This is a genomic window from Micromonospora sp. NPDC049900, assembly GCF_044461025.1.
GTDB lineage: Bacteria > Actinomycetota > Actinomycetes > Mycobacteriales > Micromonosporaceae > Micromonospora.
On sequence record NZ_JBITKM010000003.1, the window covers coordinates 671,135 to 785,553 of the forward strand.

The window sequence follows — 114,419 nt, forward strand, 5'->3', positions numbered from 1 at the left end:
CGCCGGCTCCTGGTCGGGCCGGGGCGCCGGAACCGGAACGCTGAGGTCGGTGGCGCTGAACCCACCGGTCGGCGGTTCGCCGGTGGTCTTCGGGCGCGGCGGGATGATGGTGCGCTGACGCTCGGCCCGCGCGCTGTTGATCGCCGCGGTGGTGAGCGTCGGCCGGAACGGCTCGCCCGCCTCGGCCGGTGGCACCGTCCCGCGCTGGGTGGGCGCGATCGGCGTGATGCCGGGCGGCGGCGGGGGCGGCGTCGAGATCGGACGGTTCGTCGGGCCGTCGATCCGCGACGAGCCCGGCTCGGCGTGCGTCGGCGGCGCGGAGACCGGCGGACCGGCCATCGCGGCCGGGGTCAGCGGATTCGGCGCGACGGGCGGCGGCGCGACCGGTGCCGGGGCCACCGGCGGCGGGCCGAGCGGGCGCGGCGACGCGGGACCGGTGCCGGGCTGCGGCTCGGGCCGGCTGCGGCGGCCACCGCCGGCCGGCTCGGGGCCGGTGGGTCGGACCGGGCGTAGGCCGGGCGCGGGCGTCGGTGCCGGAGCGGCGGCGGAGGGCAACTCGCCCACCGGCTCGCCACGTCGGGCGGCGGCCCGGCGTCCGGCGGCCGGCGCGGGGGTCGCGGTGCGGGCGTGCAGGGCGCCGACCAGCGCCTCACAGCCGGCGTCGCAGGCCCGGACCGAGGCCACCGCCTGTCGGATCGTCTCGGCGGCGGCGGAGGTGAGGGCCCGGTTGACCGTGGACCGGCGCGGCGTCTCGGAGATCGCCACCCGCAGCGCGGTGACCGCCTCGTCGATCGCCTCCGCCTCGCCCGCGCCCTCCGCAGCCAGTTGGGCGGTGACGGCGTCGGCGGTGACCGCCGCGTCGCGACCCCGCCCTGCGGCGTCGGTGAGCATGCCCGGCTCGGGCAGCGCGTCCAGCACCGCCAGCGGGATCGACTCGGCCGGATCCGGGTAGGCGCGCAACGCGGCCGGGTAGAGCTCGCGCAGCACCTCGCGGAGCGCGACTGCGGCGGAGTGCCGACCGGTGGCCAGGGCGGCGTGCGCCGCGAGCACCTGCTTGTAGCCGGCGAGGTCCCGGGGGGCCGGCAGGGTCACCGCGGACAGGGCACCCGCCTGGAGGGCACGGGCCAACCCGACGGCCCGTCGGACGGCCGGTGGCGCCTGCATCTCCTCCAGCGAGTCGTCGTCGGCGAACCGCTCGGCGAAGTCGTCGACCGAGTCGTCGTCGGCGATCGCCAGCGGACGACCGGCGGCGCTGAGCAGCGAGGTGACGGTGTGGTCGTCGCTGTCGGCCGCTATCGCCGCACCGCTCGGCCCGCCTGAGCGCTCCACGAGCAGCGTGACCAACAGGGCGTAACCCGCCGGGTCGTCGCTCACCTCGCAGACATGCAGCAGACGGCCTGCGTCGTCGACCACAGCGGACGTCAGCGTCGAACCGGCCGAGACCGGTCGGCCGGCCGGATCCGCCGAGGCCAGACCGCAGTACACGCGCACGAGCGCCACGGCGTCGTCCTCCTCCCGGAACACACGGTTTTCTCTGCCAGGAACTGATGCTCCCTGGTGCGCGTCAGTCGCGCCAGTCCACGACCGCAGAGATCTTTCCGACAATGGTCCGCCAACCCAGACTTGCGGTCTGTGCCCCGATTTTCTTCAGCTTACGTCGGCCGAGGAATCCACCGATCCCACCCTTGACAGAGGCGCGCAAAGCCTCGTCCAGATCGTCGAGGCTGGAACCGCTGGACAGCATGTCGAGCACGGCGGGCAGGCGCAGCGCGTACGACAGGTCCCGAGCGACCTCGCCCGCCTCGATGAGCAGCGTCGGATCCCAGGTGTCGTGGCCGCCCCGGAGGTTCTCCACTACCAGATCGAGCTCGTAGACGTCCTCGTCGAGCGGGGCGATGTCCGCCGGTTCCACCCGTTCGGACAATTCATTCCAGCTGTCTAGCTGGGACAGATCGTTGGGCGCGCCGGAACGGACGAAGCTGACCAGGGATTCCGGAGTCTTGAACAGCAGCAGCCGTCCCTGGTGGCTCAGGAAGACCGGCACCTCCTCGTCGCCGGCGTCGTCCTCCGCCTTCTCCTCGGCGTCGGTGTCGTCGGTGTCGCCGTCCTTCTTCGAGGCGGTCTTGCCCGAGGCGGTCTTGCCCGAGTCCTCGTCGCTGTCCCGCTTCTCGTCCTCGTCGCTCTCGGCGAACTCGCGGGCGACGTCCTCGTCGAGGATGACCACGTCCTCGTCGTCCTCGTCGTCGGTCTCGACGACCTGGCGACGGGCCAGGAACGGGTCGTCGGCGTCGCGTTCCGCCACGTCGGTGGGGGTCAGGTCACGGGCCGGCCGATAGGCCCGCAGGGTGAAGCCGGTGCCGGCGGGCAGAGCGACCTCGATCGGGTCGATCCGCAGCTCGTCCCAGAGCGCGCGGGCCGCCTGGGCCGACGCGGTGTCCGACTCCTCGACGTCCGACGACTCGTCGTCGGCCTCCCGCTCGGCGGGGTCCGGCTCGGCGACGGCCTCCGGCTCGGTGGCGTCCGGCTTGGCGGGGCCGGTGGTGTCATCGAGCTCGGGCTCGTCGGCGTCCGGCCGTTGGGGCGACTGGCGGGCCACGGTGACCTCCGTGTGCGTCGGGCTGCCCACTCACCGACTCGATGTCGATGAGTGACTCTGGGCACATACCCTAGTGGGCTGCTCTGGGTAATCGGTGCCCGCACCCCGGTGGCGGCACCCACAGCCGGTGCGCCACGCCACCGTCGTCCGCGTGGCCGGTCGGTGCCGGGCGTTCCGACACCGGCGACACGCCGTACAGGTCAGGGTCGGTGCGGTCCGGAGAGCGCGAGGTAGCCGTGCTCGGCGGCCTGCTGCACCACCCACTGGTCGCGGTACCAGCCGTCGGTGTCGACCAGTTCCGCGTGCGGTCCCCGCTGGACCATCCGACCGGCGTCGAGCACCAGCACCTCGTCGAGCCCGTCGAGCCCGGTGAGCCGATGCGTGATCAACAGCACCGAGTGTCCGGCCGGTGTGGCGGCCAGGGTCGAGGCGAGCACCTCGTCGGCGGCGACCGGGTCGAGACCCTCGGTCGGCTCGTCCAGCACCAGCACGCCGGGCGCGGCGAGCAGCGCGCGGGCCAGCGCCAACCGCTGACGCTGACCACCGGAGAGCTGCCCGCCCTCCTCGCCGACCACGGTGTCCCAGCCCGCCGGCTGTGCGCGCACCCAGTCCGCCAGACCGGCGGCCTCGGCGGCGGCGGTCAGCGCGGCCTCGTCGGCGTCGGGGCGGCCGAGGAGCAGGTTGTCCCGGACGGTGGCGTGGAACACGTACGCCTCGGCGAGCAGCCCGCCGACCGCGCCCGGCAGGTCCTCCGGCGGGTACGTCGACACGTCGCGCCCGGCCAGGCGCACCCGGCCGGAGTCCGGGGACACCGCACCGGTCAGCACGGCGGCGAGGGTGCTCTTGCCGGCCCCACTCGGACCCACCACGGCGACCCGGCGGCCGGGCGGCAGGTCGAGGTCGAACCGGTCGAGCGCGGCGGGCGCCCCGGCCCGGTAACGGACGGTGACCTCGTCGAACCGTACCCGGGGGACGCCGCCGTCGGACGCCGACCGCCCACCGGTGGCGTCCGGGCGCGGCGTGGCCGACGCGTCGGTGTCGCGGCGCGACGGGACCGGCGCGGCGGAGCGGTCCTCGGCCGGTGCCAGCAGCGGAGCGACCCGGGCCAGTCCGGAGCGCAGCCCGGTCCACTGTCGGGCGGCACCGACCAGCGCGAGGGCGATCTCCACGGCGGCCAGGGTGCCGACCGCCAGCACCCCGGTCAGCGCACCGGACACGTCGGCCCGCAGCGCCACGACCACCACGGCACCGGCGGTCAGCCCGGCCACCAGCATCCCGAGGCCGTCGACGGCGAAGCCGAGCGCGGCGAGCCGCCGCTCCAGCCGGGCGAGTCGACGCGCCCGCCCACCGGCGGCGTCGAGCGCACCGGCGGTGGCACCGAAGGCGGCCAGGTCGGCCGCGCCGTGGGTGAGGTCGACGGCGTCGGCGGCGAGCGCACCGCGCAACGGCGCCAGCTCGGCGGCGGCCCGTCGGGTCAGCGCGGTGGCCAGCAGCGGCAGGCCCACCCCGGCGACCAGCAGACCGACGGCGAGGACGAGCGCGGCCGACGGCGCGACCAGCACGGTCAGACCGACCGCCACCAGGCTCACCGTCGCGGCGGCGGCAGCCGGTACGAGCACCCGCAACAGCAGGTCCTGCACCGCCTCCACATCGGAGACCAGGCGACTGAGCGCGTCCCCGCTGCGCGGCGGGGCACCCCGTCGGGCGGCGAGGGTGGCGAACACCCGGGCCCGGACGTCGGTGACGAGCCGGAGCACCGCGTCGTGCCCGGCCAGCCGTTCGGTGTAGCGCAGCACACCCCGGCTCACCGCGAGCGCCCGCACCGCGACGATCGCCACGGTGAGCCGGTCCAGTTCCGGTCGACCGGCGGCGGTCATCAACAGCCAGGTGGCGGTGGCCATCAGGGCCAGGGCGGCGAACTCGGTGGCCGCCGCGAGCAGCCCCGCGCCGACCAGCCGCCGCAGGTACGGCCGGGCCAGCCGGAGTACGGCGGCCTCGGGTGAGGAGCCGACGCGACCGGTCGTGGTGGGCCGGGTGGCGCTCATCGGGCCTCCCCGGCCGCCTGCGGGGTCAACTCGGTGACCCGACCGTCCTCGACACGCAGGACCCGGTCGGCGTCGTCCAGCAGCGCGGGCCGGTGCGCGACCAGCAGCGCGGTCCGTCCGGTCACCAGCCGACGGGTGGCCGACAGCACCACCGCCTCGGCGGCGGCGTCCAGGCGCGCGGTCGGTTCGTCGAGCAGCACCACCGGCGCGTCCCGCAGGAACGCCCGAGCCAGCGCCACCCGCTGCCGCTGACCGCTGGACAGGCCGTGCCCGCGTTCGCCGAGCCGGGTGTCCAGCCCGTCGGGCAGGGACTCGACCACCTCGTCCAGCGCCGCGTCGCGCACCGCGACGGCGACCGCCTCCGGTGTGGCGTCGGAGGTGCCGAGGCGGATGTTGTCGGCCAGCGACGTGGCGAACAGGTGGGCCCGCTGCGGCACCCAGGCCACCTGGCGACGCCATCCGTCGACGTCGGCGTCGGCCAGGTCGACACCGCCGACGGTGACCCGCCCGGAGGTCGGTGCGACGAAACCGAGCAGCAGGCCGAGCAGGGTGCTCTTGCCCGCACCGCTCGGACCGATGATCGCCACCCGCTCGCCCGGCCGGATGGTCAGCGTGACGTCCCGCAGCGCGGTGGTGCGCTCGTACGCGACCGTCACCGCCTCGAACCGGATCTCGCCGCGCCCGTCGGGCGACGCGCCCTTACGCGGCGCGGGCGTCGGGGCGGACTCGGAGAGCGTGAGCGCCTCGTCCAGCGCGGTGAGCCCCTCCATGCTGGCGTGGAACCGGCTGCCGGCGGCCCGCAACGGCAGGTACGCCTCCGGAGTGAGCAGCAGCACCAGCAGCGCGGTCTGGAGCAGCAGGCCGCCGTCGAGCAGGCGCAGCCCGACCGGGACCGCCACCAGCGCCACCGACAGGGTGGCGACCAGCTCCAGCACCAGGGCGGAGAGGAAGGCGATGCGCAGGGTCTTCATGGTGGCGATGCGGTGCCCGTCGGCCATCCGTCGGACCGCGTCGGTCTGTGCCCGCGCCCGCCCGAACGCCCGCAGCGTCGGCAGCCCCGCCACCATGTCCAGGAAGTGCCCGCCGAGCCGGGACAGCCGCCGCCACTGCCGTTCCGTGGCGGCCTGGGCCTGCCAGCCGAGCAGCGCCCCGAAGATCGGGATGAGCGGCAGGGTCAACGCGATGATCACCGCCGAACTCCAGTCGGCGAAGAGGACCCGACCGAGCACCGCCACCGGCACCGTAACGCTCAGCACGAGCTGCGGCAGGTAACCGGTGAAGTAGGCGTCGAGCGCGTCCAGCCCACGACCGGCCAGGGTGGCCAACTGCCCGGCCCGCTGGCCGGCGACCCAGCCCGGTCCGTGTCGCGCGACCGCGCCCAGCAGGTCGGCCCGCAGCGCGGCCTTGACCGTGGCCGCCGCCCGTGCCGAGACCGCACCCTGCGCCCAGACCACCAGCGCGCGGGCCGCGACGGCGACCACCAGACCGGCCAACGCGACGCGGTCCAGCCGACCGGCGTACGCGGTCGCCAGCAGCGCCGCCAGGGCGGTGGCCTGCGCCACGACCAGCCCGGCGGCGAGCACCCCGAGCAGCGCGAGCAGCATGAGGTCGCGCCGGGCCGCGGGGACCCGGCGCAGCAGCCGCGGGTCGAAGGGGCGGCGGCTCACCAGCGCACCGGTGCCCCACCGTCGGTCCGTCCCCGGAGAATCCGCCAGCACATCGCCTGGCAGCCTAGCCGGGGCGCGACGAGCGCCCACGGGCGCGGAGCGGGTACGCGGGACACCACGTCGGTCGTCAGCTCAGGAACAGTGAGATGGGCAGGGCCGCCACGGTGGTGGCCACGGTCAGCGCGGCGGCACCGATCAGCCGGGCCGGGCGTTCGGCGACCATCAGCCGCTGCACCCGTACGTCCAGGTCCCGGTCGCCCAGACCGAGCGTGCCGGCCGGCGTGATCCGGTTGCCGGCGGCGGCGAACCGCCGCAGCGCACCGGCCAGCGGGGCCTCCGCGTGCAGTTCCCGGGCCTTGTCGTCGGCGCGCATCTCGACCAGCAGCGACACCCGCTCGTGCGCCTCGTGCACCCAGCGCAGCCAGGGCAGCGCCCGGCACAGCGCGGTGAACGGCAGCAGCACCAGATCGTGCCGTTCCTCGGCGTGCGCCCGCTCGTGCGTCAGCACCGCCGCCAGCTCAGCCCGGTCGAGCAGACTCAGCGTGCCGGCGCTGACCACCACCCGGGGCTTCACCCCCGGTAGGCAGTACGCCGCCGCGCCCGGATGGTCCAGCACCAGCGCCCCGGGGACGGTGGGGTCCCGCCGGGCCACCAGGGCCAGCAGGTCCCGGTGTCGACGCTGCGCGCGTACCGTGCCGTGGATGCTGCGTACCGTCGAGGTCAGCAGCACCGCGCCGATGCCGAACCCGATGCCGACCAGCCCCAGGTGCACCGGGCCGACGCCCACCGGAAGCGTGCTGTGCCACAGGTCGTTCGCGAGCGCGAGCAGCGCGCTGCCGGTGCCCCGGTCGTAGGCGGCCAGCCCGATCGCGATCGGCAGGCCCATCGCGGACAGCCCGGCGGCCAGGCCGACCGCCTGCCAGCACAGGATCGCGACCCGGGGGGTGCGCCACGTCCACGTCGAGCGGGTGAGCACCTGCGCGATCAGCCAGCAGGCCAGCATCGCGGCGGCGAAGTGCACGGTCTGCGCCACGTCGTCGCCCCTACCGCTCGGCGGTCTCGTCGGCCCGACCCGGCCGGGTCGCCCGGTCCCGGCGGATCGCCTGTTCCGGTGCGGGTGCCTCGACCTGATCGGCCAGCGCCGCGCCGTCACCGGGCCCGTCCGGCGTAGCCGACGTCATCCCGGCCTCGGCGGAGAGCGCGGCCCGCAGGACGTCCGCCTCGGTGCCGGTCACCGAGCGGGCGAACCGGACCAGCGCCGCGTCGCGGCTGCCACCAAGGTCCAGGGCGTCGAGCATGATCTGGGCGATGTACGCCTCACGGCTGGCTGCGGCCCGGTACCGCCAGGCCCGCCCCTCCCGCTCGCGCTGCACCATGCCCTTGCCGGCGAGGCGGTCCAGCACCGTCATCACCGTCGTGTAGGCCAACTCGCGCCCGGCCAGCGCATCGGCGACCTCGCGGACCGTCACCCCACCGGACGTGACGGGCACCGTGTCCCACAGCACGTCCATCACCGCACGCTCAAGATCCCCCAGCCGAGTCACCCCTAAATCCTACCCCCCGTAGTAGACCCCCAGTTCCCGCACCACCCCCACCCCCGCCTCGCCTCAACATCCGCCCACGTCGAGCATCCGTCCCACGCCCGCACCCCGCGTCGGCCGCCCGCACCCCGCGTCGGTCGTTCGGCTTACGTGGCTGGCGTCCGGCGTCCGGCGTTCGCTCCCGCTCCGGGTCTGGCGTCCGGCGTCGGTCGTCCGCGTTCCGCGTCGGCTGTCGGGGCCGTGCCCCGCGTCCGGCTTACGCGTCCGGCGTCCGGCATCTGGTTCCGCATCCGGGTCCGCGTCCGGCTTGCGCATCTGGGTCCGCATCCCGCTTACGCGCCCGGCGTCCGGCCCGCGTCCGGTTAATTCGTCCGGGTCCGCGTTCGGCGTCGACACAACTTCCTGGAAACTGCTGCCTCCCGACCACCCCGACACAGCAACATCCAAGAAGTTGTGCAGATCTTGACCGTCCACCGGCGATGCCAAGCGAGCGCGACGCACGAGCGGGCGCGATGTGCGTCAGGCATGCGTCAGGCGTGGCCCAGGCGTGCGCCAGACGTGCGCGAGAACACCCGCCACTCGCCCCGCTGACCCATCACTCAGCGAAAGGCGGCACCCGAAAGCCGCCACCGACCCTCGGACCAGACCACGAAAGGTTTCCGGGGGGAGCCCACCCGCGCAGGGATCAAGCCTGACCGCCCGGAGCGGGTGGGCTCCCCCCGGAAACCCCCACAGCGAGAAACCCAGAGAGCAAGATAAGGAATCACACCCCCTTGGGATGCCACACCGTCTTCGTCTCCAGCAGCGCCGTCATCCGCCCGAGCCCCGGATCAGCGGACCAGTCGTACCCGGAGCCCACCGGCCGGAGCACCCGCTTGAGGTTCTCCGCCGCCTTGATCTCCAGGTCGACCGCCAGGTCCGCGTCGGCGACCCCGGTCAGGTCGATCGCGTTGACGTCCATGTGTGCGGCCAGCGTGGGCACGGTCTCCGACAGCCGCCCGGTGAGGATGTTGACCACGCCGCCGGGCAGGTCGGAGGTGGCGAGCACCTCGGCGAGGGTGATCGCGGCCAGTGGCGCGTCCGGTGAGGCGGCCACCACGACGGTGTTGCCGGTGACGATCGCCGGGGCGATCACGCTGACCAGGCCGAGCAGGGCCGGGCTCTCCGGGGCCACCACGGCCACCACGCCGGTCGGCTCGGGTGCGGAGAGGTTGAAGTAGGGGCCCGCGACCGGGTTGGCGCCGCCGTACACCTGCGGCAGCTTGTCGGACCAGCCCGCGTACCAGACCCAGCGGTCGGTGGCGGCGTCGACCTCGTCGGCCGGTACGCCGAGACCGATGAACTGGTCGCGGCGGCCCTCCAGCATCTCGGCGACGCGGTAGAGGATCTGACCCCGGTTGTACGCGGTCGCCCCGGCCCAGCCCTTGACGGCGGCGCGGGCGGCGACCACGGCGTCCCGCGCGTCCTTGCGGGAGGCCAGCGACACGTTCGAGTCCTGCACGAGATACGACCGTCCCGACTCGCTACGCGGGAACTTCCCGCCGATGAAGAGCTTGTACGTCTTGCGTACCGCGACCCGCTCAGACATTGAGGTACGCCTCCAGCCCGTGCCGGCCGCCCTCGCGGCCGTAGCCCGACTCCTTGTAGCCGCCGAAGGGCGAGGTCGGGTCGAACTTGTTGAACGTGTTGGCCCAGACGACTCCGGCGCGTAGCCGGTCGGCCGTCCACAGGATGCGGGAACCCTTCTCGGTCCAGATCCCGGCGCTGAGCCCGTACGGCGTGTTGTTGGCCTTCTCCACGGCCTCGGCCGGGGTGCGGAAGGTCAGCACGGACAGCACCGGGCCGAAGATCTCCTCGCGGGCGATCCGATGGGCCTGGGTGACGCCGGTGAAGATGGTCGGCGCGAACCAGAAGCCACGGTCCGGCAGCTCGCACGGCGGCGACCAGCGCTGCGCGCCCTCGGCGGCACCGGCCTCGGTCAGCTCGTGGATCCGGGCGAGCTGGGCGGCGGAGTTGATGGCCCCGACGTCGGTGTTCTTGTCCAGCGGGTCACCGACGCGCAGCAGCGCCATCCGGCGCTTGAGCGATTCCAGCACCTGCTCGGCGACGGACTCCTGCACCAGCAGGCGGGAACCGGCGCAGCAGACGTGCCCCTGGTTGAAGAAGATGCCGTTGACGATGCCCTCGACCGCCTGGTCGACGGGGGCGTCGTCGAAGACGATGTTGGCGGCCTTGCCGCCGAGTTCCAGGGTGAGCTTCTTGCGGCTGCCGGCGACGGCGCGGGCGATGGCCCGGCCGACGTCGGTGGACCCGGTGAACGCGACCTTGTCGACGCCGTCGTGTTCGACCAGGGCCCGGCCGGTCTCCCCGGCACCGGTGACGATGTTGACCACACCGGCCGGCAGGTCGGCCTGCTGGCAGATCTCGGCGAACAGCAGTGCGGTCAGCGGGGTGGTCTCGGCGGGCTTGAGCACCACCGTGTTGCCGGCGGCGAGCGCCGGGGCGATCTTCCAGGCCAGCATGAGCAGCGGGAAGTTCCACGGGATGACCTGCGCCGCCACGCCGAGCGGACGCGGGTTCGCGCCGAACCCGGCGTGCTCCAGCTTGTCCGCCCAGCCGGCGTAGTAGAAGAAGTGCGCGGCGACCAGCGGCAGGTCGACGTCGCGGGACTCCTTGATCGGCTTGCCGTTGTCCAGCGACTCCAGCACGGCCAGCTCACGCGAGCGTTCCTGAATGAGGCGGGCGATCCGGAACAGGTACTTGGCCCGGTCCCGGCCCGGCATCGGACCCCAGACCTTGTCGTACGCCTTCCGCGCGGCGCGGACCGCGCGGTCCACGTCCTGGCTGCCGCCCTCGGCGACCTCGGCGAGTACCTCCTCCGAGGAGGGGCTGATCGACTTGAAGCTGCCGCCGTCGGCCGGGTCGACGAAGGTGCCGTCGATGAACAGGCCGTACGAGTCCTTGATGTCCACCACCGAGCGCGACTCGGGGGCGGGTGCGTATTCGAACATCGCGTTCAGTCCAGGGTGAAGTAGTCGGGACCGGCGTAGACACCGGTCGTCAGCTTGGTGCGCTGCATGAGCAGGTCGTTGAGCAGGCTGGACGCGCCGAAGCGGAACCAGTCCGGGTCGAGCCAGTCCGGCCCGACGGTCTCGTTGACCATGACCAGGTACTTGACGGCGTCCTTGGTGGTCTTGATGCCGCCGGCCGGCTTCACGCCGACCTGTCGACCGGTGGCGGCGCGGAAGTCGCGGACCGCCTCCAGCATGACCAGCGTCACCGGCAGGGTGGCCGCGACTGGGACCTTGCCGGTGGAGGTCTTGATGAAGTCGCCGCCGGCCAGCATCGCCAGCCAGGAGGCGCGGCGTACGTTGTCGTAGGTGGCCAGTTCGCCGGTCTCCAGGATCACCTTGAGGTGGGCGTCCCCGCAGGCTTCCTTGGTCGCCACGATCTCGTCGTACACCTCGGCGTAGCGACCGGCCAGGAACGCGCCCCGGTTGATGACCATGTCGATCTCGTCGGCGCCCGCCTCGACGGCCGCCCGGGTGTCGGCGAGCTTGATCTCCAAGGGCGCCTGACCGGACGGGAACGAGGTCGCCACGCTGGCCAGGTGCACGGCAGACCCGCGAAGCACCTCGGCCACGTGCGGGACCATCGCGGGATAGACGCAGACCGCGCCGACGTGGGGGCAGGACGGGTCGGCCGGGTCGGGGCGCAGCGCCTTGGCGGCGAGCGCGCGTACCTTGCCGGGGGTGTCCGCGCCTTCCAGCGTGGTGAGGTCGACCATTCGGATCGCGAGGTCGATCGCCTGTGCCTTGGCGGTGGTCTTGATGGAGCGGGTGCCGAGTTGGGCTGCCCGCTGCTCCGCGCCGACCTGGTCCACGCCCGGTAGGCCGTGCAGGAAGGTCCGCAGAGCGGTCTCGGATCGTCCCAGCTCGGAGAGGTCCGACCGGGCCGACGTCGCTGTCGCCGTCATGCGCCGAAGTCTACGCAGGCGGGAGCCACCGGTCTTGATCATGACGGCGGGCGGGCGTTCCGGGTGAGCGACGTCGCTGCTGCGGGCCGGGGACCGCGCGTCGGGGTCCGGGGCGGGTAGGTTGAGCGATCGTGGACGTACTCGTCATTGACCATCCGCTCGCCCAGTCCCGGCTGACCGCCATGCGGGACGAACGGACCGATTCCGCCTCGTTCCGGGCGGCGCTGCACGAACTCACCACCATGCTGGTGTACGAGGCCGCGCGCTCCTTCCCGATCGAGCGGTACCCGGTGCAGACCCCGGTCACCGGCACCGAGGGCACCCGGCTGGCCAACCCGCCGCTGCTGGTGCCCGTGCTGCGGGCCGGTCTCGGCATGGCCGACGCGGCGTTGGGGCTGCTGCCGGAGTCGTCGATGGGCTTCGTCGGGCTGGCCCGGGACGAGGAGACCTTCGAACCGCGCGCCTACATGGAGTCGCTGCCCCGCGACCTGAGCGGCCTGCCGGTGCTGGTCCTCGACCCGATGCTGGCCACCGGCGGCTCGTTGGAGCACTGCTGCCGACTGCTGGCCGAGCGCGGCTGCACCGACATCACGGTGCTCTGCGTACTCGCCGCACCGGCCGGGATCGCCCGGCTGGAGCGGTCCGGCCTGCCGCTGCGTCTGGTCACCGCATCGATCGACGATGGCCTCAACGACAGCATGTTCATCGTGCCGGGCCTCGGGGACGCCGGGGACCGCCAGTTCGGCGGCATGCCCCGGTTCTGATCCGTCTGTCTTCGTCCCACGCTCGTCGTGGCGGGTTTGTCGTGCGGGCGGTGGTGTCGAGCGGCTACCGTCTCGGGCCATGACTGGTGTTCCGCTCGCCGAGGAACTGCTCCTACTGGCGTACGACGACGAATCCGGCAAGGCGACCATGCCCCGGATCAGCCTCGACCTGGGCATGGCCGCCGCCGTGTTGATCGAGCTGGCCCTGGCGGGTCGGATCGCGTACGCCGAGGGCGCCCTGACGGTGGTCGACGCGACACCGACGGGCGAGCCGGTCACCGACGACGTGCTGTCCCGGATCGCGGCGGACACCCCGCACAGCCCGTCCTCCTGGGTGCAGCGGCTGCGGCACGGTCTGCGCGACAAGGTCCTCGGCGACCTGTGCGCGCACGGGGTGGTGCGGGACGTCGACGAGACGGAGTTGGGCTTCATCCACGTACACCGCTACCCGGTGCTGGATCCCTCGGTCGAGGCGGAGACCCGCCAACGGCTCGCCGCCGCGCTGACCGGCGAAGCACCCGACGAGCGGACCGCCGCGCTGGCGACGCTGGTCGCCGTACTCCGGATGGAATCGGCGCTGGGGGCACCCGGTGAGGACGCCACCGAGGCCCGCCGCCGGTTGGAGGAGATCGCCAGCGGAGCGGGCTTCTCCGGCGAGGTGGGCCTGGAGAGTTCCGTGGTCCGCCCCTCGGTCGGCCTGGTGGTCGCCGCCCTCGGCCGCGCCGTCCAGGCCGCTCTCGGCCCCCGTCGCTGACCCCACCCGCCCCGCCGCCCTGCGCGCCGTCGCCGTGCTCTGTGCGCCGTCGCCGTGCCTCGCCGCTGCCCTGCGCGCCGATCATGGAGTTGTGGTCGCAAGTTTGTGTTGATACGTCCACATCTGCGGCTGCCACGACTCCATGATCGACGCCGGACGCCGGACGCCGGACGCCGGACGCCGGACGGGGGGCGGGGGGCGGGGGGCGTGGGGTTAGGGGTCAGCGGGACAGGTGGGTGGTGCGGACGGCGGTGACGAAGGCGGACCAGGCGGTGGGCGTGACGGTGAGTGCCGGGCCGGTCGGGTCCTTGCTGTCGCGGATGCCGACGACGCCGGACAGGTTGTCGGCGACCTCGACGCAGTCACCCCCGTTGGTGCCGCTGCGGGTGCTGGTGCGCCACGTCGCGCCGGTCAGGTCACTCATAGCACTCTCCCAGGATGGCATCGATCAACTCCATCGATTGTCCCTCCCCGAGCGCGACGGATTCCAGCCCTCGCCAGACCCGCACGTGAGCGGCGAACTCGTGCGGCTGGTCGAGGTAGAGCGCGCCGGTGAGCCCCTCGACATAGACGGTGGGGGGTTCGCTCGGGCCGCCGAGCAGGGCCTCCGGGAAGTCGAGCAGCACGAAGGTGCCCGCCTCGGCGGCGAGCGGTGGGCCGGCGGCGAGCGGCAGGATGCGGATCGAGATGTTGTGCCGCTGCCCGACGGCCAGCAGGTGCCGGAGTTGACCGGCCATCACCGGTCGACCGGGCACCGGGCGGCGTAGCACCGCCTCGCTGAGCATCACGGTCAGCTCCGGGGCGGGTGGGAGCCGCCGGGTGAGCAGCCCCTGTCGCTGGATTCGGAAGTTCACCGCCTTCCTGCGTTCCTCCTCGCTCAACTCGGGTCGGTTGAGTAGGAAGAGCGCGGTGGCGTACTCGGGCGTCTGCAATAGTCCGGGCACCAGTTCGGCGTTGTAGTGCCGCACGCTGCTGGCCACATTCTCCAGCCCGATGTAAAGCGAGAACCAGGCCGGGATGGAGCGGCCGTACGCGTGCCACCACCCCTCGGCCTTGCCGACCTCGGCGAGCCCGAGCAGCACGCTCGCCTGGTCGGGCGTGGCCCGGTAGAGGTCGCAGAGCACGCGTACGTCCGGGCCCCTGGCCGGGGTCAGGCCGCGCTCGATCCGCCAGATCTTCTGGCGCGAGCAGTCGAGCCGGTCGGCTGCCGCCTCGATGCTGACCCGGGCGTCGACCCGGAGTTGGGTGAGCAGTCTGCCGAGTTGCCGTCGGGGGACGGTAGAACCGTTCGTTGCATGCACCGTGCAACACTCCTCAGTTCCAGAATGCAACCAATTCCCGCCTTCGAGGAAACGTATTGCGAGGGCGTTTCCGTCGAATGCAGAAATGGCGATGGTTGATGGAGTGATGCTATTTGTGGACGCTCATCGCAGGCAAGCGGTAGCGCTCGGTGATTGTGCTCGGGTGTTAGGAGGGGTCCCCTGCTATGCACGAGGCGTTAGTAAGGTGCCCTTCCTTACATCCCTAAAGCCCGCGCAACCTCCAGCCGCAACTCGCCGACGGCCGCCGCCGCGCGAGCCCGGGCCGCGGCGACGTCACCGTCGGCGACCTGTTCCACCACCTCCAGGTACGCCTTGAGCTTCGGCTCGGTGCCGGAGGGCCGGATCACCACCCGGGCCGCCCCGGTACGCAGGATGACCACGTCCGCCTCGGGCAGCAGGTCCGCTGCCTCGGTGACCGGCTGACCGAGCAGCGTGTCCGGGGTGGCCGCCCGGATCCGGGCCATCGCGTCGGCGATCCGACGCAGGTCGTCGACGCGGACCGAGAGTTGATCGGTGTGGTGGACGCCGAACTCGGCGGCCAACTCGTCCAGCCGGTCGGTGAGCGTACGGCCCTGGGTCTTGAGGTCGGCGGCCAACTCGGCCACGGTCAGCGCGGCGGTGATGCCGTCCTTGTCGCGTACGTGGTCGGGGGCGACGCAGTAGCCGAGCGCCTCCTCGTAGCCGTACACCAGCGGCGCGGAGCCGTCCCCGGCCCGCACGATCCACTTGAACCCGGTCAGCGTCTCGCCGTAGGGCAGGTTCCGGGCGGTGCACATCGCCCGCAGCAGCGACGACGAGACGATGGTGGTGGCGTAGAGGCCGGTCACGCCTCGCCGCATCAGGTGGTCGGCGAGCAGCACCCCCACCTCGTCACCCCGCAGCATCCGCCAGCCCGAGCCGTCCGCGCCGCCCGGCGCAGGCGCAGCGTCCGGCCCGCTCACCGGGTTGCGGACCGCCACGGCGCAGCGGTCGGCGTCGGGGTCGTTGGCGATGGCGAGGTCCGCGCCGGTGGTGTCGGCGAGCGCGACCAGCAGGTCCACCGCGCCCGGCTCCTCCGGGTTGGGGAAGCTGACGGTCGGGAAGTCGGCGTCCGGTTCGGCCTGCTCCGGCACCACCCCGGGCGTCGGGAAACCGGCGGCGGCGAAGGCGGCGGTGAGGACCGCCGCGCCGACACCGTGCAGCGGCGTGTACGCCACGGTCAGGTCCCGGGGACCATCGGGCGGCACCACCTGCACCGCCCGCGCCACGTACCCGGCGACCAGGTCGTCACCGAGCACCTGCCCGGCGGGGCCGAGCGGCACCTGGGCCAGCGGGCCGACCGACCGGATGGCGGCCTCGATGCCGGTGTCGGCCGGCGGCACGATCTGCGCTCCGGCACCGGAGTCGCCGCCCAGTTCGGCACCGAGATAGACCTTGTAACCGTTGTCCTGCGGCGGGTTGTGGCTCGCCGTCACCATCACCCCGGCGACCGCGCCCAGTTGCCGCACCGCGTACGCCAGCACGGGGGTGGGCAGCGGGCGGGGGAGCAGCAGGGCCGGGCGGCCCGCCCCGGTGGCCACCCGGGCGGTCTGTTCGGCGAACGCGCGGGAACCGCGCCGGGCGTCGTACCCGATCACCAGCGGACCGGTGCCACCCTCGGCGGCAAGCCAGGCGACCAGCCCGGCGGCGGCCTGGGTGACCACGGCGAGGTTCATGCCGTTGGGGCCGGCGCGCAGCGGGCCGCGCAGCCCGGCGGTGCCGAAGGTCAGCGGCCCGGCGAAGCGGTCCGCCAGCTCGGCGGCGCTGTCCGGCAGACGGTCGAGCACCGCCCGCAGTTCCGCCTGGTCAGCCGGGTCGGGGTCGTCGGCGAGCCAGCGCTGAGCCTGCTCGCGGATGGTGTCGATGTCAGTGGTCTCCGCCGCCATTGCCTCTTGATAGCACGGCGGCGGATCACCGTGGACGTCTCCCCGCTCAGCCTGCGGAGGTGAGCTGGAACGACTTGAGCATCTCGTCGTAGATCGGCTTGCTCTCGTCGAACCGGGCGTCGCTGACGGTCAGATAGAACGAGTAGATCCGGCCCTCGTGGGCCACCCCGTGCCAGACGCCGTGCCGCCTGGCATCGCCGTCACCGCAGGTGTACTCGAACTCGGCCGACGGCTTGCCGGCCAGCTCCCGGTCCGCCATCGAGATCTGCGTGTACGGCTTGGCGCAGGAGGCCGAGCGCGTCTTGAGGTTGTTCTCCGCGCTCTGTGCCCAGCGGGTCGAACTGCCGGCCCACTTCTCGTTGAGGATGCGGACCCGGCGACCGTTGTCGTCCGGGTCGGTGTAGTCGATGTAGACGGCGCCGGCCGGAGCGGTCCGCTTCCAGCCCTTCGGCACCAGCATCTGCACGCCGCGCGCCGAGTGCTCCTGCATCTCGACCGGCTCCCCCTCGTCCGAGGAGTTGCCCGGAGCGGCGACCGGCTCGGTGACCGGCGGGTCGCCGCCGCCGGAGAGCGCCACCGCGCTGATCAGCAGCACCAGCACCAGGCCACCGGCCGCCGCGAGCTGGACCTTGCGCGGCCAGCCCTTCACGGTCTCGACCGCGCGAGTGCCCGCGACCTTGGCCTTGTCCAGTGGGCTGCCGCCGCCACCGGTGGACGGCGGCGGTGGTGCGCCGTACGGCTGGCGGGGCGCCGCCGGCCAGCGACCGCCGTAGTCGCCGCCGAGCTGCTGGGTGGCCTCCGGCCGGGCACCGAACCCGTACGCTCCGGCACCCATGTGCTGCGTGGCGTCCGCGCTGATGCGCTGGGTGGTGTTCGCGCCGATGTGCTGGGTGGCGTCGGCCCCGATCCGCTGGGTGGCGTCCGCGCCGCCGATCCGCTGCGTGGCCTCCGACCCACCGATTCGCTGGGTCGCCTCGGCCCCGCCGCCGTAGGTGCGACCAGCGGACGAGGCGGCGTTCTGCTGACCCGGTCGGGCCAGCGCGTCGGCGCTGGTGTCCTCCATCGCTGCGGCACTGGCGGCGGCGGCCTTGCCGGGGCGCTCACCCCGGCTCAGCGCCGCCAGCCGGTCGGTCAGCGACTCACCGGGGGCGAGCATCGCCCGGCCGCCGATCTCGCCGGCCGGCTTGGACTTCTTCGCCGAGGCGGCCGGCGCGGTGATCGGCGCGGACTGCTGCGGCACCGGCACCACGGAGTACGGGTCGGTCATCGAGTTGACCGCGGACGCGGTGCTGCTCAGCGGACCGGCGAGCAGTTCGCGCAGCATGGCGCGGGCGGTGTGCACGTCGAGTCGACGGGCCGGGTCCTTCTCCAGCAGGCCCATCAGCACCCGGGTCAGTGGTCCGCTGCGCTGCGGCGGGGCCGGCGGGTCCTCGACCACCGCGTGCATCGTCTCGATCGGGTCGCCCCGGTCGAAGGGCGGTCGGCCCTCCACAGCGGTGTAGAGCGTCACGCCGAGGGAGAACAGGTCGCTGGGCGGGCCGAACTCCTGGCCCATGGCCCGCTCGGGCGAGATGAAGTGCGGCGAGCCCAGCACCATCCCCGGGGTGGTGAGCTGCACGTCGGTGGGCATCCGGGCGACACCGAAGTCGGTCAGTACGCAGCGGCCGTCGGAGCAGATCAGCACGTTGGCCGGCTTGACGTCGCGGTGCAGGACCCCGATGGCGTGGGCCACCTCCAGCGCGCCGAGCAGCGCGATGCCGATCTTGGCGACCACCCGCTGGGCGATCGGCCCGTCCTCGATCACCATGTCCGCGAGGCTGCGGGCGTCCAGCAGCTCCATCACGATCCACGGGCGTCCGGCCTCGGTGACCACGTCGTACACCTGGACCACCGCCGGGTGGGCGATGGCGGCTGCCGCGCGGGCCTCGCGCAGGGTGCGTTCGTACATCGCGTCGCGGTCGCTGGGTGCCAGTCCGGGCGGCAGGACGACCTCCTTGACCGCCACGTCGCGCCGCAGAAGTGTGTCTGTGGCCCGCCAGACCGTGCCCATGCCACCGTTGCCCACCGTGGAGCGCAACGAGTACCGGTCACCGATCACGGTGCCGGGTGTCGCGCGGCCGTTGGTGGGGATGCTGACTGGTCCGCCGCTCCACGTCGGGATCTGAGTCACAGAAAAGCCACCGGGGGAAGTCGAGGGGGCTGGGACACAACCTCCCTATCTTGCTGGTTCAGACGCCCGATGCGAAACCCGGCGCGGCGGACGTTTCCCGTCCGGAACCGTACGTGTGCAGATCCTCACGTCGGGTGGCCGCTATCGATGGCTCAGTGTGCGCTATCCCTCACCCGGTGACCAGCACATTCGTCCTACCATCCGGTGATGAGCGAACGGCGGCGGTCAAGCGAGTCCGGCTTCCCGATCGAGGGCGTCTACACGGCGGAGCACCTGCCGGGTGATCTGGACTCCCGGCTGGGCGCTCCGGGCGAGTACCCGTACACCCGTGGGGTCTACCCCACCATGTACACCTCCCGCCCGTGGACCATGCGCCAGTACGCCGGCTTCGGCACCGCAACCGAGTCCAACGCGCGGTACCACCAGTTGCTGCGGGCCGGCACCATGGGTCTCTCCGTCGCCTTCGACCTGCCCACCCAGATGGGGTACGACTCCGACGACCCGATCGCCTCCGGCGAGGTCGGCAAGGTCGGTGTCGCCATCGACTCCATCGAGGACATGCGGCTGCTCTTCGACGGCATCCCGCTGGACAAGGTCTCCACCTCGATGACGATCAACGCGCCGGGCTCGGTGCTGCTGCTGCTCTACCAGCTCGTCGCCGAGGAGAACGGGGTGCCGGGCGTCGCGCTCAACGGCACCATCCAGAACGACATCCTCAAGGAGTACATCGCCCGGGGCACCTACATCTTCCCGCCGAAGCCGTCGTTGCGGCTGGTCGCCGACACGTTCGGCTACTGCCGGGCCGAGGTGCCGAAGTGGAACACCATCTCGATCTCCGGCTACCACATGGCCGAGGCGGGTGCCTCCCCGGTGCAGGAGATCGCCTTCACGTTGGCCAACGGCGTCGAGTACGTCCGCGCCGCGATCGCCGCCGGGCTGGCCGTGGACGACTTCGCGCCCCGCCTGTCGTTCTTCTTCGTCGCCCGCACCACGCTGCTGGAGGAGGTGGCGAAGTTCCGGGCGGCCCGGCGGATCTGGGCCCGCCTGATGCGCGACGAGTTCGGGGCGAAGAACCCGAAGTCGATGATGCTGCGCTTCCACACCCAGACCGCGGGCGTGCAGTTGACCGCCCAGCAGCCCGAGGTGAACCTGGTCCGGGTCGCGGTGCAGGGGCTGGGCGCGGTGCTCGGCGGCACCCAGTCGCTGCACACCAACAGCTTCGACGAGGCGATCGCGCTGCCCACCGAGAAGGCGGCCCGGCTGGCGCTGCGGACCCAGCAGGTGCTCGCGTACGAGACGGATCTGACCGCCACGGTGGACCCGTTCGCGGGCTCGTACGTGGTGGAGGCGATGACCGCCGAGATCGAGTCGGCGGCGGACGCGCTGATGGGCCGGGTCTTCGAGTACGGGTCGTCGGTGGACGCCATCGAGGCGGGCTTCCAGAAGCGCGAGATCGAGCAGTCCGCGTACCAGATCGCGCAGGAGATCGACTCGGGTGAGCGGGTGGTGGTCGGGCTCAACCGGTTCACCATCGACGCCGAGGAGCCGTACGAGCCGCTGCGGGTCGACCCGGCCATCGAGGCGGCGCAGGGCGAGCGGCTGGCCAAGCTGCGCGCCGGGCGGGACGGCGCGGTCGTCGAGCGGGCCCTGACCGAGTTGCGGGAGGCCGCCTCGGGGACCGGCAACGTGCTCTACCCGATGAAGGCGGCCCTGCGCGAGCGGGCCACCGTCGGCGAGGTGTGTGGGGCACTGCGCGAGGTGTGGGGCGTCTACCGCCCGACCGACCGGTTCTGAGGCCGTTCGGCACTCTTCCACGGTCGCTGTACGTGTCGAAGCGACCGTCTCCGGGTACTCCGCCCGAATGATCTCGTTGACGCACACCCTGTGCGGTCGGGGGCTGTCCGGACGTGTGAACGTCCACCGGTGCCGATCGCCGTGGGTGGTCGGGTAATTGTCGTACCGTCAGTTCATCGCGCCGACTAATGCGACAATTCGGAACGACGGGCAACGAGTTTCGACAAGATTCTCCGCCCGCAACCCCGATTACGCGTTGTAGGAGGTGGGGGGTGGATGGCTGCGTATGAACGCGATCTACCTGCTGTCCCGCCCGTCTACGGGCACTCCAACCAGGGCATACGTGACGCTGCGCGGTCCGATCATCACCGGAACGAGGTTGCGCAGAGTTACCGTCGGGGGTCTACGCTGTCTGCTGTCCCCGATGATCCATCCATTTCTAGTGATCGAGAATTCGACGTGACGAGTGCGTTGACTATGCCGACCGGCGAGCAATTGGCGTCGTCCTGGCCCGAGATGCCACCGACCGGTGGCCAGCCCCTGCCGTCCGAGCTGGACCATCTGCTCGCCCTCCGGGTACCGGGCCTGATCGCCACGCGCCGTCACATTCACGCGCATCCGGAGCTCTCCGGTTCGGAGTTCGACACCGCGGCCCTGATCGCCCGGGAACTCACCCTGGCCGGGCTCAGCCCCCGCATGCTGCCCAAGGGCAACGGGGTCATCTGCGACGTCGACGGCCGCCCCGACGGGCCGGTGATCGCGCTGCGCGCCGACATCGACGCGCTGCCGCTGACCGACGTCAAGGACGTCCCGTACCGCTCCACCGTGGACGGGGTCTGCCACGCCTGCGGGCACGACGTGCACACCACGATCCTGCTCGGCGTCGGCATGCTGCTCGCCCAGCTCGCCGACCTGGGCGAGCTGCCCGGCCGGGTCCGGTTGATCTTCCAGCCGGCCGAGGAGATCCTGCCCTGCGGATCGCTCGAAGTGATCGAGGCGGGCGGCCTGGACGACGTGGTGCAGATCTTCGCCCTGCACTGCGACCCGAACCAGCCGGTCGGCAAGGTCGGCCTGCGGGTCGGGCCGATCACCGCCGCCGCCGACAACGTCACCGTCCGGCTGACCGGACCGGGTGGGCACACCGCCCGCCCGCACCTGACCGTCGACCTGGTCGACGCGCTCGGTCGGCTGATCACCGAGGTGCCCGCGCTGATCAGTCGCCGGGTGCCGGCCAACAGCGGGCTGCTGCTGGTCTTCGGGCACGCCTCCGCCGGCACCCGCTACAACGTCATCCCCTCCGAGGCGTCCGCCTCCGGCACGCTGCGGGTGATGGACCGGGACGCCTGGGAACAGGCCCCGAAGATCGTCACGCAGGTGGTCCGGGACGTGATCGCCCCGACCGGGGCCACGGTCGACCTGGAGTACCTGCGGGGACGCCCGCCGGTGTGCAACGACGCGGCGGCCATCAACGTGCTGACCTCGGCCACCGTCGCCGCGCTCGGCCCGGAGGGCGTCGCCGAGACCCCGCAGAGCATGGGCGGTGAGGACTTCTCCTGGTATCTGGAGTACGTCCCCGGCGCGCTGGCCCGGCTCGGGGTCGGCCGCTCCGGGCCGAACGTCGACCTGCACCGGGCGTCGTTCGACGTGGACGAACGGGCCATCCCGGCCGGCGTACGACTCATGGTGCAGACCGCGCTCCAGGCACTGACGGCGGTTCGCTGACCGACGACGACCTCGGGCCGACCCCGGGTGGTGGCGGAGTGCCGACCGGCGCGACCGGCGCCGGCTCGGGGCGGACCCGGTGGCGTCGGCGACGGTTCAGCCACCACAGCGCCGCCAGCGGTACGCCGAGGACCAGCAGCCAGGGCAGCACCGCGCCGAGTACGGTGAGCAGCACCGTCATCGAGGTGAGGAAGACCGTCCAGCCTCCGCTCAGCCCGGCCAGGAAGCCGATCTCCCGCTCATCGTCGGGGGCGCTGGCGTCCGGACCCACCAGGCTGACGGTGATCGTGGAGAGCGCGGTCAGGTCGGCCAACCGGCGCTTCTTCGCCTCCAGCGAGGCGAGGTCGGCCTCCCGGCGGGCCAACTCGTTCTCCAGGCTGATCAGGTCGGTGATCGACTCGGCCCGGTCGAGCAGCCGACGCGCGCTCTCCACCCGGGCCCGCTGGGTGGCGATCCGCGCGTCGAGGTCGACGGTCTCCTCGGTGACGTCCTCGGTGTCGATCTGTCGGCGTTCCTGCCGACCGAGACCCGCCAACTCCTCGACCACCGGATAGAACCGGTCCGCCGGTACCCGCAGCGTCAGCTCCGCCACCGCGTCCGCGTCCGAGCTGCGGCGCTGGTCACCGCCGACGAAGCCGCCGGCCCGGGTGGCCGCGTCGGACGCCGCCCGCGCGGCGGCCTCCACGTCGTCCACCTTGACCCGGATCGACCCGGTGTAGACGATTGACCGCTGGTCGACCCGGGTGTCCGCCGCCGCGCCGGCACCACCTCGCTGATCCGCCGGTCCGGGCCGCTCACCCACCGGACCGGCGCCGTCCACCGCCTGCGGCGCGGCGACGCGGCCCGCCTCGTCGGAGGTCGCCGCCTGGTCGCCACCGCTGCCGCTGCCGCAGCCGGTGACCACCAGCAGCATCACCAGCGCAGTCATTCCCGTCGCCGCGTGACGGCGGGTTCTCCTCGGTGTCATCAACGTTCCCTTCCTCTGCCCGGAGCGGGTGATAGCTCGGACGTCGCGCGCTGTCCCCCGGGTTCCGGCAGACTGCGCTCAGGACGGTCACGATTCGATATGGGAGGCATCACGATGCGGATCACCAAGTACGCCCACTCGTGCCTGCGGGTCGAGCACGACGGGGGAGTGCTGGTCGTCGATCCGGGCGTGTTCAGCGAGGCCGCCGTGGCACTGGACGGGGCCGACGCGGTCCTGATCACCCACGAGCACCAGGACCACGTGGACGCCGAGGCGATCAACCGACAACTCGCCCGGCGGCCGTTCGACATCCACGGACCGGCCTCGGTGGCCGGAGCGCTCGGCGACGCGGCCGAGGCGCTGCGCCCGGTCACCCCCGGTGACGCGTTCACCGCCGCCGGTGTCCCGGTCCGCGCCTACGGCGGGCGGCACGCGGTCATCCACCCCGACATCCCGCTCGTCGACAACCTCGGCTACCTGCTCGACGAGGTGGTCTACCACCCCGGTGACGCGCTGTTCGTGCCGGACGACATCCAGGTCGACACGCTCTTCGCGCCGATACACGCGCCCTGGTCGAAGTTCTCCGAGGTGGTCGACTTCATCCGGGCGGTGTCCCCGCGCCGGGTCTACGCGCTGCACGACGCCCTGCTCAACACCAACGGCCTCGCGGTGCTCGACCGGCAGTACACCGCCCTGTCCGGCAGCGAGTACCAGCGGCTGGAGCCGGGCAGCCGGATCGACGGCTGAGTCGATGCCCGAACCCCCGTCCGACCCGGTGGCGCAGCTCTACCGCACGCCGCCGGACCGGTTCGTCGCCGCCCGGGACGCCGCGGTGGCGCAGGCCCGGCGCGCCGGGGACGGGCGGGGAGCCCGCGAGATCGCCCGGCTGCGCCGCCCCACGGTGGCCGCCTGGCTGGTCAACCTGCTCGCCATCGAGCGTCCCGACCTGGTCGGCGACCTGGCGCAGTTGGCCGACGCGCTACGCGACGCCCAACGCGAGTTGCGCGGCCCGCGCCTGCGGGAACTGTCCGCGCAGCGGCGGTCCGTGGTCTCCGCCCTGGTCGCCGAGGTGCGCCGGCTCGCCGCCGACGTGCCGGGGGCGCCGTCGGCCGGCAAACTGCCGCTGGCCGAGGTCGAGGCGACCCTGAACGCGGCCCTCGCCGATCCCGGCGTGGCCGAGCAGGTGCGGTCCGGTCGACTGCTCCGCCCGGCCCACTACGCCGGATTCGGCGAGGTGCCCCGACCACAGTTGCGGCTGGTGACCGGCGGGGAGGAGCCGCCCGCACCGGCGCGGACCGCCGGTCGTCCGGACCGCAGCGCCATGCGGGCCGAACAGGCCCGCCGGGCCGCCCGCGCCGAGCTGGCCCGCCGCCGCACGGCGCTCGAGAAGGAGCTGGTCCGGGCACGTACCGACCGGGAACGGGCCGAGACGGACCTCGACGCGGCGCAGTCCGCCGAGCACGACGGCACGGCCGCCCTGGACGCGGTGGAGACCGAACTGGCCGAGCTGGAACGCCGTCGGGCCGTCGCCGAGCAGGAACTGAGCCGGTCCCGACTGGCCCGCCGGGCCGCCGAACGGGCCGTCGCCGTCGCCCGGCGACGCGCCGGAGAGGTGGAGGCCGCGATGGAGGCATTGACCGCCGAGGAGGAGGATGCCGACCGGGACGCGGGCGCGGCAGACTGATCCGTCATGGACGGACCCTCGGTCGGATCCTTCGTGGACGGCCCCCCGGGCGGCGGCGCACCGGGCGGGACGGCATGACCCCGGAACAGGTGGCGGCGGCCAGCAAACCGGCGGTGCTCGCGCTCGGTGAGGCGTACGGCCGGTGCCCGACCACGCTGCGCCGGGCCCGGCTGCTCGGCATCTCCGGCTGGGCCTTCTACATCACCGGACGGGCCGGGGCACTCGGTGACGTACGCGCCGAGACGGTCGCCGCCGCGCTCGGGTTCGTCGCCCCCGACGCCGTCGCCGACGGCTGGGACGCCGCCGCCCGCACCGTACGCCCGACCGAGGTGGCCGCCGCCAGCCTCGCCGAGTGCCGCCGCTGGGGCGAGGAGCGGCTGACCGCCCTGCCTCGCGCCGACCGGCTCGCCACGCTCGTGGAACGGACCGTCGCGGCGGCCGACGCCAGCGCCATGCCGCTCTTCGCCGCCTGGCGGGCCGTGCCGTCCGGGCCGGGCGGCCCGGGTGCCCGGGCCGCCGCCGGGCTGCGACTGCTCCGCGAGCACTTCACCGGCGCGCACCTGGTCGCCGTACGGGCCTGCGGCATGACGCCACTGGAGGCGGTGCTGGCCGGGCCGGAGGGGGAGAGCGGGGCGGTGGCCTGCGGGTGGCCGCCGCCGTACCCGCCGGTCGGGCCGCTGGTGCGTCGCCGGCTCTGGGCCGAGGCGGTGACCGACCGCCTGGTCGCGCCCGCCTTCGCCGCGCTCGGTCCGGCCGACGGCGCCGAACTGGTCGAGTTGTTGACCGAGGCGCGGGCGCACACGCAGTGCTGACCGCAGGTGCGCCGGCGGTGACCGGCGTCCGGCTCGGCGGGGGTGCCGGGCGGGACGCCGCCGGTCGGTAGCAGACTGGGGGTGTGGGAGACGCGCTAGGCCGACGCCGTGCCGGTGGGGCGGGACCGCAGCTCGACGACGTAGTCGTCCGGCGCGCCCGCCTTCTCGGCGGCGTTCGCGATCTCCGAGACGTACCACGAGGTGGGCAGGCCGCCCTCGTAGCCGTCGAAGACGTAGACCCAGGCCGTCACGTCGCCGTCGAGCGTCGAGACGCGGACGGTCAGCTTCCGGTACGTGCCGGCGGTGACGCCCTCGATCTCGTCGAGCTGGGCCGCGTCGTACGGATGGATGTCGTAGAGCGCCACGAACACCCGGTCGCCGGGCGATTCGACGACGGTGCTGACGGCGCCCTCCCAGCCGATGACGTCCTCACCGGCGAAGGTGAGCCGCCAGCCCTCCAGCCAGCCGATGCCCACCATGGGGGAATGCGGGCAGTAGGCACGCATTCGGGCAGGGTCCAGGTTCGAGCCGTAGGCGGCGTAGAGACGCACGGCGATGACGATAGCCCGGCGGGCGGGTGGGGGAGAATACGACGGTGCGTGTCGGACGCGTCGGGGAGAAGAAAGTCACTGTGAGCATGGACGAAGGGCGGTCGTGGTGAGCCAGATCGTGATCATCGGCGGGGGGCCGGCCGGTTACGAGGCCGCGCTGGTCGCCGCGCAACTGGACGCCGACGTGACCGTGGTGGAGGCCGACGGCGCGGGCGGTGCCTGCGTGCTGTCCGACTGCGTACCGTCGAAGACGTTCATCGCCAGCTCCGAGGTGGTGACCGGATACCGCGACACCGAGGTGTTCGGGGTGCACTCCGACGGCCTGGAGGCGGTCACCGTCGACGCCCGGGCGGTCCACGAGCGGGTCAAGCGGCTCGCCCTGGCGCAGTCCTCCGACATCCACGCGAAGCTGCTCAAGGCCGGCGTCACCTTCGTCTCCGGGCGGGCCCGGCTGGGCGAGGACACCCTCGGCCACACCCACCGGGTGATCGTCACGCCGGACGGCGGCGAGGCACCGTACTCGATCAGCGCCTCGACGGTGCTGGTCGCCACCGGCGCCACCCCGCGCCAACTGCCCACCGCCGTGCCCGACGGTGAGCGCATCCTCACCTGGCGGCAGGTGTACGACCTGCCCGACCTGCCCGAGCACCTGATCGTGGTCGGCTCCGGGGTGACCGGCGCCGAGTTCGCCAGCGCCTACCTGGCGATGGGCGTCGAGGTGACCCTGGTCTCCAGCCGGGACCGGGTGATGCCGCACGAGGACGCCGACGCGGCGCAGGCGATCGAGCGGGTCTTCCGTGCCCGGGGCATGAGCATCCTGAACAACTCCCGCGCCGAGGGCGTCCGCCGGACCGACGACGGCGTCGAGGTCGTCCTCTCCGACGGTCGCAAGGTGTACGGCTCGCACGCGCTGATCGCGGTCGGCTCGATCCCCAACACCGAGGAGCTGGGCCTGGCCGAGTACGGCGTGACGCTGGCCCGGGGCGGGTACGTGACCGTGGACCGGGTCTCCCGCACCAACGTCCCCGGCATCTACGCGGCCGGTGACTGCACCGGGGTCCTGCCGCTGGCCAGCGTCGCCGCCATGCAGGGCCGGATCGCCATGTGGCACGCGCTCGGCGAGGCGGTCCGGCCGCTGCGGCTGCGGACCGTCTCGGCGAACGTCTTCACCGACCCCGAGCTGGCCACCGTGGGTGTGTCGCAGGACGAGATGGACGCCGGCAAGGTGCCGGCCCGCCAGGTGATGCTGCCGCTGGCCGGTAACGCCCGGGCGAAGATGGACGAGGTGGCCGACGGGTTCGTCAAGCTGTTCTGCCGCCCGGCCAGCGGTCAGGTCATCGGTGGTGTGGTGGTGGCGCCGAAGGCGAGCGAGTTGATCCTGCCGATCACCATGGCGGTGGAGAACAACCTCACCGTCAACGAGCTGGCCCAGACCATCACCATCTATCCCAGCCTCTCCGGCTCGCTCACCGAGGCCGCCCGCCAGCTCATGCTGCACGAACTGGAGTAGCCGCCCCCACCCTGCCTCCGGCGGTGGCCAGGACGGTGAGCAGGGCCACCTCGGCGAGGATGAGGGCGCGCTCGATCAGGCCGTAGTACGCGCGGTCGCCGGGGTAGGCGGACCAGACCATCGCGGCGGCGAGCAGCAGGCTGGCGATGGTCAGCGTGCGCAGCAAACGGGCGGTGCGGGCGGTGGCGGGCAACTGCGTGGCGATCAGCCAACCGGCGAGCGGCAGAGCCAGGAAGGCGACCACCGAGGCGTACCGGTGCACGTAGGCGGCGGTGCCCATCTCGGTGCCGGGCGGGTTGGTCGGGACCAGCCCGGCCAGTAGCAGCCCACCGGCCCAGGCGGCGAGCAGGACCTGGGCCGTGCCGAGGCGACCGCGACCCGTACCGGTCGGGGCCCCGGATCGGCGCAGTCCCAGGACGAGCCCGGCGGACGCCACCGCGAGGGTGAGCATGGCGAGGTGGATGGCCCCGCCGGACTCGGAGACGGCGTAGTCGCTGACGGTGAGGCTCAGCGGGTCCAGGTCCTCGACACCCGCGTGGCCGATCACGGCGAGCAGGGCCGCGAGGGCGATGCCGCCGAGCACCAGCGTCGCGCTGTTCCGGGTTGCAGGCATGGCTCAGCCTGTCGCGGCGGGCACCTCAGACGGATCCGGGACGAGCACCGAAATCCGTCCTCGGGGACACCCCGAGTGGCGATCCGGCTTTCCCCGGTGAGCGGCCTCGGGGTGCCTGTCACCTCTGTCCGGTCACCGGGTGAGTTGACCGGAACATACCGAGAGTGACGGAGTGTCCGACATCACCCCGCCGGCCGTGGGCGCTGGTGACCAGCCGCACCGTCCCCCGCGTCGGGGGCGACGGGCACCTTTCGGCGCCACTACCAGGGAGATCGGGCAGGGTCGTCGCCGATCGATGGTCGCGGGATCGGCTCAGGGACGCGTACCGTTGTCCGCGCGCGGCCCAGCGGGCGCCGGGTCCCCCGTTCCTGGCGCCTGGGTCGCCGCCGGGCCGCTGGCAGGTCCCGTGCCAGCGGCCCGGCCACTCTCGTCCGCCCGCCAGCGTCGATGACGGGGTGAGAACCCGGCGGCGTGACCGGTCACGGCCCGACGGCGACCGCGATGGCGGCGGCGAGGAAGACGACCTGGAGTGCGGTACGGACGCCGAGCGGGGTGACCGGGCGCCCGGCCAGGGTGAGTCCCCGGCGCGCGGCCGAGACGTTCGCCGGGAACATCGCCAGCATCAGCACGGCCAGTCCGGCAGCGGCCCAGCGGGCGGTGGCCGGCACCAGCAGCCCCGCCGCGCCCGCGAGTTCCAGCACGCCGGTCACCGTGACCAGCAGGTCCGGTCGGGGCAGTCGGGGCGGGACCATCTCGATCAGGTTGCGTCGCCGGCCGGTGAAGTGTGCGATCCCGGTCAGCACGAACATCACGGCCAGCCCGACCCGCAGGGCCGGATGCCAGCCGTCGAGCACGGAAATCCCGACCAGGCCGGCCAGTCGGGCGAGCGCGGTGCCCGCCACCAGGGCGATCAGCGGAGCCATCGGTACCTCCTCGAAAACCAATCTTGTCGCCGACAAGATTGGCTCGCGATGGCGCATCTTGTCAATGGCAAGATACGATCGGGTGATGACCGGCACCCGCGGCTACCACCACGGCGACCTGCCTCGCGCCCTGCTCGCCGCAGCGGAGGAGGCGATCAGGGAGTCGGGCCCGGCGGCGCTGAGCCTGCGGGACCTGGCCCGACGTGCCGGCGTCTCGCACGCCGCCCCGGCCCACCACTTCGGCGACCGGGCCGGCCTCTTCACCGCGCTCGCGGTGCAGGGCTTCGACCTGCTCGCCGAGGCGCTGGAATCGACCGGCGGCGAACTGCTCGACCTCGGCGTGGCGTACGTCGACTTCGCCGTGCGGCACCGGGCCCACTTCGAGGTGATGTTCCACCCCGATCTCTACCGATCCGATGCCGCCGAGGTCCGGGCCGCCCGTGACCGTGCCGGTGCCGCACTGCATGCCGGGGTGACGGCACTGTCCGCCGCTCCGACGGACGTCGGCGACGGGCGGGGCGGCGTGCACGGGCCGCTCGGCGACGCCCTGGCCGCATGGTCGATCGTGCATGGCTTCGCCACGCTCTGGCTGGCCGACGCGCTACCACCCGGTGTGGGTGACGACCCGCGAGAGGTTGCCCGGACGGTGATCGGGCGCCTCTTCGCCCCGGCGGCGGACCCCGGCTGACCGGACGCCGGCCGTCACCAGCTCGTCGGCAGCGGCATCCCCTCGGTGTAGCCGGCGGTGCTCTGCACCCCGACCAGCACCCGCTCGTGGAACTCGTCCAGGTTCCGGGCTCCGGCGTAGGTGAAGGCACTGCGTACGCCCGAGATGATCTCGTCGATCAGGTCCTCCACCCCCGGCCGGGTCGGGTCCAGGTACATCCGGGCCGACGAGATGCCCTCCTCGAAGATCGCCTTCCGGGCCCGGTCGTAGGGGCTGTCCTCGGCGGTCCGGGCGCTGACCGCGCGCGCCGAGGCCATCCCGAAACTCTCCTTGTACCGCCGGCCGTCCTCGTCCGTGTACAGGTCGCCGGGCGACTCGTAGGTGCCGGCGAACCAGGAGCCGACCATCACGTTCGACGCCCCGGCGGCCAGCGCCAGCGCCACGTCACGCGGATGCCGTACCCCGCCGTCGGCCCAGACGTGCCGGCCCAGCTCACGGGCCGCCGCCGCACAGTCCAGCACCGCCGAGAACTGCGGCCGACCCACCCCGGTCATCATCCGGGTGGTGCACATCGCGCCCGGTCCGACACCCACCTTGACGATGTCCGCACCGGCCGCGACCAGGTCGCGTACGCCGTCGGCGGTGACCACGTTGCCGGCCGCCACCGGTACGCCCGGGTCCAGGCCCCGCACGGTCCGCAACGCGCTGACCATCCGCTCCTGGTGGCCGTGCGCGGTGTCCACGACCAGGGTGTCCACCCCCGCCTCCAGCAGCGCCGACGCCTTGCCCGCCACGTCACCGTTGATGCCCACCGCCGCCGCGATGCGCAACCGCCCCAGGGCGTCCACCGCAGGCCGGTAGAGCGTCGCCCGCAGCGCGCCCGGCCGGGTGAGCACCCCGACCAGCCGCCCCTCGCCGTCCACCACCGGGGCCAACCGCCGCCGCGCGGTGCTCAGCCGGTCGAAGCCGGTACGCGGATCCGCGTCCACCGGCACCGTGTGCAGATCGGCCGACATCACGTCACGCAACTGGGCGAACCGGTCCACCCCGACCGTGTCCGCCTCGGTCACCACCCCCATCGGGCGGCGCTCCTCGTCGACCACGATCACCGCACCGTACGCCCGCTTGGGCAGCAGGTGGATCGCGTCGCCGACGGTGTCGGTCGGGCCGAGCGCGATGGCCGTGTCGTGCATCAGGTGCCGCTGCTTGACCCAGGCGACGACCTCGGCCACCACCTTGATCGGGATGTCCTGGGGGATCACCGCGATCCCGCCGCGCCGGGCCACCGTCTCGGCCATCCGTCGGCCGGCGACCGCCGTCATGTTCGCCACCACCAGCGGGATCGTCGTACCCGTGCCGTCGCCGGTGGACAGGTCGACGTCGAGTCGGGAGCCCACCTCCGACCGGGCCGGGGCCATGAAGACGTCGTTGTAGGTCAGGTCGTACGCGGGTGTCGCGCCATTGAGGAACCGCACCCGGCCATCATTCCCTCAGCCCAGCAGCAGCGCGACCGCTACCACCACCATCACCAGCGCGATAACGCCGTCGAGCACCTGCCAGACCCGGGCCCGGGCGAGCAGCGGCGCGAGCCGGTACGCCCCCGCGCCGAGCGCGCTGAACCAGACGACACTGGCCACCGCCGCGCCGAGACCGAACAACCACCGGTGCGGCTGCTGCTGCGCGATGCCGCCGAGCAGCAACACGGTGTCCAGGTAGACGTGCGGGTTGAGGTAGGTGAAGGCGAGGCAGGCCAGCAGCGTCGCGCCGAGCCGGGCCGGGGGCCGCTGAGCCGGTGTGAGCGTGCTCGGCCGCCACGCGCGGCGGGCGGCCAGGGCCGCGTACCCGAGCAGGAAGGCCGCCCCGCCCCAGCGGATCGCGGTGAGCAGGTCGGGTCGGGCCGCCACCATCGAACCCACCCCGGCGATACCCACCCCGATCAGCAGGGCGTCGGAGATCGCGCAGGTCAGCACGACCGGCACCACGTGTTCCCGGCGTAGTCCCTGACGGAGTACGAAGGCGTTCTGCGCGCCGATGGCGACGATGAGGGCGATGGAGAGGGAGAAACCGGCGACGACGGAGGTGAGCACGCCGCCGACGGTAGGAGCACCGGGACGGATCAGTCCAGCTAAAGATTCTTCATCCGGTTAAGCTCAGCTGCATGGGCGGTCTGGACTCCACCCAGCTCCGTACGCTCGCCGCAGTCGTCGCCGAGGGCAGCTTCGAGGCGGCGGCGCGGCTGCTGCACGTCACCCCCTCGGCGGTCAGCCAGCGCATCAAGGCACTGGAGGAGGCCGTCGGGCAGGTGCTCGTCCGGCGGCACCGTCCCTGCGACGCCACCGAGGCCGGGCGACCGCTGCTGCGCCTGGCCGGGCAGCTCGCCCTGCTCGAACGCGAGGCGCTGGCCGATGCCCGGGGACCGCTCGGCGGCGATCGGGACCGGACCCGGATCGCCATCGTGGTCAACGCCGACTCGCTCGCCACCTGGTTCCCCGCCGCCCTGGCCCGGCTGCCCGACCAGCCGGAACTCTCCTTCGACCTCCGGCAGGACGACCAGGACCACACCGCCGTCCTGCTCCGCGACGGGGTGGTGACCGCCGCCGTGACCGCCCAGCGTGAGGCGGTGCAGGGCTGCCGGGTGCGGCGTCTCGGCGCGCTGCGCTACCGGGCGCTGGCCGCGCCGTCGGTGGCCCGACGGTGGTTCGCCGACGGCCTCACCCGGACTGCTGCCGCCGCCGCGCCGGTGGTGGTCTTCGACCGCAAGGACCGGATCCAACACCGTTTCCTGCGTAGCGTGACCGGGCACGCGCTCGACCCGCCGGTGCACTACGTGCCGTCGGTCCCGGCGTTCAACGAGTCGATCCGGCTCGGCCTCGGCTGGGGACTGGTCGCCGAGCAGATCGCCGACGCGGACGTGGCCGCCGGTCGGTGCGTCGACATCGCTCCCGGTCGGGTGCTGGACACCCCGCTCTACTGGCAGCACTGGCGACTCGACGCACCGGTGCTGACCGCGCTCACCACCGCCGTCTGTGCCGTCGCCGCCGAATCCCTGCGCTGAGATGTAAGGAGGGGTCCCCTGCTAACGCCTCGCGTATAGCAGGGGACCCCTCCATACACCCGGCACTGCCTCAGCCGATGGTGCAGATGGCGGCACCGGCGGTGATCACCGCGCCGACCTCGGCGGCGAGCCCGCTGACCGTGCCCGCCTTGTGGGCGTGCAACGGCTGCTCCATCTTCATCGCCTCCAGCACCACGACCAGATCGCCCTCGGCCACGGTGTCCCCGTCGGCGACCGCGATCTTGACGATGGTGCCCTGCATCGGGGAAGTGAGCGCGTCACCGCCCGCCGCCGCGCCGGCCGTGGCGCCACCGCCCCGACGGGCGGGCTTCTTCGCGGTCGGAGCGGCACTCGCCGTACCCGCGCCGAGCCCGGCCGGAAGACTGACCTCCAGCCGCTTGCCGCCCACCTCGACCACGATCGTCTCGCGCTCGGCCGGAGCGTCCGCGCCGTCTGCGACAGCGGTGAACGGCGGAACCGTGTTGTCGAACTCGGTCTCGATCCAACGGGTGTGCACCGCGAACGGCTCGGCGGTGAACGCCGGGTCGCGGACCACCAGGCGGTGGAACGGCAGCGCGGTGGCCATCCCCTCGATCACCATCTCGTCCAGCGCACGCCGGGCCCGCTCCAGCGCCTCGGTACGGGTCTCCCCGGTGATGACGACCTTGGCGAGCAGGCTGTCGAAGTTGCCGCCGATGACGTCGCCGGCCGAGATGCCGGTGTCCACCCGTACGCCGGGACCGGTCGGCAGACGCAGCACGGTCACCGTGCCGGGCGCGGGCAGGAAGCCGCGACCCGGGTCCTCGCCGTTGATCCGGAACTCGATGGAGTGCCCGCGCGGTGTCGGGTCCTCGGTGAGCCGCAGCTTCTCCCCGTCGGCGATGCGGAACTGCTCGCGGACCAGGTCGATGCCGGCGGTCTCCTCGGTCACCGGGTGCTCCACCTGGAGCCGGGTGTTGACCTCCAGGAAGGAGATGGTCCCGTCGTTGCCGACCAGGTACTCCACCGTCCCGGCACCGTGGTAGCCGGCCTCCCGGCAGATCGCCTTCGCGCTCTCGTGGATCTGCGCACGCTGCTCGGCGGTGAGGAACGGCGCCGGTGCCTCCTCGACCAGCTTCTGGTGCCGGCGCTGCAACGAGCAGTCCCGCGTGCCGGCGACGATCACGTTGCCGTGCTGGTCGGCCAGGACCTGCGCCTCGACGTGGCGCGGCTGGTCCAGGTACCGCTCGACGAAGCACTCGCCCCGACCGAAGGCCGCGACCGCCTCCCGGGTGGCCGACTCGAACAGGTGCGGGATCTCCTCCATGGTGCGGGCCACCTTCAGGCCGCGCCCGCCGCCACCGAAGGCGGCCTTGATGGCCACCGGCAGACCGTGGTCGACGGCGAAGGCCATCACCTCGTCCGGGCTGGCCACCGGATCCGGGGTGCCGGGCACCAGGGGAGCACCGGCCCGCTGGGCGATGTGCCGGGCGGTGACCTTGTCACCGAGGTCGCGGATCGCCTGCGGGGTGGGACCGATCCAGGTCAGACCCGCGTCGATGACCGCCTGGGCGAAGTCGGCGTTCTCGGAGAGGAAGCCGTACCCGGGGTGCACCGCGTCCACGCCGGCCCGAGCGGCGACGTCGATGAGTTTGTCGATGCGGAGGTAGGTATTCGCAGCGGTGTCGCCCTCCAGGGCGTACGCTTCGTCGGCGAGCGTGGCGTGCAGGGCATCCCGGTCGGAGTCCGCGTACACCGCGACACTGCCCAGGCCGGCGTCCTGGCAGGCGCGGATGACCCGGACGGCGATCTCGCCCCGGTTGGCGATGAGTACCTTGCGCACCTTGGTGGCTCCTCCCGGCGGGTTTCTGCCGGGGAGTTTATAGCTCACCGTGGTGCCCCGAACGATCGCTAAGTGTGGGATGACGCACTGTCCGGCCAGGTCGTGGGCGGCGTGGTGTCGGACCCATGTGGTGGAGTGCCGTGACGATGGTGGCCGGAGTGCGGCCATGAGCGGGGAGTGGAAATGATCGAGACCAGAGGGTTGCGGAAGTCGTTCCGCAGCCGGGCCGGTCGGGAGACGAAGACCGTCGAGGCGGTACGCGGCGTCGACCTGAACGTCCCGGCCGGTGAGATCTTCGGGTTCCTCGGCCCGAACGGCGCCGGTAAGACCACCACGTTGCGGATGCTCGCGACACTGATCGAGCCGGACGGCGGCGAGGCCACCATCGCCGGTGCCGACCTGCTGAAGAACCCGGGCGAGGTGCGCCGCCGGATCGGCTACGTCGCCCAGGGCGGCAGCACCTGGGACGAGTCGACCGCGCGTGAGGAACTGGTGCTCCAGGCCCGGATGTACGGCATCGGCAAGGCCGAGGCCCAGCGTCGGGCGGTACGCGCGCTGGAGGCGTTCCAGCTCACCGAGTTCGCCGACCGCAAGTGCAAGACGTACTCGGGCGGCCAGCGGCGGCGGGTCGAGATCGCGCTCGGCATCATCCACGAGCCGAAGATCGTCTTCCTGGACGAGCCCACCACCGGGCTCGACCCGCAGAGCCGGGCGCACATGTGGGACGAGATCCGGCGGCTGCGGACCGACGGCATGACCGTCTTCATCACCACGCACTACCTCGACGAGGCCGACGCGCTCTGCGACCGCATCGCGATCATGGACCACGGCGAGGTGGTCGCCGAAGGTACGCCGACCGACCTCAAGCGGGAGATCTCCGGTGACATCGTGCTGGTCGGCCTCGACCTCGTGGCCACCGGTGAGGCGGAGAAGCTGCTCGACGGCGAGGAGTACGTGAACCGGTTGGAGAGCCTGGAGGAGGGCGGCCTGCGCCTCTTCGTCGACGACGGTGCGACCGCCATCCCGCGGATCCTGCGCCGGGTCGACGGCGCCGGTCTCGACCTCAGGTCGATCGAGCTGCACCGCCCGAGCCTCGACGACGTCTTCCTCACCAAGACCGGCCGCTCGCTGCGCGAGTCCTGACCCGACCAGGAGAGAGTCCCATGAAGCTCGCCCGCGACACCTGGCTGATCTTCCAGCGGCAGTTCCACCTGCTGTTACGTAACCCCGTGTGGGTCTTCGTCGGCGTCTTCCAGCCGGTGATGTATCTACTCCTGTTCGCCCCGCTGCTCAAGCCCGCGCTGAACGCGCCGACCCAGGCCGAGGCGTACAAGATCTTCGTACCCGGCCTGCTGGTGCTGCTGGCCATCTTCGGCGGCCTGTTCCAGGGCTTCGGCCTGATCGCCGAGCTGCGCGCCGGAGTGATCGAACGCTCCCGGGTCACCCCGGTCAGCCGACTCGCCCTGCTACTCGGCCGCTCACTACGCGACGTGGTGTCGCTGATGGTCCAGGCGGTCATCATCACCCTGCTGGCGCTCCTGTTCGACCTGCGGGTCTTCATCGGCGACCTGCTGCTGGCATACCTGATGCTCGCCCTGATCGCGCTGATGACCTCGGCGGTCAGCTACGGCGTCGCGCTCAAGGTGAAGAGCGAGGACGCGCTGGCCCCGCTGATGAACACGGTCGCCCAGCCGGTGCTGCTGCTCTCCGGCATCCTGCTCCCGCTCGCCTTCGCACCCGGTTGGTTGCAGGGCGTCGCCAAGTGGAACCCGTTCTCCTGGGCGGTGGACGGCACCCGCGCCCTGTTCAACGGCGACATCGGCAACGACCGCGTCTGGCAGGGGCTGACCATCATCGCGATCCTGGCCGCCGCCGGGGTCTACTGGGCGGCCCGCCAGTTCGCCCGCAGCGTCCGCTGACGCTTGCGGTGAAAGGAAGGGCACCCTGTTAACGCCTGCGGTAGAGCAGGGTGCCCTTGTTAACGCCCGCAGGTACCACCCGGCTGACGCCCATCGGACGCCGGCACCGGCTCGAACGCCCTGCCCGACAGCGGCGACGACCGGTGCCGGCGTACCGGTCAGTGCACCCGGGCGAGCGTCAGACCGTCGGCGATCGGCAACATCACCGCGTCCACCCGCACGTCGGCGAGCACGTCGTCGTTGAACGCCGCGATCGCCCGGTCGGCCTCGCTCTCCGGCGCGACCACCCGACCGTGCCGCAACACGTTGTCCACGGCGATCACACCGCCCGGCCGCATCCGGGGCACCAACTCGTCCCAGTACAGCGGATAGCTGGTCTTGTCGGCGTCGATGAAGGCGAAGTCCAGGTACCGCTCGTGCGGCAACTCCCGCAGTGTCTCCCCGGCCGGGCCGATGCGCAGCTCGATCCGGTCGTCCACACCGGCCCGCGCCCAGTACCGGCGCGCGATGCCGGTGTACTCCTCGGAGATGTCGAAGCAGGTCAACCGTCCACCGTCGGCCAGCCCCCGGGCGATCGCCAGCGAGGAGAGCCCGGTGAACGTACCCACCTCCACCGCGTTGCGAACTCCGAGCAGCCTGGTCAGGAACGTCAGGAAGGCGGCCTGCTCCGGCGCCACCTGCATGGAGGCGTGCTCCGGCAGCACGGCGAGCGTCTCCTCGGCCAGGTCGCGGACGATCTCGTCCGGCGGCGCGCCGTGCGCGACGAGGTACGCGTGCAGCTCGTCGGTGAGCGGAATCGACTTGAGCGTCATGCCCGGACGCTAGCCGAGCGGCTCGACGGTCTGGTTGCCGGGCGCGACTTTCGTCCACAAATCGGTGATCTGTAGGTCCAACTGGGCGAGCAGCCGCCGCAGCAGCGGCATGGACAGCCCGACGACCGTCCCCGGATCGCCCTCGATCCGCTCCACGAACGCCCCACCCAACCCGTCGATCGTGAACGCGCCGGCCACCGCGAGCGGCTCGCCCGTGGCCACGTACGTGGCGATCTCCCGGTCACTGATGTCGGCGAAGTGCACCACCGTGGAAGCCACCGCCTCGGCCCGACGCCCGCCCACGACGTCGATGAGACAGTGGCCGCTGTGCAGCACACCGCTGCGTCCCCGCATCCGCTCCCACCGCCGGGTGGCGTCGGCCGCGTCATCGGGCTTGCCGAAGATCTCACCGTCGAACGCGAGCACCGAGTCGCAACCCAGTACCAGCGTCCGCTGGCCGTCACCGGGCCGCAGCCGGGTCAGCACCGCCTCCGCCTTGAGCCGGGCCAACTCCAGGCAGAGATCCTCCGCCCGATCGGTCACCACCAGACTCTCGTCGACACCACTGACCAGCACGTCCGGCTCGATGCCGGCGGCCTGCAGGGTCTTACGGCGGGCAGGGCTCGCCGAGGCGAGCACGAGGCGGAGCGGAAGCGCATCAGACACGCGCACGACGGTACCGCCCCCCGACGCCAGGACCCGTCAGCGGCTGACGCGTGGCGGCGGGTCGCCCGAACGCCGTCGCCGCCGGACCCACCACAGCCCACCGGCCCCGACCGCCAGCAGCACCGCCAGCGTCACCAGGCCGCGCACCGCCGCACCGTCCTCATCGGCCTCAGGACCCCCGGCCCGCGTCGTGCTCGGCGAGGGCGTGCCCGTCCCGCTCGGCCCGAAACCCCTCGGCGGTACGTCTGCCGTCAGCGCCGCCACCAGATCGATCACGCCGTACCCGTACTGGTCGTCTCGTCCGGGAGGCCCCTTGTCGATCGCGGTCGCAGTCAGTCGGTGGGCCACCTCGTCCGCAGGCAGATACGGATACTTGGCCCGAACCAACGCCGCCGCACCAGCAACGATGGCAGTAGCTCCCGAAGTTCCTGTCCCTGCTCGGTATCCGCCGTCGAAGTTGGTGCTGTAAATATCGACTGCCGGTGCGACAACGTCAATCTCGCGTCCAGACACCGATACCGCAGCACGCTCGCCGTCTTGCGCGACTCCCCCCACGGCAACCACTTCTGGATAGGCTGCGGGGAAGCCCACGGCCTTGTCTTCTGGCATATTTCCTGCGGCCGCGACTATTACAACGTCGGCTTGCTTCGCCAACTGAATAGCCTTCTGAACGCCTATATCTGGACCGCCAGTGGAAGAGATGCTTATAACATCGGCGCCGTTGCTAACTGCATAGTCGATGGCGTGAGCCAGCTCTTGAGCCGTGCCCTCCTTCCCGATCGATTTGAAGCGGACTGGAAGTACTGCGGCTTCGGGTGCAATTCCGAGAGTTCCTCGGTTCGAGGATTTGCCATGCGCGGCGATTAGGCCCGCCATTGCCGTTCCGTGACCGTCTGTATCCTGCCAGCCGTTTCTGCTGCTATCGTCGAGAAGATCCACGCCGGGCAAAAGGTTCCTGCGAAGATCTGGGTGTGGCGCAACGCCGGTATCCAGTACCGCGACTAAAACTCCTTTCCCGCGGCTGATCGAGTGCGCCTGGCTGACGGCAAGATAATCAAGGTGTCGCTGAAGGCTGCGGATCTGTCCTGCGTCCGGCTCTGAGGAGCGGACTAGCAAGTAGCTGGACGTTGGTGTCATGGTTGTGGCAAGTAGCAACGCCGCTAGCATTGCCCGATTGCCTATGCTCACCGATTCAGACCAATGGCTGGCCCCGGGTCGATAGGGCCTTCGTCGTCTGGCGGACGCACAACAGGGTTGACGCCTTGATCGGTTTCCCAGGGATGTTCTGGGTCCCAGTGGCGGGGCTGCTTCGGCCCGGGGCCGGCTGAACGGTCTGGCGGTCCGCGATGCCCGCGCGCGACTGATATCCCCGAGTGTGGAGAGCCGCCGTAGGGAGGGAACATGTGGCCGGCGCCGAAACCTCTTCCGCTACCGGGGCGAGAGCCAGCTCCGCCAGTGGGGGCCGTGCCGGCCGCGCCACCGCCGATCACGCCGCCGATTGGATTAACCCCATGCGGCTGGCTGTATCCTGGTGCGTTCTGGCCAATGCCAGAAAGTGGAGTTCCACCAATTATCCCCCTGGGTGGTATTTGGCGTGGTGGCGCGTTTGGGGTGCCCATATTCGGTTGTTGTGCTTGGCTAGGGTGCACGTGCCTTGGCCCGCTGATAATGGGATGCGTGGCGGATGGCGCTGAGGGCAAGGGCTGGACGTCCATGCCAGGGGCGACTGCTGACGACGTGGCTGGTGGCGTCGGGTTTGCTGGAGTCAGGGGCGAGTTAGCGTTTCCTAGCACCGGCCCCAGGTTAACGCCTCTGGGTGTCGCTACCGACCGCGACAGCCGTCGCTGTTGAGCGGTGCCTGGAGTGTCTGATGTGCGTGTAGACACAGGAACGATGGCCGGAATTGCCGGTGGCCAAAGAATGCCATCGACTACGGGGACCCCAGTCGCTGGCTGATCCCTGGCGGGCTGCCCGCGAACGGTCGGCGGGGGTTGGCGGAGGGTTACCTGGGCCTGCTGGAGGTCGCTGCTGAGGCCGTACATGATGCCGCGCGCCTTGACGTTCAACTGTTCCAGGTCGGCCTCGGTGACCGGCGGTTGACTGTTGCGGCTCCCGGCGACTGCTTTGGGATCGGCGGCGGTCTGTTCCCATCCGCGCTTCTGTCGGAGCTTGTCCGCGTACTCGTCGTGGATCTTCTTGAGTTCGTCGCGGGTGCTGGTGAGGGCCTGGGTGGCGGCGGCGAGTGCGGTCTGGTTGGCGCTGGCGGCGTCGTGGGTGCGTTGTACCTGCGCGATCAGGTCGTCCATCTCGGCGAGGTAGGCGCGGGCGGCCTCGTTGGTCTCGGGGGGCCAGGCGTGGGCGAGGCGTTGGCGGTACGTCCGGAGGCGGTGGAGGTGTTGGTCGGCCAGCTCGGAGATCTTGCGCCAGCCGGCGACGTGCCGCCAGTGGTTGTCGGGGTGGTGGTCCTGGAGGCAGGCCCACATGTCGGCCACGTTCATCAGGTACCAGTCGGTGAGGCCGCCGCTGCGGCCTACTCCCGGGTCTCTCACGGCAGCATCACCGGCCCGTGGTTGTCGGGGCCGGTCGGATTGGTGGGCGACGGGGAGGGTGTGGGCTGGGCGGGTTCGTCGCCGGGCCGCCCGAGTGCCTGCTGGACGTCGGCGACGCGCGCTGCGGAGAAGGCGTCGGTGTCGGCGTAGCGGTCGGCCACCTGTCTGGCGGCGTGCGCCAGGTGGCCGGTGGTGTGACCGAGGCCCCAGACGGTGTTCGTGGTGGCCTGCTGTGTCTCCCAGTGTGCTCGCATGAACTGCACCAGTTCGATGAAGGCGTCCGCCGGATTCGGCACCTGGGCGAGCATGTCGTCCGCGATGCGGGGCAGGTGTGGCGCATAGTTGCCGTCCACCTCGGCGCGGAGCATGTCGGCGAATTCCCGCATCTGGCGGATGTCCGCCTCGACGCCACGGTGACCGCCTGACCAGGGCGCTTGTCGACCATCCTCAGGGATCATCGGCCCTCCAAACTGTAACGGCCCGGTTCCCCTCTGTGAGGTTAATCCTTGGCCGCCTCCCCGGCAGCCCCGATTGCCGTCAGTGTGGTGCCGAGCGCGGGTCAGCGGGGCAGGCCGGAGGTGCGCCAGGCGCCGCTGCCCGGCAGCAGAGCGGCACCCACCGGTCGGGCGCTGCGGGCCCAGACGGAGACCGGGGCGGCGGCGGGCGCGGGCACCGGGCGGGAGCGTACGACGATCGCGCCCACCAGCGCGGCCAGCTCCTCGGCGGTCGGCACGCCGCGGACGACCCGGAACAGCGGCTCCTCGACAGACATGGACCCCAGCGTACGCGCTCGTGAACTCGACCTCCGGCACACAGTGGCGTGCCGACGGTGTGAGCGTCAGGGCTGCCGGGTACCGTCTCTGCGATGTCTGAGCCTTCCCCCCAACTCGTCGCCGACCGGTACCGGCTCCTCTCGCCGCTCGGTCAGGGCGGCATGGGTCGGGTATGGAAGGCGCGCGACGAGGTGCTGCACCGCGACGTGGCCATCAAGGAGTTGGTCCCGCCGCCGGGCCTGACCAACGACGAGCGCCGCGAGATGCGCGAACGCTCGCTGCGGGAGGCGCGGGCCATCGCCCGCCTCAACAACATCAACGTGGTACGCATCTTCGACGTGCTCCGCACCGACGGTGACCCGTGGATCGTGATGGAGTACGTGGCGTCCCGCTCGTTGCAGGACACCATCGCCGAGGACGGGCCGGTGTCGGCGGCGCAGGCGGTGCAGATCGGGCTCGGTGTGCTCAACGCCCTGAAGGCGGCGCACAAGGCCGGCATCATGCACCGCGACGTCAAGCCCGGCAACGTGCTGCTCGGCACCGACGGTCGGGTGGTGCTGACCGACTTCGGCCTGGCCACCATCCCCGGCGACCCGAACGTGACGCGCACCGGCATGGTGCTCGGCTCCCCGGCGTACATCTCGCCCGAGCGCGCCCGGGACGGCACCACCGGCCCGGAGGCGGACCTGTGGTCGTTGGGCGCCACGCTCTATGCCGCCGTGGAGGGCAAGTCCCCGTTCGCGCGCCCGTCGGCGATCAGCACGTTGGCCGCGCTCGCCACCGAACCGGTGCCCCCGGCCCGTAACGCCGGACCGCTCAAGCAGGTGCTCGCCGGGCTGCTCCGCAAGAATCCCGAGGAGCGGATCACCGCCGAGTCGGCCGAGCGGATGCTGCGGCGGGCCAGCGGTAAGCGGAGTCGGGGCATCTCACTGCTCGACGGCGTACGCCGACCGGGGCCGAACGGGCCGCGTGAACCGCGTCAGCCGCTGGTGCCCGCGCCGCGCCCGTCGGGGGAGCGGCCCACTCCGCCGGTCACCCCGCCCGGACCCCGTACGCCACCGGCCGTGGGTCCGCTCGCGGCGGGCGCTGCCGCAGCCGGAGCGGCCACCTCCGGTCCGTCGGGCTCCGGTGCGATGGCCGGAAAGCCGCCGGTCTCCGACGCCGCGCCGACGGCGAAGGTCGCGGCGCCCACCGGCGCGAGCGCCGATCCGACCACGAAGGTGGACGCCGACCTGACCGCGAAGGTCGATGCTGGTCAGGTCGCGGACCCGACGACGAAGGTGGACGCGGCGTCGACCGCCGGTGCGGAGTCGGCGTCGGGTACGGACGCGGCGTCGTCCGCGTCGGACACCGGCCCGGCTGCCGGGTCCGACACGTCCGCCACGGACACTGCGACGGGCCGCGACGACGACTCGACCGGCCAGGTCGACGAGGGCACCACCCCGGCCGGTACGCCGACGACGCCCGACGGTTTCGACGCGACCGTGCTGTCCGCCACGACCAGCGGGGCAGCCGCCGCATCGGCCGACGTCACCAAGGTCGACGGTCCCGCTGCGGAGGCGAGCGCGCAGGCCGACGCGAGCGGGACGACCGACCGGCCCGGCTCGGGCGAACCGACCCGTCGGGTCGATCCACCGGCTCCCGCGAAGGCCGCCACCCCCGTCGCGCCCGCCTCGACCTCGTTGATGCCGTCGGCGCCGGTGAGCCCGGCGGCACCGGCTCGCGGTTCGGTCTTCAAAGCCGGCCAACTGCGATCCGAGCGCACCCGCCGGGCCGTGCTGGTCGGCGCGCTGGTCGCGCTGCTGCTCGTCGGCCTGGTGGTGGCGGTTCCGCTGCTCACCAGCGGTGACGGCGACGGCGACGGCACCCCGCAGGGTGCGGCGGGCACCTCCGAGTCGTCCGCGCCGCCGACCTCGGCGCCGGCCGCGCCACCACCGACCTCCGCCGCACCACCGAGCGACTCCCCGTCGCCCTCGCCCACCCCGTCGGAGAGCGCCGCCGGTGGCATACCCGAGGGGTGGACGCTGCGGAACGACCCGGTGGGCTTCAAGGTGCTGGTGCCGGAGGGCTGGCGGCGCAGTTCCGGCTCCACCTGGGTCAAGTACCGGGACCCGAACGGTGTCAGCGAGCTGACCATCGACCGCACCGACACGCCCCAGCGGGACGCCGCCGCCACCTGGCGGCAGCTCGAACCGGGCCGGAAGAACGTCCGTGGCGTGCAGAACTACCGGCGGATCAACATCAGGACGATCGACTGCAAGTGGCGGACCTGCGCCGACTGGGACTGGTACCAGACCCGCAACGGGGTCGAGCTGCGGGTGCGCAACCGGGGCTTCGTCACCGCCAGCAACCGGGGCTTCGCCCTGCGCTGGGAGGTGCCGAACAGCGAGTGGGACGCGCAGTTGCCGAACTTCGAGACGGCGTTCCGCGAGTTCGTGCCGGACCGTCAGGACTGAGGGCGACCGGCAGCAGGGCGGTCGAGACGAGGCATGACCGTCCGTCGTTCGGGGTACCTGATCTCGAAGGACGGAAGGGAGGCCCGAGATGGGTTACCGACCAAGGGATGCCCGAACCCGACTGACACTGTGGACGAGCGCGGTGGTGGGTGTCGGAGTACTGCTGTTCGTCACCTTCGGGATCGCGTTGCTGGCCACGTTGCTGAGCGTCGTGACGCTCGCCGGGGCCGCGTACGTGGGGTGGGCCGTCACCCGTCGGGGCACGGTGGCCCGGCACGGTGGTGTCGGCGTACCCGTGGCACTCGCCGCGCGACGGCGGGCCTGAACCGGCGGTGGTCACGCCACGGCGGCGGGCCGACGTCCCGAATCCACTCGGTGGACGTCGACCCGCCGTCGTGACGTGTCTCAGGCGGTGTTGTTGGCCAGGGCGATCAGCCGGTTGCGGTCGCCGTTCCAGTAGTTGCGGTCGACCGCGCCGCTGATGCCGGCGACGCTGCCCGAGTCGGTGTACTGCCAGAAGCTCCAGACCGGTGCGCCGGCCGGCAGCGCGCCGACCGAGGAGGACCAGCGGGCGACCCAGACCGGGTGGTTGGTCCACGGGCCGGTCCAACTGCCGGTGCACTGGTTCCAGAAGCTGGTGGTGGTGTAGATGACCGCGTAGCGGCCGGTGCGCGAGCGGTAGGTGTTCAGGAAGTCCTGCACCCAGTTGCGCATCCCGGTGGTGCTCAGGCCGTAGCAGTAGCCGCCGCTGTACGGGTTCGCCTCCAGGTCCAGCGCGGCGGGGAGCGTACGGCTGTCGGCCGACCACGCACCGCCGTTGGAGGCCAGGTAGTTGGCCTGGACCGCGCCGGAGGAGATGTTCGGCCGGGCGAAGTGGTACGCACCCCGGATCACCCCGGCGTTGTACGCGTTGACGTAGTTCGTGTTGAAGTTCGGGTCCTTGTAGCTCGTACCCTCGGTGGCCTTGATGAAGGCGAACTCGATGCCCGAGTTGCGGACGCTCGTCCAGTTGATGGTGCCCTGGTAGCGCGAGACGTCGATGCCCGGCACGGTGGCCGCCGAGGCGGGGGTCGCGGTGGCGACGAGCCCGGCCGCAGCGGTCGCGAGCACGGTGAGCGCGGCGGCGGTCAGCCGGCGCAGCGTTGGTCTGGTCCGACCCATGGCGTCCTCCTGAGACGACTGTCGATAGACAGACATCTTTGAAGGTGAATGCCTGCCAAGGCAAGAGATGCTGAGAAAACTTTCAATGCGGGACGGGTCGACTACGGACGGGCACCCCGGCCGGTACCGGAACGAGACAGCCCAGGCTGGGGCCGACCCGGCCTTCGGGCGTAGGCTGCCGCCCCATGGTGTCGATCGAGGGCATGACCGCGTTCTGGGACCGTCTGCTCGGCGCGCAGCCAGACCCGCCCCCGTTGCTGGTACTGCTGACCGGCCTGGTCGCGCTGGTGGTGGTCTCCACCCGGCTGCCGTGGCGGATCGCCCGCAACGCGATCACCATCGCGCACGAGGGCGGGCACGCGCTGGCCGCCGTGCTCACCGGACGCAAGCTGCACGGCATCCGGCTGCACTCGGACACCTCGGGCCTCACGCTCTCGGCCGGGCGGCCCACCGGACCGGGCATGGTGCTCACCCTGCTCGCCGGATACCTCGCCCCGCCACTGGTCGGCCTGGGTGGGGCGTGGCTGCTCGCCGGAAACCGGATCACGCTGCTGCTCTGGCTCGCGGTGGTCCTGCTGCTGGCGATGCTGATCATGATCCGCAACGTGTACGGGGCGCTCACACTGCTGGTCACCGGCGGTGCGGTGCTGGCGATCTCCTGGTACGCCGGCCCGCAGGTGCAGGCCGCGTTCGCCTGGACCGGTGTGTGGTTCCTGCTGCTCGGCGGCGTACGGCCGGTGGTGGAGTTGCAGCGGCTGCGGACCCGGCGCGGGATGCCGGCCTCCGACGCCGACCAGTTGGCGGGCATCACGCCGCTGCCGCCGTTCTTCTGGGTGCTCCTCTTCGGCATCGTCAACGTCGTCGTGCTGCTGGTGGGCGGCCGGATGCTGGCCGGGCCGCTGCTCACCGACGCCGGCATCGCGTTCTGGTGAGCCCTGCGGATGTAAGGAGGGGTCCCCTGCTATGCACCAGGCGTTAGCAGGGGACCCCTCCTTACACACAAACCCCTACAGCGGGATGTTGCCGTGCTTCTTGGGCGGGAGCGTCTCGCGCTTGGTGCGCAGCACCCGCAGGGCGCGGACGATCTGGGTCCGCGTCTCGTGCGGCGGGATCACCGCGTCCACGTACCCGCGCTCGGCCGCCACGTACGGGTTGGCCAGGGTGTCCTCGTACTCGGCGATCTTCTCGGCCCGGACCGCGGCCGGATCCTCGGCGGCGGCCAACTCCTGCCGGTAGAGGATGTTCACCGCGCCCTGGGCACCCATCACCGCGATCTGCGCGGTCGGCCAGGCGAAGTTGAGGTCCGCGCCCAGGTGCTTGGAACCCATCACGTCGTACGCCCCGCCGTACGCCTTGCGGGTGATCACGGTGACCTTGGGCACGGTGGCCTCGGCGTACGCGTAGATGAGCTTGGCGCCCCGGCGGATGATGCCGTCCCACTCCTGACCGGTGCCGGGCAGGAACCCGGGTACGTCCACGAAGGTCAGCACCGGGATGTTGAAGGCGTCGCAGGTGCGCACGAACCGGGCCGCCTTCTCGCTGGCCGCGATGTCCAGCGTGCCGGCGAAGTGCATCGGCTGGTTGGCGACCACGCCCACCGGACGTCCCTCGACCCGGCCGAAGCCGACCACCATGTTCTGCGCGTAGAGCGGCTGGACCTCCAGGAACTCCCCGTCGTCGAGGACGTGTCCGAGCACCCGGTGCATGTCGTACGGCTGGTTGGCCGAGTCCGGGACGAGCGTGTCCAGTTCCCGGTCGGCGTCGGTGACGGACAGCTCCGCCGGAGCGTCGAAGACCGGCGGCTCGTCCAGGTTGTTGGCGGGCAGGTGGGACAGCAGCGCCTTGACGTAGTCGACCGCGTCGGACTCGTCGGCGGCGAGGTAGTGCGCGTTGCCGCTGCGGGTGTTGTGGGTGCGCGCCCCGCCGAGGTCCTCCATGCCCACGTCCTCGCCGGTGACCGTCTTGATCACGTCGGGGCCGGTGATGAACATGTGCGAGGTCTGGTCGACCATCACGGTGAAGTCGGTGACCGCCGGGGAGTAGACCGCCCCACCGGCGCACGGACCCATGATGAGCGAGATCTGCGGGATGACGCCGCTGGCGCGTACGTTGCGGAAGAAGATCTCGCCGTAGAGGCCGAGCGAGGCCACCCCCTCCTGGATGCGGGCGCCACCGGAGTCGTTGATGCCGACGACCGGGCAGCCGATCTTCATGGCCAGGTCCATCACCTTGACGATCTTCTGCCCGAAGACCTCGCCGAGGGAACCGCCGAAGACCGTGAAGTCCTGGGCGAAGACACAGATCTGCCGACCGTCCACGGTGCCGTAGCCGGTGATCACGCCGTCGCCGTACGGGCGGGAGCGGTCCAGGCCGAAGTTGGTGGACCGGTGCCGGGCGAACTCGTCCAGCTCGACGAAGGAGCCCTCGTCGAGCAGCATCTCGATCCGCTCCCGGGCGGTCTTCTTGCCCCGGGCGTGCTGCTTCTCGACCGCGCGGGCCGACCCGGCGTTCACCGCCTCGTCGACCCGTCGTGCCAGGTCCGCCAGCTTGCCCGCGGTGCTGTGGATGTTGGTCCCGGTCTCGGTAGTCACCCTGGGAATATAACGATGGTTCAGGTCGCCGCCGCTGTGCAGTTCGCCTCACCGGGGGCCCGTAGGCTGGCCCGATGCCGGATTCGCCGTACACCGACCTCGATCGTCCGCCGCTGTCGGCGGCCCGGCTGCGTCGGGCGCTGGTGGCGCCGTACGGCCCGTGGACGCGCCTGGAACTGACGGCCGAGACCGGCTCCACGAACGCCGACGTCGCCGAGGCGGCCCGGTCCGGTGAGCCGGAGGGGCTCGTCGTGGTCGCCGAGCGGCAGAGCGCCGGGCGGGGGCGGCGCGGGCGCGTCTGGCAGTCACCGCCGCGCGCGGGCATCGCGACCAGCGTGCTGCTGCGGCCCGGCCAGGCGGTGCCGGAGCGTGGCTGGTCGCCGGCTCCACCGTCCGGGTACGGCTGGCTGCCGCTGCTCGCCGGTGTCGCGCTGGTCGAGGCGGTGACGCTGTTGGCGGAACTGGACGCCACCCTCAAGTGGCCCAACGACCTGTTGCTGGGGGACGCCAAGTGCGCCGGGATACTCGCCGAGGCGGTGCCCGGCCCGGCCCCGGAGGATCCGCCTGCGATCGTGCTCGGTGTCGGGCTGAACGTCACGCTGCGCGCCGACGAACTGCCGGAGCATCCGACCGGCCTGCCGGCCACCTCGTTGCAACTGGCCGGTGCGGCGGCCACCGACCGGGATCCGCTGCTGCGGGCGCTGCTCCGGGCGGTCGCCGACTGGTACGCCCGGTGGCGGGCCGCCGACGGGGACGCGTCCGCCTGCGGCCTGCGGGACGCGTACCTGGCGGTGTGCGGCACCGTGGGCCGCGAGGTGCGGGCGTTCCTGCCCGACGGCACCGACCTCACCGGCACCGCCACCGGGGTCGACCTCGACGGTCGGCTTCTGGTCGGCACCGCCGCCGGGGAACGCTCGCTGGCCGCCGCCGACGTCCTCCACCTGCGCTGATCCCGGCCGCGCCGGATCGACGACGGGTACGCCGTCGAGGTCGGCCGCGTGGCGGATGTGAGGGGGTGGCACCGGGGGGTTACGGTCTGCGCGTCCGTTCTGCGAGGAGGTTTCCGTGGCGTTCCCCGAGGACGTGCTCACCGAAGACGAGCACGTCGTGTTGCACCTGCATCCGCACTGGAAGACGATGGTCCGTCCGGTGGTGGTGCTGGTGTTCGCCATCGCTGCGGTGGCGGCCGGTGTGCTGTTCCTGCCCGCCGGTGGGGGCGGCTCGATCACGCTCGCCGTGATCGGCGGCCTGGCGCTGCTGGCCGCACTGGTGTTGACCGTCTGGCCCTGGATCGGTTGGCGCACCACGCACTACCTGTTCACCAACGAGCGGGTGGTGCTCCAGCACGGCGTCTTCTCCCGTGAGCGGCGGGACATCCCGCTCAGCCGGGTCAACGACCACTCGATGAACCAGCAGTTCCTCGGGCGGCTGCTCGGCTACGGCACGCTCACCATCGAGTCGGCCGGCGAACGCGGACAGTCCGTGCTTCCCGACGTGCCGAAGGTGGACCGGGTGCAGACGAAGCTCTACGAGCTGGTCGAGGCGTTCCACGACAAGCACTCGCTCGGTGACGGCGAACTGCGCGAGATCCTCGCCGAGCGGGACAACAAGGCCGGGGACCTCTGAGGCTGGTCCCACCGGTCCGCGACCGCAACGCAGGAACGCCCGTCGGCGAGTGCCGGCGGGCGTTCTCGTGGTCGGGTCTCAGCGGCGTCGGAACCGGCGTGGCGCGGGGGCCGGCTGGAGCTGGGCGGCCAACTCGTCCTCGATCTCCTTGTCCAGCGCCGTCAGCTCGGCCTCCCGGGCCACCGACGTGGGCCGGGGCGGTACCGCCAGCGGCGGTGCGGGTGGCGGAGTGGCCGGTGGTTCCTCCTCCTCCAGCTCCGTCATCGCCTCGGCGAGTTCGGCCACCGGGTCCATCCCGGCCATCGTGTCCCACTCGTCGCGCGGCAGCCCGGCCCAGGTCTGGGTGGGCTCGACCGCGACCGCCGGTGCGGGCTGGAAGACGAAGGTGCGGTACGACCAGAAGCGGAACAGAGTCGCCAGCAGCACACCGACCGTCTTGGCGACGTTCAGCGCCAGCAGGCCCGTGACGCCCAGCCCGTACTTGGCGGCGGCCAGCACACCCAGCTCGATCAGCAGGCCCACGCCGTTGAAGAGGAAGAACAGGGCGTATTCCCGCTGCATGGCCGATTTCGGCCGGTCGCGATACGTCCAGTGTCGATTCATCAGGTACGACGTGATCGTCGCCACCACGGTGGCCACGACGGTCGCCTTCAACTGACCATCGACGAAGACGGTGAGAGCGAGCGCATTGAACACGGCGTAGTTGATGACCGTGTTGACGCCGCCGACCAGGCCGAATTTGAGCGCCTCGTGGATGAACTTCTGCCAGCGCTCAGGCAGCAGACGGACGAGAGGCATGGGCAACACCTTAGGGCAGTGGGCTGGGTACGGCGGGCTGGGACGGATCGACTGACCTTGACGGGTCAGCAGGCTCTGACGGGACCGGAGGGCGGCAGGTCACGCGTCCCGGTCCGGGTTCGCTTCCGCACCGGTCGGGGTTCCCGCTTCGACGAAGACGAACCGTCGGTACGACCAGAAACGGAACAGCGTCCCGAGTCCGGTGCCGACGACGAAGCTGGCGATGTTGTCGGCCAGGCGGGTCTGGAAGATCTCCGGCCAGAGGGCGCCCAGCCCGTACCTGCTGACGGCCAGGCAGGCCACCGCGATGCCCAGGCCGACGGCGTTGAAGAAGAAGAACAGCGCGTACTCGCGCGCCGGGTGGGAGCGCTTGCGGTGCCGCCAGGTCCAGAACCGGTTGCCCAGGAAGGCGAAGGTCGCCGCGACCACGGTGGCGATGGTCTTGGCGGTGATCTGCTCGACGTTCTGCGGGCCGATCAGGTAGTTGAACAGGGCGAAGTCCATGAGGAAGGCGATGCCGCCCACGGTCGCGAACTTGCTCATCTCCCGTACGAGGTGACCGAACCGGTCGACCAGGGAGTGGACCAGACCCGTACGGGTCTGCGGGGAGCCGGGCTCCCCGGTCATTGTGGCGGCCACCGTGCGAGCGTACCGGTTGCCGGGGTCGCGATCGGGGAGCGACGGCCCTCGGGGCCCACCGGGGCGGCGGTGCAGACAGGCACGAACGGAGCGTAACCGGGCGGCTGCGATTCGGTGTTGTTTTCCTCTTCCGCTCACGAAGTCGAAAAGTGACCTGTGACTCTTTGCTGCGGGGCCGCCGACCTCAGGTCGGCCGCAGGATTTGCGTGAAACTGCGCGTGAAAGCGGGTAAAGGCTCGTGATGCCGCAGCGTGGCCGCACCTTGTGCAGTTCTTCACAACCAGTCCCACTGACTGGAGCTGTACATCGGTTTACGCTGAGCCCAATCCCATGTTTCCACGAAGGCGACGCATCGCGGCGCCGAGACTCGTGCACTCCATAGACCGGTCAGCGTCGACCACAAGGAGATGTGTCATGGTTGCTCCGGCCACCGTCAGGGGAATCGATCAAGCCCCGACGTCCCACCCCAAACTCCTCGCCTGGGTCCGTGAGGTCGCTGAACTGACCACCCCTGAGCAGGTCGTCTGGGTGGACGGCTCCGATCAGGAATGGCGTCGCCTCACCGACGAACTCGTCGATGCGGGCACGCTCATCCGGTTGAACCCCGAGAAGAAGCCCAACTCGTTCTACGCCCGCACCGACCCGACGGATGTCGCACGGGTCGAGGAGCGCACCTTCATCTGCTCCGTGGACGAAGCGGATGCCGGGCCCACCAACAACTGGATGGCCCCCGCCGAGATGAAGCGGACCATGACCCCGCTCTACCGCGGTTCGATGCGCGGACGGACGATGTACGTCATCCCGTTCGTCATGGGCCCGGTCGAGGCCGAGGAGCCCATGTTCGGTGTCGAGATCACCGACAGCCCGTACGTGGTCGCGTCCATGCGGATCATGACCCGGATGGGCGCCAAGATCCTGGAAGCGATGGGCGACGACGCGGACTTCGTCCGCGCGCTGCACTCGATCGGCGCGCCGCTCGCCCCGGGCCAGCAGGACGTCGCCTGGCCGTGCAACGAGACCAAGTACATCTCGCACTTCCCGGAGAGCCGGGAGATCTGGTCCTACGGCTCCGGGTACGGCGGCAACTCGCTGCTCGGCAAGAAGTGCTACTCGCTGCGGATCGCCAGCGTGATGGGGCGGGACGAGGGCTGGCTCGCCGAGCACATGCTGATCCTCAAGATCACCTCGCCGGAGGGTCGGGTCTACCACATCGCCGGCGCGTTCCCGTCCGCCTGCGGCAAGACCAACCTGGCCATGCTGGAGCCGACCATCCCGGGCTGGAAGGTCGAGACGATCGGCGACGACATCGCCTGGATGCGCTTCGGTCCGGACGGTCGGCTCTACGCGGTCAACCCGGAGTACGGGCTGTTCGGCGTCGCGCCCGGCACCGACTGGAAGACCAACGCCAACGCGATGCGGACGCTGGAGCAGGGCAACTCGGTCTTCACCAACGTCGCCCTGACCGACGACGGCGACATCTGGTGGGAGGGCCTCGGCGAGCCGCCGGCGCACCTGATCGACTGGAAGGGCAACGACTGGACGCCGGAGAGCGAGAACCTCTCCTCGCACGCGAACAGCCGGTTCTGCACGCCGATCACCCAGTGCCCGATCCTGGCCGACGACTACTTCGACCCGAACGGCGTCCCGATCGACGCCATCCTGTTCGGCGGTCGGCGGCGGGACACCGTCCCGCTGGTGACCGAGGCGCGGGACTGGGTGCACGGCGTCTACATGGGTGCCACGCTCTCCTCGGAGACCACCGCCGCCGCCTCCGGCGCGGTCGGCGTGGTGCGGCGTGACCCGATGGCGATGCTGCCGTTCATCGGCTACCACGCCGGTGACTACTTCCGGCACTGGATCGAGATGGGCAAGGGCGCCGACGGCGACGAGTCGAAGCTGCCCCGGGTCTACTACGTCAACTGGTTCCGCAAGGACCCGGAGGGCAACTTCCTCTGGCCCGGCTTCGGGGAGAACTCCCGGGTCCTCAAGTGGGTCATCGAGCGGATCGAGGGTCGTGCCGAGGCCGTGGAGACGCCGATCGGCATGGTCCCGACCCCGGACGCGCTCGACGTCGACGGCCTGGACATGACGCCGGAGGACGTCCGCATCGCGCTGAAGGTCGACCCGGCCGAGTGGCGCGACGAGTTGCCGCTGGTCACCGAGTGGTTCGAGAAGTTCGGCGACAAGCTGCCCGGTGTCCTCTGGGCCGAGTTGGACGCCCTGCGCGCCCGACTCGACGCGGAGCAGCCGCAGCGCGGGGTGTGATCGACGCCGGATCCGGGCATCATCGGATCCCATGAGGACGGCCGCCGAGACCGAGGTCCGGCGGCCGTCCGCCGTCCGGGCGCTGACCGCACTGCTCGCCGTGACCGCCGCGGCCACCGTCGTGGTCGAGGTGCTCAACTGGTGGTACACGCCGGAGCAGGGCTTCGGCCTGGCGGTACGGACCGGGTGGGCGATGCTGCGCTCGTTCGGCTTCCTGTTGCTGATCGGCCACGTACGCCGGGGCCGGACGGTGGCCCGCCCACTCGGCCTGATCCTGGCGATCACCACGGTCTTCGCGGTGGGGCGGCTGATCGTGCCCCGGCAGGGCGTGCCACCGCTGCCCGGCCTGCTCGGCTTCGCCCTGCTCACCGTGCTCTGCGCCGCCGTGGTCTGGCTGCTGTACCGGTCTCCGGCGGTCGCCGGGCACCTGGTGCGGCACCGTTCCCGGCTGGTCATCGACCGTTCCGGCATCTCCTTCCGCGAAACCCCACCGCGCCGCCCGGAGGCGAACGCCTGGCTGCTCACCAGCCGGGTCGCCGCGTTCACCTACAGCCCGCTGATGCTGGTGCCCGCCCTGGTCGCCACCGCCGGGATCCTCGACGGTCGACTGCTCGCCGTGCCGGCGGTGCTGCTCTGGCTCGGCGCCGGCATCGCGACCAGCTATCTGGTGCTGTTCTGCACCGCCTTCCTGCTGCGCGGGAAGCGCTGGGCGGGCACCCTGCTCGTGGTGGTCAGCGTCGCCGTCCTCGCGGTCGACCTGCCGCTGTGCTGGTGGCTGCTCGGCGTCGACGGTCTGGTCCGGGACGGTGCCCCGCTGGTCGCCGCCGTGGTCCTCGCGGTCTACGGCGTGCGGCGAGCCGCCCGGGTCCCCGCCCCGACGCCCCCGAGCTAGCTCCCGCCGCGTCGGCGACAGCCGCCCGCGTCGGCTGTCGGCGCAGGTGGTGGGCGGGGTGCGGGGCGGACGAGGAGCGGTGCGAACGGACTGCGGCGTGGTGTCGGCCACCGGCACCCCGATCCGGGTGAGGGCTCGCTACCCTGCAAGGTGATGACTCTGCGGAAAATTCTCTACTCCGTCTACGAGCGGCGGCTGACCGCCAAGCTCGCGGGCCGTCCCGTGCCGCAGCACGTGGGCGTGATGTGCGACGGCAACCGTAGGTGGGCCCGCGAGATGGGGTTGGTCGACCCCAACGACGGTCACCGGATGGGTGCGGAGCGCATCAAGGAACTGCTGCGCTGGTGCGACGCCGCCGGTGTCGGCCACGTGACGCTCTGGCTGCTCTCCACCGACAACCTGTCGCGGCCGGCGGAGCAGCTCGACCCGCTGCTCCAGATCATCGAGGATCTGACCACCGAGCTGGCCGAGCAGGGCAACCCGTGGCGGCTGCGGATGGTCGGCGCGCTGGACGTGTTGCCCGCCCAGCACGCCGCCGCGCTCAAGGCCGCCGAGGAGCGCACCCGGGACCGCAGCGGCGGCGCCCAGGTCAACATCGCGGTCGGGTACGGCGGCCGGCGGGAGATCATCGACGCGGTGCGTTCGCTGCTGCTGGAACAGGCGGCCAACGGCGGCACGCTGGAGGATCTGGCCGGCTCGCTGGACGTCGACGACATCTCCGAGCACCTCTACACCCGGGGGCTGCCGGATCCGGATCTGATCATCCGCACCAGTGGTGAGCAGCGCATGTCGGGCTTCATGCTCTGGCAGTCGGCGCACTCGGAGTTCTACTTCTGCGAACTCAACTGGCCGGACTTCCGCCGGGTCGACTTCCTCCGCGCCCTGCGCTCGTACGCCACCCGCCAGCGCCGGTACGGCGTCTGACCGCCGCCGTACCGGCGAAGGACCTCAGGTGAGGTGGTGGGTGGCCTGGGTGAGGAAGTCGCCCAGCGCGGCGGGGGAGTCGATGGTGAGGTCGGCGGCCTCGGCGACCTCGTCGCCGGTCTCCGGGTTGGCCACCGCGACGCAGACACCCAGGAAGTCGGGGTCCTCGGCGGCGCGGGCCCGCAGCGCGGCGAAGGCCTTGATGTCGGAGACGTCGTCGCCGAAATACCAGGCACCGCCGACGCCCTGCACCAGCTCGCCGATCACCATGCCCTTGTCGCGGTCGACCGGTGGCTTGATCTCCAGCACCATCCGCCCCACCTGCAACCGCAGCCCGAGGCGGTCGGCCTGCGCGCGACCCCACTCCTCGACGGTGGCGGCCAACTGCGGGGCGGTACGCCAGTGCAGCGCCACGGAGAGCCGCTTGTACTCGACGAGCGCACCCGCCGGTAGCTCGGCCCGGGCCAGCTCGGCCAGCTCGGCCATGGTCGGCACCCAGGGCAGCGCGGCCGGCTCGGTGACGGTCTCGCCGCCCGAGTGGCTGTGCTCCAGGCCGTAGAGGCCGTAGAGGTCGACACCGGTGAGCCCACCGAAGTGCTCGCGGAGGAACTCCACCGGACGCGCGGAGACGATCGCGATCCGGCGCACGACCGGGGCGAGTGTCTCGATCGCGGCCAGCACCTTCGGCGCGGCCTGCACCTGCGTCGGGTCGTCGGCCACTGGCGCGAGTGTGCCGTCGAAATCGAAGAAGAGGATGGTCTCGGCTGCCCGGTCGGCGGTCGTCTGCCAGGCCTGGTCGGCGTTCAACGGGGTCTTCGGCGGCTGGTTGCCCAGATTCAACGGCGGCACGCGCGTCAGCGTACCCCGGCATCGGCCGGTCATTCCTGGCGTGGATCCGGCGCGGGCGCCGGGCGGGGTCAGCGTTCGGCGGTTCCCCGTCCCCGACGTACGAAGGGCACCACGGCGGCTTCCCGGCCGTGGCTGAGCAGGTAGCCCTCCACGAAACCGGTGTTCCGGTCGCCGGTGTGCGCCTCGATCTCCCGGAGCCGCTCCACCAGGAACTCGGTGAGCGCGGTGAGCCGGTCGTCGAGCCGGTCGTGCAGCTCGGCGAGGACGGCCAGGACGATCGCGGTGGCCGCGGTGGTGAGCGCGAGAAGGTTCACGAGCAGGGGAAGCTGCCCGCCGTTCAGGGCCAGGGTGACCGCGTTCCCGGTGACGCAGAGCGTCAACGAGACCGTCGCGACCACGACCGCCATCCATTTCAGGGTCATCACAGACCCCCTTCTGTCCCGCAGGGCTGGGTTCGGCCTTGTCCCGTCCCCCCGCCGACGACGAGCCCAAGCAGTACGAATACGGACGCTAGCGCGCCCGTTCCGACCCCGTAGCGAAACGAATGAGGCTGACCTGGCGTTCTTTCGCCATCTGAGGAACTAGCTGGCGGCGTCGCCTCGTTTTCGGACACCGGCCGGCAGGGTCGGGCGATATGCGAGATAACGAATGGTTTCTCTAATGTGGAACTTCTCCGCGTCGGAGACCTCCGGGTCGACCAGTCGACGCAGCAGCGCCTCGACGTCGGGGTCCATCGGCGGCGCCGGCGGGGCGGACCGGCGCGAGGCCGTACGGTCCCAGCCGAGTGCCGTGAAGGCGGCGGCCGGGTCGAGCCCGAGCCCCTCGCAGAACGCCACCACCCGTTCCGCCTCCGGGTCGCTGGCCCAGTCGCCACGGACCCAGCGGTTGATGGTCTGGCGTGAGACGCCGGTGCGCCGGGAGACCTCGGTGCCGCTCCACGCCCGGGTGGCCCGGGCCTCCTCGATGGCGCGTCGGACGAAGGTGGCGAAGGCGATCTTCCGCGCGTTGGCCGTCTCGGTCACCTGGTGACCGTACGGCGAATGCGCCCGGGAAGACGTCCCGGGCGCGCCTTTGTCACGCTTGCGTGACGCTGATCCTGGCCTGGCATTTCGGCGTGAAGCACTGTTCCTGAGGGGTGTCACCTGGGCAGGATAGATGTCCGTGGGTGTCGGGGCAAACGAACGAAAAGCTGATACTGTCACGCCCATGGGACAACCTACGGTGTGTCACGTGAATGAGACGATAGGTGCTCAGCTGCGTCACGCGCTCGGTGCAAGGGGGGAGTGGTGACCGAACTCGCGACCCGTGCCCAGGCGTTCGGTCTGATCGCGGAGGGGGTCGCCGCCGGACTGATCGCGCCGTGGCGGCTCTATCTCGCCCGGGGCTGTCGCTACCTGTCGCTGTCGGTCGGCGACCGGGCCGAGTGGAATGCCTGGCGTACCCACCTCGGTTGCCCGGAACTCAGCGTCCGGGTCTACGACGCCGGCGGGGAGATCCGTCGGTCCTCGGTGGCCGAGGTGGTGCTGGACGGCTGCCGGGTCAGCGTCGAGCTGGTCGAGGAGATCGGCACCGACGATCTCGACCGGTTGCTGATCGCCGACCCCACCACCGTCGAACCGGAGGAGAAGTGACCGGCGGGCGGGGAACCGGAGCCGCCGGATGAGCCCGTTCCTCGCGATCTTCCTCGTCCTGGTGCTGGCCGCCACCAGCTACGCCGCCGGTCGGCTGCACGGGCAGCTCAGCTATCGGATCGGCTACCGCTTCGGCTACCGGCAGGGGTACTTCGACGGTGACCGGGGAGCGTGGAACCGGCGTCGCCGGGACGCTCAGGCGGCGATCGCCACCGCGCTGGCGGTCACCGCGCCCGCCAAACGGGTGTCCGCCGCGGCCGTCCGGGCCGGCACCACGTACACCGGCTCGTCGTTCACCGAGCCGGCCGCCTCGGTCGTCGGGCGGCACCCGACCAGCACACTGGTCCGGCGACCCGGTTGAGCCGCCGGTCGACGGCCGGTCCGGCGCGCCGCCGGGCCCGCCGACCCGGTGGCGGTGGTCCACCGGCCGGGATGCGCGCAGGGGGCATGCATCCCGGCCGGTCCGCCACCCGAGGGTGCCCATGGCACCAGCAGTTAACGAAAGGCCACTAGCCGGGACGGGTGCGGGCGGCTAGCGTCTAGGCATGGCGCGGGATTGTCCCGAGCCAGCCGGCCCGCCCGGCCTGCGACCTCGCACACGGGGCCCGCATCCGACCCCGTGTCAAGCCGGGCACCGGAGGAGGCGGACCGCGGGTGGCCGGGTGCCCATCCGCCGGAGCAGGCCTGTGACGACTCGCCGTACTACCCCCGGTGCCGACCAGAGCCCGGCCTCGACTGCCACGACTCGCCGCACCACCCGCAGCCGCCGTACCGCCGCGGCCGGGTCGGCGGACACCAGGGAGCCCCGACCAGCGGGCCAATCCTTCGTCCTGGACACCTCCGTGCTCCTCAGCGACCCGGCGGCCTTCCACCGCTTCGCCGAGCACGAGGTGGTGCTTCCGCTGGTGGTGATCTCCGAGTTGGAGGGCAAGCGACACCATCCCGAGCTGGGCTGGTTCGCCCGCCAGTCGCTACGCATGCTGGACGAGTTGCGGGTGCGCCACGGCCGGTTGGACCGGCCGGTGCCCGCCAACGACGTCGGCGGCACGCTGCGGGTGGAGCTGAACCACACCGACGACGGGGTGTTGCCGCCCGGGTTCCGTAACGAGTCCAACGACGCCCGGATCCTCTCCGTCGCGTTGAACCTCGCCGCGGAGGGGCGGGAGGTGACCCTGGTCAGCAAGGACATGCCGTTGCGGGTCAAGGCCGCCTCGGTCGGGCTGCGGGCCGACGAGTACCGGCACGGCCAGGCGAGTGACCCGACCTGGACCGGGATGGCGGAGCTGGAGCTGGGCGAGGAGGACATCTCCCGGCTCTACGGCGGCGAGACCATCGACGTGGACGAGGCCGCCGGCCTGCCCTGCCACACCGGTCTGGTGCTGCACTCCGCCCGGGGTTCGGCGCTCGCCCGGGTGCTGCCGGACAAGACCGTACGGCTGGTGCGCGGCGACCGTGAGGCGTTCGGCGTGCACGGGCGTTCGGCGGAGCAGCGGATCGCCCTCGACCTGCTGCTCGACGAGTCGATCGGCATCGTCTCGCTCGGTGGCCGGGCCGGCACCGGCAAGTCCGCCCTGGCGCTCTGCGCGGGGCTGGAGGCGGTGATGGAGCGCCGCCGGCACAAGAAGGTGGTCGTCTTCCGCCCGCTGTACGCCGTCGGTGGCCAGGAACTGGGGTACCTGCCGGGGTCGGAGTCGGAGAAGATGTCGCCCTGGGCGCAGGCGGTCTTCGACACGCTCGGCGCGGTGATCCACGAGAACGTCCTGGAGGAGGTGACCTCCCGGGGGCTGCTCGAGGTGCTGCCGCTGACACACATCCGGGGCCGGAGCCTGCACGACGCGTTCGTCATCGTGGACGAGGCGCAGTCGTTGGAGCGCGGTGTCCTGCTGACCGTGCTGTCCCGCATCGGGCAGGGCTCCCGGGTGGTGCTGACCCACGACGTCGCGCAGCGGGACAACCTGCGCGTCGGTCGGCACGACGGCGTGACCGCGGTGATCGAGGCGCTCAAGGGTCATCACCTGTTCGCGCACGTCACGCTCAGCCGATCGGAGCGATCTCCGATCGCCGCGATGGTGACCGACCTGTTGGAGGATGTCCCCCAATGACGCCCGTTTAGGGCGTTTTAAAGCTGTTATTTCCCGTGACCCATGTCACAATCGGGGCTGGCGGTTTCCCATCAGCCTCACCGTGCGCGATGGTGTCCAGCGGGCGCCCACGCACCTGACGCATCGTTGGTGATCGTTCGTCACCCCGCGAGGGGAGTCGGCCGATTCGCCGGGAAGCGGACGGGGTGCGTCTTCGGCCACCGGCCTCACCGGTGGCGGGCGCTCGCGGCGCGCCTCGGCCCGGTACGGCCGTGGTCACGCCGCGTCCCTGACCCCGACGAAGGGATCACCACGTGAGTCGGCCATGGAGCCGGTTCACCGCCCGCGCCACAGCCGTCGCGCTGCTGAGCATGGGCGTGGCCGGCGGTTTCTACCTCAGCGAGGACCGCCAGTCTCAGCGCCAGGGCCCCGGCGCGCAGGTGGCCGGAAGTGTCACCGAGTTGGACGTCGAGTACCGGCAGGAGCCGCAGCAGGTCTCCCGCCAGGTTCGCACCGCTCGGGAACAGGCCACCGAGACCAGGAAGCGGGCCCGTGCCGCCGCCGAGAAGGCCCGCAAGGCCGAAGAGGCGGCGCGCAAGAAGGCCGAGGAGGAGCGGAAGGCCCGAGAGGCCGCGGCGCGGGCCGCCCGGCCGTACGACGGCCCGATCCCCGCCTCCTGCGCGGAGTACGGCGGCAACCGCAAGATCGGTTGCGCGATGATGATCGACGCGGGCTTCGAGATCGACCAGTTCCCCTGCCTCGACAAGCTGTGGAACAAGGAGAGCGGCTGGAACCACAAGGCCCGCAATCCCTCCTCCGGCGCCTACGGCATCCCGCAGGCGTACCCGGGTAACAAGATGGCCTCGGTCGGCGCCGACTGGCAGACCAACCCGGCCACCCAGATCACCTGGGGGCTCGGCTACATCAAGGGCCGGTACAGCAACCCCTGCGGCGCCTGGGCCAAGTCGCAGAGTTCGGGCTACTACTGAGTCACCCCTGAGCACGTCGACGGCGGCGGTACGCGGCACTCGCGTACCGCCGCCGTCGTCTCGGTGCGCGGCGAAAAGTGGCGGCCGACCGCGATTGCTGATAGCTGTTGACGGGTGACCCTGCAGCCCGGAAGCGGCGACCCCCACCGGTTCGGCACCGAGGCCTTCTACTCCTCGATCGGCCGAGCCTTCGTCGCCATGTGCGCGGTGGTGCCGGTCCTCTTCCTGATCGAGGGCCTCGACCAGTGGCTGGGCGCCGGCTTCGACGCCGCCGCCGGCATCATCCCGCAGCGCATCGACGGGCTGGACGGCGTCTTCTTCTCACCGTTCCTGCACCACGGCTTCGACCACCTCTACAGCAACAGCATCCCGCTGATCCTGCTCGGCACCTTCGTGCTGGCCGCCGGAGCCCGGCGGTTCCTCTGGTCGACCCTGGTGATCGTGCTGGTCAGTGGCTTGGGTGTGTGGTTCACCGGCTCGCCCAACACGATCGTGGTGGGCGCCAGCGGCGTCATCTTCGGCTACCTCGGCATCCTGCTGACCCGGGGCATCTTCGAGCGGAGCTGGTGGAACTTCGCCGTGTTCCTGCTGGTCGGCCTGCTCTACGGCGGCCAGTTGGTCGGCGTCCTGCCCACCGACGAGCGGATCTCCTGGCAGGGACACCTGTTCGGGCTGCTCGGCGGCATCGTGGCCGCGATCATCTTCCGGCGTCGCCGGACCGACCTGGACGGGCCGTACCGCTCCGAGTCTCCGATGACGATGCCCTGACCTGGGCAGCCCCACGCCGTCGAGCCCGGGTGGTCGCGCCGATCCGCCCACCGAGCGCGGCGATCAGCACCGCGACCAGGGTGAGTGCCGCGCCGATCACCGTGCTCGCGGCCGGGCCGGTGTCGGCGGACGGCAGCAGCACGTCCAGCAGCACCGCGCCGACGATCTGCCCGGCGACCGTGGCCAGGGCGAGCAGCAGCACCCCGGTGAAGCGGACCACCGCCGCGGCCACCGCGATGAAGGTCACCCCGATCGGCCCGCCCAGATAGAGCCACGGCTCGGCGGGCAGGCCGCCGGTGGGCGCGCCGCGTACGACGAGGCTGACCGCGAAGACGGCCAGCAGGGCCGCCGTGCCGACGGTGAAGTTGACCAACGTGGCCGTCACCGTGCTCCCGGTCGCCTCGCGGACCCGTCCGTTCACCGCCTGCTGCCAGGCCACCCCGATACCGGCCAGCAGCGGCAACAGGGCCAGGCCGAGGGCGGCCGGCTCGGCCAGCCGGTCCCTGACGGCCAGCAGCACCGCCGCCACGGTGAGCACCGCACCGGCGAGCCGGGCGAGCGTCACCGGTTGCCGCCCACCCGGACCGACCCCGGCCCGGTCCACGGCCAGGCTGCTGCCGGACTGACCGGCCACCACCGCCACGGTGAACACGGCGACGCCGAGCGCCCCGACCGTGGCGCCCTGGGTGAAGACGAGGAACGCCCCGCACACACCGCCGAGGCACTGCCAGATCCGCAGCCGGCCGGTGCCGAGCGCGGCGCGCAGCGCGGACAGACCCCGACGCCCGTTCGCGCTGGCGACCCCGAGGACCACCAGCACCAGAAGCCCCAGACCGAACGAGACCAGGGCGGCGGCGACCCCGTCGTCGAGCCGTACGCCCAGCTCGCCGTTGATCCGCGACTGGACGGCGACGGCGACCCCGGCGACGGCACCCAGCGCCACGGCACCGGCCCGCCGACCGGCCGACACCGTCGGCCCGGTCGCCGTCGCGCCCTGACTCAAGCCTGTTCGTCCAGCGGGCGGCCGTCGAAGTCCACCGCCGAGTAGAGCGCGAGCTTCTCCAACCTGTGGAACGAGTCGATCACCCGGATCGTGCCGCTCTTGGACCGCATCACGATCGACTGGGTGTACGCCCCACCCGAGCGGTAGCGCACGCCGCGCAGCAGGTCACCGGAGGTGACGCCGGTCGCCACGAAGAAGCAGTTGTCCCCGGTGACCAGGTCGTCGGTGGTGAGCACGCGGTCCAGGTCGTGCCCGGCGGCGAGCGCCTTCTCCCGCTCGGCGTCGTCCTGCGGCCAGAGCTTGGCCTGCATCATCCCGCCCATGCACTTGAGCGCGCAGGCGGCGGTGATCCCCTCCGGGGTGCCGCCGATGCCCATCAGCACGTCGACGTCGGACTCGCCCCGGGCGGCGGCGATGGCACCGGCGATGTCGCCGTCGGAGATGAACCGGATGCCCGCCCCGGTCCGCCGGATCTCCTCGACCAGCCCGTCGTGCCGGGACCGGTCGAGCACGCAGACCGTCACCTCGTCGAGGCCGGTGCCCTTGACCTTGGCGATGCGGCGCAGGTTGTCGGCCACCCCGGCGTTGATGTCCACCACGTCCGCGTACGCCGGGCCGACCGCGAGCTTCTCCATGTAGAACACGGCGCTCGGGTCGAACATCGCGCCCCGTTCGGCGACCGCCAGCACCGCGAGCGCGTTCGGCATGCCCTTGCTCATCAGCGTGGTGCCGTCGATCGGGTCGACGGCGACGTCCACCTCCGGACCGGTGCCGTCGCCGACCTCCTCGCCGTTGAAGAGCATCGGGGCGTTGTCCTTCTCGCCCTCGCCGATCACCACGACACCCTTCATCGGGATCGAGTTGATCAGCTTGCGCATGGCGTCGACGGCGGCGCCGTCACCGCCCTCCTTGTCGCCCCGACCGACCCAGCGGCCGGCGGCCATGGCCGCGGCCTCGGTCACGCGGACCAGGTCGAGGGCGATGTTGCGGTCGAGGTTCTGTGGGGTACGCGTCCTGGTCGTCGTCACGTTCGGCTCCTCCTCGCGGCGGTGCGGGGTCGACCGGGCCGGGTGCTACCGGCTTCGTTCCTGATCCTCACACGATGGCGGACCCGCGACCGGGGCGGGGCGGTGATGGGCCGGATACCGCCGGTCGGGCGGCTGCGAGAATGGCCGGGTGGAACCCGCACAGCCTGCCGACCGCGTACCCGCAGACCAGCCGTCCACGGCCGAGCAGCCGACGCTCGACCGGGCCGCCGGACCGGACGTACCCGAGGACCGGCCGCAGCCGGCGCGGACCGCCGGGGAGCCACCGGCGGCGCAGACCGCACCGGGCCGCTCCGAGCGCCGCCCCCGTGACATGGCCATCTCGCTGCTGGTACTGCTGATCCCGATCGCCCTGCTGATCGCCTTCTCCCGGGGTTTCCTCGGTGGGGACGCGCCGAGCACGGTGAACCCGACCCCCGCCTTCGAGCAGGCGCGCTCGGCCGCCGCCTTCCCGGTCTCCGAGCCGACCGGGCTCTCCGACGGCTGGAAGACGGTGCGCGCGGCGTACCGGACCACGGAGGAGGGCGCGACCCTGCGGGTGGGCTATCTCACTCCCGAGGGGCGGGGTCTGCAACTCGTGCAGAGCAACGTGCCGCCGGAGCGGCTGCTGCCCACCGAGCTGACCGAGGAGGGACGCCCGCAGGGACAGGCCGATCTCGGTTCCGGCACCTGGCAGCGGTACACCGGGCGGGGCAACGAGCAGGCGTTGGTGCTGCTGGAGCCGGATCGGACCGTGGTCGTGGTCGGTGACGCCCGGGACAACGAACTGCGCGAGATGGCCACCGCCGTCGATTGAGTGGGCTTCGTGGTGATTGCGGGCGGCCTCGGCAGGGAACAGGAAAGGAGAGCCACCGGCGCGGCAAGCGTCGGGTGACCCGCTGGGAGACACCGATGACCATTCGCAGACTGAGCGCCGGTCTCATGGCCGCCGCCCTGCTCACGCCTGGCGTCGCCGCCTGCACGACCTCCGGTGACACCGCACCCGCCACCACCGCGACACCGTCCGCCACCGGCTCCGGCGCGCCCGCCGCCGACTCCGAGGCCAAGCAGGCGCTGCTGGACTCGACCAAGGAGATCAGCAACGGTAACTTCCGGTTCACCATGTCCGGCGTCGGATCGATCGCCGAGGGGCAGGTGCACCAGCCGAGTCAGAGCGCCGAGATCCGGGTACGCCTCGGCGAGCCGACCGACGACCTGGCGATCAGCCTCGACCTGATCCACGCCAAGCCGGACAGTTGGGTCAAGGTGGATCTCAAGGGCGCCGCGGCGTCCAGCGTGCCCGGCCTCGACCGGCTGAACCTCGGCAAGTTCCAGCACCTCGACCAGAGTCGGATCCAGGGCAACCGCAACCTCGGCTTCGACTTCGACAAGGTCGACCCGGCCGGGAGCGCCGCGCTCACCCAGGCGGTCACCGAGGTGCAGCGCACCGGCGACGGAAACTTCTCCGGCACCATCGACGTCTCCAGGGCCGCCGAGGCCGGGTCGCTGGACCAGGGCGTGATCACCGCGCTCGGCCCGGAGGCAAACGCGGTGCCCTTCACCGCCACCACCGACGCGCAGGGCCGACTCACCGAGATGGTGCTGCGGATGCCGCCGACGGGGGCGGCCGCCGGCCAGGAGATCAAGATGACGTACAGCGACTACGGCAACGCGACCGCCGCGCAGCAGCCCCCGGCCGACCAGGTCGTCGAGGCGCCGCCGGAGTTGTACAACCTGTTCAAGTAAGCGGCCCATCTCGGGGCAGCGACGAGACGCGGCGGGAGCCTGTCGGCTCCCGCCGCGTCGTGTCCGGGGCGGGAGCCGGACCCTGACCGCCCGGCGTCGCTGACGGACACCGGGGTCAGCCCGTCGACTCCTGGCGGGCGGCGTCGATCCGGGCCCGCGCGCCGTCGAGCCGACGCTGGCAGATCACCGCCAGCGCCTCGCCGCGCTCCCACAGGGCCAGCGACTCCTCCAGCGACGTCCCGCCGGCCTCCAGCCGCTCCACCACCGACGCCAGCTCGGCGCGGGCCTGTTCGTAACTGAGCCGCTCGTCCGACCCGTCGGTCTTCTCGTCAGTCATCGCTTCCTTCTCCAGCAGAGGGCCGACAGGTCAGGGGTTCACGGTGGCGGACAGCTCGCCGTCGGCGACGCGTACCCGCAGCGGGTCGCCGGACGCCACGTCGCCGGCGGCGCGCACCACCTGGCCGTCGGCGCGCTGCACGATGGCGTACCCCCGGTCCAGGGTGGCGGCCGGGGAGAGCGCGCGCAGCCGGGCAAGGGTGTGCCGCAGGTCGTCGTCGGCGGCGGCGATGCGGTGGTCCAGGCAGCGCGTGGCCCGTTGCCGCAGGGCGGCCAGGTCACCGGCCCGCTGCTCCACCATCACCTGCGGGCGGGCCAGCGCCGGTCGGGACCGCAGCGACTCGATCCGGTGCGACTCGCGGTCGACCAGGTGGTGCACCGCGCGCCGCAACCGGTGCCGGGCCTGGCCGATCAGGCGGACCTCCTCGGCCAGGTCCGGCACCACCCGCTTGGCCGCGTCGGTGGGGGTCGACGCGCGGACGTCGGCCACGTAGTCGACCAGCGGCGCGTCCGTCTCGTGGCCGATCGCGCTGACCACCGGCGTACGGCAGGCGAACACCGCCCGGCACAGGGCCTCGTCGGAGAAGGGCAGCAGGTCCTCGATGCCGCCACCGCCCCGGGCCAGGATGATCACGTCGATGCTCGGGTCGCCGTCCAGCACCTTGAGCGCGTCGACGATCTGCGGCACGGCCCCGGCACCCTGGACGGCCACGTTCACCGTCCGGAACTCCACCGCCGGCCAGCGGCGACGGGCATTGGTCAGCACGTCCCGCTCGGCGGCGCTGGCCCGGCCGGTGACCAGCCCGATCCGTTGCGGCAGGAACGGCGGCCGACGCTTGCGGGCCCGGTCGAACAGCCCTTCGGCGGCGAGGAGCTTCTTGAGCTTCTCCAACCGCGCCAGCAGCTCGCCGAGTCCGACCTGCCGGATCTCGTCGGCCCGCAGGCTGAGCGTGCCCCGGGCGGCGTAGAACTCCGGCTTGGCGTGCAGCACGACGCGGGCACCCTCGCGCAACTCCGGCGCGCCGGAGTCGAGCACGTCCCGGTTGGTGGTGACGGTCAGGCTCAGGTCGGCCGACGGGTCACGCAGCGTGAGGAACACCGTGCCGGCGCCGGGGCGGCGGCTGATCTGCGCCACCTGCCCGTCCACCCAGACCCAACCCAGGCGTGCCACCCAGGCGCCGATCTTCTGGCTGACCACCCGCACCGGCCACGGCTCCTCCGCCGTGCTGGCCGCCGTGCCGGCGGTCGTCCCGTTCCCGGTCGCCGTCCCCCCACCCGTACTCACCCGCCCACCCTAAGCCCACCCACCGACCGCTCCGCTGATCATGGCCGGGGCGGCGGCCGACGGGGTCGGTGGCCGGGGCGCGCGCGGTGCCGGGGACGCGGGCGGCACGTACGATGGGGGACGTGACTGTGAGCGAGAGGACTTCCGGGACCGGTAAGCGCGTGCTGCTGGCGAAGCCCCGTGGTTACTGCGCGGGCGTCGACCGGGCGGTGCAGACCGTCGAGGAGGCGCTCAAGCTCTACGGTGCCCCGATCTACGTCCGCAAGGAGATCGTGCACAACAAGCACGTGGTGCGGACGCTGGAGGCGCAGGGCGCGATCTTCGTCGAGGAGAACGAGGAGGTTCCCGAGGGAGCCACCGTCATCTTCTCGGCGCACGGCGTGGCCCCCGAGGTCTACGAGCAGGCGAAGGAGCGGTCGCTCAAGGCGATCGACGCGACCTGCCCGCTGGTGACCAAGGTGCACCAGGAGGCCAAGCGGTTCGCCGCCGAGGACTACGACATCCTGCTCATCGGCCACGAGGGGCACGAGGAGGTCATCGGCACCTCCGGCGAGGCCCCCGAGCACATCCAGTTGGTGGACGGCCCCGAGGACGCCGACCGGGTCACCGTGCGCGACCCGAGCAAGGTCGTCTGGCTGTCGCAGACCACGCTCTCGGTCGACGAGACCCTGGAGACCGTGGCCCGGCTCAAGAAGCGGCTGCCGCTGCTCCAGTCGCCGCCCAGCGACGACATCTGCTACGCCACCAGCAACCGGCAGCACGTGGTCAAGGAGATCGCGGCCGAGTGCGACGTGGTGATCGTGGTCGGCTCCCGCAACTCCTCCAACTCCGTACGGCTGGTCGAGGTGGCCCTGGACGCCGGTGCCCGCGCCGGGCACCTGGTCGACTTCGCCCACGAGATCGACGACGCCTGGCTGGCCGACGCCCGGACGGTGGGCCTCACCTCCGGCGCGAGCGTGCCGGAGGAGTTGGTCCAGCAGGTGCTGGCGCACCTGGCCGAGCGCGGCTTCGGCGACGTCGAGGAGGTGGTGACCGCCAACGAGCGCCTCACCTTCTCGCTGCCACAGGAGCTCAAGCGCGACATGAAGGCCGCCGCGGCGGCGCAGAGTTGATCCGTCGGCCCGCCCCGATGGAACGGCTGACCGTCCGGACACGTCAGACCGGCATGAGGACCATTCGGATCGCCGTCACCGCGTTGATCGTCTGTACGGCGCTCGTCGCCTGCGGTGGTCAGGACGCCGGGAACGGCCCCACCGCCCCGACTCCGACGGGAGCGTCACCCGTGACCGAGCTGCCGACCCCGGATCCGACCGGCCCCGTACCCCCGCCCTCCGACCCCGTGGACCCGACCGCTCCGGCCAGTCCGCCGCCGCCCGGCAAGACCCGGGGCGTGCCGACCCCGCCCCCGACCACGGGCGAGATGACGCTCACCGGCCGGGTCGAGGCCGGCGTGGAGCCCGGTTGCCTGCTGCTCGACGGCTACCTGCTGTTGGGCGGGCCACGGGACGTACTCACCGCCGGAGGCGCGGTGACCGTGACCGGCCGCCCCAACCCGACCCTGATGACCACCTGCCAGCAGGGCACCCCCTTCCAGGTCGCCACCGCCAAACGCGCCTGACCCATCCCCACCCGCGTTGCGGTACGTGTCCCCGGGGCGCGCCCGGCAGCCCCCGTCGATCATGGACTTGTGGTGAGGGTTTAGGTGCGATTTGAGCCTTCTGCCCTCGCCGCAAGTCCATGATCGGCGAGGGGGTGCCCGGTCGGTGCCGCTGGCGTTCGTCGCGCCGGTCGTCGACGCGTACCGCACGACGCCCGCCGACCCTTCCGGCGGGCGGCAGTGTTCCGCCCCGGACCACCGGACCTGGACATCGCCTTCGACACGAACCTCCGCGCGACCTGGGCGGCGCTCGTCGTCGTCCTGGTGCTGACGCTGGTCGCGCTGGGCTGGTCTGACCACAGTCCATGATCGGCGGGCAGGCGGCGGTGGTGGAGTGGGCAGCGGAGAAGGCGGAAGCCCGCCTCCGGACGGGCCGGAGACGGGCTTCCTGGTGGTGCGTGGTGTCAGTTCACCGCGCCGACGGAGACCGCGCCGCGGCCGACGATCGCGCCTTCGGTGGTCACCACGGTCAGCTCACCGTAGAGCGCCCGACCCGCGGACGGGGCGGACTGGGCGGTCACCGAGCCCGAGAGGCTGCCGGTGGCGCCGTTGGCCAGGGTGAGCGTGCCGCCCGACGCGGTCAGCGTGCCGAGCGACGGGGACGAGAACGAGTCCCGGTAGTCGTACTCGGTGCTGCCACCGGCGCCGTCCACCGAGTACGCCTCCACGACGACCCGGTAGGTGCCCGCCACCGGGTTGGTGAGGGTCACGAACTCCTCCGAGTCACCGTCGGCGTTGTACCCCACCAGCGTGCTGCCCCGGTAGACGAACAGGTCCAGGTCGGCACTGGCGTTCGACGGGTTGCCGATGCGGGCGGTGAAGCTGGTGACGCCCGCCGGCACCTCGACGGTGAACTCCTGCTCGGCCAGCTCGACGATGGTCGGCCGCTCGGCGTGCACGCTGGACAGCGGGCCACCCTGACCGGTCACCGAGACCGGGCCGAAGGTGTTCTTCAGCGACCAGGTCACCGGGGTCGGGACACCGGCGGTGACCGCCGGCAGCTCGACCACGGCCGGCTCGACCGCGACGCCCTGCACCCGCGCCTGGAGCTGGTACGGGTTGTTCAGCGCCGGCGAGGTCCGCCGCGACTCCACCTCGATCTCCCAGACACCCGGCAGCGGGTTCTGGTAGTCACGCTCGAACGCGTTGCAGACGACCGTGCTGACGAAGTTGGTGTAGCAGGCCAGGCTGGAGGTGCTCTCCACCGGGACGCCGTACGGGTTGATGGCGATGAAGCGGGTCTGCGACCCGGTGGCGATGCCGGAGAGGTTCACCTGCAGCGCACCGGCGCCCGGCGGCACCGTCACGAAGTACGACGTGGTGTTGTTGCGCTCCACGGTGCCCCGCGCCGAGTAGGCGAAGGCGGGCTTGCTGACGTCGTTCGAGGCGATGACGACGGCGGAGAACTCGAAGTCGATCGTGTTGGTACGCGGGTCGTCGACCGTGACGATCGTGCCGTGCGCCCCGGCGGTCTTCGGCTTCGCGGTGACCGTGATGGTGACGGTCTGGTTCAGCGGCAGCGTGACGTTCTTCGGCGCCGAGAAGGTGCCGTCGTTGCCGCGCAGCCCGATGTTGTGCTTCACGTTGCCGGTCGGGCCGCTGGTCCGGGTCAGCTTGACCTGGTACGACTTCGACTGGTTGACCTTGTGCCCGCCGTTGGCGGAGTCACACCGGTTGTACACGCCGGTGCCGCTGTTCGGCGTGGCGAGCTGGCCGGCGAGCACGGTGCAGACCGGAGCCTCGGCGGTGTAGTCGTTCGGCTCGCTGCTCTTGCGCAGCAGCTTCCACGCGCCCGGCACGTCGAACATGCCGTAGCCCTGCCCGAAGGTGGGGGTGTCCGCGATCGGCTTGGCCGAGCTGTAGATCGCCCGGCGCAGCGCGGCCGGGGTCACGCCCTGGTCGGTGGCCTTGGCGGCCGAGAGCAGCAGCGCGGCACCACCGGCGGCCTGCGGGGAGGCCATCGACGTACCGTTGAACATGCCGTAGCCCGAGGGAAGCGCGTAGCCGGCCTCGGCGACCGGGCTACCGGCCTGCCAGACCGGGGTGGTGGAGATGGCCGAACCCGGGGCGGAGATGTTCGGCTTGGCGCCACCGTCCTCACGCGGGCCGCGCGAGGAGAAGTTGAACAGCGCGTTCTTCTGCTTGACCACCGAGCCGTAGTTGGCCAGCCAGGTGTCCTTGCTGACGCTGGCCGCCACGCTGACCACGTTGGTGGAGGCGGACGGGTCGCCGATGGTGTTCACACCCGGGCCGGAGTTGCCGGCGGAGATGAACATCTGGACACCGTAGGTGGTGATCAGGTTGTTGTAGAGGACGGCGCGGGCGTTGTTGCCGTCGTTGAGCGCCGGCAGGCCGCCGATCGACATGTTGATGACGTCGACGCCACGGTTGATCACCAGGTCGGCCATGCCGGTGGTGAGCGCCGCGTACGTGCAGCCGCCGCCCCAGGAGCAGGCGCGCGAGGAGACGATCTTGGCGCCGGGGGCGGCACCGTTGAACGCGCTGTTGCCCAGCATGCTGTTCGCGGCGGTGATGCCGGCGACGTGCGTGCCGTGCGCGCCCTCGATGATGCCGATGTTGACGTAGTCCACCAGGCCGGGGCCGCCGAGCGGGGTGGTGTCGACGTTCTTGCGGTACTCGACCACGAACGACATCCGCTCGGTGATCGGAGTCGCCGGGTTGTCGGTGCCGAAGTAGTTGACGTCGAACTTCTCCTTGTACGGCCGCATCAGGGCCTCGTCGGTGAAGTCGCCGTCCTGGTCGGTGTCCACCCAGATGTTGTTGGTCACCGGGTCGAAGAGGACGCCGAACTGGTCGGTGGTGTCCCCGTCGCGGTTGACGTCACCGGCCGGCTCGCTGTTGGCGGTGATGCTCTCGCTGAACAGGTTGAACCGGTAGGTGCCGGCCGGCGCGGTCCAGGTGCGGCCCGCGACGGTGAACGTCGGTCCGGTGACCTGCGTGATCATCGGTCGCCAGGTGGGGTCCTCGAACGGGTCGGTGGCGGTGACCCAGTCGACGATCTTGCGCTCACCGGTGGTGGTCTTCTGCAGCGCCGGGTGCTCCAGGTCCACACCGGAGTCCATCACGCCGATGGTGACGCCACGCCCATCCCACTTGGGGTTCTGCTTGACGAACTTGACCGCACCGATCTCGCCGGTCGGCATGTAGGGGTTGTCGGCGGGCGTCTTGGCGCCGGGGCCGCTGAGCGTGGAGCCCTGCTTCTCGGCCTTCTTGGCGCCCTGGACGACCTCCGGCTTCGGGTCGGGAAGCTGGATCTTCTCGTCCAGGTCGACCGCGGCGACGCCGGGCAGCGTGGCGGCCTTGACCGCCTTGCCGGTCGGCACCTTCGCCAGCACGTACCCGATGGTGTCGTAGCGCTCGGTCACCGCAGCGCCGAGCTCCTTGAGGTCGTCCGCGACGTCCTTCGCCTTGCCCTTCTCGGTGGCGACGATCATCGTGACGGTGGGGGCCTTCTTCGCCTCTGCCTCGGAGAGCAGCTTGGCGTCGTGCTCGCCGAGCGCCTCGGCGGGGGTGGCCTGCGCGGCGTCGGGACCGGCAGGGGCGGCGCTCGCGGTGGCGGTACCGCCCACCACGGTCACGGCGCCCGCCGCCATGACCGAGGCGAAGAGCGCGGCAGAGGTACGCCGGCTCAGGATTCGGGGTTTACTCACGTTCTCTTTCCTCCAGAGAACAGGGCGCCCTCAGATGCAGGGCACGCGTGAGGCGAATCCTTCGTGGTGCCGACCATCGATGTCACTACCGACAGGTACGTTGTGACCATCTCGTGATACGTGAGACGCGCAATGTCACATCGAAGGTGGTAAGGGTCTGATTAGTCCGGCCGAATTCGACCATCCGTTGTGGAAACACCATCGACCAGTTCCGGCGCCTGCGGTTGGCGGGGCGCGATCTCGACCTGGTTCGGCACCGCCAGCTCCTGGTCGGAGACGCCCAGTTCGGCCAGCTTGCGCGCGCTGACCAGCACCCGCGCCTCCAACGAACCCACCGCCCGGTTGTACGCGGTCACCGCGCCGCCGAGCGACGCGCCGAGCTTCCCGACGTGGTCGCCGAGCGTGGACAACCGTCCGTACAGTTCCCGGGCCAGCGTGTGCACCGCCAGGGCGTTACGGGCGAGCTGCTCCTGCCGCCACGACCAGGCCACCGTACGCAGCAGCGCGACCAGGGTGGCGGGCGTGGCCAGCACGACGTTGCGAGTGAACGCGTGCTCCAGGAGCGTGGGGTCGCGCTGCAACGCCACGTCCAGGAACGGATCGGCCGGTACGAAGAGGACCACGAACTCCGGGCTGGACTCGAAGGCCGCCCAGTACGACTTGGCGGCCAACGCGTCCACGTGCCCCCGCAGGTGCTTGGCGTGCAGGTCGAGGTGGGTGTCCCGCCCCCGCTCGTCGCGCGCCTCCATCGCGGTCAGGTACGCGTCGAACGGCGCCTTCGCGTCCACCACCACACTCCGGCCCCCGTGCAACCGGACCACCAGGTCGGGGCGGACCGTCTGCTCATCGGTGGCGGCGGTGACCTGCTCGGAGAAGTCGCAGTGCTCCAGCATCCCGGCGGCCTCCACGATCCGCCGCAACTGGTGCTCGCCCCACCGGCCGCGTACCTGCGGAGCGCGCAACGCCGCCACCAACTGCTTGGTCTCGGTCCGCAGCTCACCCGAGACCATGCTCATCGACCGCACCTGTTCGCGCAGCTCCGCGTACGCGTCGACGCGGTCCCGCTCCAACTCGGCCACCCGCTGCTCGTAGCGGCGCAACGTGTCGTGCAGCGGCGCCACCGCCCGGGCCACCGCCTCCTGGGACTGGGCCGTCGCCTCGTAGCTCAACGCCCGCATCGACTGCTCCAGCCGACCCTCACCCTCCCGGGTGGCGCGCAGGGTGGCGTCCAGCCGGGCGATCTCGGTCGCCGAACGGGCCCGCGCGGCGAACCAGCCCACCGCACCGCCGGCACCGAGACACACGACGACGACCGCCAGAGTCGAGAGCTCCATCCTGACGAGCTTGCCAAAGATGAGCGCTTCGCGCCTCGACCGGCACCGCGTGCCGCGCCCCACCTCGTCGGGAGGTGGGTAGCTGGCAGACGGTGGGTACGTTTGAGAGGTGGAACTTCTGCTGGTCGTACTCCTCTTCGCAGGTCTCGTCGGCGCGTTCGTCTGGTGGCGGCGGGAGCGCGCCGCGCGCGACGCCCGGAGCCTCGCCGATGTCCAGGCCGACGCCCGACGCTGGTACGAACGTCTCGGTGGGCAGGTGATGACGCTCAGTGGCGACGATCCGGCGGTCCGTCAGGCGCTGGCCGACGCCGCCGAGCGGTACCACGCGGCCGGTTCGCAGTTGGAGCAGGCCCGGAGCATCACGCAGTACCGGCTGGCCCGGGAGACCGCGGTGGAGGGGCTGACCTACATCCGGGCGGCCCGGACGGCGCTCGGCATCGACCCCGGGCCACCCCTGCCGGCGCTGGCCGCCGCCAGCGGTGCCGGCGAGCTGACCGTGCCACGCCAGGTGCAGGTGCAGGGCCAGACGTTCAGGGCCGGTCCGCAGCCGGGCCGGGACACTCCGTACTACTACCCGGGCGGACGGATGCAGGGGCGGCCGGTGCCGGCCGGCTGGTACTCCACCCCCTGGTGGAAGACGGCGCTGGGCGCCGGGGTCGGCGTGCTCGGCGGCATGCTGATCGCCGACGCCCTCTTCTCGCCCTCGTTCGGTGACCCCGGCTACGACGCCGGTGCGGCGGCGGGCCTGGACGACCAGGGCGGCGACTTCGGCGGCGGCGGCGACGATCTCGGTGGCGGCGACTACGGCGGTGGTGATTTCGGTGGCGGTGATTTCGGTGGCGGAGACTTCGGTGGTGGTGATTTCGGCGGCGGCGACTTCTGACGTCGCGTTCTGACGTCGCGGCAGCGCCCGCAGATGTAAGGAAGGGTCCCCTCCTAACGCCTGGCGTATAGGAGGGGACCCTTCCTTACATCTCGGCTTTACGTCTCGGCGGTCAGCCGGTGTTGCGCATCCCGGCGGCGATGCCGTTGACGGTGGTGAGCAGCGCGCGCTCCAGAGCCGTACCGTCGCTCGGGGCCCGTCGGCCGCCCGGTGCGGTGGCCACCGCCCGCCCGGCGGCACCGGAGTCGCGGTACTGCCGCAGCAGCGCCACCTGGAGGTGGTGCAACGGTTCCAGGTAGGTGTCGCGTACCGCCAGGGTGCGTTGCAGCACGGGGGAGTTCTCCAGCAGGTCCGGCGAGTCGGTGACCGCCAGCACCTCCCGCCGGGTCAACTCGTACTCCTCCTCGATCGTGGCGAAGATCGGGTGCAGCTTCTTCGGCACGAGGGTCTCCACGTACCGACGGGCGATGCCGAGGTCCGTCTTGGTCAGCATCATCTCCACGTTCGACAGGAACGTGCGGAAGAAGTGCCAGTTGCGGTTCATCTCGGACAGCACGTCGGCCAACCCGGCCTCGCGGGCGGCGGCCAGGCCGGACCCCACGCCGAACCAGCCGGGCACGATCTGCCGCGTCTGGGTCCAGCCGAACACCCACGGGATGGCCCGCAGCCCGCCCAGGCCCGCGCCGGTGTTCGGGCGCTTCGCCGGCCGCGAGCCGATGTTCAACGCGCCGAGCAGCTCGGTCGGGGTGGAGGCCCAGAAGTACTCCGGCAGGTCCGGGTTCTCCACCAGCGACCGGTACGACCGGTACGCCGACTCGGACACCACGTCCATCGCCGCGTCCCAGCGCTCCAGCATCTCGGCCGGCTGCCGGGGCGCGGTGTGCAGCAGGGTCGCCTGGAGCACCGCGGCCACGGTCAGCTCCAGGTTCTCCCGGGCCAGCGCGGGCAGCGTGTACTTGTCGGAGATGACCTCACCCTGCTCGGTCACCTTGATCGCGCCGTCGAGCGTGCCGTACGGCTGCGCCAGGATCGCGTCGTGCGTCGGCCCGCCGCCGCGACCCACCGTGCCGCCCCGGCCGTGGAACAGCCGCAGGTGCACCCCGTGCCGGGCGGCCACGTCCCGCAGCGCCCGCTGGGCCCGGTGGATGGACCACTGGCTGGTGGTGATGCCGGCCTCCTTGTTGGAGTCGGAGTAGCCCAGCATCACCTCCTGCACGTCGCCCCGAGCGGCCACCAGCGCCCGGTACGCGGGCAGCGACAGCAGTTCGTCGAGGAGTTCGCCACCGGCGTTCAGCTCGGCCGGCGTCTCCAGCAACGGCACGAACCCGACCCGTGCCCGACCGCTGTGCACGTCGACCAGACCGGCCTCGCGGGCGAGCACCACCGCGGCGAGCACGTCGTCCACGCCGAGGGTCATCGAGATGATGTACGACTCGATCACCTCGGTGCCGAACCGGTCCTGCGCTTCGCGGATGGCGCTGAACACGTCGAACGTCTTGCGCGCCGACTCGGTCAACGGGGTGTCGGCGGCGGAGAGCGGCCGACGACCGGTCAACTCGTCGGCGAGCAGCTTGGTGCGCTCCAGCCGGGTCAGCGCCGGGTAGTCCTCGACCTCGCCGACCGCACGGTAGAGCTGGATCAGCACCTCGTGGTGCTTCTCGGCGTGCTCCCGGACGTCCATGGTGGCCAGGTGCAGGCCGAACGCGGAGACGGTGCGGATGGTCGAGGCGAGGCGGCCGACGGCGGTGAGCTGCCCGGAGTTACGGGCCAGCGAGGCGCGCAGCAGCTCCAGGTCGGAGATCAGCTCGGCGGAGCCCCGGTAGTCCCGGCCCGGCACGTGCGGCGTGCCCTGGCGCAGCCGGGCCCGCGTGTTGGCCAGCTTGGCGCGGACGCAGCGGGCCTTGAGCCGGTACGGCTCCTCGGCGTTGACCCGGCGGAACCGGGGTGCCACCTCGGGCAGCGCGTCCAGGTCGGCGGCGAGGCTGGCGGAGAGGTCCAGCGACACGTTACGCAGCCGACGGGAGACAGAGACCTCGTTGATCAGCTCCTCCATCGCCGCCTCGGTGGCGGTCAGCCCGTGCTCGTGCTGGATGGCCAGCACCTCACGGGTCACCGTCGGGGTGACGAAGGGGTTGCCGTCGCGGTCGCCGCCGATCCAGGTGCCGAAGGTCAGCGGGCGGGCGGTCGGTGAGGTCTCCACGCCAAGGGTGCGCAGCGTCTCGGCGAGGTCGTCGAGCACCTGCGGGGCCGCCTCGGCGTACAGGTCGCGCAGGTAGTAGATGGCGTTGCGTGCCTCGTCGGTCGGGTCCGGCCGATCCAGCCGCAGCTCGTCGGTCTGCCACATCAGGTCGAGCAGCTCGGCCAGCCGACGGTTGGCCGGGCCCTCGTCACTGGCCCCGTAGAGGATCGCGTTGGCCGTCTCGGTGTCCAGCTCGTCGGCGATGGCGCGCAGCTTGGACAGGATCGAGCGGCGGGCCGCCTCGGTCGGGTGGGCGGTGAAGACGGGTCGTACCGCCAGGCGGCGGGCCACCGAGGCGATCTCCTCGGCCGGTACCCCGCGCTCGGCGATCATCTTGGCCGCCTGGTCCAGCCAGCCGCCCTGTACGGCGCGGCGACGCCGCAGGTCCCGGGCCCGGTGCACCTGCTCGGTGATGTTGGCCAGGTGGAAGTAGGTGGAGAAGGCGCGGGCCAGTTTGGTGCCGGTGGTCACGTCGAGCCCGCCCAACCGCCGGGCGGCGGCGGGGGCGTCGGTACGGACCTGGGCGCGGATCTCCTCGACGAGGTCGAGCAGGGGGCGGCCCTCCTGGCGGGCCAGGGTCTGCCCGAGCAGGGTGCCCAGCCGGCGGATGTCGGCGCGCAGGGCGGCGTCGGGGCCGTCGTGATCGTGCTGGTCGGTCACCATGCGCTCCTTACGTAGGTACGAAGGACAGCGCTGTCCGACTTCCCCGATCGTATCCGCGCACCCCCGGTTGTAAGGAGGGGACCCTTGCTATCGCCTTTTGCATAGCAGGGGTCCCCTCCTTACAACCGGGGTGGTCGTGAGAGACATCGGCGCTGGTGGCGGCCCATCCTGCGGGCGAATCCGGGGCTGAGCGTCCCCGCCCGCGGTGATCAAGGCCACGCCGTCCACGGGGCGGTACCGTCGGCCCATGCCGTCCCTGCGCTACCCACCGAAGCCACGCCCGGGGGACCGGGTCGCGGTCGTCTCGCCCTCCGCCGGGCTGCCGGGCCTCTTCCCGCAGGTGTACGAGTCGGGCCTGCGCCGACTGCGCGAGGAGTACCAACTGGAGCCGGTGGAGTACCCGACCACCCGCGTGATGGGTGCCGACCCGCGTGACCGGGCCCGGGACCTGACCGACGCCTTCGCCGACCCGACGATCACCGCGGTGCTGGCCACCATCGGCGGGGACGACCAGATCACGGTCACCCCGCACCTCGACGACGACGTGCTGCGCGCCAACCCGAAGCCCTACTTCGGCTACTCGGACAACACCAACCTGCTCAACCACCTGCACCGGTTGGGGATGGTGAGCTACCACGGCGGGTCGGTGCTGGTGCACCTCGGTCGCCCCGGCGCGCTGCACCCGATGACCGCCGACTCGTTGCGCGCGGCGCTGTTCGGCACCGACTGGTACGACCTGTCCCCGGCACCGGAGTGGGGCGACGAGCCGGCCGACTGGAACGACCCGGACTGCCTGGCGGCGGAGCCGGTGATGTTCGCCGGTGCGGGCTGGCGCTGGCAGGGGCCTCCGACGGTGGTGACCGGCCGCACCTGGGGCGGCAACCTGGAGGTGCTGCACTGGCTGCTCGCCGCCGACCGGGTCGCCCCGGCGGAGTCGCTGCGCGGGTCGGTCCTGCTGGTCGAGACCTCGGAGGAGTTGCCGTCCGCCGTCGAGGTCTACCGCATGTTGCGCAGCCTCGGCGAGCGCGGCCTGCTCGCCGGGTTCCCCGCCGCGTTGGTCGGCCGCGCCAAGGCGTGGAACTTCGACCGCCGGCTCACCCCCGACGAGAAGGCCGGGTACGCCCGGGAACAGCGGGCCGCGGTGACCCGGGCGTTCGCCGAGTACGCCCCCGACGCGGTGCTGGTCTTCGACGTCGATCTCGGCCACACCGACCCGCAGTTGATCGTCCCCTACGGCGGGGAGGTCCGGGTCGACGCGGTCGACCGCCGCATCTCGGTGCGCTACTGACGGTCTTCGCCCGGGGCGGCGGCCGAACCGCCACCCCGGGAGGGCTCAGGTGAGCTGGCAGCGACCGGCGCTGTAGTGGGCGACGGCCGCCAGGATCTCCGCCTCCGGCTTGTCGGCGAAGTTGAGGGTGGCGACCAGGCCGGAGCCGTACAGGACGTTCAGCGGTGCGCTGTCGAACGCCGTGTAGCCGCCGAGGTTCGGCATCGTCGCCGGATTGTGCGGCTTGACCACCAGCATCTTCTCCAGGCTCCACCGGCGGCGGGAGATCTGCGCGACGGCCTCCCACGGCAGCCAGATCGCCTGACCACGGGTGGGCCGGCTGCGGATCCAGAGCCCCTCGTGGCTCAGCGCGAGCACCGGCCCGCCGGAGCCGATCAACCAGAGCTGGAGGCCGACCGGCAGGGCGACCAGGGCGAGCAGGCAGCCCAGCACCGCCGCCAGGCCGAGTCCGCCGACGCCGCGTTCCGCCGCGCTCATGGAGCCGAGGGCGAGGAATCCGGCACAGCAGGCGAGCGGGCCGAGGGCGGCCAGCAGGACACCGCCGATCACCAGACCACGCTTGACCAGGTTGGGACGTACGACGAAGGGCTGGTCCTCGGGGATCCGCTTGACCACGGGGGTCGGGTGCGGACCCGACGGCCAACCGCCGTGGGGCGGCTGACCGGGTTGTCCGCCGTACGGCGGTTGGGCGGGTTGCCCGCCGTAGGGCGGTTGGGGCGGTGGTCCGGGGGGCGGGTAGGTCACGGTTCTCCGGTCTCAGTCGATGCGGGCGTAGGCGCGGACGGGGAAGGTACCCATACCGGCGATCCTCGGCGGGGCGGCGGTGAATCGGAAGCCGTCGGGCGGGAGCTGGTCCAGCCCGGTGAGATGCTCCACGATCGGGACACCGGCGGCCAGCAGGATGCTGTGCGCGGGACGCGTACCGCCCGCTGCCGGGGTCATGTCGTCGATGTTGATCGAGTCGATGCCGACCAGGGCGACACCGGCGTCGACGAGCGACTGAGCGCCGTCACCGGTCAGGTACGGCGCTTCCGGTGCGGCGTACCGGTCGGTGCCGAAGTGCGCGTCCCAGCCGGTGTGCAGCAGCACGGCCTTCCCGGCGACGTCGTACGGCGTCAGCAGCCGGCGGTCCACCGCACGGGTGCCGGCGGGCAGGCGCACCACGAGCGCGGGCAGGTCGGCCAGGCGGTCCAGGCCGACGCCGGTCAGGTCGCTGCCGTCGGCGTACCGGTGTGCGGGGGTGTCCAGGTACGTCCCGGTGTTGGCGATCATGTCGATCCGCCCGACCTGGAACTCGGTGCCCGGTGCGTAGGTGCTCCGGGAGTCCTCCCGGGTCAGCCACTCGGTGATCCGGGGCGCCGGCCAGCCGGGCAGGGTGGTCATGCCGTCGGTGAGGACGTGACTCAGCTCGACGAACCGGTGTCCGCCGCTGGGGGCGGTGGCCGCGACGCCGCGACCGCCCTTGTGCGGCTCCTCGACGATCGTCGTGCCGGTGATCCGTACCTCGGCCACCATGAGCAGCCCGAGGTGCCGGACGAAGAGCGCCGCCAGGTCCTCGTCGGTGATGCTCCGGCCGGGGATGTCCAGCCGGAAGCCCTCGGTGCGCAGACCGCCGCCGTTGGCGAAGGTGACGTCCGCGTCGAACTGTGCGCGAAACTCCCCGTTCATGCCGGGCAGCCGACCACAGCGCCCGGCGGTCGTCAAGATCCTGCTGGTGGCCCCGACCGTACGCGCGGACCGGCGGGCCGCGAGCCTGCCCGGAGCCCGGACGTCGTGGACGGCGGTGGATCGTCCGACCGGAGAGATAGTGTCGACCGGTGGAACCCCCCGTCCGGACGGACGCGGGGTGATCGTCGTGTCCTCACCCGCGGAAGTGATCATGACTGCGCTCACCGGACTGTTCGCCGCCGCCCTGGCCGACCCGGGGCTGGCCCGTGTGCGCGACCTGGCGCGCTCCGGCGCGGCCCAGGTCGACGGCCTCGACCTGACCGCGCCACCGGCGCTGCGCCCGTTCGCGGTCGCCGCCGTCGCCGCGGACGCCACCGACCAGGGGCGGGACGCCGCCGTCGGCGGTGCCGGGCGGCCGGTGCTGGCGGTCACCGCCACCAGCCGCGAGGCGGAGGACCTGGTGGCGGCGCTGGGTGGGCTGCTGCCCGCCGAGCAGGTGGCGATCTTCCCGAGCTGGGAGACGCTGCCGCACGAGCGGCTCTCGCCGCGCTCCGACACGGTCGGCCGGCGGCTGGCCGTGCTGCGTCGGCTGGCCCATCCGGACTCGGCGGACGCGCACGGGCGTACCGGGCCGCTGCGGGTGGTCGTGGCACCGGTCCGGTCGATGCTGCAACCGCAGCTCAAGGGGCTCGGCGACCTGGAGCCGGTGCGGCTGTCCGCCGGGGACGAGGCCGACCTGGAGCAGGTGGCGCGCCGGTTGACCGACATGGCGTACGCGCGGGTCGACCTGGTCACCAAGCGGGGCGAGTTCGCCGTCCGCGGCGGCATCCTGGACGTCTTCCCGCCCACCGACGAGCACCCGTCGCGGGTGGAGTTCTGGGGCGACGAGGTGGAGGAGATCCGCACCTTCGCCGTAGCCGACCAGCGCACCATCGACCAGGTGCCGCAGCTCTGGGCACCGCCCTGCCGGGAACTGCTGCTCACCCCGGCGGTCCGGGAGCGGGCCGCCGAGCTGGCCGGGCAGCACCCGGAGCTGGCCGAGATCCTGGACAAGCTGGCCGGCGGCGTACCGGTCGAGGGCATGGAGTCCCTCGCCCCGGCACTGATCGGCGACGACTCGATGGAACTGCTGCTCGACTGCATGCCCGCCGGCACGCACGTGCTGCTCTGCGACCCGGAGCGGATCCGCACCCGGGCGCACGACCTGGTGCGTACCTCGGAGGAGTTCCTCCAGGCGAGCTGGGCCGCCGCGGCCGTCGGCGGCCAGGCCCCGATCGACCTCGGCGCCGCCGCCTTCCGCACCCTGGCCGACGTCCGCGCGACCGCCGCCACGCTGCGCCGACCCTGGTGGACGCTGTCCCCCTTCGGGCTGGCCGAGCCGGAGGCCACCCCGGACCGGCAGCCGTGGGAGGACGCGCCGGAGGCGGTCGACGTCACCCCCGACGACGCCATCGCGGTCAGCCTGAGCGCCCAGCCCGCGCCGCTCTATCACGGCGAGACCGACCGGGTGGTGGCCGACCTGACGCAGTGGGCCGGTGCGGGCTGGTCGGTCGCGCTGGTCTTCGAGGGCCACGGCCCCGCCCACCGGGCCGTCGAGGTGCTCCGCGACGGCGGCCTGGGCGCCCGGATGACCGAACGGGTCCCGGACGCGCCGGTGCCCGGCGAGGTGCTGGTCACCTGCGGCAGCCTCACCGGCGGCTTCGTCGACGAGGCGGCCCGGTTCGTGCTGCTCACCGGCAGCGACGTCACCGGCGGCCGGGGCGTCTCCACCCGGGACATGCGCAAGATGCCGAGCCGGCGGCGCAACACCATCGACCCGCTTGAGCTGCGGGCCGGCGACCACGTCGTGCACGAACAGCACGGCATCGGCCGGTACGTGGAGCTGGTGCAGCGGACGGTCAACGGCGCGTCCCGGGAGTACCTGGTCATCGAGTACGCGGCCAGCAAGCGCGGCCAACCCGGCGACCGTCTCTTCGTCCCCACCGACCAGCTCGACCAGCTCAGCCGGTACGTCGGCGGTGAGCAGCCGACGCTGCACAAGATGGGCGGCTCGGACTGGCAGAAGTCCAAGGCGCGGGCCCGCAAGGCGGTCCGGGAGATCGCCGCCCAGTTGATCCAGCTCTACGCCGCCCGCAAGGCGTCCAAGGGGCACACCTTCGGCCCGGACACCCCGTGGCAGCGGGAGCTGGAGGACGCCTTCCCCTGGCAGGAGACGCCCGACCAGCTCGCCGCCATCGAGGAGGTCAAGCGGGACATGGAGCAGAGCGTCCCGATGGACCGACTGATCTGCGGCGACGTCGGCTACGGCAAGACCGAGATCGCGGTACGCGCGGCGTTCAAGGCGGTCCAGGACGGCAAGCAGGTGGCCGTGCTGGTGCCCACCACCCTGCTGGTGCAGCAGCACTACAACACGTTCGCCGAGCGGATGAGCCAGTTCCCGGTGACGATCCGGCAGCTCTCCCGCTTCCAGACGCCCAAGGAGGCCGAGCAGACGCTGGCGATGGTCGCCGACGGCACCGCCGACATCGTCATCGGCACCCACCGGCTGCTGGCGGCGGCCACCCGCTTCAAGTCCCTCGGGCTGGTCATCGTCGACGAGGAGCAGCGGTTCGGCGTCGAGCACAAGGAACACCTCAAGTCGATGCGGGCCGCCGTCGACGTGCTGAGCATGTCGGCGACCCCGATCCCGCGCACCCTGGAGATGGCGATCACCGGCATCCGGGAGATGTCCACCATCGCCACCCCGCCGGAGGAACGGCACCCGGTGCTCACCGCCGTCGGGGCGCAGGACGACCGGCAGGTGGCCGCCGCCATCCACCGTGAGCTGCTGCGCGACGGACAGGTCTTCTACCTGCACAACCGGGTCGAGTCGATCGAGCGGGCGGCCCGGCGGCTGCGCGAGCTGGTGCCGGAGTCCCGGGTCGCGGTGGCGCACGGCCAGATGGGCGAGGACGCCCTGGAGAAGGTCATGGTCGGCTTCTGGGAGAAGGAGTTCGACGTCCTGGTCTGCACCACGATCGTGGAGTCCGGCATCGACATCCCGAACGCCAACACGCTGATCGTGGAGCGCGCCGATCTGCTCGGCCTGGCCCAGTTGCACCAGATCCGGGGCCGGGTGGGCCGGGGCCGGGAGCGCGCGTACGCGTACTTCCTCTATCCGCCGGACAAGCCGCTCACCGAGCACGCCCACGAGCGGCTGGCCACCATCGCCCAGCACACCGAGTTGGGCGCCGGCATGTACGTGGCGATGAAGGACCTGGAGATCCGGGGCGCCGGCAACCTGCTCGGCGGCGAACAGTCCGGGCACATCGAGGGCGTCGGGTTCGACCTCTACGTCCGGATGGTCGGCGAGGCGGTGCAGGCGTTCAAGGGCGAGCGTCCGGAGGAGGAGACGGACGTCAAGATCGACCTCCCGGTGGACGCGCACCTGCCGCACGACTACGTGAGCGTGGAACGGCTGCGCCTGGAGATGTACCGCAAGCTCGCCGAGGCGCGTGACGAGGAGCGACTGCGCGAGGTGGCGGCCGAGATGACCGACCGCTACGGCGAGCCGCCCGCGCCGGTGCAGAACCTGATCGCGGTGGCGCGGTTCCGGCTGCTGGCCCGCCAGTACGGCCTCACCGACGTCAGCATGCAGGGCAAGCACCTGCGCTTCGGGCCGCTGCCGCTGCCCGACTCGAAGCAGATGCGGCTCAAGCGTTACCACCCGGACTCGGTCTACAAGGCCGCGCTGGATCAGGTCAGCGTGCCCCGGCCGACGACCCGTCGGATCGGGGGCGAGCCGCTGCGCGACCAGGCCCTGCTGGAGTGGTGCGCGCAGTTGCTCTCCGACGTCCTCGGCGCCCCTGCGGTGGCCGTGGGTGCTGGTGGCACCGGTGGGTAGGGGGCATGAGAGAGTGACGGGCATGCGTGCTCGCCGTCTTGTCGCCGTCGCCAGCGTGGCGGTCGGCCTCGTCGCCCTCTCCGGTTGCCGTTCCGAGCCCGGTGTCGCCGCGTACGTCGGTGACCACCGGATCACCGAGGACGCCGTCACCGAGGTCATCGACGACGCCCGGGCCAAGAACCCGGCCCCGACCGAGGCGGCCGAGCAGGTGCCCGGACAGCAGGTTCGACTGCCCGGCCGCAGCGAGGTGGTGAGCACCCTGGTGCTCGGCCAGGTCTGCGAGCGGATCTCCGCCGCCGAGAACTACCGCCCCCAGGGGCAGGCCGAGGCCGCCCAGGTGGCTCAGCAGCTCGGCATCAGCCCGGAGGCCAGGTACGCGCGGCAGGTCGCCGAGCTGTACACCTGCCTGTCCGGCATCCCGGTCGGCTCGCCGGTGGCACCGACCGAGCAGGAGCTGGCCGACCTGGTGGCAGCGGGCAAGCGCGCCGGTGCGGTACCCGCCGACGTGACCGTCGAGCAGGCCGCCCCGCAGCTCGACGGCGAACAGCTCCGGCAGGCCCTGGCGACCCGCAACGCCCTGGCCGAGGCGGTCGACACGTACGACGTGACGGTCAACCCGCGCTACCGTCCGCTGGAGTTCCCGGTGCTCAGCTTCGCCGGTCAGGCGGTCGCGGTGGGTGTGCCGCTGGGTGAGCCCGGTTCCGACGCGGTCACCGACGTCTCCACTCCGAGGCCGGCGCAGACCGGCCCGGTCGACGGCTGACCGTGCCCCGGATCGTCCTGCTGGTGACCTCACCCCGGTTGCCGGCCGGTCTGCTGACGGCGACCGCCTGGGACGTCGTACGCGCCGCGCCGGTTTTCGCCGGGGCGGAGACTGAGCTGACCACGGCCCTGCGGGTGGCGGGCGCCGATCTGCGCGTGCTCGACGGGCCGGCGGTGCCGGTGTTGCTGGACGCGGCGTCGGCGCACGACACCGTGGTGTGGCTGGCCGGTCCGGCCGGTGACGAGTCGCTGGCCCGGGAGTTGGGGCTGCGGTTGGCCCGCGAGCCGGGGCTGGCGGAGCTGGAGCTGATGTACGGCTCGTGGGATCCGCCGGGTGCCCGGCTGCTCGACGCGGTGGCGGTGCTGGACCGACTGCTCTCGCCCGGCGGTGATCCGTGGAAGCGGGCACAGACCCACCGGAGTCTGGCCGGGTTCCTGCTGGAGGAGTGCTACGAGGCGTACGACGCGATCGCCGCCGGGGACACCGACGCGTTGCGTGAGGAACTCGGTGACGTGCTGCTCCAGGTGGTGCTGCACGCCCGGCTGGCCGAGGAGTTGCCCGAGGGCGAGCGGTGGACCGTGGACGACGTGGCCGGTGGCCTGGTCGACAAGATGGTCCGCCGCAACCCGCACGTCTTCGCCGACGCCGAGGCGGGCAGCCTGGAGGAGATCACCGCGAACTGGGAGCGGATCAAGCAGGCCGAGAAGTCCCGGGACTCGGTGCTCGACGGCATCGCGGTGAGTCAGCCCGCGCTGGCGCTGGCCACCAAGATCCTGGAACGCGCCGCCCGGGCCGGGCTCGGTGTCGCGCTGCCGTCGCCCGACGCCCAGCCGGATGCCGAGGCGGCCCTGGGTGCCACCCTGCTGACCGCCGTCGCCGAGGCCCGTGCCGCCGGCCTGGACCCGGAGACCGCCCTGCGCCGCGCCACCCTCGCCCACGCCGAGTCCATCCGCGAGGCCGAGTCCGCCTCCCGCCCTCCCACCTGACGCACCGCGCTCCCTGACGCACTCCCCGGATCGTGGCAGTGTGGCTGGCGCTGACCCGGCGTGTCGAACAGCTACGCTGCCACGCTCCTCTTGAGGGGCAGTGTGGCGCATGAGGAAGCCCCCAGCAGCGCGCTGGGGGCTTTCTGCGTACGGGTCAGCCCAGAGGGCCGATCTGCTTGGCCAGGTTGACGAACCCCTGCCAGTTGCCCGGGCTGAAGTGGAGGGTGCCGCCGTCGCGGTCCTTGGTGTCGCGGACCAGAACGACGCCGGGCAGATTGTCGGCCACCTCGACGCAGTCTCCGCCATTGGCGTTGCTGCGGCTGGACTTGCGCCAAGCGGCGTGTGTCAGGTCCATGTCTCCGCCACTTCCCTAATCAACTCGATCGACTGCCGGTGGGACAGGGCCTCACCGCGCACATTCTCCCACGCACCCATCAGGGTGACCAGGTCTCCTGGATCACTGACCACGTGGCCGTGCAGGGGTGTGTCCAGGTATCCGGCGGTGCGGTTGTCGGCGCTGGTGGCGAGCACGAACGGCCCCGACAAGCCAGCGTATATCCCGGCGGAGAGGGGAACGACATGGATGCGGACGTGCGGCAGCTCGGACATCTTGATCAGGTATTCGAGCTGTTCCCGCATCACATCAGGTCCACCTACCGAGCATCGCAGCACTCGTTCGTCGATGACCACAGTCAGCCACGGTGGGCCGTCCCCGGCGATCACAGACTTGCGAGCCATCCGGGCTGTCACCAGATGCTCTGTCTCCTCCGAGGTGTGTCGCCCGGACGAGATGAACAGCGCCCGCGCGTACCGCTCTGTCTGAAGCAGCCCAGGCAGTAGCAACGGTTGGTAGGAGCGCAGTGACCGCGCCTCGCGTTCGATCGCCTCCCAAGGGCGGAACCACACAAGGTCACGCTGCCGCTTTTCGGTGTCCGGCCAGATGTCCGACACCTGTACCCCGAGTGCCGTAGCTGCGGTGGCCCTAGTGGACGGGTGAGGGATGCGTCCCTCCCTGACCCAACGATCCGTCGTCTTGGGGTCTACACCGACTTCTTCAGCCAGGGATTCTGTGGTGTGGCCTGCTCTCTGAAGCGCAACCCGCAGCGCGTCATTCACCATGACACCTCCCAACACTGTGGATATTCGGACACCATACCGACACGCGGTGTTGTTGTCTCGTCACCTAATGGCAGGTTGGTTGCAGGGCGGCGCGGCTGGTGGAGGGCACACCCACTTCCCCGGCGGTCGCGTCTGCTGAGGGGCGCGCACCCAACACGGTGATCATGGACACGGGTGCGCGCCCCTCCCCAACCAGTCGAGGGGGCGAAATGTCGGGACGCCGTCGGCGCGGACGCGGCCACGCCTGCGTCTGCGACAGGTGCAAGCCGACGCGCGTGCCGCAGCGGCCCGACAGCGTGGTCTCCGGCCCGGTCCTGACGCCGAGTCGTGTACCCGGCCTGGCCACTCGGCTCACGCTGCGGCCAGGAGACGACTCGATAAAGATCATTTGGGGCCAGGCCGGGGACCTGCGGACCCTCGGTCAGACGCTGCGCGGCCTGGGGCGTGCATCGTGAGCCGCGAGCATGTTCCCAGTCGGCCGCTCTGGCGGTGCCGCGCCTGCGGGGCGCACTGGCCGTGCAGCCCGGCGAAGCTGGCCCTCCTCCATGAGTACGCGGGCCACACGTTGGCGCTTGTCTTCTACCTCGCGCTCTCGATGCGGGATGCCGTGGACGACATCGTCACGCTCGGCTTCACTCCCGATCTCGCCACGTTCAACGACCGGTTCATGCAATGGATCAACCATCCGATCGACCATAACGAGGAGGCTCCCCGTGGAAGCACAAACTCCTGCTGGCCCGGCAGATCCGGTCTGTCCGGGCTGGTGCGGTCTAAGCGAGAGCGCCGCCGCTGAGATGGCCACCCATCCAGGGGCAGGGTGATGTCGTTGAACGTGCGCAGGGCGAGGGCACCGCCGACGAGCACGCCTAGACTTGGCCCGGCTTGGGCAGTGGAGATCGGAGACGGAATGCAGGTGACCGAAGTTCTGGACGTCCTGGCGACCCTGTATCGCGCCAGTGATCACCCGGACCACGAGGCGGTAGAGCGGTACGGGCGAGACACGACCGCTGGTGAACAGTCGCCCCCCGGAGTACGGGTCACCCACCGGTCCGGCTCGTCAGCTCTGCTGGCCGCGACGTCATCGCCGCGCCCGGCACCGAAGTCGGTTCCCCTGCCGGCGGAGATGCCGCCCCCCGCTCAGCGGGCTATCCGGATGCTCGCCTTCACTACCCGGCTACTCGACTTCGCACGACCCGCCGCGTTCGCGGAGTGGGACACGTGCGACCTCCCCGGGGTGTGGCTGTCGCCCTCGGCGCTGAGGATCAAGTGCGCCGACGGCGCGACGGTCTACCTCCACGTAACGGTCGCGGCTGGTAGTGGTCGCGAGCCGGAGGTGGACCCGCACCCGGACTACCGCTTCCCTGAAGGAGTCCGTACATGCCTCCCGGCAGTCAGTGCAGCACATGCGGAGCGCGCGTAGGCGTTCCTCCAGGATCGGCCTGCCCACCGCACCAGGCGATGGGTAGCCGGGGCACCTGCCCCGGTTCCGGTCGACCCACCATGTAACTCCAACCTTGTGCCCGCCCCTGGTCGCCCATCTCTTCCGTGGTGCGCGACCCGGGGCGGGCCCGTCGCGCTACCGGCGGCATACCCCCGACCGCCTACCGGTGGCATGGCCCCGTGATCAAGAGGTTTGCGGCCGGGAAACCGTGTTGGCACGACGCGAACTCCTTGATCACCGGAGTGGGTGGACCGTTTGCGGCGGGCGGGGCTCACCGGAGTGGGTTGGCGGAGGTGGCGGACGGGTGGGGTGGTTAGGGTCGGGGGGTGGAGAAGTTCGAGGTGGTGGCGGAGCGGATCGTCGAGGCGTTGCTGGTCAGTCGGCCAGGGGTGGCCACCTCGGTCGGTGACCACCGGTACGACGACCGGTTGCCGGATCTCTCCGCCGACGCGGTGGCCGCCGACCGGGCGATGCTGGTGGACGCGGCCAGTGTGCTGTGCGAGATCGACCCGGATCCGGGCGACGTCGAGGAGCAGGTGGACCACGCCCTGCTCGCGGCGGCGGTCGACCGGGAACTCTTCGAGCTGACCGAGATCCGGGCGCACGAGTGGGACCCGCTCGCGCACAATCCCGGCCCGCTGCTGCACGCCCTCGTCGCCCGGCCGTACGCGCCGGTCGAGGAGCGGCTGACCGCGCTCGCCGGGCGGCTCGCCGCCGTACCGGACGCGTTGTCGACCGCGCGGGCGACGTTGCGCGACATGCCCCGGATCCACGCCGAGACGGCGGTCGGGCAGTTCACCGGTGCCGCCGCGCTGGTCCGGGACGAGGTACCGGAACTGCTCGCGCAGGCACCGGCGCTGGCCGACCGGATCGAGCCGGCGGCCACCGTGGCGATCGCCGCGCTGGAGGAGTTCGTCGCCTGGCTGCGTACCGGCCTGGCGGCCGACGACGGGCCGGGACGGGACCCCCGGTTGGGACGGCGGCGCTGGGAGGCCCGCCTGTGGCACACCCTCGACACCGAGCTGGGCGCCGCCGAGATCCAGCGGCGGGCGTGGGCCAACCTGGACCGGGTCGGCGAGGAGATCCGCGCGGCGGCGGTCGAGCTGGTCGGCGGTCCGGCCGACGACGAGACGGTACGCCGCGCGTTGGACCTGCTCGCCGCCGAGCACCCGGACGACCACACCATCGTCGACCTGGCCTCGATCACCATGGACGAGGCGAGTGACGTCGTCCGCGCGTACGACCTGGTGAGCGTGCCGGACGACCCCTGCGTGATCCAGGTGATGCCGCAGTTCGCGCGCGGGGTGGCGGTGGCCTACTGCGACGCGCCGGGCGGGCTGGAGACCGCCGACCTGCCCACGTTCTACTGCATCGCGCCGACTCCGACGGACTGGCCGGCGCATCGGGTGGAGTCGTTCTACCGCGAGTACAACGACCACATGATCAGAAACCTGACCGTGCACGAGGCTATGCCCGGTCACTTCCTCCAGCTCGCCCACGCCCGCCGCCACCGGGGCACCACCCGGGTCCGGGCGCTGACCCGGTCCGGTCCGTTCGTCGAGGGCTGGGCGGTCTACGCCGAGGAGTTGATGGCCGGGCACGGCTTCGGCGGCCTGCCGGTGCGGTTGCAGCAGCTCAAGATGCAGTTGCGGATGACCCTCAACGCGTTGCTGGACCAGTTGGTGCACGCCGAGGAGGTGCCCGAGGCGGAGGCGATGGCGTTGCTGACCGGGCGGGGCTTCCAGGAGGAGGGCGAGGCGGCCGGCAAGTGGCGCCGTTCGCTGCTCACCTCGGCCCAGCTCTCCACGTACTTCGTCGGGTACGCGGAGGTCGCCGACATCGCGGCGGCCCGCCCGCCGGAGGTGGCGCTACGGGACTGGCACGACGAGATGCTGGCGCACGACTGCCCGCCCCCGCGTCACCTGCGTACCCTGCTCGGGCTCTGAGCCTCAGGTGGCGGGTCGGCGGTCCACCACGCCGGCGCCCGGCGGCAGCTCGAACGCGGCGCCGTCGACCTGCTCCTGGTAGCGGCTCAACGCCAACTCCACCGGCAGGCCGTCGATCTGGCCGGTGAAGCTGCCGAGCACGCCTTCGGCGGTCACGCAGGCGTTGAAGCTCTCGGCGGTCTGCCGCACGTCGACGCAGGTGGCGTGGTGCCCGGCGATGGTGTTCTCGCGCTGGGTGATGACCGCGCCGGGATCCAGTGCCGCGCTGGTCAGCAGGCCCATCACCAGCGGGGGCGTGATCAGTCCCTCGCGTTCGGCGGCGGCGAAGACGACCACCGGTGGCTTGCTGTTCGGAGCGGGAGGCGGTTCGAGCGTGCAGACCGTCCGCCCCTCGTCGGCCGCGCAGCGGGTGGTCGCCTCGGCGGTCACGGTGAGCTTGCCGTCCGGCCACTCGTACGCCGACCGGGCCGGGTCCTGCGACTGGTTGATCGACGCGGTCCGTCCGCCGGAGAGTTGGTACTGCGCCGAGTAGGTCAACTCCAGCGCCCGGTCGATGCGGGCGGCCAGTTCGTTGACCACGTCGGCCCGTCCCATGGCCCGTCCGGCGTCGTCCAGAGCCTGACAGCCGGTGACGGTGAGCAACGCGATGACCGACACGGCGAGCGTACGGAGGGTGGTCGAGGCGGCGGGCATGGCGCCAAGCCTGATCGATCAGGTCCCGCTCGTGCAAACTCGTTGCCGGTTGACGCACGAGAATTCGGGAATGTCCGACCCGTCGGCGGTCACGGAGCGGGTCGTGGCCCGCCCGGTCGCGGTGCGCGGGAACGGGGACCGATACGCTGCGTTCAACACCTGCCTCAGCCGCACCGTCGCGGCCCATACCGCACGAGACGACACGAACGAGGAGCGACTCAGTGGCAACCATCGAGGTAATCGAGGCTCGGGAGATCCTGGACTCGCGGGGCAACCCGACGGTCGAGGTCGAGGTCGGGCTGGACGACGGCACGGTCTCCCGGGCGGCGGTGCCCTCCGGCGCCTCGACCGGCGCCTTCGAGGCGGTCGAGCTGCGCGACGGTGACAAGGGCCGCTACCTGGGCAAGGGAGTGGAGAAGGCGGTCGCCAACATCGAGGACCGCATCGTCGACCAGCTCATCGGGTACGACGCCAGCGAGCAGCGGGTGATCGACCAGAAGATGCTGGACATCGACGGCTCCGACAACAAGGGCGAGCTGGGCGCCAACGCCATCCTCGGCGTCTCGCTGGCGGTGGCCAAGGCGGCGGCCGGCAGCGCCGGGCTGAGCCTCTTCCGCTACCTGGGCGGTCCGAACGCGCACCTGCTCCCGGTCCCGATGATGAACATCCTCAACGGTGGGGCGCACGCCGACAGCAACGTCGACATCCAGGAGTTCATGATCGCGCCGATCGGCGCGCCGAGCTTCCGGGAGGCGCTGCGCTCCGGCGCCGAGGTCTACCACGCGCTCAAGTCCGTGCTGAAGAAGAAGGACCTGTCGACCGGGCTCGGCGACGAGGGCGGATTCGCCCCGAACCTGCCCACCAACGCCGCCGCCCTGGACCTGATCGCCGAGGCGGTGGAGAAGGCCGGCTACACGCTCGGCACCGACATCGTCTTCGCCCTGGACGTGGCCGCCACCGAGTTCTTCGCCGACGGGCGCTACACCTTCGAGGGCGTCGCCAAGAGCGCCGAGGAGATGAGCGAGTACTACACCAAGCTCGCCGACGCGTACCCGATCGTGTCGATCGAGGACCCGCTGGCCGAGGACGACTGGAGCGGCTGGCAGACGCTGACCGCCGCGATCGGCGACCGGGTCCAGATCGTCGGTGACGACCTGTTCGTCACCAACCCGCAGCGCATCGCCCGGGGCATCACCGAGCGGGCGGCCAACGCGGTGCTGGTGAAGGTCAACCAGATCGGCTCGCTGACCGAGACCCTGGACGCGGTCGACCTGGCCCACCGGGCCGGCTTCAAGTGCATGATGAGCCACCGGTCCGGCGAGACCGAGGACACCACCATCGCCGACCTCGCGGTGGCCACCGGCTGCGGCCAGATCAAGACCGGCGCCCCGGCCCGCTCCGACCGGGTGGCCAAGTACAACCAGCTCCTGCGGATCGAGGAGGAGCTGGCCGACGCGGCGCGGTACGCCGGTGCGGGTGCCTTCCCGCGTTACCGTTCCGCCTGACGGGTGGTGAACCTCGGGGGAGGGGTGTGATGCAGCAGCGCCGCACGCCGGGTGGTCAACGTCCGGCCCGCCGGCCGGGCCGCACCGGTCGGCCCGGCGTCGGCCGGGGCACGGTCCGGGACGGCGGAGGTGTCCGCGCCGAGTCGCGCACCACCGCCGGCCGGGCGCCGTCGGCCGCCCGCGGTGCCGAGGGCGTACGCTCCGCCAAGCGGCCCGCCGCAGCCCGGCGCGCCGCCGCAGGCGGCGTCACCCGGCTCTCCGCACCCCAATCCCGAGGTCTCACCGGCCGGGCCACCGTGCTGGTCGCGGTGCTGATCGCGCTCGCCCTCGCCTACACGTACCCGGTCCGGGTCTACCTCGACCAGCAGGCCGACATCGAGCGGATGGAGTCCTCGCAGGACGCCCAGCGCAAGCTGATCGCCGAGCTGACCGAGGAGGCCGAGAAGTGGCAGGACGACGCGTTCATCGAGGCCAAGGCGCGGGAGCGGTTCTTCATGACCCGGCCGGGTGAGAAGTTGGTGGTGCTGCTCGACGACCCGGCCGGCGCCGCCCGGGACGCCGGCACCGCCGAGCCCGGCACCCCGTCCACACCGGACCGTTGGTACGACACGCTCTGGTCCAGCGTGCGCGCCGCCGACGCCACCCCGACCGCCGACTGAGCACCGACCACCCCCGCACGAACGAGAGATGGCACCGTGACTGTCGTACCACCGCAGGAGCCGGCGGCGGCCTCCGTACCCCCACCGAAGCGGGAGCCGGCCACGGAGGCCGACCTCGCCGCGGTGGCCGCGCAGCTCGGACGCCCGCCGCGCGGCACCCGGGCGGTGGCGCACCGCTGCCCGTGTGGTCTGCCCGACGTGGTGGAGACGACGCCCCGGCTGGCCGACGGCACCCCCTTCCCGACGCTCTACTACCTGACCTGCCCCCGCGCGACCGCGGCGTGCAGCCGGTTGGAGTCGGCCGGGTTGATGCGGGAGATGGCCGACCGGTTGGCCGCCGACCCGGAGTTGGCCGCCCGCTACCGGGCCGCACACGAGGACTATCTGACCCGGCGGGACTCGATCGCCGAGGTCCCCGAGATCGCCGGCATCTCGGCCGGCGGGATGCCCGGCCGGGTGAAGTGCCTGCACGTCCACCTCGGTCACGCGCTCGGCGCCGGGCCCGGCGTGAACCCGTTCGGTGACGAGACCCTGGACCTGGTCGAGCCCTGGTGGGCGGCGGGCCGGTGCGTCGACGTGCCGGACGCCGAGTGAGCGGCGAGCCCGCTCCGGACGGGGCCGACGACATCCTGGTCCGGCCCGCCCGCACCGCCGACGTACGCGCCATCCGCCGACTGGTGGACACCTACACCGACGACCGGCGGCTGCTCAGCAAGGCCACCGTCACGCTCTACGAGCACGTGCAGGAGTTCCGGGTCGCCAGCCGGGTCGCCGACGGCGCGGTGGTGGGCTGCGGCGCGCTGCACGTGATGTGGGAGGACCTGGCCGAGATCCGGACGGTGGCGGTCGACCCGACCTGCCGGGGCCGGCGGATCGGGCACCGGATCGTGGCCGAGCTGATCGAGGCGGCACGGGACCTGGGCATCGCCCGGATCTTCGTACTCACCTTCGAGACCCGGTTCTTCGGCTCGTTCGGCTTCACCGAGATCGACGGCGCCCCGGTGCCGCACCCCGTCTACGAGCAGTTGCTGCGCTCGTACGACGAGGGGGTCGCGGAGTTCCTCGACCTGGAACGGGTCAAGCCGAACACACTGGGCAACACCCGGATGCTGCTGCGTCTCTGACGCCGGGTGGCCGACTGTAGGGTGACCGTCGTGACGACGCGTGTGGCCGCCATCGACTGTGGCACCAACTCGATCCGCTTGCTGGTCGCCGACCTGCCCGACCCGTCGGCCGGGCCGTCCGCGCCGCTGGTCGACGTGTCCCGGCGGATGGAGATCGTCCGGCTGGGCCAGGGCGTCGACGCCACCGGACGGCTCGCCCCCGAGGCGATCGAGCGGACCCGGGTCGCACTGGTCGACTACGCCGCCGAGATCGAGAAGTCGGGTGTCGAACGGGTGCGGATGTGCGCCACCTCGGCCAGCCGGGACGCGGAGAACGCGGCCGAGTTCCGGGCCATGGTGCAGCAGACGCTGGGCGTGGCGCCCGAGGTGGTCAGCGGCGACGAGGAGGCCCGGCTCTCCTTCACCGGCGCGGTCCGCGGACTGCCGTCCGACGCGCGGTCGCCGTACCTGGTGGTGGACATCGGCGGCGGCTCCACCGAGTTCGTGGTCGGCACCCGGGACGGCGGTGTCGACGCGGCGATCTCGATGGACATCGGCTGCGTCCGGATGACCGAGCGGCACCTGCACGGGGATCCGCCCGGGCTGGACGAGATCGCCGCCGCGCAGGCCGACATCGCGGTGGCGGTCGACCGCGCGCTGACGGTGGTGCCGGGACGCGAGGCGGCCACGCTGGTCGGGCTCGCCGGGTCGGTCACCACCGTGGTCGCGATCGCCCAGGGCCTCACCGGTTACGACCCGACCCGCATCCACCACGCCCGGGTGTCGTACGACCGGGTGGCGCAGGTGACCGCCGAACTGCTGGCGGCGGATCGGGAACAGCGGTTGGCGATCCCGGTGATGCACCCGGGCCGGGCCGACGTGATCGGCGCGGGCGCGCTCGTCCTCCGCGTCATCATGGAACGGGCCGGGATGGACTCGGTCGTCGCCTCCGAGCACGACATCCTCGACGGCATCGCGTGGAGCCTGGCGCAGTCCACGGCCTGAGGCCCGCGAACGGGAGGTGAACACCACTGCTCCCGCATCTTCCTAGCGATGGTCACCGCGTGGCAGGCTACCGACACGTACGACCACTGGGCGACCAGCCAACGATGACTGACCGCTAGGAGGATGGGCCGATGGGCGAGATGGTTACTTACCGTGGCGACGGAGGTACCGGCGAGGGGTACCTCGCGGTGCCCGCCAGTGGCACGGCCAGCCCTGCGGTCATCGTCATCCAGGACTGGTGGGGGCTGGTGCCGCAGATCCGGTCGGTGGTGGACCGCTTCGCCGAGGCGGGCTTCGTGGCCCTCGCGCCGGACTTCCGGCACGGCGAGCCGGCCGGCAAGCCGAGCGAGCCCCGGCGGCTGTTGAACGGTCCGCAGATGGACGAGGCGGCGCGCGAGATCGCGGTGGCCGCCGAGTACCTCGCCGGGCGTACCGAGGTGACCGGGAAGGTCGGCTGCGCGGGCTTCTGCGCCGGAGCGAGCCTGGCGCTCTGGGCGGCCAGCCACTCCGAGCGGATCGTCGCCGCCGCCGCGTTCTACCCCCGGCTGCCCTGGGAGGGAATGCGTCCGGAGTGGACCGACTACGCCGGCAAGGACGCGCTCGTGCACTGCTCCGAGGCGGACGGCACCTCCACCGACCCGGGCGTCCAGGCGGTACGCCGGGCGATCGAGAACGCCGGTGGCACGTGCCAGTTGCACGACTACCCGGGCACCGCGCACGCCTTCTTCAACGAGGACCGGCCGGAGAAGTTCGACCTGCGTGCCGCCACCAGCGCCTGGGCCCGCACGCTCGAACTGTTCCGGGCCAAGCTTGGCTGAGTCGCGTACCCCGGCCGACGTGGTCGCCCGCGCCACACGGGCGGCCGACCTGGCCGACCTCGACGCGGCCGTCACCGACTGCTTCGCCTGCCCCCGGCTCGTGACCTGGCGGGAGGAGGTGGCGCGGACCAGACGTGCCGCCTTCCGCGACCAGGAGTACTGGGGCCGACCGGTACCCGGCTTCGGTGACCCCGAGGCCCGGATCGCCGTGCTCGGGCTGGCCCCGGCGGCGCACGGCGGCAACCGCACCGGCCGGGTCTTCACCGGCGACCGCTCCGGCGACGTGCTCTTCGCCGCGCTGCACCGCGCCGGATTGGCGAACCAGCCGACCAGCGTGGCCGCCGACGACGGGCTGACCCTGCGGCACACCCGGGTCTTCGCGGCGGTGCGGTGTGCCCCGCCGGACAACAAGCCGAGCCCCGCCGAGCGGGACACCTGCGCGCCCTGGCTGCACCGGGAGGTCGACCTGATCCGCCCGACGCTGCGGGTGGTGGTGGCGCTGGGTGCCTTCGCCTGGGCCGCGTGGTGGCCGGTGGCACGCCACGTGTACGGCGTGCCTCCGCCCAGCCCGCGACCGTCCTTCGGCCATGGGGCACACTGGTCCGGCACGGCCGTACCGGAACTGCTCGGTTGCTACCACGTCAGCCAGCAGAACACCTTCACCGGACGGCTGACACCGGGAATGCTTGACGAGGTGTTCGCCCGGGCGAGACGACTGGCCGGGTTGGACTGACGCTGCGGGGTGGTGGAGATGGCGGACGTGACGCAGACGAGCCCGCCGTACGCCCTGGTGGAGCGAAGGTAGGTCGGAGTGGACCTGCTGCGCAAGTGGTGGCCCGTCACGGCGGTGATCGGTCTGCTCGCCGTCGTCACGCTGGCCGCCGCGCACTCGTCGATCGGCGCGAGCCGGATCCCGCCGGCCATGCAGGACGCCCCGTTCGTGTTGGAGTACCCGACCGACGACCCGCGTCCCTCGATCCCGGCCGAACCGCGCGAGGCCGCCGAACAGACCCGGACGGAGATCCCCTCCTGGCTCGGCACGGTGGCGCTGGCCCTGCTCAGTGCCGTTCTGCTGGTGGTCATCGGCTACCTCGCCTGGACGGTGTTCCGGGGTATGGCCCGCCGGGTCACCCGGAGACTGCCCGCCCGTCCGGCCCGCCGCAGCGCCGCCGGCACCGCCCGTGAGGTGGTCGCCGCCGTCGACGCCGGGCTGGTCGACCTGGACGACCGGGACGTCGACCCGAGGACCGCGGTGATCGCCTGTTGGGTGCGCCTCGAAGAGGCCGCCGCCGGTGTCGGGGTGCCCCGACTGGCCGGCGACACCCCCACCGACCTGGTCACCCGCCTGCTGCGCGGCGACTCCGCCAACGGTGTACCGGCGATCGTCAGCGCCGACGTGCTGGCCGAGCTGGCGCAGGTCTACCGCGAGGCGCGGTACGCGACCCGCCCGGTCGAGGAGCGCACCCGCGACCAGGCCCGCGCCGCCCTGCGACGGTTGCGCGGCGAACTCACCGCCACCGTCGAGCAGGACCAGGTGACGTCGTGAGTAAGACCAGTATCGACGACCTGCTCAGCTTCGAGGAGGAACGGCAGGTCCAGCAGGAACAGCCCCGTGGTGGGCGGCTGCGGAGCGTGCTCGGGTTCCTCGGCGTCACCGCCGCCGCGACCGTCGTCCTGATCGCCGGGTTGCGGGCGGTCGGGTTGCGGGTGTCCCTGGTGGTGCTGGTCGCCGGAGTGATCACCGTGCTCGCGGTACGCCGCATCGTCGCCACGCTCGCCCCGCCGCCGCGCTCCGGACGGGGTGCGTCGCGACCGCAGCAGCACGGGGAGGAGGAGGGGATGTACAACTGGGACGCCCGGGACGCGCTGCGGACCGCGGTCAACGGATGGGAACTCCCCCTGGAGTGGTCCAAGACCCGGCCCGAACGCTTCTCCCAGGTGATCCTGCCGCGCCTCGCCGAGCTGGCCGACGAGCGGCTGCGGCTCAAGCACGGCGTGACCCGCGAGTCCGATCCCGGCCGGGCCCGCGCCCTGCTGGGGCAGCGACTGTCGACGTTCCTGGACAACCCGCCCCGCCGTACCCCCTCGCCGCGCGATCTCGCGGCGATCGTCGCCGAACTGGAGAAGATCTGATGAACGACGTCGTCCGGACGATGCCCCCCTCCGAGGTCGGCCGCCTCGCCCGGGCGGTGCTGGACGCGGTGGGCCAGGTCGTCGTCGGCAAGCGGGACTCGCTGGAACTGGTCCTCGCCGGCATCCTCGCCGGTGGACACGTGCTGCTGGAGGATCTGCCCGGCCTGGGCAAGACGCTGACCGCGCGGTCCTTCGCCCAGGCGCTCGGGCTGGACTTCCGCCGACTCCAGTTCACTCCGGACCTGCTGCCCGCCGACGTCACCGGGTCGTTCCTCTACGACCAGCGCAGTGGCGACTTCACCTTCCGGGCCGGGCCGGTCTTCACCAACCTGCTGCTGGCCGACGAGATCAACCGGACGCCGCCGAAGACCCAGTCCGCCCTGCTGGAGGCGATGCAGGAGAAGCAGGTCTCGGTGGAGGGGGTCACCTACCGCCTGGACGAGCCCTTCCACGTGCTCGCCACCGCCAACCCGATCGAGTACGAGGGCACCTACCCGCTGCCGGAGGCGCAGCTCGACCGTTTCCTGCTGCGGGTGTCGTTCGGGTACCCGGAGCACGAGGAGGAGTGGGAGGTGCTGCGTCGGCGGATGGCCCGCCGCCGCGAGGAGGCCGAGATCGAGGCGGTCGTCGACGCCGCGACCCTGCGCGCCATGCAGGCGGCGTTGGAGGACGTGGTGGTGGAGGACTCGGTCGGCCGGTACATCGTCTCGTTGACCGCGGCCACCCGGGAACACCCGTCGGTGCTGGTCGGCGCCTCGCCGCGCGGCTCGCTGGCGCTGCTGCTGCTGGCCCGGGTGCGGGCCGTGCTCTCCGGCCGGGACTACGTGGTCCCGGAGGACGTCAAGGAGGTCGCGGCACCGGCGTTGGCGCACCGGATCACGCTGCGACCGGAGATGTGGCTGCGCCGGGTGGATCCGTCCTTCGTCGTCGGCGAGGTCCTCGACGGCACCCCCGCACCGGCCAGTGGCGCGCTGCCCAGTTACGCCGCCGGTGGACCGGGACACTGACCCGTCGTGACCGCTCCGGACCGACCGGCCCCGCCGAGCTGGACGCCCACTGCGGCGCTCGGCCGAGCGGTGCTGCTCACCGGCCTGTTGTTGGCCGCCGCGGTGCTGCTGGGCCGGGTCGACCTGGTCGTGCTCGCCGTTCCGTTCGCGCTCGGCACCGCGTACGCGTTGCGCCGTCGACCGACCGAGCTGCCCCAGGTGTGGATCACCGCCGACGGGGCGCACCTGGTGGAGGGCGGTGAGGTGAGCGGTACGGTCAGCGTCGGCAACCCGGGCAGCGTGCCGTACGACATGGCGGTGCTGCGTACCCGGGTCTCGCCGTGGCTGCGGGTGACCCGGGTGGCCCTCGCCGGTGCCGACACCTCCGGCGGCCGGCGCTCGTCGCCGACCGATCGGCCCTTCGTCACCTCCGTCGGTCCGGACACCGCGGTCGACCTGGAACTCTCCGGCACCGCGCTGCGCTGGGGGCGGCACCGGATCGGCCCGGCCGGTGCCCGGGTCGCCGCCGGACAGGGCCTGCTGACCTCCCGCGCGGTGTACGCCGAGCCGCTCAGAGCCAAGGTGTACCCGAAGACCGAGCCGTTCGAGGCGGTCGAGGCGATGCCCCGGGCCGCCGGCCTGGTCGGCGCGCACCATTCGCGCCGGCCCGGTGAGGGCGGCGAACTGGCCGGGGTCCGGGTGTTCGCGCCCGGCGACCGGTTGCGCCGGATCGACTGGCGGGTGTCGCTGCGGGCCCGGCAACTGCACGTCGCGTCCACCCTCTCCGACCGGGACGCCGAGGTGGTCGTGCTGCTCGACGTGCTCGCCGAGGCGGGCCGTTCCGGCGGGATCGCCGGAACCGCCTCGGTGCTGGACACCACGGTCCGGGCCGCCGCCGCCATCGCCGAGCACTACCTGCACCGGGGTGACCGGGTGTCGTTGCTGGAGTACGGCCCCAGCGCCCGACGCCTGCGCCCGGCCACCGGGCGTCGCCAGTACCTGACGGTCCTGGAGTGGCTGTTGGACGTGAAGGCGCAGTCCTCCCCGCACGAGCCCTACGACCAGGTGTTCGGGCCGCAGGTGCTCTCCGCCGACGCGCTGGTGGTGGTGCTCACGCCGTTGCTGGAGGAGCGGTCGGCGCAGATGCTGGCCCGGCTGGCCCGCTCGGGGCGGTTCGTGGTCGCGGTGGACACCCTGCCCGCCGACCTGACCCCGCCGACCGACCGGGGCTGGGCCGAGGTGGCGTACCGGCTGTGGCGACTGGACCGGGACACGATGATCGCCCAGCTCCGCGAGCACGGGGTGCCGGTGGTGCCCTGGGCCGGTGCGGGCAGCCTGGACCAGGTGCTGCGGGACGTGGCCCGGCTGGCCACCGCACCCCGGGTGGGTGGCCGGTGATCGCGCGGCTCAGGGCGGTACGCACGGCGGCCGGTCGGATCACCCTGGCCCCGATCCTTCTCCGTCTGGGCGTCTTCCTCGTCACGTTCGCCGGGTTGCTGCTGTCGTACCCCGTGCAGATGCTCCAGGGACAGACGCTCGGTGCGCTGGCCGTGGTCTCGGTGGCGCCCGCGGTGTCGCCGAACCGGTTCTGGCCGAGCTTCGCCGCGCTGGTCACGGTCGCCGGCTGGGTGCTCGCCACCGACCTGCACGAGCGGCCGATCGCGCTGTGGCGACTGCTGGTCGTGGCGGCGCTGCTCTACCTCGCGCACACGCTGACCGCCCTGGCGGCGCTGCTGCCGTACGACGCGACGGTGGACCCGGACCTGATCGTGCGTTGGCTCACACGGGCGGGCGCAGTGGTGCTCGCCACGTCGGTCCTCGGGGTGCTGCTGGTCGAGTTGGCCCGGGTCGGCAGCGACGGCACCGGCCGGATGCCGGTCACCATCGTCGGTCTGCTGGTGGTCGTCGGGTTGACCGCGATGCTGGCCTGGCTGCTGCGACGCAGGTGAGCGACGGTTCCGGCGGGACCGGCGAAGCCTGCGGGGCTCCTGTGATTCGTCCGGTTTCGTCCCTGCGGTAGCGCGGGTCACACTGAGGTTGTGCTCGGTCACAGAAGGGTGCCGCGAGCGGGGTTACCGGCGCTGGCGCGGGAAAGATGTAGGCGTGAATCCGAAGCGGATCCTTGTGGTGGGTGCCGGGCACGTCGGGCTCTACGCGGCCCTGCGCCTGTCGAAGAAGCTCAGCTCCCGTGAGGCCGAGGTCGTCGTCGTCGACCCGCAGCCGCACATGACCTACCAGCCGTTCCTCCCCGAGGCATCGGGAGGGAACATCTCGCCGCGGCACTCCGTGGTGCCACTGCGTCGCGAGTTGCGGCGGTGCACGGTGATGGCCGGTGCGGTGACCCGCATCGAGCACGACCGCAAGACCGCCACCGTGCAGCCGATCATCGGCCCGCCCCGCGAGATCGCGTACGACCACATCGTGGTCGCACCGGGTTCGGTCTCCCGGACCCTGCCCATTCCCGGCCTGCACGAGCACGGCATCGGGTTCAAGACCATCGGCGAGGCCATCTACCTGCGCAACCACGTGTTGGAGCAGTTGGACGTGGCGGCTGCGACGACCGACCCGGAGGTACGGCGTCGCGCCCTCACCTTCGTCTTCGTCGGCGGCGGGTACGCCGGCATCGAGGCGCTCGCCGAGATGGAGGACATGGCCCGGCACGCGCTGAAGTACTACCCGGAGCTCGAGCCGTCGGACATGCGGTGGGTGCTGGTCGAGGCCACCCAACGGGTGCTTCCCGAGGTCGACCGGGACATGGGCGCCTACACCGTGCAGCAGTTGCTGAAGCGGGACATGGACATCCGGCTGGACACCCGCCTGGAGTCCTGCGTCGACGGGATGGTCAAGCTCTCCGACGGGGACAGCTTCAGCTCGGACACCATCGTCTGGACGGCCGGTGTGAAGCCGGCGCCGATGCTGGACGCCACCGACTTCCCGCGCGACGAGCGGCGTCGGGTCACCTGCCGGCCCACCCTCCAGGTGGTCGACGGTGACCGGGTGGTCGAGGGCGCCTGGAGCGCCGGGGACTGCGCCGCCGTACCGGACCTGACCAAGCCGCCGGGCAACTTCTGCTCGCCGAGCGCCCAGCACGCGGTGCGTCAGGCGCAGCGGATGGCCGACAACATCGTCGCCGTGGTCCGGGGCGGGCAGCCGGTCGACTACAAGCACAAGCACGCCGGCAGCGTGGCCAGCCTCGGCCTGCACAAGGGCGTGGCCCAGGTCTACGGCATCAAGATGACCGGCTGGCCGGCCTGGTTCATGCACCGGACGTACCACATGAGCCGCATCCCCTCGTTCAACCGCAAGGTCCGGGTGGTCGTCGACTGGACGCTGGCGTTCTTCCTCAAGCGTGAGGTGGTCGCCCTCGGTCAGTTGCACGACCCGCGCGAGGAGTTCGCCGAGGCGTCCTACCCGGGCTCCAAGGCGTAGTGGTCCGAGCCCGCGCGGCCCACCGGCCGCGCGGGCTCAGACCCGCCAGATCCACGCGTCCGTCACCCGGGTCGACGGCCCGTAGAGCGCCTCCAGGGTCAGCCGCAGGCTCTCCGCGTGCGTGGTGGCGACCGCCAGCACCACGCAGGAGACGTTCCAGTGCCGCACGTCGTCGGCGGCCCGGCGGCGCTGGTTCTCACCGACCACCGGGCGGAGGCCGCTGCGGGCCACCTCGGCCAGCAGCGTGGAGGTGGGCCGTGGGGCCACCCCCATCGCGGCGCTGCCGCCCCGACCGTGCGGGCCGATGAAGAAGCCCTCCGGTATGCCGAACGCGGCGTCGGCCGCCGTCGACCACCGCATCGGCCAGGGGTCCTTCGGCGTCGCCGGCGGCACCGGCATCAGCACCCCGCCCGGTTCGACGCAGGTCCGCCAGTGTCCGCCGGTGACGAACTCGGGCACCGGCGTCCGCGCCGCGGTGGGCAGCGGCGTCGGAACCAGCGGTAGGAGCACCACACCGGCCGTCACCAGCGCCAGTCGTCGGGTGCGTCGGTCCGCGCGCAGCGCCCGGTCCAGGGCGATCACCAGGATCGTCGCCGCCAGCGGCGGCACCGCCAGGGCGAAGCGCATCGGCAGCGCGCCGTCCACCACCGGCAGCCCGGCCAGCAGTGCGTACGGCCCGGGCAGGCCGGTGCCCTCGCCCCGGTGCACCACCTCCGGACCGAGCGAGAGCGTGCCCATCACCAGGATGCCGGCGAGGCAGGCCAGCACCAGCGGGCGACGCCGCAGCCAGAGCGCACACCCGGCGGTCACCACCAGCAGGGGCCAGCCCAGGAAGGTGTTGTACTCCGCCGGTCCGGTGGTCAGCTCGGCCGAGCGCTCGTCACCGAGCAGGGTCAACGGCGAGACCGCCCACCAGCTCCGCAGGTCGGCCGAGAAGTAGTGCGGGCTGAACATGCCGTCGGCGACGCCCAGCGGCCCGGCGAACTGGAGCCACAGCGGGCGGGCGAGCACCAGCAGGGCAAGCCCGGTGGCGAGCGCCATCCCGCCGACGAAGGCGGGCAGCGCGCGGCGGGTCAGGTCCCGGTCCACGGCGGCCACGGTCACCGCCATCACCAGCAGCGTGACGGCGGCGAGGAACAGCACCTCCTCGCCGACGAAGACCTGGGCGCAGACCACGGCCGCGAGCCCCACGGCGGAGGTCACCAGCCGCCGCCGGTCCGGCCCGGCCCGCCCGGCGGCCTCGGCGGCCCGGAGCAGGCGCACCACCAGCCAGACCACGACCGGCAGCAGCCACTGGGCGGTCATGTGCAGGTGGCTGTTGGTCTGCGAGACCATCCCGGGGCCGAAGCCGCACGACGCACCGCCCAGGACGGCGGCCAGTCGGTGGACGCGCAGCATGCGGGCGTACAGCAGATACCACGCGGTCGCGGTGGCGGCCAGGTTGGCGGCGGCGAGCAGGGCGAAGGTGACCGGCGCGCCGAACGCCAGGGTGACCGGCGCGAACAGCAGGCCGAGGGCGATGACCGAGGTGTTGGCCATCAGGTTCACCCCGTCCGGGGCGTTGAGCCGGTCGGTGTGCAGCCCGAAGTCGCCCAGCAGGACCCGCGCGTCGACGGTCAGGAACCACTCGTAGAGGACCTGGTCCTCGGGGTTGAGAGCGAGTACCCGGCCGGTCGGGTCGGGCCAGAGCCCGTGCGTGAGCCAGCCCGCCAGCACCACGAACGCCAGTCCCACCAGCAGGTCGGCGCGATGCCGGGAGACGGCCGTCAGCAGCCGGGCCGGGCGTGGCAGGCGTACCCGATCGGTGGTGCGGATCGCCCTCTCGGACACGCCGTTTTCGCGTGCGGTGGGTGCGACGCTGCTCACGGCCTCGACCCTAGTGCGAGTGCCCGGCACGGGACGCCGCAGCGGGCGGGAAACCGCTACCGTGGCACTGCACCACGCGTGTCGTCGCGTCGGGGTCACCCGCCCGGGTGGTGGAACGGCAGACACGGCCGCCTTAAAAGCGGCTGCCGCAAGGCGTGCGGGTTCGACCCCCGCCCCGGGCACTCTCAGGGTTCCCTCAGCATTCCGATCGACATCGCGCTGCTCCGGCCGTCTACTCTTGTTAGCGCGCGTTGACGTGCCACGACCCCCTTAGGGAGGCCAGAGAGTGAAGACTTCGAACCCGGTGCTCGCCCGGCTCGGCCAGGCGGCCGAGCGGGAGCGTGCCGCCGGGTACGCCCCGACCGGGCCGTACGGACAGCCCGGATACCCCCAGCAGCAGTACCCGCCGCAGGCCGGTTACCCCGGTGCGCCGGGTTACCCGTCCGCGCCGCCGGCGGTCACCCCCATGTCGATCGACGACGTGGTGGTCAAGACCGTCATGCTCCTGGCCATCGTCGGTGTGACCGGCGCGGCGGCCTGGGTGATGGTGCCCGACGCGCTGCTCGGCGTCGCCTGGATCGGTGCCGCCGTCGTGGGCCTCGTGCTCGGCATGATCATCTCGTTCTCCAAGATGGCGAACCCGGCTCTGGTCGTCGCGTACGCGGCGGTCCAGGGTGTGCTCGTCGGCGCGGTGAGCAAGTTCTTCGAGTCGCTGTACGACGGCATCGTGATCCAGGCGGTGACCGCCACGTTCGGTGTCTTCTTCGTGATGACCATGCTCTACCGGGCGAAGGTCATCCGGGCGACGCCGAAGTTCGTCAAGGGCATGGTCGCCGTGATGGCGGGTCTCTTCGCCGTCATGCTGATCAACCTGGTGCTGGCGATGTTCGGTGTGAACACCGGTCTGCGCGACGGCAGCCCGCTGGCCATCGGGTTCAGCATCGTCTGCATCGTGGTCGCCTCGCTGAGCTTCATCCTCAGCTTCAAGGAGGTCGAGGACGGCGTCCGGATGGGCCTGCCGCAGCGCTACTCCTGGGTCGCCGCCTTCGGCATCCTGGTCAGCCTGATCTGGCTCTACATCGAGATGCTGCGCCTGCTGAGCTACTTCCAAGGCGACGACTGACCATCGCCGCCCAGCGACCGACCGGCGCCCGCCCCTCCAGGGGCGGGCGCCGTCGTTCGTGCGGCACCCCCGCCCGGGCCTCCTCCGTCGGCGGCGGGCATGATCGCCGGCTCCCGGGTGGTGCGTACAGTGCGGGGATGGGCGATTCGCAGGGGCGCGACGAGGTGGGGCGAGGCGTCGAACTGCTGGTGCGGCAGGTGGGGCACTGGCAGCAGCCGCGCTGGGCGGCCACCGCCTCCCGGGGCGACGTGTCCCGGGCCGAGCTGATGCACCGGCTGGTGCAGGCGATCGCCGACCTGGCCGCCGACGTGGAGGGGCGGCCACGGCGGACCGTGCCCCGGCTCGACAACGACCTCGTCCTGCCCGACCAGCTCCGGGTGGTCGCCGCCGACCTGCTGGCCGCCGGCCCGACCGACGAGGCGCTGGCGCGGGCCGCGACCGAGGTGGCCGCGACCCGCACCGCGCTCTAGACGTTTCCTTCCAGGTCCCGCGTCAGTTCAGGCGTTCGAGGACCATCGCCATGCCCTGTCCGCCGCCGACGCACATGGTCTCCAGGCCGATGGTCTTGTCGTGCCACTGCAACGCGTTCAGCAGCGTGCCGGTGATCCGGGCACCGGTCATCCCGAAGGGGTGCCCGACCGCGATCGCGCCGCCGGCCACGTTCAACTTCTCCTCCGGGATGCCGAGCTGCCGGTACGACGGGATCACCTGAGCCGCGAACGCCTCGTTGATTTCCACCAGGTCGACGTCGTCGATGGTCATGCCGGCCCGCGCCAGCGCCTGGCGACTGGCCTCGACCGGGCCGAGCCCCATGATCTCCGGCGAGAGCGCGGTGACGCCGGTCGAGACGATCCGGGCCAGCGGCGTGACACCCAACTCCTCGGCCCGCTGGGCGCTCATCACGACCACGGCGGCGGCCCCGTCGTTGAGCGGGCAGCAGTTGCCGGCGGTGATCCGACCGTCCGGCCGGAACACCGGCTTGAGCGCGGAGACAGCCTCCAGCGTCACCCCGGCACGCGGGCCGTCGTCGGCGGAGACCACGGTGCCGTCCGGCGTGGTGACCGGGGTGATCTCGCGGGCCCAGAAGCCGTCCGCGATCGCCTTCTCCGCCAGGTTCTGGCTGCGGACGCCGAAGGCGTCCATGTCGGCACGGCTGACGTCGTGCACCTGGGCCAGGTTCTCGGCGGTCTGCCCCATCGCGAGGTAGACGTCGGGCAGGGCGCCCTGCTCGCGGGGGTCGGTCCAGACCGGTGCGTCGGCCTCCGTACGGCTCTTGGAGCGGTCACGCGCCTCGGCGAACCGGGGGTTCTCCCAGCGGCCCAGGAGGGCCTGTGCCTCCGGAGGGAGGACGTCGGAGTTGCCCCGGGCGTACCGGGAGACGGTCTCCACACCGGCGGAGACGAAGACGTCGCCCTCACCGGCGCGGATCGCGTGCATCGCCATCCGGGTGGTCTGCAGGGACGAGGCGCAGTAGCGGGTGGTCGTGGCGCCGGGCAGGCCGTCCAGGCCCATCAGGACGGCGACCACCCGGGCCATGTTGAAGCCCTGCTCGCCGCCGGGCAGGCCGCACCCCAGATAGAGGTCGTCGATCTGGCGGAGGTCGAGTTGGGGGATCTTGTCCAGGGCGGCCTGCACGATGGTGGCGGCGAGGTCGTCCGGCCGGACATCGCGGAGGGAACCCTTGTGGGCCCGGCCGATGGGGGAGCGGGCGGTGGCGACGATCACGGCGTCGCGGGACGACTCAATCGGCATGGGCCCACGCTAACTCGACGGTAACTTGCAGCGGAAGTTTTCCACCGTCGGGAAATGTCACCCCACCGGGCCGACCGATCGACCCAGGTCAGCGACGCGGCTTGACCGCTGCCGCGGCCACCACGGCCGGCAGCAGGGCGTGCGCCCACACCCGGTAGCCGTCGGCGGAGGGGTGGTAGCCGTCGTGGCAGAACGTTCCCGCGTCGGCCCGGAACACCGGACCGGTCTCGGTGGCCAGGTCGACGACCGTGCCACCGGCGTCCAAAACCGCGCTGGTCTGTGCCCGCGCGACCCAACGTCCCACCAGGCCGACGACCTGACGCAGGGGAGGGGCGATCGCGCGCACCGCGCCCAGGTCCGGGCAGGTGCCGACGACGACCTCCACGCCCGCCTGGCGCAGCCGGTGCACGGCCGCCCCGAGGTACGCGGCGGCGTCGGCCGGTCGGCGCATGCTGGTCACGTCGTTCGCACCGACCAGGATGACCGCGACGTCCGGCCGTTCGCCGAGCAGCGCCCGCGCCACCTGCGTGGCCAGGTCGGTCGAGCGGGAACCGGAGACGCCGACGCTGGACAGGTGCACCTGCCGACCGGCAGTCCCCTCGGCGAGCAACTCGGCCAGTTGACCGCCGATGGTGTCGCCCAGACGGTCGACTCCGACGCCGAGGGCCGAGGAGTCACCGAGCAGCACCAGACGCAGCACCGGCGCGCCGCTGCGGCCGACCGTGGCCCGGAGCGCGAGCCCCAGCTCCGGCTGGGCGTACCGGCGGTTGCGGGCCGCCACGGCCTGTCCGGCCAGGACGGCGGCTCCGCCGAGCGTGCTGGCGAGCAGGGAGACGGCGGCGGTGCGGGCGACCCGGGCACCGGGAGACAGCCCGGTCATCGGGTCGCTCGCAGGCGCGTGCCGACACACCGTGGCCCCTGCTGCGGCCTGATCCGCTCGATCATCTGAATCCCTCCACTGCGGGTGAGTCGATCGCGGAGGCCGGCTGTGGTGTCGTGCCGCCTCCGAAGAAGCCCCGGCGGCGAAGCTGTGCCCACCGACCGGCCGGCCCGCTCTCGCTGCCGCGGACCTGCGCTCCGCTGACCTCCGTCCCCGGGTGCTGGACCGCTTCCTGAGCGGCCTTCGGCAATGACCGTACGCCTTCCGGACTCGTGCGCGAAGGCCCGCTTTCGGCGCCCGCCGAGAGCGCGGAGACCACCGTGGGCAACAGCGCCGCCGCGGCCGCCGCGTAACCCTCGGCGGACGGGTGGAACCGGTCCCAGGCGAACATCCGTCCCGGCTCGGCGTCGAACCGGGGACCGAGCAGGTCACCGAGGGAGACCGTCCAGCCGCCCGCCGACACGACGGCGACGGTCTGGGCGGCGGCGAGCTGCCGACTCCACCGGCGGGCCAGCCACCGCAGCGGCGGCTGGATCGGCCGGATCGCCCCCAGGTCGGGACAGGTGCCGACGATCACCTCGGCCCCGGCCGCCCGCAACGCGCGGACCCCCTCGGCGAGATGCCGGATGGCCAGCGCGGGCGGCGTCCGGTTGGTCACGTCGTTGGCGCCGATCAGGATCACCGCGACGTCGGGATCGCAGTCCAGCGCCGCCTCGACCTGGAAGCGCAGGCCCGCCGAGATGGCCCCGACCACGGCGAAGCGGTGCAGCCGGACCGGCCGTCGCAGCCGCCGGGACAGGCCGGTCGCCAGCAACGCACCGGGCGTCTCGCGGCGACGGTGCACGCCGTAGCCGGCGGCCGAGGAGTCGCCGAGCACGACCACGGTGATCGGGGTACCGGGGAACTTCGCACCGTAGACCCCGTCGCAGCGCGGTGGTGGCGCCTCGGCCATCGGAATGGTCCGCCGGGCCTGCCGGGCCTGGCCGAACAGCACACCGGTGGTGGCCGCCGCAGCGGCCACCGTGGCACCCGTGCCGATGGCCGCGAGGCGGGCCACCCGCCACGTACGCTGCCAGCGCGGACGCTCCGAGACGACGGAATCAACCACCCCCATGAAGCGACACTAGCGCGCGGGTACGACGGCTCGCTGTCGTCGAGGACTCTGCGCGGATGCCTGGAAAACGACCGATCTGGGTACTTGGCGACGCAGCGTCGTGTGACGGATCGTGGAGGTTGCGCCGGGTCGTCACGCTGCACGGTGGAGAGGAGCACGACGATGGCTAAGACGTTGAAGCGGGGTGCGGCGTTCGTTGCCCTGGCCCGGGCCCTGACGGCCGGATCCCGGGGCGGACCGACGCTCGGCGCGCGGATCGGGGCGTTGCCCAGGATGATCGCGGCCACCGCTCGCGGTCAGTACGACGGCGGGATGCGACTGGCCATGATGACGGCGGCCACCGCCTACATCGTCTCGCCGATCGACGCCGTACCGGAGATGTTCCTGACGGTGTTCGGGCTGATCGACGACGCGGTCATGGTGACCTGGTTGGCCGGGGCGGTGCTGGCCGAGACCGAGCGTTTCCTGGAGTGGGAGGCGCGCGGCGGCTCCGTGATCCCGGGGCACGTGGTGCCCTGACCCGACGTACCCTGGGCGCGGGAATCACGCGAGTCACCCGCCCGGCCTCCGGCGCCGGCGCCGCAGGAAAGGGCACAACGAGGTGCAGTACTACGACAACGTCGTCGAGATGATCGGTAACACGCCGCTGGTGCGGCTGCGTACCGTCGCCGAGGGCATCCAGGCGACCGTGCTGGCGAAGGTGGAATACCTCAACCCCGGCGGCTCGGTCAAGGACCGGATCGCGCTGCGGATGGTCGAGGACGCCGAGGCCGCCGGCATCCTCCGGCCCGGTGGCACCATCGTCGAGCCGACCAGCGGCAACACCGGTGTCGGGCTGGCCCTGGTGGCGCAGCTCAAGGGCTACCGGTGCGTGTTCGTCTGCCCCGACAAGGTCAGCCAGGACAAGCAGGACGTGCTGCGGGCGTACGGCGCCGAGGTGGTCGTCTGCCCGACCGCCGTCGCGCCCGAGGACCCCCGCTCGTACTACAACGTCTCCGACCGGCTGGCCCGGGAGATCCCCGGCGCCTGGAAGCCCAACCAGTACGCCAACCCGGCCAACCCCCGCTCGCACTACGAGACCACCGGACCGGAGCTGTGGAAGCAGACCGAGGGCCGGATCACGCACTTCGTCGCGGGGGTGGGCACCGGCGGCACCATCTCCGGCATCGGGCGCTACCTGAAGGAGGCGTCCGGCGGCACCGTCAAGGTCATCGGCGCGGACCCGGAGGGTTCGGTCTACTCCGGCGGCACCGGTCGGCCCTACCTGGTCGAGGGCGTCGGCGAGGACTTCTGGCCGGAGACCTACGACCGGGACGTGGCCGACGAGATCATCGAGGTGTCGGACAAGCAGTCCTTCGAGATGACCCGGCGGCTGGCCCGGGAGGAGGGGCTGCTGGTCGGCGGCTCCTGCGGGATGGCGGCGGTGGCGGCGTTGGAGGTGGCTCGCGCCGCCGGACCGGACGACGTGGTCGTGGTGCTGCTGCCGGACGGCGGTCGGGGCTACCTTTCCAAGATCTTCAACGACGCCTGGATGGCCCGCTACGGCTTCCTGGACAACTCCGGCTCCGAGCCGACCGTGGCGCAGGCGCTGGCCGCCAAGCCCGGTCAGCTTCCCGAGCTGGTGCATGTACACCCCACCGAGACGGTCCGCGACGCGGTCGACTACATGCGCGAGTACGGCGTCTCACAGCTCCCGGTGCTCAAGGCCGAGCCGCCGGTGGTGACCGGCGAGGTGGCCGGCTCGATCGCCGAGAAGGACCTGCTGGACGCGCTCTTCACCGGCCAGGCCCAACTGCACGACACGATCGAGCGGCACATGGGACCGGCGCTGCCGATGATCGGTGGCGGCCAGCCGGTCAGCGAGGCGGTGAACCTGCTGGAGAAGTCCGACGCCGCGCTGGTGCTGATCGACGGCAAGCCCAAGGGCGTCCTCACCCGCCAGGACCTGCTCGCCCACCTCGGCGCCCGCTGAGGCATAGGGAACCTGAGTGCAAGGAAGGGCACCCTGTTAACGCCTCGTGCATAGCAGGGGACCCCTACTAACGCCGCGAGCGGCTCCCGGACGTCGACATCGGGGAGCTGCGAGCCCGGTTGTCAGTAGGGGACCCCTGCTCTACCGCCGGCGTTAACAGGGTGCCCTTCCTTACACCCCGCGGGTGTAGCGCAGTTGGGGGGTCTGCGTGGTGCCGATCAGCTCGACGCGTTCGATTCCGGTGGGGGACCACCCGCCACGCTCGTAGAAGCGGCGGGCGGGCCCGTTCTCGCGCAACACCCAGAGTGCCGCACGGCGCCAGCCCCGCGTACGCATGCCGGCCAGGGCGTCGACCATCAGTTCGCGACCGACGCCCCGGCCGCGTTCGGCGGGGGCCAGGTGGATCGCGCACAGGAGTCCGGTGTCCGGGTCGTCCTCGTCGTCCGGGCCGGAGTAGCTGAAGCCGGCGAGGGTGTCGCCCCGCATGGCCAGGATCATCCGGTGGCTGTCGCGTTCCCAGATCCATCGTTCGGCCCAGTATTCACCCATGGCCTCCGGCGTCGGGTCGGCCAACGCCTCCGGCGGCAGGAACGACGAGTACGCGGCGACGCGCGAACGCTGGTGCAGGGCGCCCACCGCCATCAGGTCCTCGGCGGTCGCGGCACGCAGCGTGACAGTCACTCCGCCGAGGGTACCCGCCGGGGCGGCACCTGAACCGTGGTCAGATCCTCGGCGATCACCAGGTCCCCGTCGAAGTGTCGGCGCGCCTCCTCGGCGAAGCGGTGCGGGTCGGCGTAGCGCTGGGAGAAGTGGGTCAGCACGAGTCGGCGTACCCCCGACTCGGCCGCCACCCGCGCGGCCTGTCCGGCGGTCAGGTGCCCGACCTCGGCGGCGAGTGCCGCCTCCGACTCCAGGAACGTCGACTCGATCACCAGCAGGTCGGCCTGGTCGGCCAGCGCGTACACCCCGTCGCAGAGGCCGGTGTCCATCACGAAGGCGAACCGCTGCCCGGGGCGGGGCACGCTCACCTCCTCCCGGGTGACGCGACGCCCGTTCCGGTCGAGGCGGCCGACGCGCTGCAACTCGCCGACCGCCGGCCCGTCGACGCCGTACGCGGCCAGCTTCTCCGGCAGCATCCGGCAGCCGTCCGGCTCCACCAGCCGATACCCGTACGTGTCGACGGGGTGCCGCAGTCGGCGGGCCTCCAGCGTGCCGCAGCGCAGCGCGATGCGCTGCCCGTCCGCCTCGATGGGCGTGACGGCCAGTTCGGCGGTCTCGTGGAAGGAGCTGGCGTGCCGCAGTCGGGCGAAGTACTCGGCACCCTCGGCGGGGAAGTGCACCGCCACCGGATGCGGTACCCGGTCCAGCGAGAGGCGCTGGATGGTGCCGGGCAGGCCGAGGCAGTGGTCGCCGTGGAAGTGGGTGACGCAGATCCGGGTCAGGTCGGTCGCGGTGACCGTGGTGTGCAGCAGTTGCCGCTGGCTGCCCTCGCCCGGGTCGAAGAGGATCACCTCGTCGTCCCAGCGGAGCACGTACCCGTTGTGGTTGCGGGCCCGGGTCGGGGCCTGACTGGCCGTGCCCAACACCACCAGCTCGCGCATCGACACGGCGACCTCCAGCGAGGGGACCCGGACAAAGGGCGACCCCCGGGGTTTCCGCGCGGACGCGGACCGACTGGACTGAGTCGGCACCCCGGGGGTCGGGTGGCTTGTCGTGGATTCGCCGCACCGCTGCCACACGGTCTCGACGCTTGTCACTGCCCGCCTGCGGAACAGACGGTCACTGTCGAGGACAGCGGCTAGCGGACAGCCACCTCACGAGTCCGATTGCTATACAAGTCTGGACCACCTCCTTTCACGTGTACCGCCACGTTATCCAGCGGCGGCCCCACCGGCAACGGATTTCGATCACATCCGTCTCCACGGCCCGTGCCGGGCGTACGGTCACTCCTGGGCGATGCCGATCGGACCCTTGCGGGGGCCGTCCGCGCTGGCCGGCTGCACCGCCAGCGACGGGAAGTCGGCCAGGTCGCCCTCCGGCTCGGCGTCCCACTCGGGGAACACCAGGTCGCTCTGGAGGTAGAGGCAGAGCAACTGGGCCAGGTGGTGCAGCCCGTCCAGGTGGGTGCGCTCGTGCCCGTGGGTGGCGTCGACGCCGAAGCCGAGCAGGGCCACCCGGGCGTGGGCGCCCGCCTCGACCGCCGCCGCCACGTCCGAGCGGTAGTAGTCGAAGACGTCGCGGACCAGGTCGACGTCGTGTTCACGGGCGATCGCCGCGAGATTCCGGGTCAGGTGGTAGTCGAACGGTCCCACCCCGTCGCCCATCGCCAGGGTGGCGGCGTTCTCCCGGGACTGCTGCCCGGGGGCGACGACGGCGGCGTCCACCGAGACGATCTCGGCCACGTCCGGGTCGAGCCCGTGCGACGCGCCGTGACCGATCTCCTCGGTGACGGTGACCAGCAGGTGAGCGGTGACGGCCGGCTTCACCCCGGCGTCGACCATCGCCTTGAGCGCCGCCAGCACCGCCGCCACACCGGCCTTGTCGTCCAGGTGCCGGGACTTGACGTAGCCGCTGGGCGTGACCGTCGGGTTGGGCAGGAACGCGACGAAGTCCCCGGCGTCGATGCCGAGCGCACGCAGCCCGGCGATGTCCTCCACCGGCTCGTCGATGCGTACCTCGACCTGCTCCCAGCCGATGCCCTGCTCGTCCACCGCCTCGTTGTACCGGTGCCCGCTGGCCTTGAGCGGCAGCACCTGACCGGTGACCACGCGGTCCAGGTCGTCGGTGAAGACCCGGACGTGGGCGCCCTCGGCGAACCGCGCGCTGTGTGTACCGATCGGGTTCAGCTCGAGCCGACCGTTCTCCTTCAGCCGCTTGACCATCCCGCCGATGGTGTCGGTGTGTACCACGATCGCCCGGTCCGCCCCGGTTTCCCGAGGACCGGGCAGGCAGGCGCTGAGCGCGCCCCGGCGGGTCAGCGTCGACGGGATGCCGAGCGCCGACAGACGCTCACCGACGTACTGCTGCACGTGGTCGGTGCGTCCCGACGGGCTCGGGATGTCCAACAACTCCACCATCACCTGACGCAGGTAGTCGAGGTCGATGGGGAGCGGAGTGGTCTTGCGTACGGTCATGCCCCAGATGGTGCCGCACCGGCCGGCGTCCACAGCCGTTGCGGTGCCCGAGTCCCGGGGAAA

Annotated in this window: 105 protein-coding genes, 1 tRNA gene and 1 pseudogene (2 of these 107 running past the window's edge); 55 read left to right on the top strand and 52 right to left on the bottom strand. The window is 71.9% G+C overall.

The window, feature by feature from the left end; all coding sequences use genetic code 11:
- The 9 genes and pseudogenes from ACIBMZ_RS11070 to deoC all read right to left on the bottom strand — a co-directional run.
- Positions 1-489, bottom strand: a pseudogene (locus tag ACIBMZ_RS11070) (transposase) (its annotated part extends 840 nt beyond the left edge of the window); the annotation flags it as partial.
- A gap of 1,075 nt (positions 490-1,564) precedes the next feature.
- Complete coding sequence (locus ACIBMZ_RS11075; protein WP_396692487.1) at positions 1,565-2,626, bottom strand: DNA primase; 1,062 nt, start codon at positions 2,624-2,626, stop codon at positions 1,565-1,567.
- A gap of 170 nt (positions 2,627-2,796) precedes the next feature.
- Complete coding sequence (cydC, locus tag ACIBMZ_RS11080) at positions 2,797-4,641, bottom strand: thiol reductant ABC exporter subunit CydC (RefSeq protein ID WP_396692489.1); 1,845 nt, start codon at positions 4,639-4,641, stop codon at positions 2,797-2,799.
- Positions 4,638-6,308, bottom strand: a complete 1,671-nt coding sequence (gene cydD / locus ACIBMZ_RS11085) for a thiol reductant ABC exporter subunit CydD (protein WP_396692491.1) — start codon at positions 6,306-6,308, stop codon at positions 4,638-4,640. Before cydD ends, cydC begins: the two co-directional genes overlap by 4 nt.
- Before the next feature lie 127 nt (positions 6,309-6,435).
- Entirely contained in the window at positions 6,436-7,311 is an 876-nt protein-coding gene (locus tag ACIBMZ_RS11090; RefSeq protein WP_396692745.1) for a M56 family metallopeptidase, read from the bottom strand.
- Between the two features lie 40 nt (positions 7,312-7,351).
- On the bottom strand, positions 7,352-7,852 hold the full coding sequence (locus ACIBMZ_RS11095) for a BlaI/MecI/CopY family transcriptional regulator (protein ID WP_396692493.1): 501 nt from the start codon (positions 7,850-7,852) through the stop codon (positions 7,352-7,354).
- A gap of 760 nt (positions 7,853-8,612) precedes the next feature.
- Complete coding sequence (locus tag ACIBMZ_RS11100) at positions 8,613-9,437, bottom strand: aldehyde dehydrogenase family protein (RefSeq protein ID WP_396692495.1); 825 nt, start codon at positions 9,435-9,437, stop codon at positions 8,613-8,615.
- Positions 9,430-10,860 carry an aldehyde dehydrogenase family protein gene (locus tag ACIBMZ_RS11105; protein ID WP_396692497.1) on the bottom strand — a complete coding sequence of 477 codons (1,431 nt, stop codon included), beginning with the start codon at positions 10,858-10,860 and terminating at the stop codon, positions 9,430-9,432. The genes ACIBMZ_RS11100 and ACIBMZ_RS11105 overlap by 8 nt, the downstream gene beginning before the upstream one ends.
- Positions 10,861-10,865: 5 nt before the next feature.
- Positions 10,866-11,825 (bottom strand): deoxyribose-phosphate aldolase, encoded by a 960-nt coding sequence (gene deoC / locus ACIBMZ_RS11110; protein ID WP_396692499.1) that lies wholly within the window; start codon positions 11,823-11,825, stop codon positions 10,866-10,868.
- A 131-nt stretch (positions 11,826-11,956) separates the two neighbouring features.
- Between deoC and upp the strand changes: the two genes are divergently transcribed.
- On the top strand, positions 11,957-12,589 hold the full coding sequence (gene upp, locus ACIBMZ_RS11115) for a uracil phosphoribosyltransferase (protein ID WP_396692500.1): 633 nt from the start codon (positions 11,957-11,959) through the stop codon (positions 12,587-12,589).
- Between the two features lie 79 nt (positions 12,590-12,668).
- Positions 12,669-13,343 carry a GPP34 family phosphoprotein gene (locus ACIBMZ_RS11120; RefSeq protein ID WP_396692502.1) on the top strand — a complete coding sequence of 225 codons (675 nt, stop codon included), beginning with the start codon at positions 12,669-12,671 and terminating at the stop codon, positions 13,341-13,343.
- 220 nt (positions 13,344-13,563) lie between these two features.
- On the opposite strand, the gene ACIBMZ_RS11125 is transcribed toward ACIBMZ_RS11120, so the two are convergent.
- From ACIBMZ_RS11125 to ACIBMZ_RS11140, 4 genes are all read right to left on the bottom strand, one after another.
- Entirely contained in the window at positions 13,564-13,767 is a 204-nt protein-coding gene (locus tag ACIBMZ_RS11125) for a DUF397 domain-containing protein (RefSeq protein ID WP_396692504.1), read from the bottom strand.
- Complete coding sequence (locus ACIBMZ_RS11130) at positions 13,760-14,644, bottom strand: helix-turn-helix domain-containing protein (protein ID WP_396692506.1); 885 nt, start codon at positions 14,642-14,644, stop codon at positions 13,760-13,762. Before ACIBMZ_RS11130 ends, ACIBMZ_RS11125 begins: the two co-directional genes overlap by 8 nt.
- A 215-nt stretch (positions 14,645-14,859) precedes the next feature.
- On the bottom strand, positions 14,860-16,569 hold the full coding sequence (locus tag ACIBMZ_RS11135; RefSeq protein WP_396692508.1) for a phospho-sugar mutase: 1,710 nt from the start codon (positions 16,567-16,569) through the stop codon (positions 14,860-14,862).
- Between the two features lie 46 nt (positions 16,570-16,615).
- Positions 16,616-18,739: a serine/threonine-protein kinase gene (locus ACIBMZ_RS11140; RefSeq protein ID WP_396692510.1), complete on the bottom strand. Its 2,124-nt coding sequence runs from the start codon at positions 18,737-18,739 to the stop codon at positions 16,616-16,618.
- 207 nt (positions 18,740-18,946) lie between these two features.
- On the opposite strand from ACIBMZ_RS11140, the gene ACIBMZ_RS11145 reads away from it, so the two are divergent.
- Both ACIBMZ_RS11145 and ACIBMZ_RS11150 read left to right on the top strand, forming a co-directional pair.
- Complete coding sequence (locus ACIBMZ_RS11145) at positions 18,947-20,533, top strand: methylmalonyl-CoA mutase (RefSeq protein ID WP_396692512.1); 1,587 nt, start codon at positions 18,947-18,949, stop codon at positions 20,531-20,533.
- A gap of 459 nt (positions 20,534-20,992) precedes the next feature.
- Entirely contained in the window at positions 20,993-22,255 is a 1,263-nt protein-coding gene (locus tag ACIBMZ_RS11150; RefSeq protein WP_396692514.1) for an amidohydrolase, read from the top strand.
- Here ACIBMZ_RS11150 and ACIBMZ_RS11155 read toward each other — a convergent pair.
- Positions 22,212-23,183 carry a DUF4349 domain-containing protein gene (locus ACIBMZ_RS11155; protein ID WP_396692516.1) on the bottom strand — a complete coding sequence of 324 codons (972 nt, stop codon included), beginning with the start codon at positions 23,181-23,183 and terminating at the stop codon, positions 22,212-22,214. The two genes, ACIBMZ_RS11150 and ACIBMZ_RS11155, sit on opposite strands and share 44 nt — an antisense overlap.
- 153 nt (positions 23,184-23,336) lie before the next feature.
- Here ACIBMZ_RS11155 and ACIBMZ_RS11160 point away from each other — a divergent pair, with 153 nt between their 5' ends.
- From ACIBMZ_RS11160 to ACIBMZ_RS11170, 3 genes are all read left to right on the top strand, one after another.
- Positions 23,337-23,969 (top strand): MBL fold metallo-hydrolase, encoded by a 633-nt coding sequence (locus tag ACIBMZ_RS11160; RefSeq protein ID WP_396692518.1) that lies wholly within the window; start codon positions 23,337-23,339, stop codon positions 23,967-23,969.
- 4 nt (positions 23,970-23,973) lie between these two features.
- Positions 23,974-24,906: a hypothetical protein gene (locus tag ACIBMZ_RS11165; protein WP_396692520.1), complete on the top strand. Its 933-nt coding sequence runs from the start codon at positions 23,974-23,976 to the stop codon at positions 24,904-24,906.
- Between the two features lie 74 nt (positions 24,907-24,980).
- Positions 24,981-25,718 (top strand): hypothetical protein, encoded by a 738-nt coding sequence (locus ACIBMZ_RS11170; RefSeq protein ID WP_396692522.1) that lies wholly within the window; start codon positions 24,981-24,983, stop codon positions 25,716-25,718.
- Positions 25,719-25,813: 95 nt separating this feature from the next.
- On the opposite strand, the gene ACIBMZ_RS11175 is transcribed toward ACIBMZ_RS11170, so the two are convergent.
- The gene (locus tag ACIBMZ_RS11175; RefSeq protein ID WP_396692524.1) at positions 25,814-26,269 is read right to left on the bottom strand and encodes a gamma-glutamylcyclotransferase; all 456 of its coding nucleotides are present in this window, start codon (positions 26,267-26,269) and stop codon (positions 25,814-25,816) included.
- A 106-nt stretch (positions 26,270-26,375) separates the two neighbouring features.
- Between ACIBMZ_RS11175 and ACIBMZ_RS11180 the strand changes: the two genes are divergently transcribed.
- Positions 26,376-27,779: an NAD(P)H-quinone dehydrogenase gene (locus ACIBMZ_RS11180; RefSeq protein ID WP_396692526.1), complete on the top strand. Its 1,404-nt coding sequence runs from the start codon at positions 26,376-26,378 to the stop codon at positions 27,777-27,779.
- On the opposite strand, the gene ACIBMZ_RS11185 is transcribed toward ACIBMZ_RS11180, so the two are convergent.
- On the bottom strand, positions 27,757-28,392 hold the full coding sequence (locus tag ACIBMZ_RS11185) for a DUF998 domain-containing protein (protein WP_396692527.1): 636 nt from the start codon (positions 28,390-28,392) through the stop codon (positions 27,757-27,759). The two genes, ACIBMZ_RS11180 and ACIBMZ_RS11185, sit on opposite strands and share 23 nt — an antisense overlap.
- Before the next feature lie 479 nt (positions 28,393-28,871).
- Entirely contained in the window at positions 28,872-29,315 is a 444-nt protein-coding gene (locus ACIBMZ_RS11190) for a DoxX family membrane protein (RefSeq protein ID WP_396692528.1), read from the bottom strand.
- An 85-nt stretch (positions 29,316-29,400) separates the two neighbouring features.
- On the opposite strand from ACIBMZ_RS11190, the gene ACIBMZ_RS11195 reads away from it, so the two are divergent.
- Positions 29,401-30,003, top strand: coding sequence for a TetR/AcrR family transcriptional regulator (locus ACIBMZ_RS11195; RefSeq protein WP_396692530.1), 603 nt, complete (start codon positions 29,401-29,403; stop codon positions 30,001-30,003).
- A 14-nt stretch (positions 30,004-30,017) separates the two neighbouring features.
- Here ACIBMZ_RS11195 and ACIBMZ_RS11200 read toward each other — a convergent pair whose 3' ends face one another.
- Both ACIBMZ_RS11200 and ACIBMZ_RS11205 read right to left on the bottom strand, forming a co-directional pair.
- Complete coding sequence (locus ACIBMZ_RS11200) at positions 30,018-31,457, bottom strand: GuaB1 family IMP dehydrogenase-related protein (RefSeq protein ID WP_396692532.1); 1,440 nt, start codon at positions 31,455-31,457, stop codon at positions 30,018-30,020.
- A gap of 15 nt (positions 31,458-31,472) precedes the next feature.
- Positions 31,473-32,069 carry a LysE/ArgO family amino acid transporter gene (locus ACIBMZ_RS11205; protein ID WP_396692533.1) on the bottom strand — a complete coding sequence of 199 codons (597 nt, stop codon included), beginning with the start codon at positions 32,067-32,069 and terminating at the stop codon, positions 31,473-31,475.
- 71 nt (positions 32,070-32,140) lie between these two features.
- Here ACIBMZ_RS11205 and ACIBMZ_RS11210 point away from each other — a divergent pair, with 71 nt between their 5' ends.
- Positions 32,141-33,037 carry a LysR family transcriptional regulator ArgP gene (locus ACIBMZ_RS11210; RefSeq protein WP_396692535.1) on the top strand — a complete coding sequence of 299 codons (897 nt, stop codon included), beginning with the start codon at positions 32,141-32,143 and terminating at the stop codon, positions 33,035-33,037.
- A gap of 70 nt (positions 33,038-33,107) precedes the next feature.
- On the opposite strand, the gene ACIBMZ_RS11215 is transcribed toward ACIBMZ_RS11210, so the two are convergent.
- Positions 33,108-34,859 (bottom strand): acetyl/propionyl/methylcrotonyl-CoA carboxylase subunit alpha, encoded by a 1,752-nt coding sequence (locus ACIBMZ_RS11215; protein ID WP_396692537.1) that lies wholly within the window; start codon positions 34,857-34,859, stop codon positions 33,108-33,110.
- Between the two features lie 183 nt (positions 34,860-35,042).
- Here ACIBMZ_RS11215 and ACIBMZ_RS11220 point away from each other — a divergent pair, with 183 nt between their 5' ends.
- Positions 35,043-36,002, top strand: coding sequence for an ATP-binding cassette domain-containing protein (locus tag ACIBMZ_RS11220; RefSeq protein WP_396692539.1), 960 nt, complete (start codon positions 35,043-35,045; stop codon positions 36,000-36,002).
- Positions 36,003-36,022: 20 nt separating this feature from the next.
- Complete coding sequence (locus ACIBMZ_RS11225; protein ID WP_176092558.1) at positions 36,023-36,778, top strand: ABC transporter permease; 756 nt, start codon at positions 36,023-36,025, stop codon at positions 36,776-36,778.
- 158 nt (positions 36,779-36,936) lie between these two features.
- Here the strand turns inward: ACIBMZ_RS11225 and ACIBMZ_RS11230 are convergent, their stop codons facing one another.
- From ACIBMZ_RS11230 to ACIBMZ_RS11250, 5 genes are all read right to left on the bottom strand, one after another.
- Entirely contained in the window at positions 36,937-37,590 is a 654-nt protein-coding gene (locus tag ACIBMZ_RS11230; RefSeq protein WP_396692541.1) for an O-methyltransferase, read from the bottom strand.
- A gap of 9 nt (positions 37,591-37,599) precedes the next feature.
- Positions 37,600-38,256, bottom strand: a complete 657-nt coding sequence (locus ACIBMZ_RS11235; protein WP_396692543.1) for a Maf family protein — start codon at positions 38,254-38,256, stop codon at positions 37,600-37,602.
- A gap of 36 nt (positions 38,257-38,292) precedes the next feature.
- Positions 38,293-39,423, bottom strand: a complete 1,131-nt coding sequence (gene mycP / locus ACIBMZ_RS11240) for a type VII secretion-associated serine protease mycosin (protein ID WP_396692747.1) — start codon at positions 39,421-39,423, stop codon at positions 38,293-38,295.
- A 1,378-nt stretch (positions 39,424-40,801) separates the two neighbouring features.
- Positions 40,802-41,191 carry a hypothetical protein gene (locus tag ACIBMZ_RS11245; protein ID WP_396692545.1) on the bottom strand — a complete coding sequence of 130 codons (390 nt, stop codon included), beginning with the start codon at positions 41,189-41,191 and terminating at the stop codon, positions 40,802-40,804.
- A 173-nt stretch (positions 41,192-41,364) separates the two neighbouring features.
- Positions 41,365-41,577 carry an acyl-CoA carboxylase subunit epsilon gene (locus ACIBMZ_RS11250; RefSeq protein WP_396692547.1) on the bottom strand — a complete coding sequence of 71 codons (213 nt, stop codon included), beginning with the start codon at positions 41,575-41,577 and terminating at the stop codon, positions 41,365-41,367.
- Positions 41,578-41,670: 93 nt separating this feature from the next.
- Here ACIBMZ_RS11250 and ACIBMZ_RS11255 point away from each other — a divergent pair, with 93 nt between their 5' ends.
- Both ACIBMZ_RS11255 and ACIBMZ_RS11260 read left to right on the top strand, forming a co-directional pair.
- The gene (locus ACIBMZ_RS11255) at positions 41,671-44,034 is read left to right on the top strand and encodes a protein kinase (protein WP_396692549.1); all 2,364 of its coding nucleotides are present in this window, start codon (positions 41,671-41,673) and stop codon (positions 44,032-44,034) included.
- 145 nt (positions 44,035-44,179) lie between these two features.
- Positions 44,180-44,359, top strand: a complete 180-nt coding sequence (locus tag ACIBMZ_RS11260) for a hypothetical protein (protein ID WP_396692551.1) — start codon at positions 44,180-44,182, stop codon at positions 44,357-44,359.
- Between the two features lie 80 nt (positions 44,360-44,439).
- On the opposite strand, the gene ACIBMZ_RS11265 is transcribed toward ACIBMZ_RS11260, so the two are convergent.
- Positions 44,440-45,195 (bottom strand): GH25 family lysozyme, encoded by a 756-nt coding sequence (locus tag ACIBMZ_RS11265; RefSeq protein ID WP_396692553.1) that lies wholly within the window; start codon positions 45,193-45,195, stop codon positions 44,440-44,442.
- Between the two features lie 185 nt (positions 45,196-45,380).
- Here ACIBMZ_RS11265 and ACIBMZ_RS11270 point away from each other — a divergent pair, with 185 nt between their 5' ends.
- Positions 45,381-46,127: a M50 family metallopeptidase gene (locus ACIBMZ_RS11270; protein ID WP_396692555.1), complete on the top strand. Its 747-nt coding sequence runs from the start codon at positions 45,381-45,383 to the stop codon at positions 46,125-46,127.
- 75 nt (positions 46,128-46,202) lie between these two features.
- Here the strand turns inward: ACIBMZ_RS11270 and ACIBMZ_RS11275 are convergent, their stop codons facing one another.
- Positions 46,203-47,786, bottom strand: coding sequence for an acyl-CoA carboxylase subunit beta (locus ACIBMZ_RS11275; RefSeq protein WP_396692557.1), 1,584 nt, complete (start codon positions 47,784-47,786; stop codon positions 46,203-46,205).
- A 74-nt stretch (positions 47,787-47,860) separates the two neighbouring features.
- On the opposite strand from ACIBMZ_RS11275, the gene ACIBMZ_RS11280 reads away from it, so the two are divergent.
- Positions 47,861-48,736, top strand: coding sequence for a biotin--[acetyl-CoA-carboxylase] ligase (locus tag ACIBMZ_RS11280; RefSeq protein ID WP_396692559.1), 876 nt, complete (start codon positions 47,861-47,863; stop codon positions 48,734-48,736).
- Between the two features lie 115 nt (positions 48,737-48,851).
- A complete protein-coding gene (locus tag ACIBMZ_RS11285) occupies positions 48,852-49,412 on the top strand; it encodes a PH domain-containing protein (RefSeq protein WP_396692561.1) in 561 nt (186 codons plus the stop codon).
- 78 nt (positions 49,413-49,490) lie between these two features.
- On the opposite strand, the gene ACIBMZ_RS11290 is transcribed toward ACIBMZ_RS11285, so the two are convergent.
- Positions 49,491-50,210, bottom strand: a complete 720-nt coding sequence (locus ACIBMZ_RS11290) for a GtrA family protein (protein WP_396692563.1) — start codon at positions 50,208-50,210, stop codon at positions 49,491-49,493.
- 99 nt (positions 50,211-50,309) lie between these two features.
- The gene (locus ACIBMZ_RS11295; RefSeq protein ID WP_396692748.1) at positions 50,310-50,837 is read right to left on the bottom strand and encodes a GtrA family protein; all 528 of its coding nucleotides are present in this window, start codon (positions 50,835-50,837) and stop codon (positions 50,310-50,312) included.
- Positions 50,838-51,263: 426 nt separating this feature from the next.
- Between ACIBMZ_RS11295 and ACIBMZ_RS11300 the strand changes: the two genes are divergently transcribed.
- The 3 genes from ACIBMZ_RS11300 (at position 51,264) to ACIBMZ_RS11310 (ending at position 54,930) form a co-directional block, all read left to right on the top strand.
- Positions 51,264-53,114 carry a phosphoenolpyruvate carboxykinase (GTP) gene (locus ACIBMZ_RS11300; RefSeq protein ID WP_396692565.1) on the top strand — a complete coding sequence of 617 codons (1,851 nt, stop codon included), beginning with the start codon at positions 51,264-51,266 and terminating at the stop codon, positions 53,112-53,114.
- A gap of 31 nt (positions 53,115-53,145) precedes the next feature.
- Positions 53,146-54,006, top strand: a complete 861-nt coding sequence (locus ACIBMZ_RS11305) for a hypothetical protein (protein ID WP_396692567.1) — start codon at positions 53,146-53,148, stop codon at positions 54,004-54,006.
- A gap of 153 nt (positions 54,007-54,159) precedes the next feature.
- Positions 54,160-54,930, top strand: coding sequence for an isoprenyl transferase (locus ACIBMZ_RS11310; protein WP_396692568.1), 771 nt, complete (start codon positions 54,160-54,162; stop codon positions 54,928-54,930).
- A 24-nt stretch (positions 54,931-54,954) separates the two neighbouring features.
- On the opposite strand, the gene otsB is transcribed toward ACIBMZ_RS11310, so the two are convergent.
- The 3 genes from otsB to ACIBMZ_RS11325 form a co-directional block, all read right to left on the bottom strand.
- Complete coding sequence (otsB, locus tag ACIBMZ_RS11315) at positions 54,955-55,779, bottom strand: trehalose-phosphatase (protein WP_396692569.1); 825 nt, start codon at positions 55,777-55,779, stop codon at positions 54,955-54,957.
- Positions 55,780-55,847: 68 nt separating this feature from the next.
- On the bottom strand, positions 55,848-56,201 hold the full coding sequence (locus ACIBMZ_RS11320) for a hypothetical protein (protein WP_396692570.1): 354 nt from the start codon (positions 56,199-56,201) through the stop codon (positions 55,848-55,850).
- Between the two features lie 159 nt (positions 56,202-56,360).
- A complete protein-coding gene (locus tag ACIBMZ_RS11325; protein WP_396692572.1) occupies positions 56,361-56,801 on the bottom strand; it encodes a helix-turn-helix domain-containing protein in 441 nt (146 codons plus the stop codon).
- Between the two features lie 264 nt (positions 56,802-57,065).
- Between ACIBMZ_RS11325 and ACIBMZ_RS11330 the strand changes: the two genes are divergently transcribed.
- The 5 genes from ACIBMZ_RS11330 (at position 57,066) to ACIBMZ_RS11350 (ending at position 61,248) form a co-directional block, all read left to right on the top strand.
- Positions 57,066-57,410 (top strand): hypothetical protein, encoded by a 345-nt coding sequence (locus ACIBMZ_RS11330; RefSeq protein ID WP_396692574.1) that lies wholly within the window; start codon positions 57,066-57,068, stop codon positions 57,408-57,410.
- A 28-nt stretch (positions 57,411-57,438) separates the two neighbouring features.
- Complete coding sequence (locus ACIBMZ_RS11335; protein ID WP_396692575.1) at positions 57,439-57,771, top strand: hypothetical protein; 333 nt, start codon at positions 57,439-57,441, stop codon at positions 57,769-57,771.
- Positions 57,772-58,096: 325 nt separating this feature from the next.
- Positions 58,097-59,512 (top strand): PhoH family protein, encoded by a 1,416-nt coding sequence (locus tag ACIBMZ_RS11340; RefSeq protein ID WP_396692576.1) that lies wholly within the window; start codon positions 58,097-58,099, stop codon positions 59,510-59,512.
- 293 nt (positions 59,513-59,805) lie between these two features.
- Entirely contained in the window at positions 59,806-60,480 is a 675-nt protein-coding gene (locus ACIBMZ_RS11345) for a lytic transglycosylase domain-containing protein (protein WP_396692577.1), read from the top strand.
- 114 nt (positions 60,481-60,594) lie between these two features.
- The gene (locus ACIBMZ_RS11350) at positions 60,595-61,248 is read left to right on the top strand and encodes a rhomboid family intramembrane serine protease (RefSeq protein WP_396692578.1); all 654 of its coding nucleotides are present in this window, start codon (positions 60,595-60,597) and stop codon (positions 61,246-61,248) included.
- On the opposite strand, the gene ACIBMZ_RS11355 is transcribed toward ACIBMZ_RS11350, so the two are convergent.
- Together ACIBMZ_RS11355 and glpX are read right to left on the bottom strand one after the other, a co-directional pair.
- Entirely contained in the window at positions 61,178-62,218 is a 1,041-nt protein-coding gene (locus tag ACIBMZ_RS11355) for a DMT family transporter (RefSeq protein ID WP_396692750.1), read from the bottom strand. The two genes, ACIBMZ_RS11350 and ACIBMZ_RS11355, sit on opposite strands and share 71 nt — an antisense overlap.
- A 29-nt stretch (positions 62,219-62,247) precedes the next feature.
- Positions 62,248-63,279 (bottom strand): class II fructose-bisphosphatase, encoded by a 1,032-nt coding sequence (glpX, locus tag ACIBMZ_RS11360; RefSeq protein WP_396692579.1) that lies wholly within the window; start codon positions 63,277-63,279, stop codon positions 62,248-62,250.
- A gap of 148 nt (positions 63,280-63,427) precedes the next feature.
- On the opposite strand from glpX, the gene ACIBMZ_RS11365 reads away from it, so the two are divergent.
- Positions 63,428-64,093 (top strand): DUF4245 domain-containing protein, encoded by a 666-nt coding sequence (locus tag ACIBMZ_RS11365; RefSeq protein WP_396692580.1) that lies wholly within the window; start codon positions 63,428-63,430, stop codon positions 64,091-64,093.
- 95 nt (positions 64,094-64,188) lie between these two features.
- Positions 64,189-65,022: a hypothetical protein gene (locus ACIBMZ_RS11370; RefSeq protein ID WP_396692581.1), complete on the top strand. Its 834-nt coding sequence runs from the start codon at positions 64,189-64,191 to the stop codon at positions 65,020-65,022.
- A gap of 115 nt (positions 65,023-65,137) precedes the next feature.
- Here the strand turns inward: ACIBMZ_RS11370 and ACIBMZ_RS11375 are convergent, their stop codons facing one another.
- Together ACIBMZ_RS11375 and xseA are read right to left on the bottom strand one after the other, a co-directional pair.
- On the bottom strand, positions 65,138-65,359 hold the full coding sequence (locus tag ACIBMZ_RS11375; RefSeq protein ID WP_396692582.1) for an exodeoxyribonuclease VII small subunit: 222 nt from the start codon (positions 65,357-65,359) through the stop codon (positions 65,138-65,140).
- Positions 65,360-65,389: 30 nt separating this feature from the next.
- Positions 65,390-66,643, bottom strand: coding sequence for an exodeoxyribonuclease VII large subunit (xseA, locus tag ACIBMZ_RS11380; protein ID WP_396692583.1), 1,254 nt, complete (start codon positions 66,641-66,643; stop codon positions 65,390-65,392).
- 113 nt (positions 66,644-66,756) lie between these two features.
- Here xseA and ACIBMZ_RS11385 point away from each other — a divergent pair, with 113 nt between their 5' ends.
- The 3 genes from ACIBMZ_RS11385 to ACIBMZ_RS11395 all read left to right on the top strand — a co-directional run bounded on the left by ACIBMZ_RS11385 (position 66,757) and on the right by ACIBMZ_RS11395 (position 68,609).
- Entirely contained in the window at positions 66,757-67,755 is a 999-nt protein-coding gene (locus ACIBMZ_RS11385; RefSeq protein WP_396692584.1) for a 4-hydroxy-3-methylbut-2-enyl diphosphate reductase, read from the top strand.
- A gap of 53 nt (positions 67,756-67,808) precedes the next feature.
- Positions 67,809-68,261 carry a hypothetical protein gene (locus tag ACIBMZ_RS11390; protein ID WP_396692586.1) on the top strand — a complete coding sequence of 151 codons (453 nt, stop codon included), beginning with the start codon at positions 67,809-67,811 and terminating at the stop codon, positions 68,259-68,261.
- Positions 68,262-68,480: 219 nt separating this feature from the next.
- Positions 68,481-68,609: a hypothetical protein gene (locus tag ACIBMZ_RS11395; protein ID WP_396692588.1), complete on the top strand. Its 129-nt coding sequence runs from the start codon at positions 68,481-68,483 to the stop codon at positions 68,607-68,609.
- Positions 68,610-68,704: 95 nt separating this feature from the next.
- On the opposite strand, the gene ACIBMZ_RS11400 is transcribed toward ACIBMZ_RS11395, so the two are convergent.
- Positions 68,705-71,971, bottom strand: a complete 3,267-nt coding sequence (locus ACIBMZ_RS11400; protein ID WP_396692590.1) for a S8 family serine peptidase — start codon at positions 71,969-71,971, stop codon at positions 68,705-68,707.
- Between the two features lie 161 nt (positions 71,972-72,132).
- Entirely contained in the window at positions 72,133-73,305 is a 1,173-nt protein-coding gene (locus ACIBMZ_RS11405) for a DNA recombination protein RmuC (RefSeq protein WP_396692591.1), read from the bottom strand.
- 109 nt (positions 73,306-73,414) lie between these two features.
- Here ACIBMZ_RS11405 and ACIBMZ_RS11410 point away from each other — a divergent pair, with 109 nt between their 5' ends.
- A complete protein-coding gene (locus ACIBMZ_RS11410) occupies positions 73,415-74,188 on the top strand; it encodes a hypothetical protein (RefSeq protein WP_396692592.1) in 774 nt (257 codons plus the stop codon).
- Between the two features lie 112 nt (positions 74,189-74,300).
- Here the strand turns inward: ACIBMZ_RS11410 and ppc are convergent, their stop codons facing one another.
- Positions 74,301-77,087 (bottom strand): phosphoenolpyruvate carboxylase, encoded by a 2,787-nt coding sequence (gene ppc / locus ACIBMZ_RS11415; RefSeq protein WP_396692594.1) that lies wholly within the window; start codon positions 77,085-77,087, stop codon positions 74,301-74,303.
- Between the two features lie 250 nt (positions 77,088-77,337).
- Here ppc and ACIBMZ_RS11420 point away from each other — a divergent pair, with 250 nt between their 5' ends.
- Positions 77,338-78,378: a S66 peptidase family protein gene (locus ACIBMZ_RS11420; protein WP_396692596.1), complete on the top strand. Its 1,041-nt coding sequence runs from the start codon at positions 77,338-77,340 to the stop codon at positions 78,376-78,378.
- Between the two features lie 45 nt (positions 78,379-78,423).
- Here the strand turns inward: ACIBMZ_RS11420 and ACIBMZ_RS11425 are convergent, their stop codons facing one another.
- Complete coding sequence (locus tag ACIBMZ_RS11425) at positions 78,424-78,993, bottom strand: hypothetical protein (RefSeq protein ID WP_396692598.1); 570 nt, start codon at positions 78,991-78,993, stop codon at positions 78,424-78,426.
- A gap of 141 nt (positions 78,994-79,134) precedes the next feature.
- Positions 79,135-80,046, bottom strand: coding sequence for a cyclase family protein (locus ACIBMZ_RS11430; protein WP_396692600.1), 912 nt, complete (start codon positions 80,044-80,046; stop codon positions 79,135-79,137).
- Positions 80,047-80,257: 211 nt separating this feature from the next.
- On the opposite strand from ACIBMZ_RS11430, the gene mfd reads away from it, so the two are divergent.
- The 3 genes from mfd to ACIBMZ_RS11445 are packed head-to-tail and all read left to right on the top strand — an operon-like array spanning position 80,258 to position 85,678.
- Positions 80,258-83,929, top strand: coding sequence for a transcription-repair coupling factor (gene mfd / locus ACIBMZ_RS11435; protein WP_396692602.1), 3,672 nt, complete (start codon positions 80,258-80,260; stop codon positions 83,927-83,929).
- A gap of 22 nt (positions 83,930-83,951) precedes the next feature.
- Entirely contained in the window at positions 83,952-84,692 is a 741-nt protein-coding gene (locus ACIBMZ_RS11440) for a hypothetical protein (RefSeq protein ID WP_396692604.1), read from the top strand.
- Between the two features lie 2 nt (positions 84,693-84,694).
- Positions 84,695-85,678 carry a nucleoside triphosphate pyrophosphohydrolase gene (locus tag ACIBMZ_RS11445; protein ID WP_396692606.1) on the top strand — a complete coding sequence of 328 codons (984 nt, stop codon included), beginning with the start codon at positions 84,695-84,697 and terminating at the stop codon, positions 85,676-85,678.
- Between the two features lie 154 nt (positions 85,679-85,832).
- Here ACIBMZ_RS11445 and ACIBMZ_RS11450 read toward each other — a convergent pair whose 3' ends face one another.
- Positions 85,833-86,033 carry a DUF397 domain-containing protein gene (locus tag ACIBMZ_RS11450; protein WP_396692608.1) on the bottom strand — a complete coding sequence of 67 codons (201 nt, stop codon included), beginning with the start codon at positions 86,031-86,033 and terminating at the stop codon, positions 85,833-85,835.
- The gene (locus ACIBMZ_RS11455) at positions 86,024-86,794 is read right to left on the bottom strand and encodes a Scr1 family TA system antitoxin-like transcriptional regulator (protein ID WP_396692610.1); all 771 of its coding nucleotides are present in this window, start codon (positions 86,792-86,794) and stop codon (positions 86,024-86,026) included. Before ACIBMZ_RS11455 ends, ACIBMZ_RS11450 begins: the two co-directional genes overlap by 10 nt.
- 454 nt (positions 86,795-87,248) lie before the next feature.
- On the opposite strand from ACIBMZ_RS11455, the gene ACIBMZ_RS11460 reads away from it, so the two are divergent.
- Both ACIBMZ_RS11460 and ACIBMZ_RS11465 read left to right on the top strand, forming a co-directional pair.
- Positions 87,249-87,590, top strand: coding sequence for a hypothetical protein (locus ACIBMZ_RS11460; protein ID WP_396692612.1), 342 nt, complete (start codon positions 87,249-87,251; stop codon positions 87,588-87,590).
- Positions 87,591-88,564: 974 nt separating this feature from the next.
- Positions 88,565-90,184, top strand: coding sequence for a DUF885 domain-containing protein (locus ACIBMZ_RS11465; protein WP_396692614.1), 1,620 nt, complete (start codon positions 88,565-88,567; stop codon positions 90,182-90,184).
- Positions 90,185-90,187: 3 nt separating this feature from the next.
- On the opposite strand, the gene ACIBMZ_RS11470 is transcribed toward ACIBMZ_RS11465, so the two are convergent.
- On the bottom strand, positions 90,188-90,877 hold the full coding sequence (locus ACIBMZ_RS11470; RefSeq protein WP_396692616.1) for a hypothetical protein: 690 nt from the start codon (positions 90,875-90,877) through the stop codon (positions 90,188-90,190).
- A gap of 221 nt (positions 90,878-91,098) precedes the next feature.
- On the opposite strand from ACIBMZ_RS11470, the gene eno reads away from it, so the two are divergent.
- The 13 genes from eno to ACIBMZ_RS11535 all read left to right on the top strand — a co-directional run bounded on the left by eno (position 91,099) and on the right by ACIBMZ_RS11535 (position 102,515).
- Complete coding sequence (gene eno, locus ACIBMZ_RS11475; RefSeq protein WP_396692618.1) at positions 91,099-92,382, top strand: phosphopyruvate hydratase; 1,284 nt, start codon at positions 91,099-91,101, stop codon at positions 92,380-92,382.
- 29 nt (positions 92,383-92,411) lie between these two features.
- Positions 92,412-93,041: a septum formation initiator family protein gene (locus tag ACIBMZ_RS11480; protein ID WP_396692620.1), complete on the top strand. Its 630-nt coding sequence runs from the start codon at positions 92,412-92,414 to the stop codon at positions 93,039-93,041.
- A gap of 36 nt (positions 93,042-93,077) precedes the next feature.
- Positions 93,078-93,635 (top strand): DUF501 domain-containing protein, encoded by a 558-nt coding sequence (locus tag ACIBMZ_RS11485; protein ID WP_396692622.1) that lies wholly within the window; start codon positions 93,078-93,080, stop codon positions 93,633-93,635.
- Complete coding sequence (locus tag ACIBMZ_RS11490) at positions 93,632-94,165, top strand: amino-acid N-acetyltransferase (RefSeq protein WP_350695691.1); 534 nt, start codon at positions 93,632-93,634, stop codon at positions 94,163-94,165. Before ACIBMZ_RS11485 ends, ACIBMZ_RS11490 begins: the two co-directional genes overlap by 4 nt.
- 42 nt (positions 94,166-94,207) lie before the next feature.
- On the top strand, positions 94,208-95,149 hold the full coding sequence (locus tag ACIBMZ_RS11495; RefSeq protein WP_396692752.1) for an exopolyphosphatase: 942 nt from the start codon (positions 94,208-94,210) through the stop codon (positions 95,147-95,149).
- Positions 95,150-95,280: 131 nt separating this feature from the next.
- Positions 95,281-95,967 carry a dienelactone hydrolase family protein gene (locus ACIBMZ_RS11500; RefSeq protein ID WP_396692624.1) on the top strand — a complete coding sequence of 229 codons (687 nt, stop codon included), beginning with the start codon at positions 95,281-95,283 and terminating at the stop codon, positions 95,965-95,967.
- 19 nt (positions 95,968-95,986) lie between these two features.
- Positions 95,987-96,700 carry a uracil-DNA glycosylase gene (locus ACIBMZ_RS11505; RefSeq protein WP_396692754.1) on the top strand — a complete coding sequence of 238 codons (714 nt, stop codon included), beginning with the start codon at positions 95,987-95,989 and terminating at the stop codon, positions 96,698-96,700.
- 78 nt (positions 96,701-96,778) lie between these two features.
- Positions 96,779-97,513, top strand: a complete 735-nt coding sequence (locus ACIBMZ_RS11510) for a DUF4129 domain-containing protein (protein ID WP_396692626.1) — start codon at positions 96,779-96,781, stop codon at positions 97,511-97,513.
- The gene (locus tag ACIBMZ_RS11515; RefSeq protein ID WP_396692628.1) at positions 97,510-98,100 is read left to right on the top strand and encodes a hypothetical protein; all 591 of its coding nucleotides are present in this window, start codon (positions 97,510-97,512) and stop codon (positions 98,098-98,100) included. The genes ACIBMZ_RS11510 and ACIBMZ_RS11515 overlap by 4 nt, the downstream gene beginning before the upstream one ends.
- On the top strand, positions 98,100-99,107 hold the full coding sequence (locus tag ACIBMZ_RS11520) for an AAA family ATPase (RefSeq protein WP_396692630.1): 1,008 nt from the start codon (positions 98,100-98,102) through the stop codon (positions 99,105-99,107). The genes ACIBMZ_RS11515 and ACIBMZ_RS11520 overlap by 1 nt, the downstream gene beginning before the upstream one ends.
- A 6-nt stretch (positions 99,108-99,113) precedes the next feature.
- Entirely contained in the window at positions 99,114-100,484 is a 1,371-nt protein-coding gene (locus ACIBMZ_RS11525; protein WP_396692632.1) for a DUF58 domain-containing protein, read from the top strand.
- Positions 100,481-101,035: a hypothetical protein gene (locus ACIBMZ_RS11530; RefSeq protein WP_396692634.1), complete on the top strand. Its 555-nt coding sequence runs from the start codon at positions 100,481-100,483 to the stop codon at positions 101,033-101,035. Before ACIBMZ_RS11525 ends, ACIBMZ_RS11530 begins: the two co-directional genes overlap by 4 nt.
- Before the next feature lie 154 nt (positions 101,036-101,189).
- Complete coding sequence (locus tag ACIBMZ_RS11535) at positions 101,190-102,515, top strand: NAD(P)/FAD-dependent oxidoreductase (RefSeq protein WP_396692636.1); 1,326 nt, start codon at positions 101,190-101,192, stop codon at positions 102,513-102,515.
- 36 nt (positions 102,516-102,551) lie between these two features.
- Here the strand turns inward: ACIBMZ_RS11535 and ACIBMZ_RS11540 are convergent, their stop codons facing one another.
- Positions 102,552-104,381, bottom strand: a complete 1,830-nt coding sequence (locus tag ACIBMZ_RS11540) for a hypothetical protein (protein WP_396692638.1) — start codon at positions 104,379-104,381, stop codon at positions 102,552-102,554.
- Between the two features lie 101 nt (positions 104,382-104,482).
- On the opposite strand from ACIBMZ_RS11540, the gene ACIBMZ_RS11545 reads away from it, so the two are divergent.
- The 3 genes from ACIBMZ_RS11545 (at position 104,483) to ACIBMZ_RS11555 (ending at position 105,974) form a co-directional block, all read left to right on the top strand.
- Positions 104,483-104,563 (top strand) — tRNA-Leu (locus tag ACIBMZ_RS11545).
- A gap of 104 nt (positions 104,564-104,667) precedes the next feature.
- Positions 104,668-105,504: a Bax inhibitor-1/YccA family protein gene (locus ACIBMZ_RS11550; protein WP_396692640.1), complete on the top strand. Its 837-nt coding sequence runs from the start codon at positions 104,668-104,670 to the stop codon at positions 105,502-105,504.
- A 137-nt stretch (positions 105,505-105,641) separates the two neighbouring features.
- Complete coding sequence (locus ACIBMZ_RS11555; RefSeq protein ID WP_396692641.1) at positions 105,642-105,974, top strand: hypothetical protein; 333 nt, start codon at positions 105,642-105,644, stop codon at positions 105,972-105,974.
- A gap of 22 nt (positions 105,975-105,996) precedes the next feature.
- Here ACIBMZ_RS11555 and ACIBMZ_RS11560 read toward each other — a convergent pair whose 3' ends face one another.
- The 3 genes from ACIBMZ_RS11560 to ACIBMZ_RS11570 form a co-directional block, all read right to left on the bottom strand.
- The gene (locus ACIBMZ_RS11560; protein WP_396692643.1) at positions 105,997-107,256 is read right to left on the bottom strand and encodes an acetyl-CoA C-acetyltransferase; all 1,260 of its coding nucleotides are present in this window, start codon (positions 107,254-107,256) and stop codon (positions 105,997-105,999) included.
- Positions 107,257-107,344: 88 nt separating this feature from the next.
- Entirely contained in the window at positions 107,345-108,136 is a 792-nt protein-coding gene (locus ACIBMZ_RS11565; RefSeq protein ID WP_396692645.1) for an SGNH/GDSL hydrolase family protein, read from the bottom strand.
- Between the two features lie 61 nt (positions 108,137-108,197).
- Positions 108,198-109,250, bottom strand: coding sequence for an SGNH/GDSL hydrolase family protein (locus ACIBMZ_RS11570; protein ID WP_396692647.1), 1,053 nt, complete (start codon positions 109,248-109,250; stop codon positions 108,198-108,200).
- Positions 109,251-109,412: 162 nt separating this feature from the next.
- Here ACIBMZ_RS11570 and ACIBMZ_RS11575 point away from each other — a divergent pair, with 162 nt between their 5' ends.
- Positions 109,413-109,769 (top strand): YkvA family protein, encoded by a 357-nt coding sequence (locus ACIBMZ_RS11575; protein WP_396692649.1) that lies wholly within the window; start codon positions 109,413-109,415, stop codon positions 109,767-109,769.
- Positions 109,770-109,851: 82 nt separating this feature from the next.
- On the top strand, positions 109,852-111,222 hold the full coding sequence (locus ACIBMZ_RS11580) for a cystathionine beta-synthase (RefSeq protein WP_396692651.1): 1,371 nt from the start codon (positions 109,852-109,854) through the stop codon (positions 111,220-111,222).
- A gap of 171 nt (positions 111,223-111,393) precedes the next feature.
- Here the strand turns inward: ACIBMZ_RS11580 and ACIBMZ_RS11585 are convergent, their stop codons facing one another.
- The 4 genes from ACIBMZ_RS11585 to ngg form a co-directional block, all read right to left on the bottom strand.
- On the bottom strand, positions 111,394-111,903 hold the full coding sequence (locus ACIBMZ_RS11585) for a GNAT family N-acetyltransferase (RefSeq protein ID WP_396692653.1): 510 nt from the start codon (positions 111,901-111,903) through the stop codon (positions 111,394-111,396).
- Positions 111,900-112,829, bottom strand: coding sequence for a ribonuclease Z (locus ACIBMZ_RS11590; RefSeq protein WP_396692655.1), 930 nt, complete (start codon positions 112,827-112,829; stop codon positions 111,900-111,902). Before ACIBMZ_RS11590 ends, ACIBMZ_RS11585 begins: the two co-directional genes overlap by 4 nt.
- Positions 112,830-113,165: 336 nt before the next feature.
- The gene (locus tag ACIBMZ_RS11595) at positions 113,166-114,356 is read right to left on the bottom strand and encodes an osmoprotectant NAGGN system M42 family peptidase (RefSeq protein WP_396692657.1); all 1,191 of its coding nucleotides are present in this window, start codon (positions 114,354-114,356) and stop codon (positions 113,166-113,168) included.
- Positions 114,353-114,419, bottom strand: the final stretch of a protein-coding gene (gene ngg / locus ACIBMZ_RS11600) for an N-acetylglutaminylglutamine synthetase (protein WP_396692658.1). It continues 1,829 nt past the right edge of the window; only the last 67 of its 1,896 coding nucleotides appear in the window; its start codon lies off the right edge, out of view; its stop codon occupies positions 114,353-114,355. Before ngg ends, ACIBMZ_RS11595 begins: the two co-directional genes overlap by 4 nt.

Excerpts from the sequence above, each read along its gene's own strand:
- cydC (WP_396692489.1), bottom strand. The coding sequence starts at position 4,641 with ATGAGCGCCACCCGGCCCACCACGACCGGTCGCGTCGGCTCCTCACCC.
- ACIBMZ_RS11090 (WP_396692745.1), bottom strand. The coding sequence starts at position 7,311 with ATGCTGGCCTGCTGGCTGATCGCGCAGGTGCTCACCCGCTCGACGTGG.
- ACIBMZ_RS11100 (WP_396692495.1), bottom strand. The coding sequence starts at position 9,437 with ATGTCTGAGCGGGTCGCGGTACGCAAGACGTACAAGCTCTTCATCGGC.
- ACIBMZ_RS11105 (WP_396692497.1), bottom strand. The coding sequence starts at position 10,860 with ATGTTCGAATACGCACCCGCCCCCGAGTCGCGCTCGGTGGTGGACATC.
- deoC (WP_396692499.1), bottom strand. The coding sequence starts at position 11,825 with ATGACGGCGACAGCGACGTCGGCCCGGTCGGACCTCTCCGAGCTGGGA.
- ACIBMZ_RS11120 (WP_396692502.1), top strand. The coding sequence starts at position 12,669 with ATGACTGGTGTTCCGCTCGCCGAGGAACTGCTCCTACTGGCGTACGAC.
- ACIBMZ_RS11125 (WP_396692504.1), bottom strand. The coding sequence starts at position 13,767 with ATGAGTGACCTGACCGGCGCGACGTGGCGCACCAGCACCCGCAGCGGC.
- ACIBMZ_RS11135 (WP_396692508.1), bottom strand. The coding sequence starts at position 16,569 with ATGGCGGCGGAGACCACTGACATCGACACCATCCGCGAGCAGGCTCAG.
- ACIBMZ_RS11145 (WP_396692512.1), top strand. The coding sequence starts at position 18,947 with ATGAGCGAACGGCGGCGGTCAAGCGAGTCCGGCTTCCCGATCGAGGGC.
- ACIBMZ_RS11155 (WP_396692516.1), bottom strand. The coding sequence starts at position 23,183 with ATGACTGCGCTGGTGATGCTGCTGGTGGTCACCGGCTGCGGCAGCGGC.
- ACIBMZ_RS11160 (WP_396692518.1), top strand. The coding sequence starts at position 23,337 with ATGCGGATCACCAAGTACGCCCACTCGTGCCTGCGGGTCGAGCACGAC.
- ACIBMZ_RS11165 (WP_396692520.1), top strand. The coding sequence starts at position 23,974 with ATGCCCGAACCCCCGTCCGACCCGGTGGCGCAGCTCTACCGCACGCCG.
- ACIBMZ_RS11170 (WP_396692522.1), top strand. The coding sequence starts at position 24,981 with ATGACCCCGGAACAGGTGGCGGCGGCCAGCAAACCGGCGGTGCTCGCG.
- ACIBMZ_RS11185 (WP_396692527.1), bottom strand. The coding sequence starts at position 28,392 with ATGCCTGCAACCCGGAACAGCGCGACGCTGGTGCTCGGCGGCATCGCC.
- ACIBMZ_RS11190 (WP_396692528.1), bottom strand. The coding sequence starts at position 29,315 with ATGGCTCCGCTGATCGCCCTGGTGGCGGGCACCGCGCTCGCCCGACTG.
- ACIBMZ_RS11195 (WP_396692530.1), top strand. The coding sequence starts at position 29,401 with ATGACCGGCACCCGCGGCTACCACCACGGCGACCTGCCTCGCGCCCTG.
- ACIBMZ_RS11210 (WP_396692535.1), top strand. The coding sequence starts at position 32,141 with ATGGGCGGTCTGGACTCCACCCAGCTCCGTACGCTCGCCGCAGTCGTC.
- ACIBMZ_RS11220 (WP_396692539.1), top strand. The coding sequence starts at position 35,043 with ATGATCGAGACCAGAGGGTTGCGGAAGTCGTTCCGCAGCCGGGCCGGT.
- ACIBMZ_RS11225 (WP_176092558.1), top strand. The coding sequence starts at position 36,023 with ATGAAGCTCGCCCGCGACACCTGGCTGATCTTCCAGCGGCAGTTCCAC.
- ACIBMZ_RS11230 (WP_396692541.1), bottom strand. The coding sequence starts at position 37,590 with ATGACGCTCAAGTCGATTCCGCTCACCGACGAGCTGCACGCGTACCTC.
- mycP (WP_396692747.1), bottom strand. The coding sequence starts at position 39,423 with ATGCTAGCGGCGTTGCTACTTGCCACAACCATGACACCAACGTCCAGC.
- ACIBMZ_RS11245 (WP_396692545.1), bottom strand. The coding sequence starts at position 41,191 with ATGCGGGAATTCGCCGACATGCTCCGCGCCGAGGTGGACGGCAACTAT.
- ACIBMZ_RS11250 (WP_396692547.1), bottom strand. The coding sequence starts at position 41,577 with ATGTCTGTCGAGGAGCCGCTGTTCCGGGTCGTCCGCGGCGTGCCGACC.
- ACIBMZ_RS11255 (WP_396692549.1), top strand. The coding sequence starts at position 41,671 with ATGTCTGAGCCTTCCCCCCAACTCGTCGCCGACCGGTACCGGCTCCTC.
- ACIBMZ_RS11265 (WP_396692553.1), bottom strand. The coding sequence starts at position 45,195 with ATGGGTCGGACCAGACCAACGCTGCGCCGGCTGACCGCCGCCGCGCTC.
- ACIBMZ_RS11270 (WP_396692555.1), top strand. The coding sequence starts at position 45,381 with ATGGTGTCGATCGAGGGCATGACCGCGTTCTGGGACCGTCTGCTCGGC.
- ACIBMZ_RS11280 (WP_396692559.1), top strand. The coding sequence starts at position 47,861 with ATGCCGGATTCGCCGTACACCGACCTCGATCGTCCGCCGCTGTCGGCG.
- ACIBMZ_RS11290 (WP_396692563.1), bottom strand. The coding sequence starts at position 50,210 with ATGCCTCTCGTCCGTCTGCTGCCTGAGCGCTGGCAGAAGTTCATCCAC.
- ACIBMZ_RS11295 (WP_396692748.1), bottom strand. The coding sequence starts at position 50,837 with ATGACCGGGGAGCCCGGCTCCCCGCAGACCCGTACGGGTCTGGTCCAC.
- ACIBMZ_RS11300 (WP_396692565.1), top strand. The coding sequence starts at position 51,264 with ATGGTTGCTCCGGCCACCGTCAGGGGAATCGATCAAGCCCCGACGTCC.
- ACIBMZ_RS11305 (WP_396692567.1), top strand. The coding sequence starts at position 53,146 with ATGAGGACGGCCGCCGAGACCGAGGTCCGGCGGCCGTCCGCCGTCCGG.
- ACIBMZ_RS11310 (WP_396692568.1), top strand. The coding sequence starts at position 54,160 with ATGACTCTGCGGAAAATTCTCTACTCCGTCTACGAGCGGCGGCTGACC.
- ACIBMZ_RS11320 (WP_396692570.1), bottom strand. The coding sequence starts at position 56,201 with ATGACCCTGAAATGGATGGCGGTCGTGGTCGCGACGGTCTCGTTGACG.
- ACIBMZ_RS11335 (WP_396692575.1), top strand. The coding sequence starts at position 57,439 with ATGAGCCCGTTCCTCGCGATCTTCCTCGTCCTGGTGCTGGCCGCCACC.
- ACIBMZ_RS11370 (WP_396692581.1), top strand. The coding sequence starts at position 64,189 with ATGACCATTCGCAGACTGAGCGCCGGTCTCATGGCCGCCGCCCTGCTC.
- ACIBMZ_RS11375 (WP_396692582.1), bottom strand. The coding sequence starts at position 65,359 with ATGACTGACGAGAAGACCGACGGGTCGGACGAGCGGCTCAGTTACGAA.
- ACIBMZ_RS11385 (WP_396692584.1), top strand. The coding sequence starts at position 66,757 with ATGGGGGACGTGACTGTGAGCGAGAGGACTTCCGGGACCGGTAAGCGC.
- ACIBMZ_RS11390 (WP_396692586.1), top strand. The coding sequence starts at position 67,809 with ATGAGGACCATTCGGATCGCCGTCACCGCGTTGATCGTCTGTACGGCG.
- ACIBMZ_RS11405 (WP_396692591.1), bottom strand. The coding sequence starts at position 73,305 with ATGGAGCTCTCGACTCTGGCGGTCGTCGTCGTGTGTCTCGGTGCCGGC.
- ACIBMZ_RS11420 (WP_396692596.1), top strand. The coding sequence starts at position 77,338 with ATGCCGTCCCTGCGCTACCCACCGAAGCCACGCCCGGGGGACCGGGTC.
- ACIBMZ_RS11430 (WP_396692600.1), bottom strand. The coding sequence starts at position 80,046 with ATGAACGGGGAGTTTCGCGCACAGTTCGACGCGGACGTCACCTTCGCC.
- mfd (WP_396692602.1), top strand. The coding sequence starts at position 80,258 with ATGACTGCGCTCACCGGACTGTTCGCCGCCGCCCTGGCCGACCCGGGG.
- ACIBMZ_RS11440 (WP_396692604.1), top strand. The coding sequence starts at position 83,952 with ATGCGTGCTCGCCGTCTTGTCGCCGTCGCCAGCGTGGCGGTCGGCCTC.
- ACIBMZ_RS11450 (WP_396692608.1), bottom strand. The coding sequence starts at position 86,033 with ATGGACCTGACACACGCCGCTTGGCGCAAGTCCAGCCGCAGCAACGCC.
- ACIBMZ_RS11470 (WP_396692616.1), bottom strand. The coding sequence starts at position 90,877 with ATGCCCGCCGCCTCGACCACCCTCCGTACGCTCGCCGTGTCGGTCATC.
- ACIBMZ_RS11480 (WP_396692620.1), top strand. The coding sequence starts at position 92,412 with ATGCAGCAGCGCCGCACGCCGGGTGGTCAACGTCCGGCCCGCCGGCCG.
- ACIBMZ_RS11500 (WP_396692624.1), top strand. The coding sequence starts at position 95,281 with ATGGGCGAGATGGTTACTTACCGTGGCGACGGAGGTACCGGCGAGGGG.
- ACIBMZ_RS11520 (WP_396692630.1), top strand. The coding sequence starts at position 98,100 with ATGAACGACGTCGTCCGGACGATGCCCCCCTCCGAGGTCGGCCGCCTC.
- ACIBMZ_RS11555 (WP_396692641.1), top strand. The coding sequence starts at position 105,642 with ATGGGCGATTCGCAGGGGCGCGACGAGGTGGGGCGAGGCGTCGAACTG.
- ACIBMZ_RS11560 (WP_396692643.1), bottom strand. The coding sequence starts at position 107,256 with ATGCCGATTGAGTCGTCCCGCGACGCCGTGATCGTCGCCACCGCCCGC.
- ACIBMZ_RS11565 (WP_396692645.1), bottom strand. The coding sequence starts at position 108,136 with ATGACCGGGCTGTCTCCCGGTGCCCGGGTCGCCCGCACCGCCGCCGTC.
- ACIBMZ_RS11570 (WP_396692647.1), bottom strand. The coding sequence starts at position 109,250 with ATGGGGGTGGTTGATTCCGTCGTCTCGGAGCGTCCGCGCTGGCAGCGT.
- ACIBMZ_RS11575 (WP_396692649.1), top strand. The coding sequence starts at position 109,413 with ATGGCTAAGACGTTGAAGCGGGGTGCGGCGTTCGTTGCCCTGGCCCGG.
- ACIBMZ_RS11595 (WP_396692657.1), bottom strand. The coding sequence starts at position 114,356 with ATGACCGTACGCAAGACCACTCCGCTCCCCATCGACCTCGACTACCTG.